Source organism: Photobacterium leiognathi, assembly GCF_030685535.1.
Taxonomy (GTDB): domain Bacteria; phylum Pseudomonadota; class Gammaproteobacteria; order Enterobacterales; family Vibrionaceae; genus Photobacterium; species Photobacterium leiognathi.
In genome coordinates, this window is the sequence record NZ_CP131601.1 from 3,056,586 (window position 1) to 3,171,928 (window position 115,343).

The 115,343-nt window shown below is 44.8% G+C and carries 80 protein-coding genes, 14 tRNA genes, 12 rRNA genes, 2 pseudogenes and 1 riboswitch (2 of these 109 cut by a window edge); of the genes and pseudogenes, 27 read left to right on the top strand and 81 right to left on the bottom strand.

Annotated elements, in window-relative coordinates; all coding sequences use genetic code 11:
- The 16 genes from rpoC to murB form a co-directional block, all read right to left on the bottom strand.
- Window positions 1–3,885: the 5' portion of a DNA-directed RNA polymerase subunit beta' gene (gene rpoC, locus Q7674_RS20840; RefSeq protein WP_008986030.1), read on the bottom strand. Its footprint begins 333 nt before the window's first position; the window shows 3,885 of its 4,218 coding nt (coding positions 1–3,885); it begins with the start codon at window positions 3,883–3,885; its stop codon lies off the left edge, out of view.
- Between the two features lie 100 nt (window positions 3,886–3,985).
- The gene (rpoB, locus tag Q7674_RS20845) at window positions 3,986–8,011 is read right to left on the bottom strand and encodes a DNA-directed RNA polymerase subunit beta (protein ID WP_305423262.1); all 4,026 of its coding nucleotides are present in this window, start codon (window positions 8,009–8,011) and stop codon (window positions 3,986–3,988) included.
- 225 nt (window positions 8,012–8,236) lie between these two features.
- Window positions 8,237–8,602: a 50S ribosomal protein L7/L12 gene (rplL, locus tag Q7674_RS20850; RefSeq protein WP_008986028.1), complete on the bottom strand. Its 366-nt coding sequence runs from the start codon at window positions 8,600–8,602 to the stop codon at window positions 8,237–8,239.
- 59 nt (window positions 8,603–8,661) lie between these two features.
- Window positions 8,662–9,156, bottom strand: a complete 495-nt coding sequence (gene rplJ, locus Q7674_RS20855) for a 50S ribosomal protein L10 (protein WP_008986027.1) — start codon at window positions 9,154–9,156, stop codon at window positions 8,662–8,664.
- Window positions 9,157–9,391: 235 nt separating this feature from the next.
- On the bottom strand, window positions 9,392–10,096 hold the full coding sequence (gene rplA / locus Q7674_RS20860; protein ID WP_008986026.1) for a 50S ribosomal protein L1: 705 nt from the start codon (window positions 10,094–10,096) through the stop codon (window positions 9,392–9,394).
- Between the two features lie 4 nt (window positions 10,097–10,100).
- Window positions 10,101–10,529, bottom strand: coding sequence for a 50S ribosomal protein L11 (gene rplK, locus Q7674_RS20865; protein WP_008986025.1), 429 nt, complete (start codon window positions 10,527–10,529; stop codon window positions 10,101–10,103).
- A 125-nt stretch (window positions 10,530–10,654) separates the two neighbouring features.
- Window positions 10,655–11,200: a transcription termination/antitermination protein NusG gene (gene nusG / locus Q7674_RS20870; protein WP_008986024.1), complete on the bottom strand. Its 546-nt coding sequence runs from the start codon at window positions 11,198–11,200 to the stop codon at window positions 10,655–10,657.
- A gap of 11 nt (window positions 11,201–11,211) precedes the next feature.
- On the bottom strand, window positions 11,212–11,589 hold the full coding sequence (gene secE, locus Q7674_RS20875; protein ID WP_005372715.1) for a preprotein translocase subunit SecE: 378 nt from the start codon (window positions 11,587–11,589) through the stop codon (window positions 11,212–11,214).
- Window positions 11,590–11,830: 241 nt separating this feature from the next.
- Window positions 11,831–13,015 carry an elongation factor Tu gene (tuf, locus tag Q7674_RS20880; RefSeq protein WP_107184525.1) on the bottom strand — a complete coding sequence of 395 codons (1,185 nt, stop codon included), beginning with the start codon at window positions 13,013–13,015 and terminating at the stop codon, window positions 11,831–11,833.
- Window positions 13,016–13,115: 100 nt separating this feature from the next.
- Window positions 13,116–13,191, bottom strand: a tRNA-Thr gene (locus tag Q7674_RS20885).
- Between the two features lie 12 nt (window positions 13,192–13,203).
- Window positions 13,204–13,278: transfer RNA gene (locus Q7674_RS20890), tRNA-Gly, on the bottom strand.
- Between the two features lie 38 nt (window positions 13,279–13,316).
- Window positions 13,317–13,401, bottom strand: a tRNA-Tyr gene (locus Q7674_RS20895).
- A gap of 14 nt (window positions 13,402–13,415) precedes the next feature.
- Window positions 13,416–13,491: transfer RNA gene (locus Q7674_RS20900), tRNA-Thr, on the bottom strand.
- Between the two features lie 96 nt (window positions 13,492–13,587).
- The gene (locus Q7674_RS20905; RefSeq protein ID WP_045066467.1) at window positions 13,588–14,319 is read right to left on the bottom strand and encodes a type III pantothenate kinase; all 732 of its coding nucleotides are present in this window, start codon (window positions 14,317–14,319) and stop codon (window positions 13,588–13,590) included.
- A complete protein-coding gene (birA, locus tag Q7674_RS20910; protein WP_045066466.1) occupies window positions 14,319–15,281 on the bottom strand; it encodes a bifunctional biotin--[acetyl-CoA-carboxylase] ligase/biotin operon repressor BirA in 963 nt (320 codons plus the stop codon). The genes Q7674_RS20905 and birA overlap by 1 nt, the downstream gene beginning before the upstream one ends.
- Window positions 15,278–16,318, bottom strand: a complete 1,041-nt coding sequence (gene murB / locus Q7674_RS20915) for a UDP-N-acetylmuramate dehydrogenase (RefSeq protein ID WP_045066464.1) — start codon at window positions 16,316–16,318, stop codon at window positions 15,278–15,280. The genes birA and murB overlap by 4 nt, the downstream gene beginning before the upstream one ends.
- An 85-nt stretch (window positions 16,319–16,403) precedes the next feature.
- On the opposite strand from murB, the gene Q7674_RS20920 reads away from it, so the two are divergent.
- Both Q7674_RS20920 and pssA read left to right on the top strand, forming a co-directional pair.
- A complete protein-coding gene (locus Q7674_RS20920; protein ID WP_305423265.1) occupies window positions 16,404–16,838 on the top strand; it encodes a GNAT family N-acetyltransferase in 435 nt (144 codons plus the stop codon).
- Between the two features lie 115 nt (window positions 16,839–16,953).
- Window positions 16,954–18,303, top strand: coding sequence for a CDP-diacylglycerol--serine O-phosphatidyltransferase (gene pssA / locus Q7674_RS20925; protein ID WP_023932105.1), 1,350 nt, complete (start codon window positions 16,954–16,956; stop codon window positions 18,301–18,303).
- A 286-nt stretch (window positions 18,304–18,589) separates the two neighbouring features.
- Here the strand turns inward: pssA and rrf (Q7674_RS20930) are convergent.
- The 22 genes from rrf (Q7674_RS20930) to Q7674_RS21035 form a co-directional block, all read right to left on the bottom strand.
- Window positions 18,590–18,705: ribosomal RNA gene (rrf, locus tag Q7674_RS20930) — 5S ribosomal RNA — on the bottom strand.
- Window positions 18,706–18,790: 85 nt separating this feature from the next.
- Window positions 18,791–21,680: ribosomal RNA gene (locus Q7674_RS20935) — 23S ribosomal RNA — on the bottom strand.
- Window positions 21,681–21,939: 259 nt separating this feature from the next.
- Window positions 21,940–22,015: transfer RNA gene (locus tag Q7674_RS20940), tRNA-Ala, on the bottom strand.
- Window positions 22,016–22,060: 45 nt separating this feature from the next.
- Window positions 22,061–22,137: transfer RNA gene (locus tag Q7674_RS20945), tRNA-Ile, on the bottom strand.
- 72 nt (window positions 22,138–22,209) lie between these two features.
- Window positions 22,210–23,760: ribosomal RNA gene (locus Q7674_RS20950) — 16S ribosomal RNA — on the bottom strand.
- A gap of 376 nt (window positions 23,761–24,136) precedes the next feature.
- Window positions 24,137–24,252, bottom strand: a 5S ribosomal RNA gene (gene rrf, locus Q7674_RS20955).
- 85 nt (window positions 24,253–24,337) lie between these two features.
- Window positions 24,338–27,228: ribosomal RNA gene (locus tag Q7674_RS20960) — 23S ribosomal RNA — on the bottom strand.
- A 310-nt stretch (window positions 27,229–27,538) separates the two neighbouring features.
- Window positions 27,539–27,614 (bottom strand) — tRNA-Val (locus tag Q7674_RS20965).
- Window positions 27,615–27,682: 68 nt separating this feature from the next.
- Window positions 27,683–27,758, bottom strand: a tRNA-Lys gene (locus tag Q7674_RS20970).
- Between the two features lie 2 nt (window positions 27,759–27,760).
- Window positions 27,761–27,836: transfer RNA gene (locus Q7674_RS20975), tRNA-Glu, on the bottom strand.
- Between the two features lie 99 nt (window positions 27,837–27,935).
- Window positions 27,936–29,486: ribosomal RNA gene (locus Q7674_RS20980) — 16S ribosomal RNA — on the bottom strand.
- 378 nt (window positions 29,487–29,864) lie between these two features.
- A 5S ribosomal RNA gene (gene rrf, locus Q7674_RS20985) occupies window positions 29,865–29,980 on the bottom strand.
- 85 nt (window positions 29,981–30,065) lie between these two features.
- Window positions 30,066–32,952 (bottom strand): 23S ribosomal RNA (locus Q7674_RS20990).
- A 318-nt stretch (window positions 32,953–33,270) separates the two neighbouring features.
- Window positions 33,271–34,820: ribosomal RNA gene (locus tag Q7674_RS20995) — 16S ribosomal RNA — on the bottom strand.
- Between the two features lie 380 nt (window positions 34,821–35,200).
- Window positions 35,201–35,316, bottom strand: a 5S ribosomal RNA gene (rrf, locus tag Q7674_RS21000).
- Window positions 35,317–35,401: 85 nt separating this feature from the next.
- Window positions 35,402–38,294: ribosomal RNA gene (locus tag Q7674_RS21005) — 23S ribosomal RNA — on the bottom strand.
- 259 nt (window positions 38,295–38,553) lie between these two features.
- A tRNA-Glu gene (locus Q7674_RS21010) sits at window positions 38,554–38,629 on the bottom strand.
- A 2-nt stretch (window positions 38,630–38,631) separates the two neighbouring features.
- Window positions 38,632–38,707, bottom strand: a tRNA-Ala gene (locus Q7674_RS21015).
- Between the two features lie 22 nt (window positions 38,708–38,729).
- Window positions 38,730–38,805 (bottom strand) — tRNA-Val (locus tag Q7674_RS21020).
- A gap of 68 nt (window positions 38,806–38,873) precedes the next feature.
- Window positions 38,874–38,949: transfer RNA gene (locus Q7674_RS21025), tRNA-Lys, on the bottom strand.
- A gap of 2 nt (window positions 38,950–38,951) precedes the next feature.
- Window positions 38,952–39,027, bottom strand: a tRNA-Glu gene (locus Q7674_RS21030).
- Window positions 39,028–39,126: 99 nt separating this feature from the next.
- Window positions 39,127–40,674: ribosomal RNA gene (locus Q7674_RS21035) — 16S ribosomal RNA — on the bottom strand.
- The 16S, 23S and 5S rRNA genes sit together here with 10 tRNA genes alongside, the layout of an rRNA operon.
- A 606-nt stretch (window positions 40,675–41,280) precedes the next feature.
- On the opposite strand from Q7674_RS21035, the gene Q7674_RS21040 reads away from it, so the two are divergent.
- Window positions 41,281–41,739 (top strand): RNA recognition motif domain-containing protein, encoded by a 459-nt coding sequence (locus Q7674_RS21040; RefSeq protein ID WP_045064512.1) that lies wholly within the window; start codon window positions 41,281–41,283, stop codon window positions 41,737–41,739.
- On the opposite strand, the gene murI is transcribed toward Q7674_RS21040, so the two are convergent.
- The 3 genes from murI to btuB are packed head-to-tail and all read right to left on the bottom strand — an operon-like array spanning window position 41,708 to window position 45,151.
- Complete coding sequence (murI, locus tag Q7674_RS21045) at window positions 41,708–42,517, bottom strand: glutamate racemase (RefSeq protein ID WP_045064510.1); 810 nt, start codon at window positions 42,515–42,517, stop codon at window positions 41,708–41,710. The two genes, Q7674_RS21040 and murI, sit on opposite strands and share 32 nt — an antisense overlap.
- 39 nt (window positions 42,518–42,556) lie before the next feature.
- Complete coding sequence (locus tag Q7674_RS21050; RefSeq protein WP_425260666.1) at window positions 42,557–43,243, bottom strand: Dph6-related ATP pyrophosphatase; 687 nt, start codon at window positions 43,241–43,243, stop codon at window positions 42,557–42,559.
- Between the two features lie 48 nt (window positions 43,244–43,291).
- Window positions 43,292–45,151, bottom strand: coding sequence for a TonB-dependent vitamin B12 receptor (btuB, locus tag Q7674_RS21055; protein WP_305423268.1), 1,860 nt, complete (start codon window positions 45,149–45,151; stop codon window positions 43,292–43,294).
- Window positions 45,152–45,183: 32 nt separating this feature from the next.
- Window positions 45,184–45,419, bottom strand: a riboswitch (cobalamin riboswitch).
- Window positions 45,420–45,568: 149 nt separating this feature from the next.
- On the opposite strand from btuB, the gene trmA reads away from it, so the two are divergent.
- The gene (gene trmA, locus Q7674_RS21060) at window positions 45,569–46,675 is read left to right on the top strand and encodes a tRNA (uridine(54)-C5)-methyltransferase TrmA (RefSeq protein ID WP_305423270.1); all 1,107 of its coding nucleotides are present in this window, start codon (window positions 45,569–45,571) and stop codon (window positions 46,673–46,675) included.
- A 74-nt stretch (window positions 46,676–46,749) separates the two neighbouring features.
- Here the strand turns inward: trmA and Q7674_RS21065 are convergent, their stop codons facing one another.
- On the bottom strand, window positions 46,750–47,130 hold the full coding sequence (locus tag Q7674_RS21065) for a YijD family membrane protein (protein ID WP_008985934.1): 381 nt from the start codon (window positions 47,128–47,130) through the stop codon (window positions 46,750–46,752).
- A 27-nt stretch (window positions 47,131–47,157) separates the two neighbouring features.
- On the bottom strand, window positions 47,158–47,790 hold the full coding sequence (gene fabR / locus Q7674_RS21070) for an HTH-type transcriptional repressor FabR (RefSeq protein WP_045064504.1): 633 nt from the start codon (window positions 47,788–47,790) through the stop codon (window positions 47,158–47,160).
- A gap of 298 nt (window positions 47,791–48,088) precedes the next feature.
- On the opposite strand from fabR, the gene sthA reads away from it, so the two are divergent.
- Window positions 48,089–49,504, top strand: coding sequence for a Si-specific NAD(P)(+) transhydrogenase (sthA, locus tag Q7674_RS21075; RefSeq protein ID WP_107229676.1), 1,416 nt, complete (start codon window positions 48,089–48,091; stop codon window positions 49,502–49,504).
- A 61-nt stretch (window positions 49,505–49,565) separates the two neighbouring features.
- On the opposite strand, the gene cysQ is transcribed toward sthA, so the two are convergent.
- From cysQ to gspC, 14 genes and pseudogenes are all read right to left on the bottom strand, one after another.
- Window positions 49,566–50,399, bottom strand: coding sequence for a 3'(2'),5'-bisphosphate nucleotidase CysQ (gene cysQ / locus Q7674_RS21080; protein ID WP_045064502.1), 834 nt, complete (start codon window positions 50,397–50,399; stop codon window positions 49,566–49,568).
- A 3-nt stretch (window positions 50,400–50,402) separates the two neighbouring features.
- Window positions 50,403–50,960 carry an ADP compounds hydrolase NudE gene (gene nudE, locus Q7674_RS21085; protein ID WP_045064501.1) on the bottom strand — a complete coding sequence of 186 codons (558 nt, stop codon included), beginning with the start codon at window positions 50,958–50,960 and terminating at the stop codon, window positions 50,403–50,405.
- Window positions 50,961–51,128: 168 nt separating this feature from the next.
- Window positions 51,129–51,887 carry a type II secretion system protein N gene (locus Q7674_RS21090; protein ID WP_045064499.1) on the bottom strand — a complete coding sequence of 253 codons (759 nt, stop codon included), beginning with the start codon at window positions 51,885–51,887 and terminating at the stop codon, window positions 51,129–51,131.
- A 2-nt stretch (window positions 51,888–51,889) separates the two neighbouring features.
- Complete coding sequence (locus Q7674_RS21095) at window positions 51,890–52,372, bottom strand: type II secretion system protein M (protein WP_023931347.1); 483 nt, start codon at window positions 52,370–52,372, stop codon at window positions 51,890–51,892.
- Window positions 52,372–53,664 carry a type II secretion system protein GspL gene (gene gspL, locus Q7674_RS21100; RefSeq protein ID WP_237156781.1) on the bottom strand — a complete coding sequence of 431 codons (1,293 nt, stop codon included), beginning with the start codon at window positions 53,662–53,664 and terminating at the stop codon, window positions 52,372–52,374. The genes Q7674_RS21095 and gspL overlap by 1 nt, the downstream gene beginning before the upstream one ends.
- Window positions 53,633–54,652 (bottom strand): type II secretion system minor pseudopilin GspK, encoded by a 1,020-nt coding sequence (gene gspK / locus Q7674_RS21105; protein ID WP_305423275.1) that lies wholly within the window; start codon window positions 54,650–54,652, stop codon window positions 53,633–53,635. Before gspK ends, gspL begins: the two co-directional genes overlap by 32 nt.
- On the bottom strand, window positions 54,649–55,293 hold the full coding sequence (gene gspJ / locus Q7674_RS21110) for a type II secretion system minor pseudopilin GspJ (RefSeq protein WP_045064495.1): 645 nt from the start codon (window positions 55,291–55,293) through the stop codon (window positions 54,649–54,651). The genes gspK and gspJ overlap by 4 nt, the downstream gene beginning before the upstream one ends.
- On the bottom strand, window positions 55,280–55,639 hold the full coding sequence (gspI, locus tag Q7674_RS21115) for a type II secretion system minor pseudopilin GspI (RefSeq protein WP_023931342.1): 360 nt from the start codon (window positions 55,637–55,639) through the stop codon (window positions 55,280–55,282). The genes gspJ and gspI overlap by 14 nt, the downstream gene beginning before the upstream one ends.
- Window positions 55,629–56,213, bottom strand: coding sequence for a type II secretion system minor pseudopilin GspH (gene gspH / locus Q7674_RS21120; RefSeq protein WP_045064493.1), 585 nt, complete (start codon window positions 56,211–56,213; stop codon window positions 55,629–55,631). The genes gspI and gspH overlap by 11 nt, the downstream gene beginning before the upstream one ends.
- Window positions 56,214–56,222: 9 nt before the next feature.
- Window positions 56,223–56,663: a type II secretion system major pseudopilin GspG gene (gene gspG / locus Q7674_RS21125; RefSeq protein ID WP_023931339.1), complete on the bottom strand. Its 441-nt coding sequence runs from the start codon at window positions 56,661–56,663 to the stop codon at window positions 56,223–56,225.
- A gap of 19 nt (window positions 56,664–56,682) precedes the next feature.
- Complete coding sequence (gene gspF / locus Q7674_RS21130; protein ID WP_045064492.1) at window positions 56,683–57,909, bottom strand: type II secretion system inner membrane protein GspF; 1,227 nt, start codon at window positions 57,907–57,909, stop codon at window positions 56,683–56,685.
- A pseudogene (gspE, locus tag Q7674_RS21135) lies at window positions 57,909–59,412 on the bottom strand (type II secretion system ATPase GspE). The gene gspF and the pseudogene gspE overlap by 1 nt, the downstream one beginning before the upstream one ends.
- Window positions 59,412–61,442 (bottom strand): type II secretion system secretin GspD, encoded by a 2,031-nt coding sequence (gene gspD, locus Q7674_RS21140; RefSeq protein WP_023931336.1) that lies wholly within the window; start codon window positions 61,440–61,442, stop codon window positions 59,412–59,414. Before gspD ends, gspE begins: the two are co-directional and overlap by 1 nt.
- A 50-nt stretch (window positions 61,443–61,492) precedes the next feature.
- A complete protein-coding gene (gene gspC, locus Q7674_RS21145; RefSeq protein WP_023931335.1) occupies window positions 61,493–62,371 on the bottom strand; it encodes a type II secretion system protein GspC in 879 nt (292 codons plus the stop codon).
- Window positions 62,372–62,646: 275 nt separating this feature from the next.
- Between gspC and hslR the strand changes: the two genes are divergently transcribed.
- From hslR to Q7674_RS21165, 4 genes are all read left to right on the top strand, one after another.
- On the top strand, window positions 62,647–63,057 hold the full coding sequence (gene hslR / locus Q7674_RS21150; RefSeq protein ID WP_008985951.1) for a ribosome-associated heat shock protein Hsp15: 411 nt from the start codon (window positions 62,647–62,649) through the stop codon (window positions 63,055–63,057).
- Between the two features lie 177 nt (window positions 63,058–63,234).
- Entirely contained in the window at window positions 63,235–64,113 is an 879-nt protein-coding gene (gene hslO / locus Q7674_RS21155) for an Hsp33 family molecular chaperone HslO (protein ID WP_045064488.1), read from the top strand.
- Window positions 64,114–64,469: 356 nt separating this feature from the next.
- Window positions 64,470–66,062, top strand: coding sequence for a phosphoenolpyruvate carboxykinase (ATP) (gene pckA / locus Q7674_RS21160; protein ID WP_439788133.1), 1,593 nt, complete (start codon window positions 64,470–64,472; stop codon window positions 66,060–66,062).
- Between the two features lie 172 nt (window positions 66,063–66,234).
- The gene (locus Q7674_RS21165; RefSeq protein WP_045064485.1) at window positions 66,235–68,232 is read left to right on the top strand and encodes an AsmA family protein; all 1,998 of its coding nucleotides are present in this window, start codon (window positions 66,235–66,237) and stop codon (window positions 68,230–68,232) included.
- Here Q7674_RS21165 and Q7674_RS21170 read toward each other — a convergent pair.
- The 3 genes from Q7674_RS21170 to Q7674_RS21180 are packed head-to-tail and all read right to left on the bottom strand — an operon-like array spanning window position 68,184 to window position 70,498.
- On the bottom strand, window positions 68,184–69,107 hold the full coding sequence (locus Q7674_RS21170) for a bifunctional GNAT family N-acetyltransferase/hotdog fold thioesterase (RefSeq protein WP_008985955.1): 924 nt from the start codon (window positions 69,105–69,107) through the stop codon (window positions 68,184–68,186). The two genes, Q7674_RS21165 and Q7674_RS21170, sit on opposite strands and share 49 nt — an antisense overlap.
- Window positions 69,108–69,151: 44 nt before the next feature.
- Window positions 69,152–69,589, bottom strand: a complete 438-nt coding sequence (dtd, locus tag Q7674_RS21175) for a D-aminoacyl-tRNA deacylase (RefSeq protein WP_023931331.1) — start codon at window positions 69,587–69,589, stop codon at window positions 69,152–69,154.
- A complete protein-coding gene (locus Q7674_RS21180) occupies window positions 69,590–70,498 on the bottom strand; it encodes a virulence factor BrkB family protein (protein WP_043128568.1) in 909 nt (302 codons plus the stop codon).
- Window positions 70,499–70,675: 177 nt separating this feature from the next.
- Between Q7674_RS21180 and Q7674_RS21185 the strand changes: the two genes are divergently transcribed.
- Entirely contained in the window at window positions 70,676–71,314 is a 639-nt protein-coding gene (locus Q7674_RS21185) for a DUF2959 domain-containing protein (RefSeq protein WP_008985958.1), read from the top strand.
- A 191-nt stretch (window positions 71,315–71,505) separates the two neighbouring features.
- Here Q7674_RS21185 and typA read toward each other — a convergent pair whose 3' ends face one another.
- Window positions 71,506–73,335, bottom strand: coding sequence for a translational GTPase TypA (gene typA / locus Q7674_RS21190; RefSeq protein ID WP_023931329.1), 1,830 nt, complete (start codon window positions 73,333–73,335; stop codon window positions 71,506–71,508).
- Window positions 73,336–73,915: 580 nt separating this feature from the next.
- Between typA and glnA the strand changes: the two genes are divergently transcribed.
- From glnA to add, 5 genes are all read left to right on the top strand, one after another.
- On the top strand, window positions 73,916–75,325 hold the full coding sequence (glnA, locus tag Q7674_RS21195) for a glutamate--ammonia ligase (RefSeq protein WP_008985960.1): 1,410 nt from the start codon (window positions 73,916–73,918) through the stop codon (window positions 75,323–75,325).
- A 146-nt stretch (window positions 75,326–75,471) separates the two neighbouring features.
- On the top strand, window positions 75,472–76,053 hold the full coding sequence (locus Q7674_RS21200) for a DUF4124 domain-containing protein (protein ID WP_045064483.1): 582 nt from the start codon (window positions 75,472–75,474) through the stop codon (window positions 76,051–76,053).
- 126 nt (window positions 76,054–76,179) lie between these two features.
- Complete coding sequence (glnL, locus tag Q7674_RS21205; RefSeq protein WP_305423287.1) at window positions 76,180–77,229, top strand: nitrogen regulation protein NR(II); 1,050 nt, start codon at window positions 76,180–76,182, stop codon at window positions 77,227–77,229.
- Window positions 77,230–77,248: 19 nt separating this feature from the next.
- Window positions 77,249–78,664, top strand: coding sequence for a nitrogen regulation protein NR(I) (gene glnG / locus Q7674_RS21210; protein WP_305423289.1), 1,416 nt, complete (start codon window positions 77,249–77,251; stop codon window positions 78,662–78,664).
- A gap of 117 nt (window positions 78,665–78,781) precedes the next feature.
- Complete coding sequence (add, locus tag Q7674_RS21215) at window positions 78,782–79,786, top strand: adenosine deaminase (protein WP_023931325.1); 1,005 nt, start codon at window positions 78,782–78,784, stop codon at window positions 79,784–79,786.
- 83 nt (window positions 79,787–79,869) lie between these two features.
- On the opposite strand, the gene hemN is transcribed toward add, so the two are convergent.
- The 5 genes from hemN to Q7674_RS21240 form a co-directional block, all read right to left on the bottom strand.
- Window positions 79,870–81,243, bottom strand: a complete 1,374-nt coding sequence (gene hemN, locus Q7674_RS21220; RefSeq protein ID WP_023931324.1) for an oxygen-independent coproporphyrinogen III oxidase — start codon at window positions 81,241–81,243, stop codon at window positions 79,870–79,872.
- Between the two features lie 138 nt (window positions 81,244–81,381).
- Window positions 81,382–81,864 carry a DUF2489 domain-containing protein gene (locus Q7674_RS21225; protein ID WP_023931322.1) on the bottom strand — a complete coding sequence of 161 codons (483 nt, stop codon included), beginning with the start codon at window positions 81,862–81,864 and terminating at the stop codon, window positions 81,382–81,384.
- 3 nt (window positions 81,865–81,867) lie between these two features.
- The gene (gene yihI, locus Q7674_RS21230; protein WP_023931321.1) at window positions 81,868–82,413 is read right to left on the bottom strand and encodes a Der GTPase-activating protein YihI; all 546 of its coding nucleotides are present in this window, start codon (window positions 82,411–82,413) and stop codon (window positions 81,868–81,870) included.
- Window positions 82,413–83,054: a class I SAM-dependent methyltransferase gene (locus tag Q7674_RS21235; RefSeq protein ID WP_023931320.1), complete on the bottom strand. Its 642-nt coding sequence runs from the start codon at window positions 83,052–83,054 to the stop codon at window positions 82,413–82,415. The genes yihI and Q7674_RS21235 overlap by 1 nt, the downstream gene beginning before the upstream one ends.
- A 949-nt stretch (window positions 83,055–84,003) precedes the next feature.
- Complete coding sequence (locus Q7674_RS21240; RefSeq protein WP_045064480.1) at window positions 84,004–84,627, bottom strand: c-type cytochrome; 624 nt, start codon at window positions 84,625–84,627, stop codon at window positions 84,004–84,006.
- A gap of 157 nt (window positions 84,628–84,784) precedes the next feature.
- On the opposite strand from Q7674_RS21240, the gene yihA reads away from it, so the two are divergent.
- Entirely contained in the window at window positions 84,785–85,450 is a 666-nt protein-coding gene (gene yihA, locus Q7674_RS21245; protein ID WP_008985970.1) for a ribosome biogenesis GTP-binding protein YihA/YsxC, read from the top strand.
- 703 nt (window positions 85,451–86,153) lie between these two features.
- On the opposite strand, the gene spfP is transcribed toward yihA, so the two are convergent.
- The 6 genes from spfP to recQ form a co-directional block, all read right to left on the bottom strand.
- Complete coding sequence (gene spfP, locus Q7674_RS21935; RefSeq protein ID WP_438616993.1) at window positions 86,154–86,201, bottom strand: small protein SpfP; 48 nt, start codon at window positions 86,199–86,201, stop codon at window positions 86,154–86,156.
- A 193-nt stretch (window positions 86,202–86,394) separates the two neighbouring features.
- Complete coding sequence (gene polA / locus Q7674_RS21250; RefSeq protein ID WP_305423295.1) at window positions 86,395–89,166, bottom strand: DNA polymerase I; 2,772 nt, start codon at window positions 89,164–89,166, stop codon at window positions 86,395–86,397.
- Between the two features lie 774 nt (window positions 89,167–89,940).
- Window positions 89,941–90,384, bottom strand: coding sequence for a GNAT family N-acetyltransferase (locus tag Q7674_RS21255; RefSeq protein ID WP_045064478.1), 444 nt, complete (start codon window positions 90,382–90,384; stop codon window positions 89,941–89,943).
- Window positions 90,385–90,462: 78 nt separating this feature from the next.
- On the bottom strand, window positions 90,463–91,167 hold the full coding sequence (locus tag Q7674_RS21260; RefSeq protein ID WP_023931314.1) for a 7-cyano-7-deazaguanine/7-aminomethyl-7-deazaguanine transporter: 705 nt from the start codon (window positions 91,165–91,167) through the stop codon (window positions 90,463–90,465).
- 134 nt (window positions 91,168–91,301) lie between these two features.
- Window positions 91,302–91,607, bottom strand: a complete 306-nt coding sequence (locus Q7674_RS21265) for a DUF3630 family protein (protein ID WP_023931312.1) — start codon at window positions 91,605–91,607, stop codon at window positions 91,302–91,304.
- A 319-nt stretch (window positions 91,608–91,926) separates the two neighbouring features.
- Window positions 91,927–93,777: an ATP-dependent DNA helicase RecQ gene (gene recQ, locus Q7674_RS21270; RefSeq protein WP_045064475.1), complete on the bottom strand. Its 1,851-nt coding sequence runs from the start codon at window positions 93,775–93,777 to the stop codon at window positions 91,927–91,929.
- 206 nt (window positions 93,778–93,983) lie between these two features.
- Here recQ and rarD point away from each other — a divergent pair, with 206 nt between their 5' ends.
- Entirely contained in the window at window positions 93,984–94,907 is a 924-nt protein-coding gene (gene rarD, locus Q7674_RS21275; RefSeq protein WP_305423296.1) for an EamA family transporter RarD, read from the top strand.
- A gap of 117 nt (window positions 94,908–95,024) precedes the next feature.
- Complete coding sequence (ggt, locus tag Q7674_RS21280) at window positions 95,025–96,788, top strand: gamma-glutamyltransferase (RefSeq protein ID WP_305423298.1); 1,764 nt, start codon at window positions 95,025–95,027, stop codon at window positions 96,786–96,788.
- A gap of 100 nt (window positions 96,789–96,888) precedes the next feature.
- Here the strand turns inward: ggt and uvrD are convergent, their stop codons facing one another.
- Window positions 96,889–99,060 (bottom strand): DNA helicase II, encoded by a 2,172-nt coding sequence (uvrD, locus tag Q7674_RS21285; RefSeq protein ID WP_008985978.1) that lies wholly within the window; start codon window positions 99,058–99,060, stop codon window positions 96,889–96,891.
- Between the two features lie 214 nt (window positions 99,061–99,274).
- On the opposite strand from uvrD, the gene Q7674_RS21290 reads away from it, so the two are divergent.
- From Q7674_RS21290 to Q7674_RS21305, 4 genes are read left to right on the top strand one after another with little or no spacing between them, the layout of a single operon-like run.
- Window positions 99,275–99,538, top strand: coding sequence for a BufA1 family periplasmic bufferin-type metallophore (locus Q7674_RS21290; protein ID WP_023931302.1), 264 nt, complete (start codon window positions 99,275–99,277; stop codon window positions 99,536–99,538).
- Window positions 99,539–100,453, top strand: a complete 915-nt coding sequence (gene bufB / locus Q7674_RS21295; protein ID WP_043128564.1) for an MNIO family bufferin maturase — start codon at window positions 99,539–99,541, stop codon at window positions 100,451–100,453.
- Window positions 100,380–101,198: an HvfC/BufC N-terminal domain-containing protein gene (locus tag Q7674_RS21300; RefSeq protein ID WP_043128562.1), complete on the top strand. Its 819-nt coding sequence runs from the start codon at window positions 100,380–100,382 to the stop codon at window positions 101,196–101,198. The genes bufB and Q7674_RS21300 overlap by 74 nt, the downstream gene beginning before the upstream one ends.
- Window positions 101,191–101,646: a DoxX family protein gene (locus tag Q7674_RS21305; RefSeq protein WP_023931298.1), complete on the top strand. Its 456-nt coding sequence runs from the start codon at window positions 101,191–101,193 to the stop codon at window positions 101,644–101,646. The genes Q7674_RS21300 and Q7674_RS21305 overlap by 8 nt, the downstream gene beginning before the upstream one ends.
- Window positions 101,647–101,700: 54 nt before the next feature.
- On the opposite strand, the gene yigB is transcribed toward Q7674_RS21305, so the two are convergent.
- The 6 genes and pseudogenes from yigB to lptM form a co-directional block, all read right to left on the bottom strand.
- A complete protein-coding gene (yigB, locus tag Q7674_RS21310; RefSeq protein WP_045064473.1) occupies window positions 101,701–102,429 on the bottom strand; it encodes a 5-amino-6-(5-phospho-D-ribitylamino)uracil phosphatase YigB in 729 nt (242 codons plus the stop codon).
- 30 nt (window positions 102,430–102,459) lie between these two features.
- Window positions 102,460–103,368, bottom strand: coding sequence for a tyrosine recombinase XerC (xerC, locus tag Q7674_RS21315; RefSeq protein WP_043128559.1), 909 nt, complete (start codon window positions 103,366–103,368; stop codon window positions 102,460–102,462).
- Between the two features lie 2 nt (window positions 103,369–103,370).
- Window positions 103,371–104,075 carry a DUF484 family protein gene (locus tag Q7674_RS21320; RefSeq protein ID WP_023931295.1) on the bottom strand — a complete coding sequence of 235 codons (705 nt, stop codon included), beginning with the start codon at window positions 104,073–104,075 and terminating at the stop codon, window positions 103,371–103,373.
- Window positions 104,072–104,902 carry a diaminopimelate epimerase gene (gene dapF / locus Q7674_RS21325; protein WP_023931294.1) on the bottom strand — a complete coding sequence of 277 codons (831 nt, stop codon included), beginning with the start codon at window positions 104,900–104,902 and terminating at the stop codon, window positions 104,072–104,074. Before dapF ends, Q7674_RS21320 begins: the two co-directional genes overlap by 4 nt.
- Window positions 104,903–104,939: 37 nt before the next feature.
- Window positions 104,940–106,191 (bottom strand): annotated as a pseudogene (gene lysA, locus Q7674_RS21330) (diaminopimelate decarboxylase).
- A gap of 70 nt (window positions 106,192–106,261) precedes the next feature.
- A complete protein-coding gene (gene lptM, locus Q7674_RS21335) occupies window positions 106,262–106,378 on the bottom strand; it encodes an LPS translocon maturation chaperone LptM (protein WP_023931292.1) in 117 nt (38 codons plus the stop codon).
- Between the two features lie 78 nt (window positions 106,379–106,456).
- Here lptM and cyaY point away from each other — a divergent pair, with 78 nt between their 5' ends.
- Entirely contained in the window at window positions 106,457–106,768 is a 312-nt protein-coding gene (gene cyaY, locus Q7674_RS21340; RefSeq protein WP_008985989.1) for an iron donor protein CyaY, read from the top strand.
- Window positions 106,769–106,867: 99 nt separating this feature from the next.
- Here cyaY and Q7674_RS21345 read toward each other — a convergent pair whose 3' ends face one another.
- Complete coding sequence (locus tag Q7674_RS21345) at window positions 106,868–109,423, bottom strand: class I adenylate cyclase (RefSeq protein WP_023931291.1); 2,556 nt, start codon at window positions 109,421–109,423, stop codon at window positions 106,868–106,870.
- Between the two features lie 396 nt (window positions 109,424–109,819).
- Between Q7674_RS21345 and hemC the strand changes: the two genes are divergently transcribed.
- From hemC to Q7674_RS21365, 4 genes are read left to right on the top strand one after another with little or no spacing between them, the layout of a single operon-like run.
- On the top strand, window positions 109,820–110,752 hold the full coding sequence (gene hemC / locus Q7674_RS21350; RefSeq protein ID WP_023931290.1) for a hydroxymethylbilane synthase: 933 nt from the start codon (window positions 109,820–109,822) through the stop codon (window positions 110,750–110,752).
- Entirely contained in the window at window positions 110,752–111,498 is a 747-nt protein-coding gene (locus tag Q7674_RS21355) for a uroporphyrinogen-III synthase (protein ID WP_305423305.1), read from the top strand. Before hemC ends, Q7674_RS21355 begins: the two co-directional genes overlap by 1 nt.
- A 14-nt stretch (window positions 111,499–111,512) precedes the next feature.
- Window positions 111,513–112,868 carry a uroporphyrinogen-III C-methyltransferase gene (gene hemX / locus Q7674_RS21360; protein ID WP_305423307.1) on the top strand — a complete coding sequence of 452 codons (1,356 nt, stop codon included), beginning with the start codon at window positions 111,513–111,515 and terminating at the stop codon, window positions 112,866–112,868.
- Window positions 112,868–114,052: a heme biosynthesis protein HemY gene (locus tag Q7674_RS21365; RefSeq protein WP_305423309.1), complete on the top strand. Its 1,185-nt coding sequence runs from the start codon at window positions 112,868–112,870 to the stop codon at window positions 114,050–114,052. Before hemX ends, Q7674_RS21365 begins: the two co-directional genes overlap by 1 nt.
- Window positions 114,053–114,386: 334 nt before the next feature.
- Here the strand turns inward: Q7674_RS21365 and Q7674_RS21370 are convergent, their stop codons facing one another.
- Window positions 114,387–115,343, bottom strand: the 3' portion of a protein-coding gene (locus Q7674_RS21370; protein ID WP_045066500.1) for an IS4 family transposase. It continues 375 nt past the right edge of the window; 957 of the gene's 1,332 nt are visible here — the last part of the coding sequence; its start codon lies beyond the right edge, outside the window; its stop codon occupies window positions 114,387–114,389.

Below are 115,343 nucleotides of genomic sequence, written 5' to 3' on the forward strand. Positions count from 1 at the left end.
TTCAGCTTCAAGCTGACGGTTAGCAATCGTTACGCGAGAGAATTCAACTTGCTCGCCTTCTAGGAACTCAGAATCACCTGCAGCAGTGATAGTTACCTTACGTAGCATCTGACGAACGATAGTTTCAATGTGCTTATCGTTAATCTTAACGCCTTGTAGACGGTAAACTTCCTGAACCTCGTTCACGATGTATTCTGCTACTGCGTGTACGCCACGTAGACGTAGAATATCGTGTGGAGTTTCTGGACCATCTGCAATCACATCGCCCTTCTCAACTTTTTCGCCTTCGAAAACGTTAAGCTGACGGTGTTTCAGGATCATCTCTTCGTACGGTTGACCTTCAGCTGGAGTGATGATCAAACGACGCTTACCTTTAGTCTCTTTACCGAAAGATACAGTACCTGTAATTTCAGCAAGGATCGCAGGCTCTTTAGGCTTACGAGCTTCGAACAAGTCAGCAACGCGTGGTAGACCACCCGTGATATCCTTGTTACCGCCAGATTTTTGTGGGATACGTGCAAGCGTATCACCGATACCAACCATAGCGCCGTCGTCAAGCTGAACAATCGCCTTACCTGGTAGGAAGTATTGAGCTGGCATTTCAGTACCAGGGATCATTACATCGTTACCATCTTCATCAACAAGTTTGATAGCTGGACGCATATCTTTACCTGCTGCTGGACGAGCTGCTGCATCAGTTACTTCGCTTGAAGATAGACCAGTTAGGTCATCTGTTTGACGAGAAACTGTTACGCCGTCGATCATGTCAACGAACTGGATGCGACCTGCCACTTCAGTGATGATTGGCATGGTGTGCGCTTCCCAGTTTGCTACTGTTTCACCAGCAACAACTTCTGCACCGTCACCCTTGTTCAGGATTGTACCGTAAGACAGTTTGTAGTTCTCTTTCGTACGACCGAACTCATCAATGATGGTTAATTCAGCAGCACGTGATGTTACTACAAGCTTACCTGCGTTGTTGGTTACGAACTTAGCATTGTGCAGCTTCATAGAACCTGTAGTTTTCACTACAACGCTATTGTCTGCTGCCGCTGCTGATGCCGCACCACCGATGTGGAACGTACGCATTGTAAGCTGTGTACCTGGTTCACCGATTGACTGAGCAGCAACAACACCCACTGCTTCACCAGAGTTAACCAAGTGACCGCGAGCAAGGTCACGACCGTAACAGAACTTACAACAACCGAAGTCATTCTCACACGTTACAACAGAACGTACTTTAACTTGGTCTACAGAGTTCGCTTCTAGGATCTCACACCACTTCTCATCAAGAAGCGTGTTACGAGGTGCTAGAACTTCTTCTGTACCAGGTTTTAGAACGTCTTCAGCAACAACACGACCAAGTACGCGGTCACCTAGTTGCTCTTTAACATCACCACCCTCGATTAGAGGCATCATAGTGATACCAGCGTGAGTGCCACAGTCATCAGTTGTAATAACAACGTCTTGAGCAACGTCTACTAGACGACGAGTCAGGTAACCTGAGTTCGCTGTCTTAAGTGCGGTATCCGCAAGACCCTTACGAGCACCGTGAGTAGAGATAAAGTACTGAAGTACGTTTAGACCTTCACGGAAGTTCGCTGTGATCGGTGTTTCGATGATTGAGCCATCCGGCTTAGCCATCAGACCACGCATACCAGCAAGCTGACGAATCTGAGCTGCAGAACCACGAGCACCAGAGTCGGCCATCATGTATACGCTGTTGAACGATTTTTGCTGCTCTTCTTCACCGTCACGGTTAATAACAGTGTCAAAAGACAGGTTATCCATCATCGCTTTAGCAACTTGTTCGTTCGCTGTCGCCCAGATATCGATAACTTTGTTGTAACGTTCACCAGCAGTTACAAGACCTGACTGGAACTGCTCTTGAATTTCAGCAACTTCAGCTTCAGCTTCTGCGATCTTAGTGTACTTAGCTGCAGGTACAACCATATCGTCGATACCAACAGATACACCAGAAAGTGCAGCGTAAGCAAAACCTGTGTACATGATTTGGTCAGCGAAGATAACAGTATCTTTCATGCCCAATTCACGGTAACAAGTGTTAAGAAGCTTAGAAATTTGCTTCTTACCTAGTGCTTCAGTGTTCACAAGGCTGTATGGCAGACCTTTCGGTACGATAGGCCATAGCATTGCACGACCAACAGTAGTATCAACTAGTTCAGTTTTCTCAACTAAGTTACCCTGCTCGTCTTTCACGTATTCTGTAATACGTACTTTAACGCGAGCGTGAAGCTCTGCCATCTTAGTACGGTATGCTTTCTCAGCTTCAGCTGGTCCAGCAAGGTACATGCCTTCACCTTTCGCGTTGATTTTCTCACGCGTCATGTAGTAAAGACCCAATACAACGTCCTGAGAAGGTACGATGATCGGATCACCTGATGCAGGTGAAAGGATGTTGTTTGTTGACATCATAAGCGCACGTGCTTCTAGCTGTGCTTCAAGAGTCAACGGCAAGTGAACCGCCATCTGGTCACCATCGAAGTCGGCGTTGTATGCCGCACACACAAGTGGGTGAAGCTGAATCGCTTTACCTTCGATTAGGATTGGTTCAAACGCCTGAATACCTAGACGGTGCAGTGTTGGTGCACGGTTAAGCATTACTGGGTGTTCGCGAATAACTTCGTCTAGGATATCCCAAACTACTGCTTCTTCACGCTCAACCATCTTCTTAGCAGCTTTGATTGTCGTCGCAAGACCACGAGTCTCTAGCTTACCGTAGATGAATGGCTTAAATAGCTCTAGTGCCATCTTCTTAGGAAGACCACACTGATGCAGACGTAGGTATGGACCTACTGTGATAACAGAACGACCTGAGTAGTCTACACGCTTACCAAGAAGGTTCTGACGGAAACGACCTTGTTTACCCTTGATCATATCAGCAAGAGATTTCAGAGGACGCTTGTTAGAGCCAGTGATAGCGCGGCCACGACGACCGTTATCTAGTAATGCATCAACAGATTCCTGAAGCATACGCTTTTCGTTACGTACGATGATATCAGGAGCAGCCAGGTCTAAAAGACGCTTCAGACGGTTGTTACGGTTGATTACACGACGGTAAAGATCGTTCAGATCTGAAGTCGCGAAACGGCCGCCGTCTAGTGGTACCAACGGACGTAGATCCGGCGGTAGAACTGGCAGTACAGACAGGATCATCCACTCTGGGTTGTTACCTGACTGTAGGAAAGCTTCAACTAGCTTAAGACGCTTAGTTAGCTTCTTACGCTTAGTTTCAGAGTTAGTTTCTTCTAACTCTTCACGCATGTTTTCGATTTCAGCGCTTAGGTCCATGTTACCTAAAAGTGCTTTAACCGCTTCTGCGCCCATCTTAGCGTCGAACTCATCGCCCCACTCTTCAAGTGCATCCAAGTACTGCTCTTCAGAAAGCAGCTGGCTACGCTCAAGGTTGGTCATACCTGGTTCGATTACTACATATGATTCGAAGTAAAGTACACGCTCGATATCACGTAGAGGCATGTCCATTAACAGACCGATACGAGATGGCAGTGACTTTAAGAACCAGATGTGAGCAACAGGTGAAGCAAGCTCAATGTGACCCATACGCTCACGGCGTACTTTAGTCTGAGTAACTTCAACACCACATTTTTCACAGATAACACCACGGTGCTTCAGGCGCTTGTACTTGCCACAAAGACACTCGTAGTCTTTTACCGGGCCAAAGATACGTGCACAGAAAAGACCGTCACGCTCAGGCTTGAAGGTACGATAGTTGATTGTTTCTGGCTTCTTAACTTCACCAAAAGACCATGAACGGATCATGTCAGGTGAAGCTAGACCGATTTTGATTGCATCAAATTCTTCGGTCTTATGTTGTGCTTTCAGAAACTTAAGTAAGTCTTTCACATTCGGCTCCTGTGAGGAGTTGACCCATAAAGGCGCCAGTCTACTGGCGCCTTCATATTTATACCGGAGTAACTAATAAGTATAGGTGACTAACCTAGGCTTACTCGTCTTCCAGCTCGATGTTAATACCCAACGAGCGGATTTCTTTCAACAATACGTTGAATGATTCCGGCATACCTGGTTCCATACGATGATCACCGTCAACGATGTTCTTATACATCTTCGTACGGCCGTTAACGTCATCCGACTTAACGGTTAGCATTTCTTGAAGGGTGTATGCTGCGCCGTATGCTTCAAGCGCCCACACTTCCATCTCACCGAAACGCTGACCACCGAACTGAGCTTTACCACCCAGCGGCTGCTGAGTAACAAGGCTGTAAGAACCGGTAGAACGGGCGTGCATCTTGTCATCAACCAAGTGGTTCAGCTTAAGCATGTACATGTAACCAACAGTTACAGGACGCTCAAATGCATCACCAGTACGGCCATCAAACAACTTCAGCTGACCAGACTCTGGTAGATCACCCAGTTTTAGCAGCTCTTTGATTGATGGTTCAGGTGCGCCATCAAATACTGGAGTTGCAATAGGTAGACCTTTACGAAGGTTTTGTACAAGTGTACGTACTTCGTCATCTGTTAGTGCAGCAACGTCTACTTTCTGACGAGTATCGCCTAGATCGTAAACTTTCTGTAGGAAGTTACGGAACTTGTGTAACTCCTGCTGCTCTTTCAGCATGTCGTTAAGTTTGTCACCGATACCTTTCGCCGCAAGACCTAAGTGAGTCTCAAGGATCTGACCGATGTTCATACGAGAAGGTACACCCAGTGGGTTCAGAACGATATCAACCGTTTGACCTTTCTCATCGTAAGGCATGTCTTCAACAGGGTTAATCTTAGAGATAACACCCTTGTTACCGTGACGACCCGCCATCTTATCACCCGGTTGGATGCGACGCTTAACAGCTAGGTATACTTTAACAATCTTAAGTACGCCAGGTGCTAGGTCATCACCTTGAGTGATCTTACGACGCTTAGATTCAAACTTCTTATCGAACTCAGCTTTCAGTTCATCATACTGCTCTGCAAGCTGTTCCAATTGGTTTTGTAGTGCTTCGTCGTCAAGCGTAACAGCGAATAGTGCATCGCGGTTCATTGAAGCAATCTTGTCTTCACTGTAACCCGCAGATAGCAGAAGCGTACGAACACGAGCAAGAAGACCACCCTCAAGGATCTGGAATTCTTCTGTGATATCTTTCTTCGCTTCTTTCAGCTGCATCTCTTCAATTTCAAGAGCACGCTTGTCTTTCTCAACGCCATCACGAGTGAATACTTGTACGTCAATGATCGTACCAGTCACACTACCAGGAACACGTAGAGATGAATCTTTAACATCAGATGCTTTCTCACCGAAGATCGCACGTAGTAGCTTCTCTTCAGGTGTTAGTTGTGTTTCACCCTTAGGTGTCACTTTACCAACTAGGATGTCGCCACCCTTCACTTCAGCACCGATGTAAACGATACCTGACTCGTCCAACTTAGAAAGTGCTGCTTCACCCACGTTAGGGATGTCGGCAGTAATTTCTTCAGAACCCAGCTTCGTATCACGCGCCACACAAGAAAGCTCTTGGATGTGGATAGTTGTGAAACGATCTTCCTGAACTACACGCTCAGAAACTAAGATGGAGTCCTCGAAGTTGTAACCGTTCCAAGGCATGAACGCGATACGCATGTTTTGACCAAGCGCAAGCTCACCAAGGTCTGTTGAAGGACCATCAGCAAGTACATCACCACGTGATACTGGCTCACCAGGTAGCACGGTTGGACGCTGGTTAATACATGTGTTCTGGTTAGAACGCGTGTACTTAGTTAAGTTGTAGATATCGATACCTGCTTCACCAGGGATCAACTCGTCGTCGTTAACTTTGATAACGATACGAGATGCATCTACAGACTGAACTGTACCACCACGTTTAGCTACAGCTGTAACACCAGAATCAACACCGATTTGACGCTCAATACCAGTACCTACTAGCGGCTTATCAGCACGGATAGTTGGAACTGCCTGACGTTGCATGTTCGCACCCATTAGGGCACGGTTAGCATCATCGTGTTCTAGGAACGGGATCAGAGATGCCGCCACCGATACAACCTGGTTAGTTGCAACGTCCATGTACTGAACATGGTCACGTGGGTGCAGACCTGAATCACCTTTCTGACGAGCAGTGATCAACTCGTCAGCAAATGAACCGTCTTCGTTAAGCGCGGCGTTCGCCTGAGCAATAACGTATAGACCTTCTTCAATTGCAGATAGGTATTCGATTTCTTCTGAAACTTTTCCGTCTACCACTTTACGGTAAGGTGTTTCCAAGAAACCGTAAGGGTTACAACGCGCAAATACAGATAGCGAGTTGATTAGACCGATGTTTGGACCTTCAGGCGTTTCGATAGGACATAGGCGACCGTAGTGAGTCGCGTGTACGTCACGTACTTCGAAGCCAGCACGCTCACGAGTCAGACCACCTGGACCAAGCGCCGAGATACGACGTTTGTGAGTAACTTCTGACAGTGGGTTGTTCTGGTCCATAAACTGAGACAGCTGAGAAGAGCCAAAGAACTCTTTTACTGCCGCAGAAATAGGCTTAGCGTTAATTAAATCTTGAGGCATGATTGCATCAAGATCGCCTAGGCTTAGACGCTCTTTAACAGCACGCTCAACACGTACTAGACCTACGCGGAATTGGTTTTCAGCCATTTCGCCAACAGAACGAATACGACGGTTACCTAGGTGGTCGATATCATCAACTTCACCTTTACCGTTACGGATATCGATCAGTTTACGCATAACATCGATGATGTCAGCGTGGTCTAGTGTACCTGGGCCAGTTGTCTCATCACGAAGAAGAGAGCTGTTGAACTTCATACGACCAACAGCAGACAGATCGTAACGATCTTCAGAGAAGAACAAGCTTTCGAAAAGTTGCTCTGCTGCTTCACGTGTTGGTGGCTCGCCAGGGCGCATCATGCGGTAGATTTCTACCAATGCACTTAAACGGTCAGTTGTATTGTCGATACGTAGTGTATCTGACATATAAGGACCGTGGTCTAGATCGTTCGTAAATAGAACGTCGATAGACTTGTGACCCGCCTGAGATAGAAGTGCTAATGCTTCCAGGCTTAATTCCTGGTTAGCCGCGACAATCAGTTCACCAGTATTTTCATCGATGTAATCACGTGATGCGATCTTGCCAACGATGTATTCAACAGGTACTTCGATGTGATCAACGCCGTCTTTGCCTAATTGGCGAATGTGACGAGCAGTGATGCGACGACCTTTCTCTACGTATACAGTGCCGTTTGCTTCGATATCAAAGCTTGCAGTTTCACCACGTAGACGATCCGGTACCAACTCCATAACAAGAGACTTGCCTTGAACTTCGAAATGAATTTTTTCGAAGAACATGTCAAGGATCTGATCTGTTGTGTAGTTAAGTGCACGAAGGATGATAGACGCAGGTAATTTACGACGACGGTCGATACGTACGAATACACTATCCTTAGGATCGAACTCGAAATCCAACCATGAACCACGGTAAGGGATTACACGAGCGTTATATAACACTTTACCTGAGGAGTGGGTCTTACCCTTATCGCTGTCGAAGAAGACACCCGGGCTACGGTGTAGCTGGGATACGATAACCCTCTCGGTACCGTTAATAACGAATGTACCGTTATCTGTCATGAGCGGAATTTCGCCCATGTAAACTTCTTGTTCTTTAATGTCTTTTACAGTGCCAGCTAGCGCGTCTTTATCGTACATGACAAGACGTAGCTTCACACGTAGTGGAGCAGAATAAGTTACGCCACGAATCTGACATTCTTTAACATCGAAGACCGGCTCACCGAGACGATAGCTAACGTATTGCAGCTCGGAATTGCCGTTATAGCTCTGGATTGGAAAAACAGAGCGAAAGGCAGCTTCTAGACCGTAATGCCCTTCTGGATCCTGCTCGATAAATTTTTGGAAAGAATCAAGCTGGATCGACAGCAAGTATGGAGCTTCCAAAACTTGCGGACGCTTACCAAAATCCTTACGGATACGCTTTTTCTCGGTATAAGAGTAAACCATAGGTTCCTCAGATCGCTGATAAGTGATCCAAACTACCCCAAAACAAACGGGGGTAGAGACTAAACTTTGTTTATGTGTAGGAATGACCCGGTGAAATCAGGGGCATTTTTTGCTAGACAGTGGATACAAAACAAGGTGAAAAATACCACCGCCCTACAGCGCAAAAAGGCAGGTAGCAATTTGCCACCAGCCAATAGCCTAAAAGGCTAGGAAATCAAATAATGATTACTTGATTTCAACAGAAGCACCAGCTTCTTCTAGTTGAGCTTTAAGAGCTTCAGCTTCAGCTTTCTCAACGCCTTCTTTTAGAGGTGCTGGAGCGCCGTCTACTACAGCTTTAGCTTCTTTAAGACCTAGGCCAGTTGCGCCACGTACTGCTTTGATTACAGCAACTTTGTTAGCACCAGCAGCAGTTAGGATTACGTCGAATTCAGTTTGCTCTTCAGCTGCGTCTGCAGCTGCGCCGCCTGCTACAACTGCAGCTGCAGCAGTAACACCGAACTTCTCTTCCATAGCTTCGATTAGTTCAACAACTTGCATTACAGACATTTCTGCAACTGCGTCTAGGATTTGCTCGTTAGTGATAGACATAACAATTCTCTTTAAAAGTCAACAATAAGTTTAAATAGTAATCAGATAAAGCTTTGCAATTAAGCAGCAGCTTCTTCTTTCTGATCACGTACTGCAGCGATAGTACGTACAAGTTTACCAGCAGACGCTTCTTTCATGCACATCATTAGGCGTGCGATAGCTTCGTCGTAAGTTGGTAGAGTTGCTAGTACTTCAACGTTTGCAACAGCGCCTTCAAATGCAGCTGCTTTGATCTCGAAAGATTTGTTCTCTTTAGCGAAGTCTTTGAAAAGACGCGCTGCAGCACCTGGGTGCTCGTTAGAGAAACCGATTAGTGAAGGACCAACGAAAACGTCTTTAAGACATTCGAAATCAGTACCTTCAACTGCACGGCGTGCTAGTGTGTTACGAACAACTTTTACGTATACGCCAGCTTCACGAGCTTGCTTACGTAAAGTAGTCATCGCACCCACAGTAACACCGCGAGAGTCAGCAACAACAGCAGAAAGTGCACCGTTGGCAGCTTCGTTGACTTCAGCAACAATTGCTTTTTTGTCTTGAAGATTTAATGCCATTGGATTTGCTCCTGGATTGTTTTACACCACTCACTGCCAAAATAGCAGGAGAGTCTTACGGCGCAGATCCAAGAAAGACATACATCAATCATGTTCTGGCACCGTCTACGTAGGTGAATTATTAAGTTCCGAAGAACGCCTACGGTCTTTGACGGAGGCTAACTGCAAGCAATTAGCCCCAGCCACGAATTCGGAAGCGACAAATTATACACTAACTTATCGCTTCTGCAAATTATTACGCTACGTTAGTTTTCAGAGAGTTCTGATCTAACGCTACGCCTGCACCCATAGTAGTAGAGATGCTTACTTTCTTAATGAAAGTACCTTTAGCTGAAGAAGGCTTAGCTTTCTTCAGTGCAACTAGAAGAGCTTCTAAGTTCTCTTGTAGTTGAGCGGCTTCAAAGTCCACTTTACCGATAGTAGTGTGGATGATGCCGTTTTTGTCGTTACGGTAACGAACCTGACCCGCTTTAGCATTCTTAACTGCTTCAGCAACGTTAGGAGTTACAGTACCAACTTTAGGGTTTGGCATAAGACCGCGAGGACCTAGGATAGTACCTAGTTGACCAACAACGCGCATTGCATCTGGAGATGCGATAACTACGTCAAAGTTCATTTCGCCTTTCTTAACTTGCTCAGCAAGATCTTCCATACCCACTAGATCAGCACCAGCTTCTTTAGCAGCTTCTGCGTTTGCACCTTGAGTGAACACAGCAACACGGATATCACGACCAGTACCGTTTGGTAGTACAGTTGCACCACGTACGTTTTGGTCAGATTTACGTGCATCAATGCCTAGGTTAACAGCAACGTCAACGCTTTCATTGAATTTAGCAGTAGCTAGTTCTTTTAGAAGAGCAACAGCTTCGTTGATTTCGTACTCACGAGTAGCATCAACTTTTTCACGGATAACGCGCATGCGCTTAGTCAGTTTAGCCATCTTATTAACCCTCTACCACTAGGCCCATTGAGCGAGCAGTACCAGCAATTGAACGCTTCATAGCTTCAATATCAGCACCAGTCATGTCTGCAGCTTTAGTCTCAGCGATCTCTTGGATCTGAGCGTCAGTTACAGTACCTACTTTCTCAGTGTTTGGACGACCTGAACCAGACTTAAGGCCAGCTGCTTTAAGCAGAAGAACTGCTGCAGGTGGAGTCTTAGTTACGAACGTGAAAGAACGGTCGCTGTATACTGTGATAACAACTGGAGTTGGAAGACCTTTCTCTAGAGAGTCAGTCTTAGCGTTGAACGCTTTACAGAATTCCATGATGTTAACACCGTGTTGACCAAGTGCTGGACCAACTGGTGGACTAGGGTTTGCCATACCAGCTGCAACTTGCAGCTTGATGTAAGCTTCTACTTTTTTAGCCATTGCTATTTACCTAAATTTGGGTTCAAACGTCTATTTTTAAACAAACAGACTCCCCGTCTAACGAAAGGGCGCGAAATTATAGCTTAATTCCACGCCCCTGACAATACAACTTGAACAGAATTTGATCAGTTCTTTTCTACTTGACCGAACTCTAGTTCTACTGGTGTTGCACGACCAAAGATCGATACAGAAACCTTAACACGGCTCTTATCGTAATCAACTGATTCAATTGTACCATTGAAGTCAGCAAATGGACCGTCAGTCACACGTACCACTTCACCTGGTTCAAATACTGTCTTATGAACAGGAGACTCACTAGCTTGCTGTAGACGGTTAAGGATCGCGTCCGCTTCTTTATCAGAAATCGGAGCAGGACGATCAGATGTACCGCCAATGAAGCCCATAACACGTGGAATACTGCGTACTAGGTGCCATGTTTCGTCGTTCATTACCATGTTTACTAGCACGTAACCTGGGAAGAACTTACGCTCGCTCTTGCGGCGCTGGCCTGCACGTACTTCTACTACTTCTTCAGTAGGTACAAGAACTTCATCAAAGTGCTCTTCCATACCGTGCATTTTGATATGCTCGCGCAGTGACTGTGCAACTCGGCCTTCAAAACCAGAAAAAGCCTGTACTACATACCATCGTTTTTTTGGAGCTTCGCTCATGAATTCTTACCTCACACGCCGGTAACTAGGCGCACTAAACGGACCATAATGCCGTCGATACCCCAAAGGGCTAACGCCATCACTACAGTGACTGCTAGAACGATAAAGGTTGTCTGCGTAGCTTCCTGACGAGTAGGCCATACCACTTTGCGGACTTCCATGCGCGACTCACTTGCAAAACGAATCGCGGCTTTACCTTTTGCTGTAAATGCAGCAGTGATCCCAGCAACAGCTACAAGAGCAATTACTGCAGATGTACGCAGCACAACAGAAACATCACTGTACAGGTAATTACCAACCACAGCAGCAGCTAGCAAAGCAAAAACTACGACCCATTTCAGGCCATCCATTTTGCTTTCGCTTTCTTGGTTTTCGGCATTCGCATTCATACAACCAACCTGTAACTAGTCTTTATTTAGACGAAAATAACCCCGCTATTGCGAGGTCTTAGATGAAGGAAAAGGAATAACCCTTTAATAACATTAGCAAAAAACTTCATCCCACGAAATTTCATTTCTGACACTTGAACAAAAAACACACGTTTTTATATTAAAGTGTAGAAAAAGGGCATCAAATGATGCCCTTTTTTGTGTACTGTCGTCAAATTAAATTCGACGGCTTTGCAGCAACTTATGCAAGGATAGTTGCAACAACACCAGCACCAACTGTACGGCCACCTTCACGGATAGCAAAACGTAGACCTTCGTCCATCGCGATAGGAGCGATTAGAGTAACAGTCATAGAGATGTTATCACCAGGCATTACCATTTCTACGCCTTCTGGTAGCTCGATAGTACCAGTTACGTCAGTTGTACGGAAGTAGAACTGTGGACGGTAACCTTTGAAGAATGGAGTGTGACGACCACCTTCATCTTTAGACAGAACGTAGATTTCTGAAGTGAAAGTTGTGTGTGGAGTGATTGAACCAGGCTTAGCTAGAACTTGACCACGCTCAACTTCGTCACGCTTAGTACCACGTAGAAGAACACCAACGTTCTCACCAGCACGGCCTTCGTCAAGAAGCTTACGGAACATCTCAACACCAGTACAAGTAGTCTTAGTAGTTTCTTTGATACCTACGATTTCTACTTCGTCACCTACAGTGATGATACCTTGCTCAACACGACCAGTTACAACTGTACCACGGCCTTGGATTGAGAATACGTCTTCGATTGGAAGGATGAACGGACGATCGATCGCACGCTCTGGCTCTGGGATGTAAGAATCTAGAGCTTCAGCTAGTTCAACGATTTTCGCTTCCCACTGCTCTTCGCCGTTTAGAGCGCCAAGTGCAGAACCTTGGATTACTGGACAGTCATCACCTGGGAATTCGTACTCAGATAGAAGTTCACGAACTTCCATTTCTACTAGCTCTAGTAGTTCTTCGTCATCAACCATGTCACACTTGTTCATGAACACGATGATGTAAGGAATACCAACCTGGCGACCAAGTAGGATGTGCTCACGAGTTTGTGGCATTGGACCGTCAGTTGCAGCAACAACTAGGATACCACCGTCCATTTGAGCAGCACCAGTGATCATGTTTTTAACGTAATCGGCGTGTCCAGGACAGTCAACGTGTGCGTAGTGACGAGTTGGAGTATCGTACTCTACGTGAGAAGTAGAGATTGTGATACCGCGCTCACGCTCTTCTGGAGCGTTATCGATAGATGCGAAGTCACGAGCAGCACCACCGTACACTTTAGCAAGTGTAGTACAGATAGCAGCAGTTAGAGTAGTTTTACCGTGGTCAACGTGGCCGATAGTACCAACGTTAACGTGCGGTTTTACGCGTTCGAATTTTTCTTTAGACATGGATAGTCCCTCTGGGCACGGTATTAAGTGGCATTACGACCACACAACCAAACATGGGTTTGTTGAGTATATAACAAATGGATGAATTAGGACTTGAGAGTGGTGCTGATAGGCAGATTTGAACTGCCGACCTCACCCTTACCAAGGGTGCGCTCTACCGACTGAGCTATATCAGCACACAAGAAATGTGGAGCGGGCAGCGGGAATCGAACCCGCATCATCAGCTTGGAAGGCTGAGGTAATAGCCATTATACGATGCCCGCAATCTTGTTTCTCGTAGAGCTATTCAAACATTTGAAAATGGTGGTGGGGGAAGGATTCGAACCTTCGAAGGCAGTGCCGGCAGATTTACAATCTGCTCCCTTTAGCCACTCGGGAACCCCACCGAAATTCTTAAAACTGGTGCCGACTACCGGAGTCGAACTGGTGACCTACTGATTACAAGTCAGTTGCTCTACCTACTGAGCTAAGTCGGCGTTAGTGGTGCGCATTCTAGATAATGATTATTTTTGTTGCAATACCCTAATTCGTTTTTTTTACTGTTTTTTTTCTAATTGTCGTAAAAATGGGCATTATCGTTGCTTCGCATACAAAGCAAGACCTTCAAGCACCAATTCAGAGCGATGATAAAAATCGTTACACCAGGCTTTAGGTAAGTGGCGTACTCCCCCTCCACACAAGATCACTGCTGGCGATTCACCGAGCTCTTGTTCTGCTTGTTTTAGACCAAATTCAATTAAGCCCACTAGTGCAGCACGGCAACCATTTTTCAAACCATCAGCCGTGTTATCGGCAAAGACTAATGACTCACTATGATCACGATCAGAGAAGACTTTAGTAGTATTTTCTAATACTGATTTCATCATTAATTGATAACCAGGTACTATCCAACCACCAAGGTGCTGCCCAGTCTCGCTCATGACATCAAATGTGAGTGCAGTACCAATATCAACAATCACCGTAGGTTGTTTAAAATGTTGATGAATAGCCACAAGCGTTAACCAACGATCGATACCAAGATATTGATACTCTTTATAGGCGTTTGTAACACCAAAATCTTCACGCGCTGTTTTAACTTGAATGACTGGAATATTTGCCAATTGTGCTATGCGCTGAATGGTGTTATCGACCTCTACAGGTCCAACGCTTGCAAACACAATTCGCTCAATATCCCCTTCAATTAGCGGTTGAAGTACAAGCTCCAGCTTTTGGCTTGGGTACTTACCAATTTGTTCGATTTGTTCGTCTTTTGTTAGTAGAGCAACTTTGACATACGTGTTGCCCGCTTCAATTAATAATTGCATTAACAACCTCTAAGGCTGATTTCACCACCGATATAAGGTGTCACACCCTCATCAGTTTCTAATAACAATGCCCCTTGAACATCAATTCCACGAGCAATCCCTTCTATGGTTCGCTCGCCAATTAATAATTTCACAGGACGATTTAAAAAGTTATCGATTTTATTCCAACGCTCAACAAAACCCGTTAAGCCCTGCTGTTCATAATCAATCAATGTTTGTGTTAAATGAGCAATCAATTGTGCTGCTAATTGATTTCGAGAAGGGAGATTATCGCAAGCCTGTGCCAGATTGGTCCAAGCTTGAGTTATTTCAGCCTGCTCTTTAATAGGCATACTGACATTAAGACCCATACCAATCACCAAATGAGCAGCATCACCAGCCTGCCCTGTCATTTCAACTAAAATACCTGCGAGCTTTTGATCTTTATAATAAATATCGTTAGGCCATTTTACTCGAACATCAGGCGCACCGAGTTGTTGAAGTGTTTCAGCGATTGCGACACCAACGACCAAACTCAACCCCATCGCTGCAGCCATACCTGCATCTAATCGCCAGTAAATAGACAAATAAAGATTACTGCCAAACGGAGATAACCACTGTCTACCACGACGACCGCGCCCAGCTTCTTGATACTCCGCTAAGCAGACACTACCGCTAGGTAACTGACCAACTCTATCAAGTAAGTATTGGTTGGTAGAATCAATAACTGGGATCAACTCAAGATGCGCACAATCACTTTTAGTAAGAATGCTTTCTTTATTGAGTAATTCAATGGGAGAGGCAAGACAATACCCTTTGCCTTGTACCCGAAAGATATCTAGTCCCCATCCTTGAATAACTTTGATCTGTTTTGCGATCGCGGCTCTAGATATTCCAAGTGCTTGGCCAAGCTTCTCACCAGAGTGAAATGAACCATCAGCAAGCAATTGGATCAATGCTAAACGTGTCGCGTGCTCTTTCATTGCAGCATCTCTGTCAGGTTCGTTTCAGCATTATGTGCTATAAAGCGTACTTCATGCTCAAGAGAAACACCGAACTTAGCCTTTACAGTATCAACAACATACTGTGCTAAATGAAGTACATCATTGGCAGTTGCGTCGCCTGCATTGGTTAATACTAATGCTTGCTGTGGGTGAACTTTTGCACCACCAATCTGGTGCCCTTTCAAACCGCATTGATCAATCAACCAGCCTGCGGCTAACTTACAATGTTCACCATCAACAGGGTAATTAGGCATTGAAGGGTAATCAGCCAGTAAACGTGTTCTTTCCGCTAAAGAGATAATTGGGTTTTTAAAAAAACTGCCCGCATTACCTGTTACTTTAGGATCTGGTAATTTTTCTCGGCGGACAGCACACACCTCATCAAAAATCTCTTTTGCTGTAACAGTATCAAGAGAAAACTTTGCTAACGGACCGTAACTGATTTGTGGTGACCAAGCTTTCGTTAATCGAAAACCAACAGCGGTAATAATATGATCGTCTTTTAGCTCTCGTTTGAAAATCGAATCACGATAGCCAAAATTGCACTCGTCAGCCATCAAGCGCTTTGATTCACCCGTTTGAACATTTAGTACATCAACATAATGGCAGACATCTTTTATCTCAACGCCATACGCGCCAATGTTTTGAATAGGAGATGAACCTACGCAGCCAGGAATAAGGGCTAAATTTTCAAGGCCATTAAAACCATTATCAACGGCCCAAGAGACTAATCCGTGCCAGTCTTCGCCGCCACCGACATGTAAATCAACGTATTCAGCGTTATCAACCACATCAATACCTTTAATACGGTTCAATACAATAACGCCTTGGTAGTCTTCACAAAAAAGTAAGTTACTTCCTTGACCAACAACTAACTTGGGTACTTCCTGATATGTTTCGTCTCGCCAAATAGCAAGAAAATCTTCAACACTTGATGCTTCAATAATGTACTTTGCTGATACATCAATCCCAAAGGTGTGATAAGGCGCTAACCCACTTTCATGTAAAACTTTCATGTTAATCCACAACCAAATCTTTATACTTCTTACTACGAATTCGACCTATTTTACCTGATCACATCTAACAACGCAGTGTTTTCCCATGAATGAAATCATTTATCGTCAACTCGATCCCATTCGTCTCCCTGTTGTAAATAGGATCTATAAAGACTTTTACCCAGCAGGAAAAGCTAAACGCGATGAGTCTATCTGGGTCGCGGAGTCTAACAATAGTATCGTTGCAAGTGTCAGATTTAAAAGCATTGATGATGTACAACTGCTGACCAGTATGCTCGTTATCCCAGAATATCGATTAAAAGGCATTGCTAATGAACTAATCAAAGCAAGCCACAGTCAAATCATGCAGAAAACTTGTTATTGTTTTGCATTTCAAGAACTAGAGAAGCTATACCAAAAGTCAGGTTTCGTAACCATTGAAGCAGAAGCACTACCTAATAATATTAAGCAGCGCTTTTTTCGCTATGCTAACAGTGGTAAGCATCTTATTCCTATGTTGTTTATTGAAGACTCTCATTGATAAGGTTTGGAAAAACATATCTCAGAGGTAGATAGACTGACTTTACTGTTTTTCTGGTATAATTCATTTCTTAATAAAAATTCATCTACTTATAGATCGTGAAAACGAGGCGATAATGGATTCAGCTATTGCTAACAGGCAGCGCATTGAGCAGTTGCCATGTATTGCGCACAAGCCCGAGAATTTAGAAACTCTTTTTGATGCTAATTCATTTAGAGAGCGTCTATACCAAGAAATAAAATCCGCAAAAAAACGTATTTATTTGGTTGCGCTTTACCTACAAGATGACGAAGCAGGAAGAGGCGTGCTTACCGCTCTATACGAAGCGAAGCAACATAATCCAGAACTTGATATAAAAGTGCTAGTTGATTGGCATCGTGCTCAGCGTGGATTAATCGGTGCTGCACAATCTGATGGTAACGCAGCGCTCTATCGCGAATATGCGGAAAAGTACACACATAAAATCGACGTATTAGGCGTGCCTGTTAGAAATCGTGAAGTTTTTGGTGTACTACACCTTAAAGGCTTCGTTATCGACGATAAAGTCATATATAGCGGTGCAAGCTTAAATGACGTTTACCTCGCACAGCATGATCGATACCGTTACGACCGCTACCATGTTATTCAGAATGAAAAGCTAGCCGATAGTATGGCGCAATTCATTACAGATACACTTGTTTCAAGTGAAGCTGTAAATTGTTTAGCACAAGCAGATCGTCCCGATACAAAATCATTGCGTACAGCCATTCGCGATCTGCGCTCAGAACTTCAACAAGCCACTTATCACTTCGAAACCGATGAAATTGCGAGTGATGAAGTAGGTTTAACGCCGTTAATTGGTCTAGGTAAGCGAAAGAACAAACTAAACCAAGATATCTGTACTCTTATTGCAAGTGCACAATCAGAATTGACGATTTGTACGCCTTACTTCAACTTTCCACGAAGCGTAAGCCGTGAAGTAAAACGCGCTTTAAAACGTGGAGTGAAAGTGACGATCGTTGTTGGTGATAAAACAGCTAATGATTTCTACATTCCACCATCAGAGCCGTTTAAAACGATTGCTGGATTACCTTACCTTTATGAAGTGAACCTTCGCAACTTTGCTAAGCACAATGAAGCAGCTATCGCTCATCGCCAATTAGCTATCTACTTGTGGAAACATGACAATAATAGCTTCCACCTAAAAGGTATTTGGGTTGATCGAAAGTACATGCTGGTAACAGGTAATAACCTAAATCCACGTGCTTGGAAGTTAGATCTAGAAAACGCGATTCTTATTCACGATAAGCACCAACTACTTGCAGAGCAAAAGCAAAAAGAATTGGATTGTATCTTGGAACATACACAGCTTATCGGTAGTTATAAACAAATCGAAAAAGTAGATAGTTATCCAGTACAAGTAAAGAAACTGATCACACGTATTCGTCGCGTAAAAGCCGACCACATACTCAACCAAATCCTTTAGAGCTCTTCATCTATCATCACTGTGGTAAACCCTATTACAGTGATGAATCTCTTATCTATATATTTATATTACGTCTACTGTAGGTCTGTAGGTCTGTAGGTCTGTAGGTCTGTAGGTCTGTAGGTCTGTAGGTCTGTAGGTCTGTAGGTCTGTAGGTCTGTAGGTCTGTAGGTCTGTAGGTCTGTAGGTCTGTAGGTCTGTAGGTCTAGTTTGCCGCAGCAAACGATTTTAGAAAGAGAGAAACGAAAAAAGGCCCGCTCATAAGAGCGGGCCTTTCTAATTTGAAGCCTGGCGATGTCCTACTCTCACATGGGGAGACCCCACACTACCATCGGCGCTATTACGTTTCACTACTGAGTTCGGCATGGGATCAGGTGGGTCCATAACGCTATGGTCGCCAAGCAAATTCATTACAATCTTGAAAAGCTGATTCTCAAACACACGTTCAAGTGTTCTTGGAGTCCGTATAAAACCCCTTGGGTGTTGTATGATTAAGCCTCACGGGCAATTAGTATCGGTTAGCTCAATGCCTCACAGCACTTACACACCCGACCTATCAACGTTGTAGTCTTCAACAACCCTTTAGAGACCTTAAAGGTCTAGGGATGACTCATCTTGAGGCTCGCTTCCCGCTTAGATGCTTTCAGCGGTTATCGATTCCGAACTTAGCTACCGGGCAATGCGTCTGGCGACACAACCCGAACACCAGCGGTTCGTCCACTCCGGTCCTCTCGTACTAGGAGCAGCCCCTCTCAATCATCCAACGCCCACGGCAGATAGGGACCGAACTGTCTCACGACGTTCTAAACCCAGCTCGCGTACCACTTTAAATGGCGAACAGCCATACCCTTGGGACCGACTTCAGCCCCAGGATGTGATGAGCCGACATCGAGGTGCCAAACACCGCCGTCGATATGAACTCTTGGGCGGTATCAGCCTGTTATCCCCGGAGTACCTTTTATCCGTTGAGCGATGGCCCTTCCATTCAGAACCACCGGATCACTATGACCTGCTTTCGCACCTGCTCGAATTGTCATTCTCGCAGTCAAGCGGGCTTATGCCATTGCACTAACCTCACGATGTCCGACCGTGATTAGCCCACCTTCGTGCTCCTCCGTTACTCTTTGGGAGGAGACCGCCCCAGTCAAACTACCCACCAGGCACTGTCCGTAACCCCGATAAGGGGCCCACGTTAGAACATCAAGCATACAAGGGTGGTATTTCAAGGACGACTCCATAACCGCTAGCGCGATTATTTCACAGTCTCCCACCTATCCTACACATGTAGGGTCAATGTTCAGTGCCAAGCTATAGTAAAGGTTCACGGGGTCTTTCCGTCTAGCCGCGGGGACGCAGCATCTTCACTGCGATTTCAATTTCACTGAGTCTCGGGTGGAGACAGCGTACTCATCATTACGCCATTCGTGCAGGTCGGAACTTACCCGACAAGGAATTTCGCTACCTTAGGACCGTTATAGTTACGGCCGCCGTTTACCGGGGCTTCGATCAAGAGCTTCGACCGAAGTCTAACCCCATCAATTAACCTTCCGGCACCGGGCAGGCGTCACACCGTATACGTCATCTTTCGATTTTGCACAGTGCTGTGTTTTTAATAAACAGTTGCAGCCACCTGGTATCTGCGACTCCCGGCAGCTTAGAGAGCAAGTCTCATCACCGCTAGGAGCGTACCTTCTCCCGAAGTTACGGTACCATTTTGCCTAGTTCCTTCACCCGAGTTCTCTCAAGCGCCTTGGTATTCTCTACCTGATCACCTGTGTCGGTTTGGGGTACGATTTCTTATAATCTGAAGCTTAGAAGCTTTTCCCGGAAGCATGGCATCAATGACTTCATCACCGTAGTGACTCGACATCGTATCTCAGCCTTAAGATGGTCCGGATTTGCCTAAACCATCAGCCTACATACTTGGACCTGGACAACCGTCGCCAGGCTCACCTAGCCTTCTCCGTCCCTCCATCGCAATTATAAGAAGTACGGGAATATTAACCCGTTTCCCATCGACTACGCCTTTCGGCCTCGCCTTAGGGGTCGACTTACCCTGCCCCGATTAACGTTGGACAGGAACCCTTGATCTTCCGGCGAGGGAGTTTTTCACTCCCTTTATCGTTACTCATGTCAGCATTCGCACTTCTGATACCTCCAGCAAGCTTTACAACTCACCTTCAACGGCTTACAGAACGCTCCCCTACCCAATATGCAAAAGCACATTGCCGCAGCTTCGGTGTATAGCTTAGCCCCGTTAAATCTTCCGCGCAGGCCGACTCGACCAGTGAGCTATTACGCTTTCTTTAAATGATGGCTGCTTCTAAGCCAACATCCTGGCTGTCTGAGCCTTCCCACATCGTTTCCCACTTAGCTATAACTTTGGGACCTTAGCTGGCGGTCTGGGTTGTTTCCCTCTTCACGACGGACGTTAGCACCCGCCGTGTGTCTCCCGGATAGTACTTACTGGTATTCGGAGTTTGCAAAGGGTTGGTAAGTCGGGATGACCCCCTAGCCTTAACAGTGCTCTACCCCCAGTAGTATTCGTCCGAGGCGCTACCTAAATAGCTTTCGGGGAGAACCAGCTATCTCCGAGTTTGATTGGCCTTTCACCCCTAGCCACAAGTCATCCGCTAATTTTTCAACATTAGTCGGTTCGGTCCTCCAGTAAGTGTTACCTCACCTTCAACCTGCCCATGGCTAGATCACTCGGTTTCGGGTCTAATCCTAGCAACTATGACGCCCAGTTAAGACTCGGTTTCCCTACGGCTCCCCTAAACGGTTAACCTTGCTACTAAAATTAAGTCGCTGACCCATTATACAAAGGTACGCAGTCACCCAACAAGTGGGCTCCTACTGCTTGTACGTACACGGTTTCAGGTTCTATTTCACTCCCCTCACAGGGGTTCTTTTCGCCTTTCCCTCACGGTACTGGTTCACTATCGGTCAGTCAGGAGTATTTAGCCTTGGAGGATGGTCCCCCCATATTCAGACAAGATAACACGTGTCCCGTCCTACTCGTTTTCACTGATAAGATGTTGTCGGTTACGGGGCTATCACCCTGTATCGCGGCACTTTCCAGAACCTTCACCTAACATCAAACTAGCTTAAGGGCTAATCCGGTTTCGCTCGCCGCTACTACCGGAATCTCGGTTGATTTCTCTTCCTCGGGGTACTTAGATGTTTCAGTTCCCCCGGTTCGCCTCGTGCTGCTATGTATTCACAACACGATACGTGCTTATGCACGTGGGTTTCCCCATTCGGAAATCCCAGAGTCACAGGTTTTTACTACCTTCTCTGGGCTTATCGCAAGTTAATACGTCCTTCATCGCCTCTGACTGCCAAGGCATCCACCGTGTACGCTTAGTCACTTAACCATACAACCCCAAGAGGTTTCGTATGTTCAAACAACCAAGGTTTATGTCTCTGATAAGGAGACGTTGGTTTTTCGCCGGACTCGATACAAGACACTTGAATGTGTATTGTTTTGAGAACTCGTTTTCATCTTTCGATGAAAACTATAAATCAATCTATTCGATTGAATTTACTAGTCAGCTTTCCAGATTGTTAAAGAGCATTGTGTTTATCGTTAGATAACCACTTTTTAAAAACACTCAAGAGAATGCGTTTAAAGAGTGGTGGAGCTATGCGGGATCGAACCGCAGACCTCCTGCGTGCAAGGCAGGCGCTCTCCCAGCTGAGCTATAACCCCAACGATATAAAAGACTTAAAACCGCCACTTTCATCTGAGAGAAAGTGGTGGGTCTGAGTGGACTTGAACCACCGACCTCACCCTTATCAGGGGTGCGCTCTAACCACCTGAGCTACAGACCCAAGTCTTTTTGCGTTCTTTACTATTAACCAAGCAATCTGTGTGGACACTGCATTCAACAGTAAGTCTTTAGGTAAGGAGGTGATCCAGCCCCAGGTTCCCCTAGGGCTACCTTGTTACGACTTCACCCCAGTCATGAACCACACCGTGGTAAACGCCCTCCCGAAGGTTAAGCTATCTACTTCTGGTGCAGCCCACTCCCATGGTGTGACGGGCGGTGTGTACAAGGCCCGGGAACGTATTCACCGTGACATTCTGATCCACGATTACTAGCGATTCCGACTTCATGGAGTCGAGTTGCAGACTCCAATCCGGACTACGACGTACTTTCTGGGATTCGCTCACTCTCGCGAGTTGGCAGCCCTCTGTATACGCCATTGTAGCACGTGTGTAGCCCTACTCGTAAGGGCCATGATGACTTGACGTCGTCCCCACCTTCCTCCGGTTTATCACCAGCAGTCTCCCTGGAGTTCCCACCCGAAGTGCTGGCAAACAAGGATAAGGGTTGCGCTCGTTGCGGGACTTAACCCAACATTTCACAACACGAGCTGACGACAGCCATGCAGCACCTGTCTCAGAGTTCCCGAAGGCACCAATCCATCTCTGGAAAGTTCTCTGGATGTCAAGAGTAGGTAAGGTTCTTCGCGTTGCATCGAATTAAACCACATGCTCCACCGCTTGTGCGGGCCCCCGTCAATTCATTTGAGTTTTAATCTTGCGACCGTACTCCCCAGGCGGTCTACTTAACGCGTTAGCTCCGAAAGCCACGGCTCAAGGCCACAACCTCCAAGTAGACATCGTTTACGGCGTGGACTACCAGGGTATCTAATCCTGTTTGCTCCCCACGCTTTCGCATCTGAGCGTCAGTCTTTGTCCAGGGGCCGCCTTCGCCACCGGTATTCCTTCAGATCTCTACGCATTTCACCGCTACACCTGAAATTCTACCCCCCTCTACAAGACTCTAGTCTGCCAGTTCAAAATGCTGTTCCGAGGTTGAGCCCCGGGCTTTCACATCTTGCTTAACAGACCGCCTGCATGCGCTTTACGCCCAGTAATTCCGATTAACGCTCGCACCCTCCGTATTACCGCGGCTGCTGGCACGGAGTTAGCTAGTGCTTCTTCTGTAGGTAACGTCAAACAATGCCGCTATTAACGACACTGCCTTCCTCCCTACTGAAAGTACTTTACAACCCGAAGGCCTTCTTCATACACGCGGCATGGCTGCATCAGGGTTTCCCCCATTGTGCAATATTCCCCACTGCTGCCTCCCGTAGGAGTCTGGACCGTGTCTCAGTTCCAGTGTGGCTGATCATCCTCTCAGACCAGCTAGGGATCGTTGCCTTGGTGAGCCATTACCTCACCAACAAGCTAATCCCACCTGGGCTAATCCTGACGCGAGAGGCCCGAAGGTCCCCCTCTTTGCTCCGAAGAGATTATGCGGTATTAGCTATCGTTTCCAATAGTTATCCCCCACATCAGGGCATATTCCCAGGCATTACTCACCCGTCCGCCGCTCGCCGCCCATGATTTCCACCGAAGCTTCTATCATGTCGCTGCCGCTCGACTTGCATGTGTTAGGCCTGCCGCCAGCGTTCAATCTGAGCCATGATCAAACTCTTCAATTAAAGTTTTGTTGGTCTTTCGACCGACTCAATGAATACTGTTAATTCATCATAAATGATGAATGAATTGACTGTGCTGATACCGAAGTATCAAATTGGTCACTAGTATCATTGATAAATCTTTTGACTAATCATTCAACGAGTGCCCACACAGATTGCATGGTCAAATTGTTAAAGAACGTTGACTTTCAATGCTTTAGCGCTTTGCGCTTCAGCAAGTCAGGTGGCGTATAATACGCTTATCTGATATTCAGTCAAGACAAAATTCTCATCTTTTTAATCAGTTGGTTAAAAGTGAAAACCTTCTTTGACCTCGCTCACATTCCAATCAGTGGGAGCGAATAAAAGCCCGTTCTGATGAACGGGCTTTCTAATTGAAGCCTGGCGATGTCCTACTCTCACATGGGGAGGCCCCACACTACCATCGGCGCTATTACGTTTCACTACTGAGTTCGGCATGGGATCAGGTGGGTCCATAATGCTATGGTCACCAAGCAAATTCATTACAATCTTGAAAAGCTGATTCTCAAACACACGTTCAAGTGTTCTTGGAGTCCGTATAAAACCCCTTGGGTGTTGTATGGTTAAGCCTCACGGGCAATTAGTATCGGTTAGCTCAATGCCTCACAGCACTTACACACCCGACCTATCAACGTTGTAGTCTTCAACAACCCTTTAGAGACCTTAAAGGTCTAGGGATGACTCATCTTGAGGCTCGCTTCCCGCTTAGATGCTTTCAGCGGTTATCGATTCCGAACTTAGCTACCGGGCAATGCGTCTGGCGACACAACCCGAACACCAGCGGTTCGTCCACTCCGGTCCTCTCGTACTAGGAGCAGCCCCTCTCAATCATCCAACGCCCACGGCAGATAGGGACCGAACTGTCTCACGACGTTCTAAACCCAGCTCGCGTACCACTTTAAATGGCGAACAGCCATACCCTTGGGACCGACTTCAGCCCCAGGATGTGATGAGCCGACATCGAGGTGCCAAACACCGCCGTCGATATGAACTCTTGGGCGGTATCAGCCTGTTATCCCCGGAGTACCTTTTATCCGTTGAGCGATGGCCCTTCCATTCAGAACCACCGGATCACTATGACCTGCTTTCGCACCTGCTCGAATTGTCATTCTCGCAGTCAAGCGGGCTTATGCCATTGCACTAACCTCACGATGTCCGACCGTGATTAGCCCACCTTCGTGCTCCTCCGTTACTCTTTGGGAGGAGACCGCCCCAGTCAAACTACCCACCAGGCACTGTCCGTAACCCCGATAAGGGGCCCACGTTAGAACATCAAGCATACAAGGGTGGTATTTCAAGGACGACTCCATAACCGCTAGCGCGATTATTTCACAGTCTCCCACCTATCCTACACATGTAGGGTCAATGTTCAGTGCCAAGCTATAGTAAAGGTTCACGGGGTCTTTCCGTCTAGCCGCGGGGACGCAGCATCTTCACTGCGATTTCAATTTCACTGAGTCTCGGGTGGAGACAGCGTACTCATCATTACGCCATTCGTGCAGGTCGGAACTTACCCGACAAGGAATTTCGCTACCTTAGGACCGTTATAGTTACGGCCGCCGTTTACCGGGGCTTCGATCAAGAGCTTCGACCGAAGTCTAACCCCATCAATTAACCTTCCGGCACCGGGCAGGCGTCACACCGTATACGTCATCTTTCGATTTTGCACAGTGCTGTGTTTTTAATAAACAGTTGCAGCCACCTGGTATCTGCGACTCCCGGCAGCTTAGAGAGCAAGTCTCATCACCGCTAGGAGCGTACCTTCTCCCGAAGTTACGGTACCATTTTGCCTAGTTCCTTCACCCGAGTTCTCTCAAGCGCCTTGGTATTCTCTACCTGATCACCTGTGTCGGTTTGGGGTACGATTTCTTATAATCTGAAGCTTAGAAGCTTTTCCCGGAAGCATGGCATCAATGACTTCATCACCGTAGTGACTCGACATCGTATCTCAGCCTTAAGATGGTCCGGATTTGCCTAAACCATCAGCCTACATACTTGGACCTGGACAACCGTCGCCAGGCTCACCTAGCCTTCTCCGTCCCTCCATCGCAATTATAAGAAGTACGGGAATATTAACCCGTTTCCCATCGACTACGCCTTTCGGCCTCGCCTTAGGGGTCGACTTACCCTGCCCCGATTAACGTTGGACAGGAACCCTTGATCTTCCGGCGAGGGAGTTTTTCACTCCCTTTATCGTTACTCATGTCAGCATTCGCACTTCTGATACCTCCAGCAAGCTTTACAACTCACCTTCAACGGCTTACAGAACGCTCCCCTACCCAATATGCAAAAGCACATTGCCGCAGCTTCGGTGTATAGCTTAGCCCCGTTAAATCTTCCGCGCAGGCCGACTCGACCAGTGAGCTATTACGCTTTCTTTAAATGATGGCTGCTTCTAAGCCAACATCCTGGCTGTCTGAGCCTTCCCACATCGTTTCCCACTTAGCTATAACTTTGGGACCTTAGCTGGCGGTCTGGGTTGTTTCCCTCTTCACGACGGACGTTAGCACCCGCCGTGTGTCTCCCGGATAGTACTTACTGGTATTCGGAGTTTGCAAAGGGTTGGTAAGTCGGGATGACCCCCTAGCCTTAACAGTGCTCTACCCCCAGTAGTATTCGTCCGAGGCGCTACCTAAATAGCTTTCGGGGAGAACCAGCTATCTCCGAGTTTGATTGGCCTTTCACCCCTAGCCACAAGTCATCCGCTAATTTTTCAACATTAGTCGGTTCGGTCCTCCAGTAAGTGTTACCTCACCTTCAACCTGCCCATGGCTAGATCACTCGGTTTCGGGTCTAATCCTAGCAACTCATTCGCCCAGTTAAGACTCGGTTTCCCTACGGCTCCCCTAAACGGTTAACCTTGCTACTAAAATTAAGTCGCTGACCCATTATACAAAAGGTACGCAGTCACCCAACAAGTGGGCTCCTACTGCTTGTACGTACACGGTTTCAGGTTCTATTTCACTCCCCTCACAGGGGTTCTTTTCGCCTTTCCCTCACGGTACTGGTTCACTATCGGTCAGTCAGGAGTATTTAGCCTTGGAGGATGGTCCCCCCATATTTAGACAAGATAACACGTGTCCCGTCCTACTCGTTTTCACTGATAATACGTTGTCGGTTACGGGGCTATCACCCTGTATCGCAGAACTTTCCAGAACTTTCACCTAACGCAAAACTAGCTTAAGGGCTAATCCGGTTTCGCTCGCCGCTACTACCGGAATCTCGGTTGATTTCTCTTCCTCGGGGTACTTAGATGTTTCAGTTCCCCCGGTTCGCCTCGTGCTGCTATGTATTCACAACACGATACGTGCTTATGCACGTGGGTTTCCCCATTCGGAAATCCCAGAGTCACCGGTTTTTACTACCTTCTCTGGGCTTATCGCAAGTTAATACGTCCTTCATCGCCTCTGACTGCCAAGGCATCCACCGTGTACGCTTAGTCACTTAACCATACAACCCCAAGAGGTTTCAGTATGTTCAAACAACCAAGGTTTAAGTCTCTGATAAGGAGACGTTGGTTTTTCGCCGGACTCGATACAAGACACTTGAATGTGTATTGTTTTGAGAACTCGTTTTCATCTTTCGATGAAAACTATAAATCAATCTATTGATTGAATTTACTAGTCAGCTTTCCAGATTGTTAAAGAGCATTGTGTTTCTTTCGAACCACTTTCTAACGATTTTCGGCGACAAGAATGCGGACTTAACAAAGAAATTCTTCATTAAATCTGCGAAATCCGTGCAGAAAACTTTTAGAGAGTGGTGGGCGATACCGGGCTCGAACCAGTGACCCCCTCCTTGTAAGGGAGGTGCTCTCCCAACTGAGCTAATCGCCCACTATAGTTACTATTTGTTTTCACTTTAAAAAGTAAAATCAAACTAGCTTTCCTTCGTGGAAAGGAAATGGTGGGTCGTGCAGGATTCGAACCTGCGACCAATTGATTAAAAGTCAACTGCTCTACCAACTGAGCTAACGACCCATTGGCGTCCCGTAGGGGAGTCGAACCCCTGTTACCGCCGTGAAAGGGCGGTGTCCTAGGCCTCTAGACGAACGGGACAATGTTCATACTTAATGTTGTTGGGCAACATTAAGTGGCTCTCTTACATTTTAACCAAGCAATCTGTGTGGACACTGCATTCAACAGTCAGTCTTTAGGTAAGGAGGTGATCCAGCCCCAGGTTCCCCTAGGGCTACCTTGTTACGACTTCACCCCAGTCATGAACCACACCGTGGTAAACGCCCTCCCGAAGGTTAAGCTATCTACTTCTGGTGCAGCCCACTCCCATGGTGTGACGGGCGGTGTGTACAAGGCCCGGGAACGTATTCACCGTGGCATTCTGATCCACGATTACTAGCGATTCCGACTTCATGGAGTCGAGTTGCAGACTCCAATCCGGACTACGACGTACTTTCTGGGATTCGCTCACTCTCGCGAGTTGGCAGCCCTCTGTATACGCCATTGTAGCACGTGTGTAGCCCTACTCGTAAGGGCCATGATGACTTGACGTCGTCCCCACCTTCCTCCGGTTTATCACCGGCAGTCTCCCTGGAGTTCCCACCCGAAGTGCTGGCAAACAAGGATAAGGGTTGCGCTCGTTGCGGGACTTAACCCAACATTTCACAACACGAGCTGACGACAGCCATGCAGCACCTGTCTCAGAGTTCCCGAAGGCACCAAAGCATCTCTGCTAAGTTCTCTGGATGTCAAGAGTAGGTAAGGTTCTTCGCGTTGCATCGAATTAAACCACATGCTCCACCGCTTGTGCGGGCCCCCGTCAATTCATTTGAGTTTTAATCTTGCGACCGTACTCCCCAGGCGGTCTACTTAACGCGTTAGCTCCGAAAGCCACGGCTCAAGGCCACAACCTCCAAGTAGACATCGTTTACGGCGTGGACTACCAGGGTATCTAATCCTGTTTGCTCCCCACGCTTTCGCATCTGAGCGTCAGTCTTTGTCCAGGGGCCGCCTTCGCCACCGGTATTCCTTCAGATCTCTACGCATTTCACCGCTACACCTGAAATTCTACCCCCCTCTACAAGACTCTAGTCTGCCAGTTCAAAATGCTGTTCCGAGGTTGAGCCCCGGGCTTTCACATCTTGCTTAACAGACCGCCTGCATGCGCTTTACGCCCAGTAATTCCGATTAACGCTCGCACCCTCCGTATTACCGCGGCTGCTGGCACGGAGTTAGCTGATGCTTCTTCTGTAGGTAACGTCAAACAATGCCGCTATTAACGACACTGCCTTCCTCCCTACTGAAAGTACTTTACAACCCGAAGGCCTTCTTCATACACGCGGCATGGCTGCATCAGGGTTTCCCCCATTGTGCAATATTCCCCACTGCTGCCTCCCGTAGGAGTCTGGACCGTGTCTCAGTTCCAGTGTGGCTGATCATCCTCTCAGACCAGCTAGGGATCGTTGCCTTGGTGAGCCATTACCTCACCAACAAGCTAATCCCACCTGGGCTAATCCTGACGCGAGAGGCCCGAAGGTCCCCCTCTTTGCTCCGAAGAGATTATGCGGTATTAGCTATCGTTTCCAATAGTTATCCCCCACATCAGGGCATATTCCCAGGCATTACTCACCCGTCCGCCGCTCGCCGCCCTTAACGTTCCCCGAAGGTTCAGTTAAGTCGCTGCCGCTCGACTTGCATGTGTTAGGCCTGCCGCCAGCGTTCAATCTGAGCCATGATCAAACTCTTCAATTAAAGTTTTGTTGGTCTTTCGACCGACTCAATGAATACTGTTAATTCATCATAAATGATGAATGAATTGACTGTGCTGATACCGAAGTATCAAATTGGTCACTAGTATCATTGATAAATCTTTTGACTAATCATTCAACGAGTGCCCACACAGATTGCATGGTCAAATTGTTAAAGAACGTTGACTTTCAATGCCTTAGCGTTTTTCGCTTCAGCAAGTCAGGTGGCGTATAATACGCTCTTCTGATATTCAGTCAAGACAAAATTCTCATCTTTTTAATCACTTGGTTAAAAAATGAAAACCTTCTTTGACCTCGCTCACATTCCAATCAGTGGGAGCGAATAAAAGCCCGTTCTGATGAACGGGCTTTCTTAATTTGAGCCTGGCGATGTCCTACTCTCACATGGGGAGACCCCACACTACCATCGGCGCTATTACGTTTCACTACTGAGTTCGGCATGGGATCAGGTGGGTCCATAACGCTATGGTCGCCAAGCAAATTCGTTACAATCTTGAAAAGCTGATTCTCAAACACACGTTCAAGTGTTCTTGGAGTCCGTATAAAACCCCTTGGGTGTTGTATGGTTAAGCCTCACGGGCAATTAGTATCGGTTAGCTCAATGCCTCACAGCACTTACACACCCGACCTATCAACGTTGTAGTCTTCAACAACCCTTTAGAGACCTTAAAGGTCTAGGGATGACTCATCTTGAGGCTCGCTTCCCGCTTAGATGCTTTCAGCGGTTATCGATTCCGAACTTAGCTACCGGGCAATGCGTCTGGCGACACAACCCGAACACCAGCGGTTCGTCCACTCCGGTCCTCTCGTACTAGGAGCAGCCCCTCTCAATCATCCAACGCCCACGGCAGATAGGGACCGAACTGTCTCACGACGTTCTAAACCCAGCTCGCGTACCACTTTAAATGGCGAACAGCCATACCCTTGGGACCGACTTCAGCCCCAGGATGTGATGAGCCGACATCGAGGTGCCAAACACCGCCGTCGATATGAACTCTTGGGCGGTATCAGCCTGTTATCCCCGGAGTACCTTTTATCCGTTGAGCGATGGCCCTTCCATTCAGAACCACCGGATCACTATGACCTGCTTTTCGCACCTGCTCGAATTGTCATTCTCGCAGTCAAGCGGGCTTATGCCATTGCACTAACCTCACGATGTCCGACCGTGATTAGCCCACCTTCGTGCTCCTCCGTTACTCTTTGGGAGGAGACCGCCCCAGTCAAACTACCCACCAGGCACTGTCCGTAACCCCGATAAGGGGCCAACGTTAGAACATCAAGCATACAAGGGTGGTATTTCAAGGACGACTCCATAACCGCTGGCGCGATTATTTCACAGTCTCCCACCTATCCTACACATGTAGGGTCAATGTTCAGTGCCAAGCTATAGTAAAGGTTCACGGGGTCTTTCCGTCTAGCCGCGGGGACGCAGCATCTTCACTGCGATTTCAATTTCACTGAGTCTCGGGTGGAGACAGCGTACTCATCATTACGCCATTCGTGCAGGTCGGAACTTACCCGACAAGGAATTTCGCTACCTTAGGACCGTTATAGTTACGGCCGCCGTTTACCGGGGCTTCGATCAAGAGCTTCGACCGAAGTCTAACCCCATCAATTAACCTTCCGGCACCGGGCAGGCGTCACACCGTATACGTCATCTTTCGATTTTGCACAGTGCTGTGTTTTTAATAAACAGTTGCAGCCACCTGGTATCTGCGACTCCCGGCAGCTTAGAGAGCAAGTCTCATCACCGCTAGGAGCGTACCTTCTCCCGAAGTTACGGTACCATTTTGCCTAGTTCCTTCACCCGAGTTCTCTCAAGCGCCTTGGTATTCTCTACCTGATCACCTGTGTCGGTTTGGGGTACGATTTCTTATAATCTGAAGCTTAGAAGCTTTTCCCGGAAGCATGGCATCAATGACTTCGTCACCGTAGTGACTCGACATCGTATCTCAGCCTTAAGATGGTCCGGATTTTCCTAAACCATCAGCCTACATACTTGGACCTGGACAACCGTCGCCAGGCTCACCTAGCCTTCTCCGTCCCTCCATCGCAATTATAAGAAGTACGGGAATATTAACCCGTTTCCCATCGACTACGCCTTTCGGCCTCGCCTTAGGGGTCGACTTACCCTGCCCCGATTAACGTTGGACAGGAACCCTTAATCTTCCGGCGAGGGAGTTTTTCACTCCCTTTATCGTTACTCATGTCAGCATTCGCACTTCTGATACCTCCAGCATGCCTTACAGCACACCTTCAACGGCTTACAGAACGCTCCCCTACCCAATATGCGAAGTACATTGCCGCAGCTTCGGTGTATAGCTTAGCCCCGTTAAATCTTCCGCGCAGGCCGACTCGACCAGTGAGCTATTACGCTTTCTTTAAATGATGGCTGCTTCTAAGCCAACATCCTGGCTGTCTGAGCCTTCCCACATCGTTTCCCACTTAGCTATAACTTTGGGACCTTAGCTGGCGGTCTGGGTTGTTTCCTCTTCACGACGGACGTTAGCACCCGCCGTGTGTCTCCCGGATAGTACTTACTGGTATTCGGAGTTTGCAAAGGGTTGGTAAGTCGGGATGACCCCCTAGCCTTAACAGTGCTCTACCCCCAGTAGTATTCGTCCGAGGCGCTACCTAAATAGCTTTCGGGGAGAACCAGCTATCTCCGAGTTTGATTGGCCTTTCACCCCTAGCCACAAGTCATCCGCTAATTTTTCAACATTAGTCGGTTCGGTCCTCCAGTAAGTGTTACCTCACCTTCAACCTGCCCATGGCTAGATCACTCGGTTTCGGGTCTAATCCTAGCAACTCATTCGCCCAGTTAAGACTCGGTTTCCCTACGGCTCCCCTAAACGGTTAACCTTGCTACTAAAATTAAGTCGCTGACCCATTATACAAAGGTACGCAGTCACATAACAAGTATGCTCCTACTGCTTGTACGTACACGGTTTCAGGTTCTATTTCACTCCCCTCACAGGGGTTCTTTTCGCCTTTCCCTCACGGTACTGGTTCACTATCGGTCAGTCAGGAGTATTTAGCCTTGGAGGATGGTCCCCCATATTCAGACAAGATAACACGTGTCCCGTCCTACTCGTTTTCACTGATAATGCGTTGTCGGTTACGGGGCTATCACCCTGTATCGCAGAACTTTCCAGAACTTTCACCTAACGCAAAACTAGCTTAAGGGCTAATCCGGTTTCGCTCGCCGCTACTACCGGAATCTCGGTTGATTTCTCTTCCTCGGGGTACTTAGATGTTTCAGTTCCCCGGTTCGCCTCGTGCTGCTATGTATTCACAACACGATACGTGCTTATGCACGTGGGTTTCCCCATTCGGAAATCCCAGAGTCACTAGTTTTTACTACCTTCTCTGGGCTTATCGCAAGTTAATACGTCCTTCATCGCCTCTGACTGCCAAGGCATCCACCGTGTACGCTTAGTCACTTAACCATACAACCCCAAGAGGTTTCGTATGTTCAAACAACCAAGGTTTATGTCTCTGATAAGGAGACGTTGGTTTTTCGCCGGACTCGATACAAGACACTTGAATGTGTATTGTTTTGAGAACTCGTTTTCATCATCCGATGAAAACTGTAAATCAATCTATTCGATTGAATTTACTAGTCAGCTTTCCAGATTGTTAAAGAGCATAACGCAAAAGCGTTAATCAAGTAACGGATGTCATTAATTAGCACTTTCGCTATTTTTCTAAAACTATTTCACCAAGCAATCTGTGTGGACACTGCATTCAACAGTTCAGTCTTTAGGTAAGGAGGTGATCCAGCCCCAGGTTCCCCTAGGGCTACCTTGTTACGACTTCACCCCAGTCATGAACCACACCGTGGTAAACGCCCTCCCGAAGGTTAAGCTATCTACTTCTGGTGCAGCCCACTCCCATGGTGTGACGGGCGGTGTGTACAAGGCCCGGGAACGTATTCACCGTGACATTCTGATTCACGATTACTAGCGATTCCGACTTCATGGAGTCGAGTTGCAGACTCCAATCCGGACTACGACGTACTTTCTGGGATTCGCTCACTCTCGCGAGTTGGCAGCCCTCTGTATACGCCATTGTAGCACGTGTGTAGCCCTACTCGTAAGGGCCATGATGACTTGACGTCGTCCCCACCTTCCTCCGGTTTATCACCAGCAGTCTCCCTGGAGTTCCCACCCGAAGTGCTGGCAAACAAGGATAAGGGTTGCGCTCGTTGCGGGACTTAACCCAACATTTCACAACACGAGCTGACGACAGCCATGCAGCACCTGTCTCAGAGTTCCCGAAGGCACCAAAGCATCTCTGCTAAGTTCTCTGGATGTCAAGAGTAGGTAAGGTTCTTCGCGTTGCATCGAATTAAACCACATGCTCCACCGCTTGTGCGGGCCCCCGTCAATTCATTTGAGTTTTAATCTTGCGACCGTACTCCCCAGGCGGTCTACTTAACGCGTTAGCTCCGAAAGCCACGGCTCAAGGCCACAACCTCCAAGTAGACATCGTTTACGGCGTGGACTACCAGGGTATCTAATCCTGTTTGCTCCCCACGCTTTCGCATCTGAGCGTCAGTCTTTGTCCAGGGGCCGCCTTCGCCACCAGTATTCCTTCAGATCTCTACGCATTTCACCGCTACACCTGAAATTCTACCCCCCTCTACAAGACTCTAGTCTGCCAGTTCAAAATGCTGTTCCGAGGTTGAGCCCCGGGCTTTCACATCTTGCTTAACAGACCGCCTGCATGCGCTTTACGCCCAGTAATTCCGATTAACGCTCGCACCCTCCGTATTACCGCGGCTGCTGGCACGGAGTTAGCCTGTGCTTCTTCTGTAGGTAACGTCAAACAATGCCGCTATTAACGACACTGCCTTCCTCCCCACTGAAAGTACTTTACAACCCGAAGGCCTTCTTCATACACGCGGCATGGCTGCATCAGGGTTTCCCCCATTGTGCAATATTCCCCACTGCTGCCTCCCGTAGGAGTCTGGACCGTGTCTCAGTTCCAGTGTGGCTGATCATCCTCTCAGACCAGCTAGGGATCGTTGCCTTGGTGAGCCATTACCTCACCAACAAGCTAATCCCACCTGGGCTAATCCTGACGCGAGAGGCCCGAAGGTCCCCTCTTTGCTCCGAAGAGATTATGCGGTATTAGCTATCGTTTCCAATAGTTATCCCCCACATCAGGGCATATTCCCAGGCATTACTCACCCGTCCGCCGCTCGCCGCCCTTAACGTTCCCCGAAGGTTCAGTTAAGTCGCTGCCGCTCGACTTGCATGTGTTAGGCCTGCCGCCAGCGTTCAATCTGAGCCATGATCAAACTCTTCAATTAAAGTTTTGTTGGTCTTTCGACCGACTCAATGAATACTGTTAATTCATCATAAATGATGAATGAATTGACTGTGCTGATACCGAAGTATCAAATTGGTCACTAGTATCATTGATAAATCTTTTTGACTAATCATTCAACGAGTGCCCACACAGATTGCATGGTCAAATTGTTAAAGAACGTTGACTTTCAATGCCTTAGCGCCTTACGCTTCAGCAAGTCAGGTGGCGTATAATACGCTTATCTGATATTCAGTCAAGACAAAATTCTCATCTTTTTAGTCAGTTGGTTAAAAAGTGAAAACCTTCTTTTGACCTCGCTCACATTCCAATCAGTGGGAGCGAATAAAAGCCCGTTCTGATGAACGGGCTTTCTAATTTGAAGCCTGGCGATGTCCTACTCTCACATGGGGAGACCCCACACTACCATCGGCGCTATTACGTTTCACTACTGAGTTCGGCATGGGATCAGGTGGGTCCATAACGCTATGGTCGCCAAGCAAATTCGTTACAATCTTGAAAAGCTGATTCTCAAACACACGTTCAAGTGTTCTTGGAGTCCGTATAAAACCCCTTGGGTGTTGTATGGTTAAGCCTCACGGGCAATTAGTATCGGTTAGCTCAATGCCTCGCAGCACTTACACACCCGACCTATCAACGTTGTAGTCTTCAACAACCCTTTAGAGACCTTAAAGGTCTAGGGATGACTCATCTTGAGGCTCGCTTCCCGCTTAGATGCTTTCAGCGGTTATCGATTCCGAACTTAGCTACCGGGCAATGCGTCTGGCGACACAACCCGAACACCAGCGGTTCGTCCACTCCGGTCCTCTCGTACTAGGAGCAGCCCCTCTCAATCATCCAACGCCCACGGCAGATAGGGACCGAACTGTCTCACGACGTTCTAAACCCAGCTCGCGTACCACTTTAAATGGCGAACAGCCATACCCTTGGGACCGACTTCAGCCCCAGGATGTGATGAGCCGACATCGAGGTGCCAAACACCGCCGTCGATATGAACTCTTGGGCGGTATCAGCCTGTTATCCCCGGAGTACCTTTTATCCGTTGAGCGATGGCCCTTCCATTCAGAACCACCGGATCACTATGACCTGCTTTCGCACCTGCTCCCCGAATTGTCATTCTCGCAGTCAAGCGGGCTTATGCCATTGCACTAACCTCACGATGTCCGACCGTGATTAGCCCACCTTCGTGCTCCTCCGTTACTCTTTGGGAGGAGACCGCCCCAGTCAAACTACCCACCAGGCACTGTCCGTAACCCCGATAAGGGGCCCACGTTAGAACATCAAGCATACAAGGGTGGTATTTCAAGGACGACTCCATAACCGCTAGCGCGATTATTTCACAGTCTCCCACCTATCCTACACATGTAGGGTCAATGTTCAGTGCCAAGCTATAGTAAAGGTTCACGGGGTCTTTCCGTCTAGCCGCGGGGACGCAGCATCTTCACTGCGATTTCAATTTCACTGAGTCTCGGGTGGAGACAGCGTACTCATCATTACGCCATTCGTGCAGGTCGGAACTTACCCGACAAGGAATTTCGCTACCTTAGGACCGTTATAGTTACGGCCGCCGTTTACCGGGGCTTCGATCAAGAGCTTCGACCGAAGTCTAACCCCATCAATTAACCTTCCGGCACCGGGCAGGCGTCACACCGTATACGTCATCTTTCGATTTTGCACAGTGCTGTGTTTTTAATAAACAGTTGCAGCCACCTGGTATCTGCGACTCCCGGCAGCTTAGAGAGCAAGTCTCATCACCGCTAGGAGCGTACCTTCTCCCGAAGTTACGGTACCATTTTGCCTAGTTCCTTCACCCGAGTTCTCTCAAGCGCCTTGGTATTCTCTACCTGATCACCTGTGTCGGTTTGGGGTACGATTCCTTATAATCTGAAGCTTAGAAGCTTTTCCCGGAAGCATGGCATCAATGACTTCATCACCGTAGTGACTCGACATCGTATCTCAGCCTTAAGATGGTCCGGATTTGCCTAAACCATCAGCCTACATACTTGGACCTGGACAACCGTCGCCAGGCTCACCTAGTCTTCTCCGTCCCTCCATCGCAATTATAAGAAGTACGGGAATATTAACCCGTTTCCCATCGACTACGCCTTTCGGCCTCGCCTTAGGGGTCGACTTACCCTGCCCCGATTAACGTTGGACAGGAACCCTTGATCTTCCGGCGAGGGAGTTTTTCACTCCCTTTATCGTTACTCATGTCAGCATTCGCACTTCTGATACCTCCAGCATGCCTTACAGCACACCTTCAACGGCTTACAGAACGCTCCCCTACCCAATAAGTAAAACTTCATTGCCGCAGCTTCGGTGTATAGCTTAGCCCCGTTAAATCTTCCGCGCAGGCCGACTCGACCAGTGAGCTATTACGCTTTCTTTAAATGATGGCTGCTTCTAAGCCAACATCCTGGCTGTCTGAGCCTTCCCACATCGTTTCCCACTTAGCTATAACTTTGGGACCTTAGCTGGCGGTCTGGGTTGTTTCCCTCTTCACGACGGACGTTAGCACCCGCCGTGTGTCTCCCGGATAGTACTTACTGGTATTCGGAGTTTGCAAAGGGTTGGTAAGTCGGGATGACCCCCTAGCCTTAACAGTGCTCTACCCCCAGTAGTATTCGTCCGAGGCGCTACCTAAATAGCTTTCGGGGAGAACCAGCTATCTCCGAGTTTGATTGGCCTTTCACCCCTAGCCACAAGTCATCCGCTAATTTTTCAACATTAGTCGGTTCGGTCCTCCAGTAAGTGTTACCTCACCTTCAACCTGCCCATGGCTAGATCACTCGGTTTCGGGTCTAATCCTAGCAACTATGACGCCCAGTTAAGACTCGGTTTCCCTACGGCTCCCCTAAACGGTTAACCTTGCTACTAAAATTAAGTCGCTGACCCATTATACAAAGGTACGCAGTCACATAACAAGTATGCTCCTACTGCTTGTACGTACACGGTTTCAGGTTCTATTTCACTCCCCTCACAGGGGTTCTTTTCGCCTTTCCCTCACGGTACTGGTTCACTATCGGTCAGTCAGGAGTATTTAGCCTTGGAGGATGGTCCCCCCATATTCAGACAAGATAACACGTGTCCCGTCCTACTCGTTTTCACTGATAATGCGTTGTCGGTTACGGGGCTATCACCCTGTATCGCAGAACTTTCCAGAACTTTCACCTAACGCAAAACTAGCTTAAGGGCTAATCCGGTTTCGCTCGCCGCTACTACCGGAATCTCGGTTGATTTCTCTTCCTCGGGGTACTTAGATGTTTCAGTTCCCCCGGTTCGCCTCGTGCTGCTATGTATTCACAACACGATACGTGCTTATGCACGTGGGTTTCCCCATTCGGAAATCCCAGAGTCACTGGCTTTTACTACCTTCTCTGGGCTTATCGCAAGTTAATACGTCCTTCATCGCCTCTGACTGCCAAGGCATCCACCGTGTACGCTTAGTCACTTAACCATACAACCCCAAGAGGTTTCGTATGTTCAAACAACCAAGGTTTATGTCTCTGATAAGGAGACGTTGGTTTTTCGCCGGACTCGATACAAGACACTTGAATGTGTATTGTTTTGAGAACTCGTTTTCATCTTTCGATGAAAACTATAAATCAATCTATTCGATTGAATTTACTAGTCAGCTTTCCAGATTGTTAAAGAGCATTGTGTTTATCGTTAAATAACCACTTTTTAAAAACACTCATAAGAATGCGCTTAAAGAGTGGCGTCCCGTAGGGGAGTCGAACCCCTGTTACCGCCGTGAAAGGGCGGTGTCCTAGGCCTCTAGACGAACGGGACATTGGTGGAGCTATGCGGGATCGAACCGCAGACCTCCTGCGTGCAAGGCAGGCGCTCTCCCAGCTGAGCTATAACCCCAATGTTTTACTTCAATAAGAAGTGGTGGGCGATACCGGGCTCGAACCAGTGACCCCCTCCTTGTAAGGGAGGTGCTCTCCCAACTGAGCTAATCGCCCACTATAGTTACTATTTGTTTTCACTTTAAAAAGTAAAATCAAACTAGCTTTCCTTCGTGGAAAGGAAATGGTGGGTCGTGCAGGATTCGAACCTGCGACCAATTGATTAAAAGTCAACTGCTCTACCAACTGAGCTAACGACCCATTGGCGTCCCGTAGGGGAGTCGAACCCCTGTTACCGCCGTGAAAGGGCGGTGTCCTAGGCCTCTAGACGAACGGGACAATGTTCATACTTAATGTTGTTGGGCAACATTAAATGGCTCTCTTACATTTTAACCAAGCAATCTGTGTGGACACTGCATTCAACAGTAAGTCTTTAGGTAAGGAGGTGATCCAGCCCCAGGTTCCCCTAGGGCTACCTTGTTACGACTTCACCCCAGTCATGAACCACACCGTGGTAAACGCCCTCCCGAAGGTTAAGCTATCTACTTCTGGTGCAGCCCACTCCCATGGTGTGACGGGCGGTGTGTACAAGGCCCGGGAACGTATTCACCGTGGCATTCTGATCCACGATTACTAGCGATTCCGACTTCATGGAGTCGAGTTGCAGACTCCAATCCGGACTACGACGTACTTTCTGGGATTCGCTCACTCGCGAGTTGGCAGCCCTCTGTATACGCCATTGTAGCACGTGTGTAGCCCTACTCGTAAGGGCCATGATGACTTGACGTCGTCCCCACCTTCCTCCGGTTTATCACCAGCAGTCTCCCTGGAGTTCCCCCGAAGTGCTGGCAAACAAGGATAAGGGTTGCGCTCGTTGCGGGACTTAACCCAACATTTCACAACACGAGCTGACGACAGCCATGCAGCACCTGTCTCAGAGTTCCCGAAGGCACCAATCCATCTCTGGAAAGTTCTCTGGATGTCAAGAGTAGGTAAGGTTCTTCGCGTTGCATCGAATTAAACCACATGCTCCACCGCTTGTGCGGGCCCCCGTCAATTCATTTGAGTTTTAATCTTGCGACCGTACTCCCCAGGCGGTCTACTTAACGCGTTAGCTCCGAAAGCCACGGCTCAAGGCCACAACCTCCAAGTAGACATCGTTTACGGCGTGGACTACCAGGGTATCTAATCCTGTTTGCTCCCCACGCTTTCGCATCTGAGCGTCAGTCTTTGTCCAGGGGGCCGCCTTCGCCACCGGTATTCCTTCAGATCTCTACGCATTTCACCGCTACACCTGAAATTCTACCCCCCTCTACAAGACTCTAGTCTGCCAGTTCAAAATGCTGTTCCGAGGTTGAGCCCCGGGCTTTCACATCTTGCTTAACAGACCGCCTGCATGCGCTTTACGCCCAGTAATTCCGATTAACGCTCGCACCCTCCGTATTACCGCGGCTGCTGGCACGGAGTTAGCCGGTGCTTCTTCTGTAGGTAACGTCAAACAATGCCGCTATTAACGACACTGCCTTCCTCCCCACTGAAAGTACTTTACAACCCGAAGGCCTTCTTCATACACGCGGCATGGCTGCATCAGGGTTTCCCCCATTGTGCAATATTCCCCACTGCTGCCTCCCGTAGGAGTCTGGACCGTGTCTCAGTTCCAGTGTGGCTGATCATCCTCTCAGACCAGCTAGGGATCGTTGCCTTGGTGAGCCATTACCTCACCAACAAGCTAATCCCACCTGGGCTAATCCTGACGCGAGAGGCCCGAAGGTCCCCCTCTTTGCTCCGAAGAGATTATGCGGTATTAGCTATCGTTTCCAATAGTTATCCCCCACATCAGGGCATATTCCCAGGCATTACTCACCCGTCCGCCGCTCGCCGCCCTTAACGTTCCCCGAAGGTTCAGTTAAGTCGCTGCCGCTCGACTTGCATGTGTTAGGCCTGCCGCCAGCGTTCAATCTGAGCCATGATCAAACTCTTCAATTAAAGTTTTGTTGGTCTTTCGACCTACTCAATGAATACTGTTAATTCATCATAAATAATGAATGAATTGACTGTGCTGATACCGAAGTATCAAATTGGTCACTAGTATCATTGATAAATCTTTTTGACTAATCATTCAACGAGTGCCCACACAGATTGCATGGTCAAATTTTTAAAGAACGTTGACTACTCAACACTTCGTGTTGGTTAGGGCTGCGTATTCTACTCAACCTTTAACTATAGTCAAGAATAATTTTTAACTTTAAAACTTATTCTTGACTACCTTTGGCTATCCCAAAGATTTAATCACGAGGCGAAATTGTCATTTCGAAAACTTTGAACTCGATCATTTGTTTGTTCGCGTCCCGTTTCGATGGAGCGGCATTATAGAGACTTCGATCACTCTGACAAGTGTTTTTTTAAAAAAAGAATGTATTTGATTGTTATTTCATCTAATGTGATTAATATGCTTGTAATTACAACATTTGCTCCACTGGTTGTTCACCCGCTAGTAATTACAACTCAATGAAAGTAATATCATTGTGAGTTCGATGTTAAAAGAAACAATAACGCATTCTCCTTCCATTTGACGATGTAGCTTAATTAAATATGAAATCAAATAACCAAACCATAATAACCGCTGTAGCCATTGCTATTATCGGTGCCTTAATCTTTAGCTTTATTCATATCCCATCCTCTATTAGCTTTGCTTTAGGTGCTGTACTGACTGGATTAGCACTTAACTTTATGCAAACGGATAAAACACCTTCAATGACAGAAACAGAAACCTCTCAAAGCAGCAAAACACTTTATGTCGGCAACCTTCCTTATCGTGCTAATGAGACAGACGTTAAAAACTTATTTGCTGAACACGGTGATGTTTTCGCTGTACGCCTAATGAAAGATAAGCGTACAGGTAAACGTAGAGGGTTTGGCTTTGTGGTAATGAGTAGCACAGATGCTGACGGCGCAATCGAGCAATTAAACAATAAAGAGTATGGACAGCGTACACTGAAAGTACGTGAAGCTAATGAACCTAAGAATACGGATACTGTAGAGACTGAATAGTCCCAAGGTGCATTGCTTTTAAACTCTTATTTAGCGCCGTTACACTTTGTGTAGCGGCGCTGCTGTATGTAGCGTTCTCAATCTGTGTATTTCTGCACTTCCCTTCTTCATCCGTAAGCTCTAGTAATGAAGCTACACGGTTGGCAATAGCCTTGCCTGAATCCACAATATAGACATCATTATTTAAAACAGCTTTTATCTCATCTTTAATAAGTGGGAAATGAGTGCAACCTAAAATGATACTATCTACTTGCTGCTGCCATGGCGCTAATATGCCACTTAACTCGTCCAGTGAAATTGCTTCACCACGTAGTTTTTGCTCAGCCATTTCCACCAAACGCGTAGAGCCGATCATTTTTACTTCACAATCGCTAGCAAATTGGGAGATTAACTGCTGTGTATAGCTGCGCTTAACGGTAGCTGGAGTTGCCAATAAACCAATCACTTTGGTTTGACTTAACTTGGCGGCAGGTTTTATGGCTGGAACTACGCCAACGACAGGGACGGTAAGGTGTTTGCGCAAGGTTGGAAGAACAATGGTACTTGCCGTATTACAAGCTATCACCACTAAATCAGCCTGATACTGCTCTACTAACGTCGAGACAATATAGTTGGTTCGCTCAATTAAAACGTCATCAGGTAATTCGCCATACGGAAACGCCGCATTATCAAATGCGTAAATATATTGTACTTGTGGTAAAAGATCGTAGATTTCTTTATAAACAGATAAACCACCTACACCAGAATCAAAAATAACAATCTTTTTCACACGTACCATACCTAATGAATATTACTCCCTATCATGATACTGCTAACTCTAGTCAGCGCAAACTGTCCTGTCACTTAACTGATAGCGCTGATAATAAAATCGTTCGGTTTTATCTATTCCCTGCCATTCAACCTCAAGTGGCTTGTGAAAATAAGGAGCGTTAATCACTAAGGTATGAAACTCGCCATTCTCACCACACGGATCAATATAAGTAGGCAACTCTTCAAGTAAAGCTTTATTAAACCATTTACCACAATACTGAGCCTCACACTGACTAGTATCAACAGTTACTAACTTGGTTTTAATACCTATTGTGATCATCTCAATAGCTAACTTATGGCTAGGCTCTCCCATTAACGGGAAAATACATTGCCACCCTTCTGGCTCTATATATTGCTTTCGATAATCCGCAATACCGTTACAGAAAATATCACCAAAGGCGACAGCCTGAATATTTAATCCACTGGCTTTTAGTCCATTAATAACCGTTTGTTGATATACCTCATTGGGAGGAAATACTTGTGGTAGCTCAATTAAGATCAAAGGTAAGCCAATAAGCCTAGCTTGCTCTTTTAATACTTCAAGAGGGGTAGCTTGAAAAGGAACTTCATCACCGACGTAAGTTGTATAGAGTCCGACTACGTTATAATGAGGGTCATTAAGTAAGCGCCATAAAGTTAATGCCGCATCTTTGCCTGACGACCAACTGATAATTACGTTTATTTTTTTCATCATAGTAAAAAGGCCACTATTGGAGCGGCCTTTGTCTTAAATATTCACAGATTAAAATTGGTAATTGATGCTCGTATAGTAAGTACGTCCTGGCATTTCATAACCACCAGCCGTCTCATACTGCTCATCCAGTAAGTTCGCAACACGACCTTTCAGTGCTAACTTCGGCTGTAACCAATAAGTCAAAGCAAGATCCCATGTGTCATAAGCAGGTAATTCACCTGTTGGACCATACTGATCAGGACGTTTACCGTGGTATTGGTAAGTAAGCGCACTATCAAGATCGCCAAAGCTTGCAGTTCCAACCCACTTAAATGAGAACTTCTCACGGCGATCTAAACGTTCACCTTTACTGTTACGCGGATCTTTAAAGTCAAAGTTTAGCTGATGAGATAAAAAGCCTGTATCAAAGTCGGCTTCCACCTCAATACCTTTGATCTTGCTCTTTCCTGATTCGTTATAGTACTTCCAAGACGTATTATTAAAGCCAATCAGATTATCAATTTCCATACGGTAACCTGTTACCGCTAAATCAATCAGACTGTAATTCGCTACAACGGCAATTTCAGCATTTTTAGACTTTTCAGGGCTTAATGTTTCTGTACCGTAAGATGGCGAATATAGCTGGTATAAGTTCGGTGCTTTAAAAGCTGTGCCATACGAGGTACGTAATTGTACTTCATCCGTGATATACCAACCACCAGCTACGTTATAAGTAAACTGTGAGCCGTATTGCTGGTTATCATCTAAACGCATGCTTGATTCTAATGAGAAGTCGTTAACGTTCACTAAACCAATACCGTAGACACCTGTATTATTACGGCTAAATGCATCCGTCGATAACTTGTCTTTCCAAGACTCTTTACGCCAATCAACCCCACCCACTAATTGTAGGTTTTCGTTAACCGTATAATGGTTATTCCACTGTAGGTTACGTTGAGTGAATTTCTCATCCTGGCTCGCTACAACAGGTAACGTTGTCGCTGCTTTGTTGTAATCGTAATTCGTTTGATGTTGGTAATCGGCAATAATCTTCGATTGATATCGACCTAAATCGAGATCTAGCCCTGCGCTATAGTCAAATAACTCAGGCTCAGATTGCATGTACTGGTGTACTGGCTCACCAGTGAAGAAGTCAACATATGAGCTGTCGTATTGATATTGGTTTTTATACCAACGCGCTGAGATAAAACCTTTCAGTGTGTCGCTAAAACGCTGATGGTAAGCGATCATCGCATTACGACTAGAAAAGCCATGTTTATCACCATCATTAATACCAGGTTGCGGTTTAACGTTATAGCCTTCATCGTCTTCATAGCCTGCTGCTAATTGTAATAAACCATTCTCACCGACTTTGTATGCCCCCGATGCACTTGCTTCTTGGTAATTATGACTGCCAATACCGACATTTAATTTGGTTTTTGAAGGCGCATCTACGTCAGCCAGCGTAATAATATTGATCACACCACCAATGGCTTCTGAACCATAAAGTGCAGCACGTGCACCACGGGTAAATTCAATACGCTCAACTTGCGTCAGCGGAATTTGGTTAAAATCCACCGCTCCTTTTGCCGCGCGTGCCATACGAATACCATCGACCAGTACCAATACTTGATCAGAGTTAGTACCACGTACCATGATGCTGACCAGTTGTCCTCGACCGCCATTTTGAGTCACTTGCACACCCGGTAATAAGCTGATCACTTCGGTGAGTGTTTTGGCTTGTACTTTATCAATGTCTTGACGGGTAACAACATTAAAAGGGGCAAGAACAGAAGTAACAGGTTGTTCAAAACGATTAGCCGTAACGACCATGACATCGTCAGCTTGGGTTTTATCGTCTGCTGCAATGGAAGAAAAAGATGGGAAATACACCGACGTCACCGCCAGTGCCAAAAGTGTTTTTTTCATTTTAGAATCCTAAGTCGCGTTTATAACAAAGCAAAGGTGCTTTACCGCTGGTTGGTATTCGGACTTAAGAGCATGACCTATAAGGTCGCCTAGGCATCAACTTCCCATCTCAACTACACTTGGATCAACATCCTATATTGATCATGCAGTTAAAACAGTGTTTGGAGGACATCCATGTGCGTTCGTTCTCTATTACCGCTGCGCGTCAGTTACGGATTTTCACCGTATTCCCGTACCATCCTGGTTAACCAGCGCAGCGCAAATGCTAGTGATGTAAGCGTTTTATGTCTAGCTTTCTTTGCTATTAGTTATAAATAAAAATTGCCTGATGAAAACTTTTTATTGGCGTAACACTGGACATCACGGGGCAATACAATAAAATCTGCGCTCTTATTTTGAGCAGTCGAGGCATACACTATGACATCTACCATCCTTAACACCGCTGATTACCAGCAACAGTTGGATGAAAAGGCAGAGCGTATTCAAAACATTTTCGCTGATTTTGATACCCCTGAACTCGAGGTGTTTGCCTCCCCTGCAGAGCATTACCGTATGCGTGCAGAATTCCGTGTTTGGCATGAGGGTGAAGATCTTTTCTACATCATGTTCAACCAAGAAACACGTGAAAAATACCGTGTGGATCAATTCCCTGCAGCAAGTCGTTTGATCAATGACTTAATGCCAATGTTGGTGGATGCAATCAAACCCATCAAAGCGCTACGTCACAAGTTATTCCAAGTCGATTTCCTATCTACTTTAAGCGGTGAGATCTTGGTGTCGATGCTATACCACCGTCAACTAGATGATGAATGGACAGCAGAAGCGAAACAACTAAAGCAACGCTTAAACGATGAAGGCTTTAAGCTGAACATCATTGGTCGTGCACGTAAGATGAAAATCGTACTTGATCAAGACTACGTTATTGAGCAGTTAAAAGTTAACGATCGCACATTAACTTACAAGCAAGTAGAGAACAGCTTTACCCAACCTAACGGTGAAGTGGCTCAGAAGATGCTTGAATGGGCGGTAGACTGTACTCAAGACAGCGAAGGCGATCTGTTAGAGCTTTACTGTGGTAACGGTAACTTCTCTCTCGCTCTTGCGCAAAACTTCGAACGTGTTCTAGCTACTGAACTGGCAAAGCCATCGGTTGATTCCGCGCAATACAACATTGCCGTAAACAACATTGATAACGTACAAATCATTCGTATGTCAGCAGAAGATTTTACTGATGCAATGGAAGGTAAGCGTGAATTCCGCCGTTTGAAAGATCGAAATGTGGATCTTCAGAGCTACAACTGCAACACGATCTTTGTTGATCCACCGCGATCTGGCATGGATGAGGGTACATGCCGTATGGTGCAAGGTTATGATCGCATCATGTACATCTCGTGTAACCCTGAAACTTTAAAAGAAAACTTAGATATTCTTGGTGAAACACACCGAATTACACGTTTTGCCCTGTTTGATCAGTTCCCGTATACCCACCACATGGAAGCGGGTGTATTGCTAGAGCGTAAATAATTCGCTTCTTGCAGAGAATAAAAAAAGGCGCTTAATGCGCCTTTTTTCTTACGTACTTTTTATCGTACTGAAGATTATTTTGCTTCCACTTCTGGCTTAGCTTTTTTATTCATGATGCCCATTTTGTAACTAACCCAAAATAGTAATGCTAGCGCAATCATCAATGGTAGGAAGTTAGAGCCCATCTCCGGCATTGCTGCACGTAAGAAAGCAGAGTAACCAAATGCACCCACAAAGAAACACGCAGTCGCAATCGCTGGCGTGCCTTCCGTCATCGGCTTACGTAAGTATTCTTGGTATAAACAGTAAACGGCTAACACAAAAGCAAGCACTGGGAAGATAGAAAACGCCACGCTGCTTGATGTTAGTACTGACCATGTTGCGTAACCGCACACACCAGCAAGTAATGATAGAACTAAAGTTTTACGCTCTGATTTAACTTGTTGCTTGTCCATATCCTTCACCACAAAATCGAAATAAGGTTATAGTTTTTGCCTGAGCTCACGACGCTCACGCTCTTTTCGGTACCAGTAAGCACCCTTTGCAATCATTCTTAATTGCATGATCAATCTTTCAGCATGCTCAGCACGAGCATGACTATCGAGATCTAACGCTTCTGCCCCTGAGCTAAAGACGAGTGTTACTGACGCCTCTGCTTGGGTATACGCTTCTTCATACGTTACCCCAGTTTTGGCCTCAAGATACTCGGTTAGTTCAGCGACAAAATGTTGTATTTCACGAGCCACTGCGGCGCGAAATGCTGTCGATGTCCCGGAACGTTCACGTAATAGTAGACGAAAGACGTTAGGGCTACTTTCGATAAACTCCATAAACGTCTCAACAGAGGTACGGATCACACTACCTTCTGTTGCAATACGCTGGCGAGCTTGTCGCATTAACTGGCGAAGGATCAAACCACCTTCATCCACCATTGTTAAGCCTAACTCATCCATGTCTTTAAAATGACGATAAAACGACGTAGGGGCAATCCCAGCTTCACGAGCCACTTCTCGTAAACTTAAATTAGAAAAACTTCTATCGGCACTTAGCTGACTAAACGCAGCATCAATCAGTGAACGACGTGTTTTTTCTTTCTGTTGAGCCCTGATCCCCATGGACATCTGATTCTCTATTATTTTCTTACCATCATACGCTGAATAACGATAAACAGCGTTAGAAAAGCCATATAGTACTGACTCACAGCCCATCACGCAAAGCTAGATTAACATCATTTAATCATCGACTTCACAATCTATCACGATAAAACTTGGTACCAACATGGGCATTTATAACGTTCAACAAGCAATAGAGCGTGATCCCTCACTAGCTCTGACTATCTATTGATTCTCCTATTGATTACAAATCGTTACACTTACGATGCAAAAATGTTACCGACCAAATAGGAATAATACGATGACGGATACGCAGTACAGTAATAACGGTCATTTCGATGTGATTATTATTGGTAGTGGCCCTGGTGGTGAAGGGGCAGCAATGGGCTTAACCAAAGCAGGTTTTAACGTCGCTATCATTGAACGCGAAGACAATGTTGGTGGCGGCTGTACTCACTGGGGCACCATCCCATCAAAAGCGCTGCGTCATGCAGTCAGTCGTATTATTGAATTTAACCAAAACCCACTGTACTGCAAAAACAACTCCACGCTGCATAGTACTTTTAGCCAAATTCTGGGGCATGCTGAAGTAGTAGTGAATAAGCAAACTCGTATGCGTCAGGGATTTTATGATCGCAACCAGTGTCAGATCATTCATGGCGAAGCCCGCTTTATTGCTAGCCATGAAGTGGCAGTGACCACGACCGACGGTAGTCTAGAGCATTACAGTGCAGACAAATTCATCATCGCCACAGGATCTCGTCCATACCATCCTGAAGGCGTTGATTTCGATCATTCACGTATCTACGACAGCGATTCCATCTTACGTCTAGAGCACGATCCTCGTCATATTATTATCTATGGTGCAGGGGTGATTGGCTGTGAATATGCATCTATCTTCCGAGGATTGGGAGTAAAAGTTGATTTAATTAACACCCGCCAACGTCTGCTAGAATTTCTTGATAATGAAATCTCCGACTCGTTGTCTTATCACTTGTGGAACAATGGCGCGATGATCCGCAATGATGAGATTTTCGAGCATATTGAAGGTACCGATGACGGTGTGATCTTACATTTTCAATCCGGTAAGAAGATGCGTGCTGATTGCTTGCTCTACGCGAACGGTCGCACAGGTAATACCGATAAACTCGGCTTAGAGCATGTTGGTCTAACACCTGACTCTCGTGGGCAGTTAAACGTCAATCGCAGTTATCAAACAGAGGTCGATCATATTTATGCGGTGGGTGATGTGATTGGTTACCCAAGCCTTGCAAGTGCAGCTTATGATCAAGGTCGATTTGTTGCTCAAGCGATCAGTACAGGACAAGCACAAGGTCAGTTGATTGATCATATCCCAACAGGTATTTATACCATTCCAGAGATCAGCTCTGTGGGTAAAACCGAGCAGCAATTAACCGCAGAGAAAATTCCATATGAAGTAGGGCGCTCTCAGTTTAAGCATCTTGCCCGTGCGCAAATTGCTGGGACCGAAGTGGGAAGCTTAAAGATTTTATTTCACCGAGAAACCAAAGAGATCTTAGGTATTCACTGTTTTGGTGAACGTGCCGCAGAAATCATTCATATCGGACAAGCAATCATGGAGCAAAAAGGCGAAGGTAATACTATTGATTACTTCGTCAATACTACTTTTAACTATCCAACCATGGCGGAAGCCTACCGTGTTGCAGCTCTTAACGGCTTAAACCGTTTATTTTAATCTCGGCGAGTGAATAGCAGATAATAAAAAACGGAGCGATGTCGCTCCGTTTTGGTTTGCTTTAATCGGCATTCATCATGCGATCATCAGGCTCTAAGATCTCAGCCCATGGTAAGCCTTCATCACCTAAGGTAATAAAGTTTGGGTTCTCTAGCGTATTACGCTCGTTGTAAGACAGTGGGGTTAAATGAGTATTAAGAATACGACCACCAGCTTCTTCAACAATACATTGCGTTGCTGCGGTATCCCACTCTCCTGTTGGCCCTAAGCGTAGGTAACAATCCACTGCCCCTTCTGCCACCAAGCAAGATTTCAAAGCAGCAGAGCCTAATGGTACGAGCTCGTAGTTATAGCTAGGATCTAAACGTGAGGTAATTGAGCTAATATCTTGCCGACGACTGATCGCCACCACGATAGATTTGGTATTTTCTTCATGATGGTGTGTTGCCAGTTTTACAGTCTCGCCTTCTGCCGTGATCTTATACGCGCCTTTATCAGCATAAGCGTAATACGACACACCAGAAACAGGTGCATACACCACGCCCATCACCGGACGATTATCTTCCACTAAGGCAATGATTGTCGCAAAGTCACCACTACCAGCAATGAACTCTTGGGTGCCATCTAGCGGATCAACTAACCAGTAACGTTTCCATTGACTACGTTCCGCTAAAGGGACCTCTGCGTCTTCTTCAGATAACACAGGAATATCTGGCGTTAACTCTGTTAAGCGCTTCATTACTAATTTATGCGCTGCAATATCAGCACTGGTTACTGGCGTATTATCGTCTTTGATCTGTTTTTCAAACTGACCACGCTGGTAGATATCTAAAATGATCTGTCCTGATGCACGAGCTATATCAATCACATCAGGCAGTAAATGAGAATACGCCATACCTTACTCCTCTAGAGCTAATTGCTTTAACGCTAAAAACAATGCGGTAATGCTGCGAGCTTCGGCAAAATCAACATGGGTTAATAACTCTTCCGCTTGAGCTAATGGCCAACGAACAATGTCTAACGGCTCAGGCTCATCACCTTCCAGTTTTTCTGGATACAGATCTTGCGCTAAAAATAATGTCATACGGCTAGAGAAATACGATGGTGCCAATACCACTTCTTTTAATGGCTGAAGCTTGTTCGCACCAAAACCGATCTCTTCTTTCAATTCGCGATTTGCAGCTTCAATCGGTGTTTCACCTTGATCAATTAACCCCTTAGGAAAACCAAGCTCATAACGCTCAGTACCTGCCGAGTACTCACGGATCAACAATAAATCACCTTGTGCAGTGACGGGAACAATAAGCACCGCATTACGACCACTTGGCTTCATTCTTTCGTAAGTGCGCTCAACCCCATTTGAAAACCGTAAATCCAACGATTCGATTTTAAAAAGTCGAGATTGCGCTACAACCTCAGCAGATAAGATCTGAGGTTTCTCTTTACTTGTCGCCATCTTAAAGCCCTATTTCAGTTATCGCGAATAAGAATATTGTTTTATCTCTAAGCTTCATTAAAAGCTAAACGTCGCCATAAATAAAGAGGCAGCCTAGATAGACTGCCTCTTACTGTGAACTTTGTGATTAATAACCACTACATAATGTACATCAATGCGATGTTATGATCACAGACGACCAGAGTAATTGATCTTGTATTGCCCTTTTGAGTCAGGCTCACCTAACCACTTTAATTGCTGAGATAATTGCTCAGGAAACGTAGCTCCCGGCTTAAACCAGCCTGATAAAGTATAGCTGTTATTCTTAGCAAGGCGAGCTTGCCAATCACTGCTAACATCTTCAGAAGACTGCGCTGCTTTCGCTGCAATTGCACCTTCCTGGCAGCTTAGATCTGCAAATACAGGTCCAGGATTGATATTGCCCATTGGTGATGATGCGATACCTTCTACCCATGCCAATGTCGCATTTAACGTTTTACAATACGGTGCAGCATAAACATAGTCACGCACGGTTAGGTCTAAGTTCCCCGTCAATGTTAAAGGTACTGGCACTTTGGCATATTGCATGGCATTCGCTGCAGGCACTGACACCAACAACTTTTTCGCAAAAGGACCAGCCATACTGTAGCCCACAGTACCGCTACCTTGTAATTGCATATCACTGCCTTGACCAAAGCTTACATCAAAAGCTGCTTTGCCCGTAAACAGGCTACCTACAGACATACCCCATGACACTTGACCTAAGTTTTTATTCTGCCAAACCAAACGGCTTGCCGAGCCTTGCCACAAAGTACCTTTAATGCCCGTTAGTGATAAGCCAGAAACTTTCGGGGCTTGTTGCCACGCCCAGTTTGCAGGTACATGCGCAATCGCACTGGTAATAAATACCAAGCCAAATGTTGTACCAATAGCGAGTTTAAATTTCACTCTTAACCTCGTCCTAACTGTAAGCGATTCACTTCAACCATACCGTTTTGATCGGCTTTTGAAATATCGATAAATTGGGTTTCAATACCAAAGTTATCTTGCAGGTAAGACAACCAATTCAATAGCGCATTAAACGGCACTGGTTTCACCCACACTTGAATCGCATCATTACGTGGTTGCATGCGGATTAATTCAATCTTAAAGCGTCCAGTGGTTTCATTTACGACCTGGTTCAAACCTTTACTGCTTACTTTAACCGAACCACCAGCACGCTTAAATGCACTGATCTTGTTCGCCTTGTCTTCGACCCATGATAATAACTGGCGTTCATTTTGAATACGATTCTGCGCCGACTCAGTTCGCTGATTTAGGGGTTGCCATAACCCCCAATATAAAGTCGCGATCAGTAGTGCTCCACCTGCTCCCAATACAAGAAATTGCTCTCGCTGGCTAAGTGCTTTCCACCATGACTTGATTTCTGCCATTATGCTTTCCTCCTTAGCACGACAGCGCCACTAACTAAGCCCTCTTCTTTACTTAATTGTCCTTGTTCGACATTAAAGTTTTTCGTTAATACACTGCGTAATTTCTCAAAATCTTGGAAATCGGAAGCAGTTGCCTGCAAGCGTAATTCACCACGTTTTTGATCGTATTTTAAATTCACCACTTTCACACTTGGCACTTGCGAAAATGCAGGTTTCAATTCGCTTAACCATATTAAAATACCGTTATCTGAACCTTTACCACCTAAGCTTTTCAGTGCTGCATTCATTTGGTTTTTCAAGTAACTCTGTGAAGGAATACGCTTAAATTGAGGGAGTACTTGACGAAAAATGCGTTCACTTTCAGCACGATAAGATTGCGCTTGATACTCAAGTTGTTGCAACTGCATTATATGTTCACCCACCAATGCAACTAACACGAGACTCGCAGCAATCGCCACCTTTCGCCATGGCTGTATGTGTTTGCGCCAAGCAGCTTGAAGCTTATAGGGACCGGATAAAAGATTTATTTTGCTCTCTGCAGCACCTTGCGCTAATAATTGCATCACAAGCTCAGGTGTTTGAGCTTGCCAACGTCCGCTTATCCCCTCAGGTTCCGGTGTATAGTTGTACACAACCACTTGGATCGGTGGCGCTGTTAACTCTGAAGATGCAGATTCAATCGCTTGAGACTCTGTCTCTTCAGGGGTTTCATCTTCTTCTGTAGCGGCTAATACGGTTGGTGCTTTTTGCGCACTGATCCACGCATCTAGCCAGCTTGTCTCAGCACAGACCCCCATGACTTCAGACTGACGAATCAACCATTGCCCTTCGATTTCAGCAGCACTATAACCATCATCAAATAACGGTAAACATAAACAATCAGGCAATAGTTTTTTGAGCTCAAAGCCACGCTCTTTAAACGCAGCCAGCCACTGTTCCATCTTTTCATTTTCAATAATGGCAACCGTTGCCACGTCTTCTGTACGACGTAATAGCTGCACATGCAAGTTGTCCACATCCTGCGCCAATTCTTCTTCTAAGAGATAAGGTAAAACAGCGTTTAATTGGCGACTGCTGCCTGCAGGAATAGTGACTTGGGTTAACAGCATTTCACTGGTTGGTACAAGACCATATACTGGACGTGAACCCGCATATTCCATTAACTGATCTAATTGAGTGATATCAGCCAGTTGGCCTGATGCTATCACCTCATTTTGTTGTGGCGACCAAACCAACCACTGCAACGGCATTTCAGGTCGACTACTGAGCCTTATCGTCAGAAATTCGCTCACGGATTCCTCCATAATGGCGACGCACGACTGTCACCTTGTTATCATCATCTCGTTTAAACAACGATACCGAACGTAGTCGAGTACGATCGAGTTGTATCTCAGCATCTAGTGAAAAGTAGTTACTAGTAACTGTTAAATATTGTTCTTTTTTCTTATCGCTATCTGACTCTTTTTGATCCACTTGAGGAAGCTCTCGCATAAAATCCTCAACGCTATCCCAACCTTTACTGCGCGCATCACGATCTTTAATAATTGTTTTTGCCTGCTCCAATGACAGCTCAGGCGAAAATAACGCCGATAACAATACCGCTTGTTTTTCTGTAATGGTGTTCACATTTAGCTTAAACGTTTCTGTTGGCAGGGCACAAACAAGCCCTTTAATTTGATTATAAATATCAGCGGTTACACCGTTTACCGCACGTAATTCACTGCGACTTGCTAACCATCCATTTGGTGGTAGATAAGCGGGTTGAAACGCTTCATAAGTACTATCTTCACCGCCATAGCTAGACTGCACTGTGGTATTTTTATCAATAAATTCCCAGCTTGAATCAGCAATTTCTTCCGATGCATAATCATCAATGCCACTTTCAATGAGTACGTTTTGAAAGTAAGTCACTAAAAACGGTTTTTTACTCCCATCGGCCACAGGCTTTACTGCACCAAGAGCATTGAGGTTAAAACATGCCTGTTTATCTATAACACTGCTTGTAACCACTGCGCCATCAATGGGGTATGTTTGATCTTCAATTGCCCATGGCTGAGTTAAATCAATAATTTTGCTATCTTTAAACGTTAATGCGAGCCCTTCTTCAGCTAATGCCTCAACCCCCAAACTAAACCAATATGCCTGCTGGTGCTTTATTTGGCTCTCGACACGATGGAAGTTATGCTGTAGGCGTCCTGTCATTTGCACCGCAATTAAACTCATCATTGCCACCAGCAACAATACGACAATTAACGCAACACCACGTTGTTTCTTCATCATTGCTCTTGCTCCGACTCTTTTGGTAAAGCCGAGCTTGGAACAATATAAATTCGCTCAATGTCCCCTAAATCCTTTAGCGTCATGATAACTTTTATACCTTCAGGTACAGCATTCGATCTATCCCATTTATCATGCCATTTTTTATCGTAGTAAAACTCGAATGTAAGTTTTGTTACGCCCTTCAATAACACCTTTACTAATGGCTTATCAGCTACAACCGTATCGGGGTAGCGAAACCAGACACGTTCTAAGTTATCATCGACGATGCGATAGCCAACACGGGTAACATCACCACGAGGAAACATCGACTCAGGATTTTGCCAACCGTTGCGAATAAACATGATCCCTTCACTGCTGGAATCAAGTAAGTATTCAGTTGCTTGAAGTAGTTTATTACTTGGCGAATCACCATCTAAACGACTTTTTCGAGCAACGATTTGACGAAAATCGTTATCCATCATAATGGTGGCTCGTTGAATATCTTTCAGTCGCTGGTTGTGATCTTGTGATTGGGCATCGCTGCGCATCACGTTATTCATCACTTGATACGCAGAGAGACTCAACATGGCAAACACCGCAATCGCTACCAGCACTTCAAGTAAGGTAAAGCCATGCTGACGAGAATAATTAGTTTGCGACATAGGTTTTTACCATTATGACTGAATGTTCACGTTGTGGGTCAGTGGCAACAGAAATCTCGATTTGTTTCAATAATGCTTGCTGAGTTTTCACGCTTTTTACAGTCCAATACCACTCACGCCCTGCCATCATCGACTTACCAGTCTTACTTGAACTTGGGTACTGACCACTTAAGTGTAATTGCGCCAATTCGTTATCGGCCACCATTGCAGCAAAGGTTTTCTCTTCTAAATAACCTAAGGTGTTAATGTGCTGACTGACTGCTTTCATGATACTGAGGGCGGCAACCGCAAAAATGGCTAATGCCACTAACACTTCTAATAAGGTAAAACCTTGCTTACTTTTCACGTTGTGTTGCCTGCTCTAATGTTTCACCTGGCTTCAGTAACACCAAGTTACCCACCTCATCAGCACTGACTCGCCAAAACTGATTTTCACCGTCAACCTCAAAACTTAAGGTGAAGGGAGTGTATTCACCACTCGCCATTACCACGATTTGCGGTTTTATTTTTTTCTTTTCTTCATCTGACTTTGTAAATAAGTCCTCATTTTTAAATAAGGAATCTGATTTAAAAAGGCGGTCTTTGTCTTTCCATGCACCACCGATTTCAACGTTAGTGGTAATGGCTTTATCTAATTTCACATCGGTATAGAACTTTGCTCCTTCCAATGGCTGCCAACCATCTTGTGTTAATTGAACAAAGTGATATTGGTGTGGCTCAACACGAATGCCGTAATCCACACCATTTAGCATTGCATCTTCGCCCAGCAATTGAGCGAGATGATGAAAGCGTACTGCTTGCTCTTTCATTTCATCACGTTTGTTATCTGGTAATGTCGAGATCACTGCAACGGCACTGGTTGCGAGCAATACCAACACCAACATGATCTCAATGAGAGTAAAACCTGCACTACGCTTCATCTTTGCTACTTATTTTTGATAATCCAACATGTTCCAGTTACCGATGTCAGTGTTCACACCGTCACCACCTTCCTGTCCATCAGCACCTAAGCTGAAGATATCGATAGCACCGTGTTCACCCGGCATCACGTATTGGTACTCGTAGCCCCATGGATCTTTTGGTAAACGTTTTATGTAGCCACCGTCACGGTAGTTACGTGGTTCAGGCGAAGACGAGGGTTTTGTTACCAAGGCATCTAAACCCTGATCTGTGGTTGGGTAGACGCTATTATCTAACTTGTACATTTCTAAAGATTGTTCCAGCGCACCGATATCTGTCACCACTTTTTGTTGGTCAGCTTTTTCTTTATTACCTAATAGATTAGGAACCACTAAACTTGCTAATACGCCCAAGATAACAATTACCACCATTACTTCTAATAGGGTAAAACCACGTTGCTTTTGTTGCATTAAAACCTCCTAGGTAAAACTACATCCCAACCATGTTGTTCAGTTCAATAATTGGCATAAGGGTTGCGATAACAATAAACATTACCACCCCAGCCATTGCGACAATCAATAATGGCTCAAATACACCAAGCGCCATATTAACGAGCGATTCAAAATCGCGATCTTGGTTATCTGCCGCGCGCGTTAGCATTTGCTCTAACTCACCACTTCGCTCACCACTGGCGATCATGTGTAGCATCATCGGGGGGAACAATTTGGTTTGCTCTAGCGATACACGAAGACTTCCCCCTTCCCGTACATTATCTGCCGCTGCTAAAATCTTCTTATTTACATATGTGTTCGTCATGACATCGGATGCGACTTTCATTCCATCCAATAATGGAATCGCACTTGAGGTACAAATCGAAAGAGTTCGCGCAAAACGAGAGGTATTCAAACCACGCGCCACTTTACCAATCACAGGTAAACGCAAAATGCCGTGATCCCACTTCATACGGTAGTTAGGTTTCTTCAAAGCGGTTTTGATCAACACAATAATGGCAACGATCACCAACACTACAATCAAGCCCCACTCTTGAACAAAATTGCTCGCCACTAACAACACTTCCGTTATCGTTGGCAATTGCTGCCCCATTTGTACAAACTGATCAACAATTTTAGGCACCACGGTTGCCAGCAAAAAAGCCACCACAGAAACTGCTACCAAGGTCAGCATGATTGGGTAAATCATCGCTTGTTGCAGCTTACTGCGCATTTGCTGACGGTTTTCAGTGTAATCGGCTAGACGGTTTAAAATCGTATCTAAGTGACCCGATTTTTCACCTGCCGCCACCATGGCACGAAACAGCTGATCGAAAATATGAGGAAACTCCGCCATGCTATCGGCAAGGGTGTAACCTTCGACAACCCGTGAACGTACAGCCAATAAGATATTCTTCAAGCGAGGCTTTTCATTTTGCTCTGCCACCGCTTTTAAACACTCTTCTAATGGCATCGATGCTTGTACCAATGTCGCCAACTGTCGAGTGATCAACGCCAATTCATTGGTACTAATGCCACGTTTTAAGGTGAACTTCTTACTCGCCGTATTTTTGCTGCGGCCCTGACCTGAGGTTTGATTGACCTCAATCGGTACCATGCCTTTTTCACGTAATTGCTGACGCACTTGACGCGCGGTATCGCCCTCAATGACGCCTTTTTTCTGTCGGCCTTTGGCATCTAACGCTTTATATTCAAATGCCGCCATTAGCCCTCCTTAGTTACACGCATCACTTCTTCAAGTGTGGTGATCCCTTGGCGAACTTTACTCAAACCATCATCACGAATACTTGGCGTATTTTGACGAACATACTTTTCAATGGCTTGCTCGCCTGCCTCACCATGGATCAGCTCTTGAACTTGCTCATCCACCAGCAACAGCTCGTGAATACCAGTACGGCCACGGTAACCTTTGTGGTTACAGTGCTCACAACCACCCGGCTTATACAGCGTTAATTGATCGGCTTCCGTGAGATTAAACAGTTTCTTCTGCTGCACATCTGCCTCATAAGGCTGACGACAGTCAGAACACAATGTGCGAACAAGACGCTGTGCCAATACACCAAGCAGCGACGATGACACCAAGAAGGGTTCAATCCCCATATCACGCAAACGAGTAATAGCACCTACCGCAGTATTGGTGTGAAGGGTTGATAACACCATGTGACCCGTTAATGACGCTTGAACGGCAATTGCTGCTGTTTCTAAATCACGGATCTCACCAATCATCACCACATCTGGATCTTGACGAAGGATGGCACGTAAACCGCGAGCAAACGTCATATCCACTTTGCTGTTCACTTGGGTCTGTCCAATACCATCGATATCAAATTCAATCGGATCTTCAACAGTTAAGATATTGCGCTCTGCACTATTAAGCTCTTGCAAGCCAGCATATAGCGTGGTGGACTTACCAGAACCTGTAGGATCGAGTGACCAAGATGATGCCATGTGGACGTTCAATGATTTTTCTAAACGACGCATGGTTATTAGGTGTCATACCCAGGCTATGCAGATCAAGACGGGTTGCATTTTTATCGAGAAGACGTAATACCACACGCTCGCCGTGAGAAGATGGCATAGTCGATACACGCACATCCACTGCACGACCGCCGATACGCAATGAAATACGACCATCTTGTGGAATACGTTTTTCTGCAATATCAAGCTTTGCCATTACCTTAATACGCGATACTAACAACGGCGCCAGTTTACGGCTCGGTTGTAGTACTTCACGTAACATGCCATCGATACGAAAACGGATCGACAGCACTTTCTCAAAAGTTTCAATGTGAATATCAGAAGCACCTTCTTTAATTGCCTCTGCCAGCATGGCATTGATCAATTTGATGATTGGCGCATCATCTTCCGATTCCAACAAGTCTTCAGTTTCAGGCAACTCTTCAGCAAGAGAGAAGAAGTCATCACTGTCAGAACCTAAATCTTGCATTAGCTGACGCGCTTCCGATGAATCACGTTGATAGGCTTCTGTTAACTTTTGCTCGAACTCACTTTCACTTAATGCAATGGGCGTAAAACAGCAACCAAGCACACGACGGACTTCAGCAAGTACCGCAGCAGAAAGTTGTCCACTGAAATAGAGTTGCCAGCCTTGCTCAGAAGCTTCCACCACCACATGATGACGTTTAGCAAATGAGAAGGGGAGTCGGAACGTTATCGTTGATTCTGCTTCTAATAACCCATCAGCCATTATTTTTGCTCCAATTGAGAAACAAAAGCGCGTACTTCAGCAGGAAGATCCATGTCATCACCGTACTTAGGTAGTACAGGCATTTCAGTATCCATTAAACGCAAACCTTTATCTGCTTGGTATAACTGCTGAGCACGAATGTAGTTATATTTACGCTGGGTTAAGCCATCAGCACTCATGCCGTCACGTAAAATCGTTGGACGAATAAATACCATCAGGTTAGTTTTTTCTATTTGATCGTTGGTTGAGCGGAATAGCGCACCTAATACAGGAATATCACCTAAAATTGGCACCTTCTGCTCAGATTCAAGAGTCTTTTCTTGCATCAAGCCACCTAACGCAATCATATTGCCATCTTTCACTAATACAGATGTGCTTAGTTCGCGTTTATCAAAGCGAATATCTACAGCTCCATTTGCATCGGCAACTTGAGAAACGACTTGCTCTATTTTCATTTGAACAGAATCGCCTTCATTAATTTGTGGTGTCACTTTTAGCTGGATACCGACATCTTTACGCTCAACCGTAGTAAACGGGTTATCGTTGTTCGAGCCCGTTTGTGAGCCTGTAGTAACCGGTACCTCCTGACCAACCGAGAGATTCGCTTCTTGGTTATCAAGTACAGTAATATTTGGAGTCGATAGAACGTTCACATTTCGGTTGGCTTGTATCGCCGTCACCAATGCAGTCCAATCTCCCATTGTAATTGCAGCCGCAGCCCCTTTGACTCCCCCAAGAAAAGCAGCCAGTGGTGCTAAGTCACCACTTTCCGTTGTTATAATTGGCGGTAACGCTTCTCCTGTATCAGGATTAGTACGGTTTTGAGTCGTTACTTTATCTTTTGCTTGCTCTTGCGCTGAAAGTAACCCGCCGATAGGCGCGCTCGTATTACCAAACTGAATAACACCGCCGTGAGAAGATCCAAACTGGACACCTAAATTCACACCGTCACCTTCTTGCACTTCAACAATCATGGCCTCAATGTGAACTTGCGCACGACGAATATCTAGCTGTCCAATAATTGACTCTAGTCGGTTCATCACATCACTTGGCGCAGAAATAATAAGTGCATTCGTCTCTGGATGCGCAGAAATCATTACTTCATCTTTACTTGAACCGCCTTTTGCCGCTTTAGGTTTATTACTCTTATTGGCTGCTTGAATGTTTTCAGACACGCCTTTAAGGACATCGACCATATCTTCAGCTTTGGCATATTTCAGATAGATAACACGGCTATTACCATTTGCCGCCATTTCCTTATCTAGCTTATGAATGAGTGCTTTAAGGCGTTCACGGACTTTAGGATCACCTGAAATTAAGACTGAATTTGTTCGCTCGTCGGCAACCACTTTCGGGATCAAAAAACCTGGTGTTGATTTTGCATCAGCACTTTTATTCAGCGCTTCTACGATACGAACCATTTCAGCAGCAGAGGCATTATTTAGCGACACTACAGTTATGTCTTTATTACCCGCACGATCAACACGCTCAATAATTTCTGCCAAGCGATTCACCACTGCCGCACGACCAGTGATCATGATAATATTGGCGGGATCGTAGTGAACCACGTTACCCGCACCAGCATTATCGTTAAGTTGTCGCAGTAATGGCGATAATTCACGAACAGAGACGTTCTTGACAGCAATAACCCGAGTTACTACCGCATCACCGGGAAGGTTACTATCACTAGAGCCCACAACTGGGATTGCAGAAGTTTTCGCATCTTTGTCTCGAATAACTTTTAATATGCCATCTTCCATTTCAACCACAGCAAAACCGTAAACTTCCAATACATTTAGGAAAAAGCTGTAGTACTGTTTTTCATTCAACAAATCATAACTACGAACGTTTACTTGGCCTCGAACCGCAGGATCGATAATGATAGTTTTATTTAAAGAGCGCCCAACAATATTGATGAACTCTTGAATATCTGTCCCTTTAAAGTTAGCGCTTAACTCGTCCGCCATAGCTGAGCTGCAAAATAAGCTCCCTGCTAGCCATAGGGCGGTTTTCCCCATAAATTTTTTCACAAAAAACTCCTGCGTTTATCGCATATTTATTTCAAGCTTGGCATTGTTAATTATTGCAGCTCAATATGGATATCGTGTACTTGACCGTCACGCTCAACTGTCAATGTAAAATCTGTAGCTGATGAAAGCTCTGCCCATAATTTTGCCATCACACTTGGATCTGTCAGGCTATTTCCGTTAATACCAACAGCTAAATCGTTTGGCTTTAAGCCCACCGCGTCAAATAAAACGCGATCTTTGCCCGGGTTAACTCGGTACCCTTCTACTTCATCGTTTTTTTTCACTTGCGACAAACGAATATAACTAAATAGAGATTGCGGCTGAGCCAAAATCTTTTTCTTTATTTCGGCTAATTTACTGTCATCGCCTTTCGCAGCAATGCGCTCTTCTTTAGCTGGTGTTTTATGCTTCGCTTCATTTGGTTTAGAGAATTTTAACCCATCTAACATGACAGTTTCATCACGCCCATTATTACTAATCAACACACGATCGTTATAAACCGCCTTTAATGTGGCACGTGTACTATCAATAACTTCATTTACACCGTAAGTATTTTGCTTACCATTGTTGGTAATAACAGCAAAAGCAGATTTAGGATCAGAGCTTGCCAATACACCAACAAGTTTTAGATTTAATCGGCTTTCGGGCGCATCTTGCTTTACTATTTTTTCGACAGGCTTAGGTTGAGCGCTATATTTGCCAAACAAATTCATCGACAATAAATTTCCAACATTAATGTCTGACTCAGATGCGCTCACCTGGACTAATTTTGCTTGCCATGGCGCTATTGAAACTGGCGGAGCTAGCAACATCCACATAATACGACCTGATATCCACGCTAAACTCACCACTAGAATAAAAGTCAGTAGTCGAGTAAGTGCACGTTGAGAAATTGAAGGCTTCATGGGTAACCATGTGAGTACTTGCATAGTGGAAATCCATTTAATGAATATCTGGTATTACAAAAACGATGATAAAAAAATTATAGTTTTTGAAATTATATGATCTCTATTAAAAAGCTAGAATACTATTCATTATTTGTAAAAAAGGTAAATGAAATAATAGACTACCGATTATTTGCAATAATTTCCCAATTGATGATTGAAAACCCCGATTAACATCACCATTTATATAGCAATAAGTGATAGCTGACGCTATTAAGACATTGTGATATTTTATCGCCCCTTTAAATAAAGGAACCGTTATGGGTCAAGCGACATCAGAACCTAAACAGGTTCGCCTTGATAAATGGTTATGGGCTGCCCGCTTTTATAAAACTCGCTCCGTTGCTCGTACAATGATCGACGGCGGTAAAGTGCAATATAACGGCCAACGCTCTAAGCCAAGCAAAATGGTTGAAGTGGGCGCGGAAATTAAACTGCGCCAAGGTAACGATGAAAAAACCGTTATCATTGAAAAGATCTCTGATACCCGCCGTGGTGCACCGGAAGCACAATTGCTGTATCAAGAAACAGCACAAAGTATTGAATTACGGGAACGCCATGCTCAGATGCGCAAACTCAATGCTTTTGATAATCCGAGTCCGATCAAGCGACCAGATAAAAAACAACGTCGCGACATCATGAGATTCAAAAACATCAACACATCAGAATAAAAGGTTGCCAGCCTTTATCAATTCTCGTTGGAAGTAGCAAAGTGCTTTATATCAAGTAAGCCAAATGCTGGACACCATGAGTATTTATCCTGTTCATTTAAATACTGGTTATAACGCATTTAGATGCAATACCGAACATGATGCAAGGTTGGCACCACAGCTGGAGACAAAGAGAAAATGACCAAAGATTATTTAAACCGTTACCTATTTGATGGCGTGTCAGTACGTGGTGAATTAGTACAGCTTGGTAATACTTACCAACAAATCATCTCAAGCACAGAATACCCAGCACCTGTAAAAAACCTACTTGGTGAACTACTTGTAGCAACAAGCCTACTAACTGCAACGCTGAAGTTTGAAGGCTCTATCACAGTACAAGTTCAAGGTGACGGCCCTGTAAGCCTTGCTGTTATTAATGGCGATCAAAACCAAAACCTTCGCGGTGTCGCACGTTGGGAAGGCGATGTTAAAGAAGGTAGCTCTATCCACGATTTAATGGGTAAAGGCTACATGGTGATCACAATCATCCCAACCCAAGGTGAACGTTACCAAGGTGTGGTTGGTCTTGAAGGTGACACACTTGCTGAATGTTTAGAAGCGTACTTTAAAAACTCTGAGCAGCTAAGAACACGTATCTGGCTACGTACTGGTGAATTTGAAGGTCAACCAAAAGCAGCTGGTATGTTGCTACAGGTAATGCCTGACGGTCAGGGTAGCGAAAGTGACTTCGAGCACCTAGAAACCATCACTGATACCGTGAAGAACGAAGAGCTATTTGGTCTAGAAGCACAAGATCTGTTGTACCGTCTATACCACCAAGAAGAAGTGAAAGTATTCGAACCACAAGAAGTGAATTTTGAGTGTGGTTGTTCTCGTGAGCGTAGTGGTTCTGCCGTGATCAGCCTACACCCAGATGAGATTGAAAAAATCTTAGCCGAAGAAGGTAAAGTATCACTTCATTGTGATTACTGTGGTACTGATTACGACTTCGATAGCATTGATATCGCTGCACTTCGTGAAAACGCAACAGAAGCTGACGACAACCAAGTGCATTAATTCTAGCTTCATATTAAGCATGAAACATAATTACAAAACCGACATAACAGCCTGTTTTTTTATACCTAAAAACCAATGTTATTCCCATCCTCTGAAAGTTAATCACTAAAAACCGCTGCTTTTTTCACCAGAAATAATAATTCTACCCTCTAGCTTTATCGTTTAACCGCCCTGTAAACTAACTAAAAAACACCAAAATCACATTTTTAATAACCTCATTTAAAATATGGTTATTTTATGATGAATATCCCTGATTTAGCCCTTTGTGGTTGCTAGCATGGTTAATAGTTAAACAACATCTTACCCAAGGAGCGCCAATGAGCACGATGTGTGTCGATAATAAGGTTGCAACAAACATGGATTTATCCCAGTACGGTATACTCAATGTTACAGATGTTATTCGTAATCCTTCTTACGAAATGTTATTCGAAGAAGAGACGAAAGCAGAACTAAAGGGGTTTGAGAAAGGCATTGTCACTGAGTTAGGTGCCGTTGCTGTTGATACAGGGATATTCACCTATCGTTCGCCACAAGATAAATTTATTGTGAAAGATGACACCACGAAAGATACCCTATGGTGGTCAGATCAAGGCAAGAACGATAACAAAGCCTTAAGCCAAGATACTTGGAACGATCTGAAATCACTCGTAACAACACAACTGTCTAACAAGCGTCTTTTTGTGGTAGATGGATATTGTGGCGCTAACCCTGATACACGATTATGTATTCGTGTGATCACTGAAGTGGCTTGGCAAGCGCATTTCGTCAAAAATATGTTTATTCGCCCTACCGAAGCAGAACTCGACAACTTCGAGCCCGACTTCGTGATCATGAACGGTTCGAAATGCACTAACCCTAAGTGGCAAGAGCACGGTATGAACTCCGAAAACTTCACAGTTTTTAACCTATCAGAAAAAATGCAATTAATTGGCGGTACTTGGTACGGCGGTGAAATGAAAAAAGGTATGTTCGCTATGATGAACTACTTCTTACCGCTAAAAGACATTGCCTCTATGCACTGCTCCGCCAACATGGGTGAATCAGGTGATGTTGCAATATTCTTTGGTCTATCAGGCACAGGGAAAACGACCCTATCAACGGATCCTAAACGCGCCTTGATCGGTGATGATGAGCATGGCTGGGACGATAACGGTGTATTCAACTTCGAAGGTGGTTGTTATGCCAAAACCATCAACCTCTCAAAAGAAGCTGAGCCTGATATCTACAATGCTATTCGTCGTGATGCGTTATTAGAAAACGTGACGGTGCGCTGTGATGGCTCTATCGATTTTAATGATAACTCGAAGACAGAAAACACCCGAGTGTCTTACCCGATCTATCATATCGATAATATCGTTAAGCCTATTTCAAAAGGCGGTCACGCTAATAAAGTCATTTTCTTATCAGCAGATGCATTTGGCGTGCTACCGCCAGTATCGAAACTGACACCAGAGCAAACCAAATACCACTTCTTATCCGGCTTTACAGCAAAACTTGCGGGCACAGAGCGTGGTATTACCGAGCCAACACCAACCTTCTCTGCCTGTTTTGGTAATGCATTCCTGACTTTACATCCAACTCAGTACGCAGAAGTTTTGGTAAAACGCATGGAAGCCGCAGGCGCTGAAGCCTACTTGGTTAATACCTACTGGAATGGCACAGGTAAACGTATTTCGATTCAAGATACCCGTGGCATTATCGATGCGATTTTAGATGGCTCGATTGACACTGCGCCAACCAAACAAATTCCAATTTTCAATCTCTCCGTACCAACAGCACTACCAGGGGTCGATCCTGAAATTTTAGATCCTCGCGATACCTATACCGATCCATTGCAATGGGAAAGTAAGGCAACAGATCTTGCTGGTCGCTTTATCGCTAACTTTGATAAGTACACCGATACCACAGAAGGCAAATCCCTTGTTAAAGCAGGACCACAGTTAGACTAACGAACAACACCAAGCCCCTAACCTTAGGGGCTTTTTCTATTTCTTTAACACCACACTATGAGGTTGTACTAAAACCAAACGAACATCGCTTGCCAACCTAAAGTATTTGCGCCAACCTCATAATAGATAATAATTATTTTAATACCGTTTATGAGTTTTCAAGGATCGAACTATGCGTTGGATAGCCAAAGTCATTGTCACGTTATTACTCCTGTGTGGCCTATCTTTAGCTGTCCTCATTACGCTATTACAAACCCGTCATGCCACGCCTATCATCAACCATGCATTGGCCTTGATCTCAGATTACCAATTAACGGATACCGACATTCAATTCAACATTCAGCGTCCATTGGAAGTCACATTGAACAATCCAACACTGACAGAAAATCAAACTCCGTTACTGTCAGCTAAACGCATCACATTGTCGCTATCACCTCGCTCTTTTGCTTTAAAACAAACCATCTTTGCGAATGTGGTGATCAATGGCATTGAAATGGATGCACAACAGCTCAGTGCTTTTAAACATTTATCCGATATATCCATTGATCGCCTGGCGATAAATGATCTCAACCTCAACACAGCCAACATGACAATCACGCATGCTCAGCTGCAGCTTGATAACTGGCAATATCGCAGCACCAATTTACCTTGGTGGAAACAATTTGATGGTGCCTTTCAATTAAGTGCGCCAGAAATGACATGGCATCACCTCAACCTTAAAAACGTACTTTTAAATGGTCAAAAGGCTCAGCAGCAGTGGCAGTTATCGGGGTATTCTGGTCAGTGGCACACCGCAAGCATTAACGGACAGGCAAGCTATGACGAGCGCTCTCAGCAACTAACACTTGATCAAATCACTATTACCCAATTACACCTGCAACAATCACAACCACTGCCAGCGTGGGAGCAATGGATCATTGATGCTACCCCTATTGAGCACATCGTAATCAAACGTGCCGATATGCTTGATACCAGCATTGAACAAAGTACATGGGCTGCTGATAACATTAACTTATCATTAGAAAATTGGTCATGGCCGCAGAGCTATTGGGAACAAGATGATGCCTACCTATCGGTAAGTGCAACCAATGCTAAATGGCAAGATATTGTCTTCGAGCAACCAATCATCGATTTACACTTCACACCTGAGCTAATATCTAGCCAAGGTATCTCAGCCCAATTGCTTAGTGGTTACATGCGTATCGACGGTGCATTGTCACCTGATGCCATCAAGCTAAAAGCGCTTACCTTGTCAGGTTTAAAGGGGCTACTTCCACCGCATTGGCGAGAGAAAGCACTCGCATTGGTATCGAAACTTTCTACGTTCACCATTGATGATGTCGATATTAATAATCTACAACTCACTTCCACCGATACCACACTGCCTTTCCAGCTAGCGGGAATTAATATCGAAGGGAAAAATACGGTGTTAAAGCAAAATCAGAAATGGGGATTATGGCAAGGAGACATTCACGCTAGCCTAGGGTTTGCTAGTATCAATCAGATCATTTTTACCGATCCGATTGCTGAGATGAGTAGTCATAATGGCGATTGGAAAATCAATAAGCTCGTTGTACCTTTCACTGATGGCATGCTAACCGCTGATGGTGAAATTCGATTAGCAGCCAAAGGTAAGCCTTGGCAATTATCAGTAACCAATGACAGCGTACCAGCCAATGTGATTTACCGTTGGCTACGACTACCGTTGCCATTAAATGGTGCGATAGATGGCACTATGAAAGCACACGGCCTTGCTGACAACCAGCGCAGTTTTAACTACAGCCTTTCAGGACAAGCAGATCTAAAATTTAGAGAGATCCAACTAGATAATATTGCGCCAACTCAGCTGCTCTCAGAGTGGAGCAAAAAAAGCGATTTGTTAGGAACAATTTTGCCAAAATACAGCAGTGACATTGCCAATAACAACCAAGCATTGACTGTGTTGCCGCTACATATCACAGCAGAGCGAGGTAAGATCACCGTGCCAACTTGGCTTGCCAGTAATGACAACTTTAGTTTATCGCTTTCAAGTCACTGGGATTTAGCAACGCCAAAACAACAGCAACTCGAATGGATATTAAAAGAAGGTTGCCAACAACTGACACGTCGCAGGCAAGCAGATCAAAGAGAAGTGAATTCGTTTTCAACATGCAGTGGCAATATTAAGTAAGTGCCAGTAAAAGATGAAGCAATGTTAGTACCACTATAAACATTCACATCAATACTGATCCGCCCTTTACGTCCTTTGGCTAAACGATCGATATCACCGCGTAAATTCTCAACCGTACTGACGGCTTTGGGTCGCTCTGTAACGGGAGAAGAATAACGAATATGGCTATCAACTAAGACGATATTCCCTTCCAAACCACGCTCTTTGAGTAATAGCCAAATAAAGCCCCAACCCGCCAGCGTAGCCATAGTGAAGATACTACCAGCAAACATAAACTCATTGGGATTTAGATTAGCATTAAACAGTGCGCTAACTTCGAAACGATAACCCGTATATTGGTTGATTTTAATCCCCATCTTATCGCTGATCGGAATTTGCTGTTGCCATAAAGTCTGCAATTCATGACACCAATCAGGATGGCGAACCACTTCATTCAGTGGCTCTAAATGTTTAAGCATTTGCTGATGACGAACAGGACCGCGTTCGTCACTTAGCTCACCTTCACTGGCAAAACCATTTTTTAAATAAAACGGAATCGCATCTTCGCGCGCATTACACACCATACGCTTCGCGCCATCTTGACGAGCAAGCGATTCCAGCGCCATTAAAATCAAACCGCCAAGACCATGATGGCGTACTTCAGGATCAACCGCCATAAAACGCACTTGTCCTTCATTATCAGGCGTTAAATACAAACGCCCAATTGCCACCACCTGATCACGGTTATTGATGATCATACGATGCTCACTCAAATCATCATATGCATCACGCTCAGAGCCTTTTGGCATCTGCCAAGGCTCGCGTAGCATTCGCCAACGAAAATGGTAATAGTTCGCCAGTTGCTCATCTGTTTGAGGCGTCACGAGTCGAAACATGAATTCCCTCTCTTTCCATTCTCGGTTTGGAGTGTTTGCTTATTTTAAACTTGTAGCCAGAACGTCACAGGGCCATCGTTATTCAATGCCACTTGCATGTCAGCGGCAAAAATCCCTGTTTCAGTTTGAATTTCTTTTGCCTTACATTGTTCGACAAAGTATTCGTAAAGACGTTCAGCCTCAGTGGGTGCAGCACCACTTGAAAAACCAGGACGCATGCCTTTTTTGGTATCAGCCGCTAAGGTAAATTGTGATACCACCAACACGCTACCACCCGCTTGCTGCACGTTTAAATTCATCTTGCCATCTTCATCACTAAAGACGCGGTAACCTAAAACTTTATCACGCAACTTTTGCGCTTTTGCTTCATCGTCACCTTTTTCGACCCCAAGCAGTACCAATAAGCCCTTACCTATCGCGCCAGTAATGTGACCATCAACAGTCACGCTCGCTTCACTTACACGTTGGATCAGTGCAATCATTTACGCTTCCTCTTTCTTGCTCGGCTCAACGCTCTGCGGTTTATCTTCGTGGTGCAATGGTAACTGACTCGATTGCTCCCAGAAACCACGTTCACCTAAACTTGCCGTAATTTCTGCTCCCAGTAACACAATGCACCAACATAAATAGATCCAAACAAATAAGATAGGAATGGCTGCCAGTGCGCCATAAATCATTTGATAAGAATGGAAATGCGCCAAATAAATCGCAAAACCTTTTTTACTCAATTCAAATAAAATACTGGCACTTAACCCGCCGATCAGAGCATGACGAAACGTCACTTTGCAATTAGGGACTAACAAATACAGCAATAAAAATGCCAAGCTCGACATCAGAGATGGAAACCAACGCAGAGATTGCTGTAATAAGCCGTGTAACGCTTGGTGTTCAAGTAATGCGAGAGAGCCAAGATATGAGCTAACCGCAATACTAGAACCTAACAGAATCGGTCCTAGAGTCAAAATCATCCAATAGATAGAAAATGAAATGATCCAGCGACGTTTCTTTTTTATTCGCCAGATATAATTAAGGGAAGTATCTATCGATGATATCAACATCATGGCAACCACAAACAAAGCTGCAATACCCACGGCTGTCATCTTACCCGCATTGGAAACAAACTCGTTAAGGTAGGTTTTCACTACCGCACCCGCCGCTGGCACAAAATTCTCAATCACAAAATTTTGCAGTTGCTCACCCAGCCCAGCAAAAACAGGCACCGCAGATAACGCAGATATCACAACAGTGATCAATGGTACTAACGACAATAACGTCACATAAGCCATTGAGCCTGCAGTCACAGTTAAGCGATCATGATTCACTCGCTGGATTAAATACGTAAAATAATCCACCATCAGACGGATTCTTGGACCAAATTGCAACTTCGCCATTTGTTTGTTGTCTGCCTTATAACTTTGTTCTATTAATCTTATACATTCAAAGAAAAGATATTAAAAATTGTCTATTCTCAATTAGTTATTTGCGTCTTATCAATCCAGCCTTTCGTACAAAAACCATTGTTTAGATTGATGTTTGAAAAACGCAGCATGTCTTACTAGGAGCATAACATGCCTTATTTACTCGCTATTTTACTTAGTGTCAGCCTGCTTTCGGGTTGTCAGTCTGCTTACTACTCCGCCATGGAGCAAGTAGGTGTTCATAAACGTGACATCATGGTTGATCGCGTTGAAGACGCAAATGCCGCACAACAAAATGCGCAAAAGCAATTTACCAGCGCATTAGAAGGGCTAAAAGCATTAAATAACTTCCACGGTGGTGAGTTAGAAGCCGCTTATAACGACGTTAACGATCAATACAAAGACAGCGAAGCTGCTGTCAATAAAGTAAAAGATCGCATTGCTGCGATTGAAGATGTGGCAGATGCACTGTTTGAGGAATGGAACGATGAACTTGCGCTTTATAAGAGTGCAACACTGAAGCGTGATAGTGCAAACAAGCTACGTGCGACTAAAGCACAATATCAAAAGATGCTAGCAGCAATGAAACGTGCAGAGCAAAAGATGGAGCCTGTATTAGATACGCTTCGTGACAACACGCTATATCTAAAGCATAACCTAAATGCAGCAGCGATTGGCTCGCTACAGGGTGAATTCAACTCACTACAACGTGAAATTCAACAAGCGATCCGTGATATGAACAGTGCGATTGCAGAATCTAACCGCTTCATTGGTCACCTTAAAAAGTAACACAAACAATAGTGAGTCAACTTAGGTTGGCTCACTGCCTACTCCTTTCTTTTCTCAAGCGACACACTCTTTCTTACTCCTACTTTCTGCTTTCACTTTACTACCTGTCTTTTTCAAATCCCAGATACAACAATCCCCCGATTGTTACCAACCGAGGGATTGTTTATGAATTAATGATCAGCGATCAGTAATTACTTAGTGCGGCTTGCGCGCTTACGATCGTTTTCAGTAAGAAGTTTCTTACGAATACGGATGCTCTCTGGCGTTACTTCTACTAGTTCGTCATCATCGATGAACTCTAGTGCTTGCTCAAGTGTGTACTTGATAGCAGGAGAAAGTACCTGAGCTTCATCAGTACCAGAAGCACGAACGTTAGTTAGCTGCTTACCCTTCAGACAGTTAACTGTTAGGTCGTTAGAACGGTTGTGAATACCGATGATCTGACCTTCGTAAACTTCGTCTGCGTGCTCAGCGAATAGACGACCACGCTCTTGTAGGTTAAATAGAGCGTAAGTTAGCGCTTTACCTGTTGCGTTAGAGATCAGTACACCGTTGTTACGCTGACCGATTGTACCGCCTTTGTGTGGGCCGTAGTGATCAAACGTATGGTAAAGAAGACCAGAACCTGAAGTTAATGTCATGAACTCAGTTTGGAAACCGATCAGACCACGAGAAGGCATCATGAAGTCCATGCGAACACGGCCTTTGCCATCTGGTGCCATATCAGTTAGTTCACCTTTACGAAGACCGATGTTCTCCATGATACCGCCTTGATGCTCTTCCATCACGTCGATAGTCACAGTTTCAAACGGTTCTTGTAGATCACCATTCTCATCACGCTTAATGATAACTTCTGGACGTGACACTGCTAGCTCGTAGCCTTCACGACGCATGTTTTCGATCAGGATAGATAGGTGAAGCTCACCACGACCTGATACGCGGAATTTATCTGGGTCAGTTGTTTCTTCAACGCGAAGTGCCACGTTGTGAACAAGCTCTTTCTGTAGACGCTCAAGGATGTTACGTGAAGTTACGAACTTACCTTCTTTACCTGCAAACGGAGAGTTGTTTACTTGGAAAGTCATGGTTACTGTTGGTTCGTCAACAGATAGCGCTGGAAGTGCTTCTGGTGTATTCACATCACAAATAGTGTCAGAAATCTTAAGCTCACCGAGGCCAGTAATCGCGATGATGTCACCTGCTGTTGCTTTTTCAACATCGTGACGCTCAAGACCTAAGTAACCTAGTACTGTACCTACTTTACCGTTACGCTTAGTACCGTCAGCACCTACCACACATACTTGTTGGTTAGGAACAACAGAACCACGAGTTACACGGCCAACACCGATAACACCAACGTAAGAGCTGTAGTCTAGCTGAGAAATCTGCATCTGCAGCGCGCCTTCAACGTCAACGTTAGGCGCTGCTACGTTGTCAACGATCGCTTGGAACAATGGTTCCATGTTCTCGCCAGTTTCGCCTTCTTCCATTGTCGCCCAACCGTTTAGTGCTGAAGCGTAAACCACTTGGAAGTCTAACTGTTCGTCAGTTGCACCTAGGTTATCGAATAGGTCAAATACTTGATCCATAACCCACTCAGGACGTGCTCCTGGGCGGTCAATTTTGTTGATTACAACGATTGGCTTAAGACCGTGTGCGAACGCTTTTTGCGTTACGAAACGAGTCTGAGGCATTGGACCGTCAACAGCGTCAACGATAAGAAGTACAGAGTCAACCATCGACATGATACGCTCAACTTCACCACCGAAATCGGCGTGTCCTGGAGTATCTACGATGTTGATGCGGTAATCATTCCAGTTAATCGCTGTGTTCTTAGCTAGGATCGTGATACCACGCTCTTTTTCGATGTCGTTAGAATCCATTACGCGCTCTTCGGCTTCGCCGCGAGACTCTAACGTGCCAGACTGCTGAAGCAGTTTGTCAACCAACGTTGTTTTACCGTGGTCAACGTGCGCAATAATTGCGATATTTCTTAATTTATCGATCTGTGGATTAGACATGGGTTCACATTCACTCAGAACATGCAGCATCTCGACTAGAAGCTACTTGATTAAAAAAACGGCTCATAATCTAACAGATTTTACGCCAAAACCCACGAAATATGTGATTTATATCACCAGCTTTTTTTCGACCATGCGCTAGAGCCGCATTTTTACTCACTTTTTTGCTAAATTTTATTTTTCCAAACCTTGTATTCAGCCCCTAAACACCCTTCAAAACTGACTTTTCTTATTAATGCCGCCTAGAGTCTGTCAAGATAGTACATAAGTCTCATTTAACAATAAAAAAACACTTTTTTAGGAGCATTATGAATTGACAATAATTTTTAACATCGCGATAGTAAGCATGTTCTATTATTGTTAACAGCACCAATATCGCACCAAAAAAGTGCATTAATGTTCAATGATAGTGCAGTAATGGATTTATTAAGTCTTAGAAATGCGCAAGAAACCGTATTTTTAAGGCTTTTAAAAATTGGCATGGTTTTCGCTTTAGAGTTTTCAGCTCTGCTCATTCTCATAAATGAGCAATAAATAGATTTGCGGCCATGCCCTTATATAACACCGGAGGTTACTCAAGATGTCAGTAGAAAACGTACTAGCGCTGATCCAGGAAAACGAAGTTAAATTTGTAGACCTACGTTTTACCGATACGAAAGGTAAAGAACAGCATATCTCGATCCCAGCTCATCAAATTGATGCTGATTTCTTCGAAGAAGGTAAAATGTTCGATGGCTCTTCAGTTGCAGGTTGGAAGGGTATCAACGAATCAGACATGGTAATGATGCCTGATGCATCAAGCGCTGTGCTAGACCCATTTACTGAAGACGCTACACTGAATATCCGTTGTGATATTCTAGAGCCAGCTACAATGCAAGGTTACGACCGTGACCCTCGCTCAATCGCTAAGCGCGCTGAAGAGTTCATGCGTTCTACAGGTATCGCAGATACTGTACTTATCGGTCCAGAGCCAGAGTTCTTCCTATTTGACGATGTTAAGTTCAACACTGACATGTCAGGCTCTTTCTTCAAGATTGATGACGTAGAAGCTGCATGGAACACAGGTTCTGATTTCGAAGGCGGTAACAAAGGTCACCGTCCAGGCGTTAAAGGTGGTTACTTCCCAGTAGCACCAGTTGATTCATCACAAGATATCCGTTCTGCTATGTGTCTTATCATGGAAGAAATGGGTCTAGTTGTTGAAGCACACCACCACGAAGTAGCAACTGCTGGTCAGAACGAAATCGCAACACGTTTCAACACGCTAACAACGAAAGCGGATGAAATTCAGATCTATAAGTATGTTGTTCACAACGTTGCACACGCATTCGGTAAAACAGCAACTTTCATGCCTAAGCCACTAGTTGGTGATAACGGTTCTGGTATGCACGTTCACCAATCTCTAGCAAAAGACGGTGTTAACCTATTTGCTGGTGACAAGTACGGCGGCCTTTCTGAAACTGCACTTTACTACATCGGCGGTATCATCAAGCACGCACGCGCAATCAACGCATTCGCAAACCCAGCAACTAACTCTTACAAGCGTCTAGTTCCTGGCTTCGAAGCACCAGTTATGCTTGCTTACTCAGCACGTAACCGTTCTGCGTCTATCCGTATTCCAGTAGTACCAAGCCCGAAAGCACGTCGTATCGAAGTTCGCTTCGGTGATCCAGCAGCTAACCCATACCTAGCATTCGCAGCAATGCTAATGGCAGGCCTTGATGGTATCCAAAACAAGATCCACCCAGGCGAAGCAATGGATAAAGACTTGTACGACCTACCAGCAGAAGAAGCAGCTGAAATCCCAACAGTTGCAGAGTCGCTACAAGGCGCACTACAAGCACTAAGCGACGACCGTGAGTTCCTAACGTCTGGCGGCGTATTCTCTGATGACTTCATCGATTCTTACATCGCACTGAAATCTCAAGACGTTGAGAAAGTAAACATGACAACTCACCCACTAGAGTTTGAACTTTACTACTCTGTTTAAGTAATCACTTAATTACTAAACATTAAATACTTAGGCCTGCTTCACAAGCAGGCCTTTTTGATCTTGTTGTCACTCACAAAGCAACGACAATGAAGTATCTTATTCACGACCACTGTGGATCGTGCAAACAAACTTGGAGTTAACGGATGAAACTCTCTCGTTTTTTTAAGCCGCTCGGCCCTGTGCTTATAACCCTAATATGGACAGCCGCAAGTTCAGCCCAAGCCTCTACCATCTACTCATGGACAGATGAAAATGGCGTGGTGCACTTTACCGATCAACCTCAAACGCCCGATGCCACCGCTTACCCTTTAAGCGTGACCGAAGTCAGTGGCAATATTGAACAAACCGCAGATACCATTGCCGCTCAAACCACTGATGTTACCGTGGTAGAAGAGCCAGCAAAAACCATTACGACCGTCAGTTTAGTCTCGCCAATGCATGAGCAAACCATTCGTAATAACGAAGGTATCATCAATATTCATGCCGTCACTAACAGTAAACTTAATAACCAAACCCAAGCGCAATTAGTGTTAGATGGCATAGTGAAAGGCGATCCTCAAACTGAACTCACTTGGACATTAGATAACGTTGATCGTGGTAGCCACCAGCTACAAATTCAACTAGTTAAAGGCGGCAAGGTTATTGCATCGTCAGACAGTATTACTGTTTATCTGCATCGAGCCACCGTGAAGGCAAACAAGCCAAAGCCAGTACAGCCTCGCTAACCCACAGTTTCACCAATTAACAGTGCCCGATCAGCAATAAACAGGTTACACTCAAATGCACCAAACTGGTGCATTTGACCGAAGCAACCATCATCATGGTTGTAGTAATCAACAAGGATGCTGATTGTGACTGCTGCATTTACCCCTGTAATTATTGATAACCTTGTTACTGCTGTGCTTCTGCTGGATGAAGCTCTCACGATAAGATTCGTAAACCCTGCAGCAGAGCAACTCTTATCTTCAAGTAAGCGTCGCCTACTAGGCACGGTTTTGCCTGATTTATTACAACACTCATCACTTGATCTCGATTTACTGTCCGGCACACTGCAAAGTGGTCAAGGTCTCGCTGATAGTGATGTCACTTTTGTCATTGATGGACAACGTTACTTGCTCGGCTTAAATGCCAGCCCGATTTCATGGCAAAAAGATCTGTTCGTGATGCTGGAGTTAAAGCCAATCGATCAGCAACGCCGTATCAGTCAAGAACTCACTCAATTAGCTCAACAACAAGCAGCTAAAGAATTAGTACGTGGCCTTGCCCATGAAATTAAAAATCCACTAGGCGGACTACGTGGCGCGGCACAATTGCTGGAAAAAGTCTTACCCGATCCAAGCTATACCGAATACACCCAGATGATCATTGAGCAAGCTGATCGTCTGCGTAATCTGGTTGATAGGTTATTAGGCCCTCAACGACCTGGAGTAAGAAAAGTCGATAATATCCATCTTGTGCTGGAAAAAGTCCGACAGTTAGTCTGCCTTGAAAACGATAGCAATATCATCATTGAACGAGACTACGATCCGAGCTTGCCCGATATTGAGATGGATGCTGAGCAACTAGAACAAGCCCTACTTAATATTGTCAGTAACGCTGCCCATGCGCTGAAAAAACAAGGCGGTGGCGCTATTAAGCTCAAAACACGCACCGCGCACCAAGCCTTAATCCAAGGCAAATACACCCGTACCGCAGCCAAAATAGAAATTATCGATAATGGCCCCGGTATCCCAGCAGAAATCCAAGATACCTTGTTCTATCCCATGGTAACGGGCAATGCCGATGGCACTGGGCTTGGGCTTTCAATTTCACAAAATTTAATCGATCAACATAATGGCAAAATCGAAGTGATCAGCTGGTCAGGACACACCAACTTCACTATCCATTTACCAATACAATAATAACTACAGGAGGATAAGGATGAGCAAAGGACTAATTTGGGTTGTTGACGACGACAGCTCTATTCGCTGGGTAATGGAAAAAACCCTTACGGCGGCTGGCATGAAATGTGAAACGTTCGCCAATGCTGATAGTGTACTTGAAGCGCTAGAGCGTAGCGTGCCTGATGTACTGGTATCAGACATCAAAATGCCGGGCACGGATGGATTAACCTTGTTGAAATTACTGCAGCAAGATTACCCACTGTTACCTGTGATCATCATGACAGCACATTCCGATCTAGATGCTGCTGTAAATGCTTATCAACGCGGCGCATTTGAGTATTTGCCTAAACCGTTTGATATTGATGAAGCGGTAAGTCTCGTGGAGCGCGCTGTCAGTCATAGCCAAGAGCAAAAACGCCAGCAACAACCGGAATCAGAAACCAAAGCAGTGCCTGAAATCATTGGTGAAGCCCCTGCGATGCAGGAAGTCTTTCGCGCGATTGGTCGCCTGTCTCGCTCATCCATTTCCGTACTCATCAACGGTGAATCAGGCACAGGTAAAGAGTTGGTAGCCCATGCTCTACATCGCCATAGCCCTCGAAGTAGCAATGCTTTTATTGCCTTAAATATGGCGGCCATCCCCAAAGACTTAATTGAATCAGAGCTTTTTGGTCATGAAAAAGGGGCATTTACTGGTGCAAATAGTGTTCGCCAAGGACGCTTTGAACAAGCCAATGGCGGTACCCTATTTTTAGATGAAATCGGTGATATGCCATTAGATATTCAAACCCGTTTACTACGCGTGTTAGCAGATGGGCAGTTCTATCGTGTCGGTGGACATTCTCCGGTCAATGTCGATGTACGCATCATTGCAGCAACCCACCAAAACTTAGAGCGATTAGTAGCGGACGGTGATTTTCGTGAAGATCTGTTCCATCGCCTGAATGTCATTCGTGTTCACTTACCCTCACTCAAAGATCGTCGCCAAGATATTCCACAACTGGCGCGTCATTTTCTCCAACGCGCTTCTAATGAACTAGGGGTTGAAGCCAAAACCTTACACCCAGACACCACCAAACAACTGGCTGCGCTTGACTGGCCGGGTAACGTTCGTCAGTTGGAAAATATCTGTCGCTGGTTAACCGTCATGGCAAGCAGTAATGAAGTGCTACCTAATGATTTGCCGCCTGAATTACTCGAAACACCGTTAAGCCATATTTCATCGGAACAAGACACACAGCATTGGCACCATGGTTTAGAGGTTTGGGCTAAACAAGCCCTACAACAAGGCAATGAAAACTTGCTCGGTGAAGCACTGCCACAGTTTGAAAAAATCTTACTAGAAACCGCACTGCATCATAGTCATGATTATAAACAAGAAGCGGCACGATTATTGGGTTGGGGAAGAAATACCCTCACTCGAAAACTAAAAGAGCTTGGTATTAACGATTAGTCGTTATAGTTTAGATGATAGTTGCAGGTGAAGACGATCACATTTAGCTGCAACTATCATGTTCAGGCTATACACTTTGCTTATACTTAACGCTCAGTTTTCACCGGAATCACCATAATGATAAACAAGCATCTTCCTTTGACGGACATTCACCGTCACCTTGATGGCAATATTCGCCCTCAAACCATCCTCGAATTAGGCCAACAATTTAATATGACGCTACCAGGTCATGATCTGGAAAGCTTACGTCCACACGTTCAAATTGTCGAAGCAGAGCCAAGTTTAGTCGCTTTCCTATCAAAACTTGATTGGGGTGTTGCGGTACTGGGTGATCTAGATGCTTGTCGCCGTGTGGCTTACGAAAACGTTGAAGACGCACTACGTGCACAAATTGATTACGCTGAACTACGCTTCTCACCTTACTACATGGCGATGAAACATAACTTGCCAGTGGCAGGTGTCGTTGAGGCAGTGATTGATGGCGTTAATGCAGGTTGTCGTGACTTTGGTATCAAAGCTAACCTGATCGGTATTATGAGCCGTACCTTTGGTGTTGAGGCATGTCAGCAAGAGCTAGATGCCCTATTAACACACAAAGATAAACTGGTTGCGATTGATCTTGCAGGTGACGAATTAGGTCAACCAGGCACGCAGTTCAATACTCACTTTAAACAAGTACGTGATGCAGGTCTACGTGTAACAGTTCACGCAGGAGAAGCGGCAGGCCCTGAAAGCATGTGGCAGGCAATCAACGAGTTGGGTGCGGTACGTATTGGTCATGGCGTAAAAGCTATTCAAGATCCAAAGTTAATGGATTACTTGGCTGAACATAAAATTGGTATTGAATCGTGCATCACCTCAAACATTCAAACCAGTACCGTCAGCAACATTAAAAATCACCCAATCAAGCCTTTCCTTGAGCACGGTATCTTAGCAAGCTTAAATACTGACGATCCTGCGGTTGAAGGTATTGAGTTACCTTATGAGTATGAAGTAGCGGCCCCTGCTGTTGGTTTAAGCCAAGCACAAATTGAGCAAGCACAGCGCAACGGTTTAGAGATTGCTTTCTTAACAGAGAGTGAGAAACAAGCCCTTCGCGAGATGGCAGCAAAACGCAGTTAATCACTCACGCGATAAAAATCAGATAACAAAAAGCCCCATTCGAGCAGTGCTGGAATGGGGCTTTTTCAGCAAATTTAATAAGATTAAATCACGCGTGAGAACTGTTGCTGACGAGCACGATCGCGTAAGTATTTATCGAAACACATACAGATATTACGGATCAATAAACGACCTTTCAGTTCAACAAAGATATGTTGTTCATCGACTGAAACTAACTCATCGTTGATAAAGGTTTTTAATAACGTTAAATCTTCAGCAAAATACTGATCGAAATCGATATTAAATTCCGCTTCAATCGCTTTTTTATCTAGTTGGAAGTTACAAATAAGGGCTTTGATCACTTCACGGCGTAGTAAGTCGTCTGCATCTAACGAGACTCCTTTCCACAGTGCGTTTTGTTTTTCTTCAATGTCTCGGTAGTAATGCTTTAGCTCTTTTTGGTTTTGCGCGTAGCAATCACCAATCATAGAAATGGCTGATACGCCCATCCCTAATAAATCACACTCACCTTGAGTGGTGTAACCTTGGAAATTACGGTGCAAAATACCTTCGCGCTGGGCAATCGCCAACTCATCATCAGGTTTTGCAAAGTGATCCATACCAATGAACTGATAACCCGCCCCTGTTAGGGTCGCAATAGTGTCTTGCAGAATACCAAGTTTTTCTTTGGCACTAGGTAATAGCTCTTCACTGATCTTACGTTGTGCTGCAAACAGTTTTGGCATGTGGGCATAGTTAAATACCGACAAACGACCAGGATTCATCTTCAGCACTTGCTCTAGGGTTTGAGCAAATACCTCGCGATTTTGCAATGGTAAGCCGTAAATCAAATCAAGGTTAGTTGAACGGAAACCAAGTTCACTCGCACGTTCAACCATCGCAAAGATAAACTGCTCGTCTTGCTCACGGTTTACTAGCTTTTGCACGTCTTTATTAAAATCTTGCACCCCGATACTTAGGCGGTTAAAGCCTTCACTGCGTAAGTGATCAAGAATATCGAGTTCGATTTCGCGAGGGTCAACTTCAATACTGATCTCAGCATCATCATCAAAATTAAACGATGCACGTAGACTGTTCATTAAACGGCTAATTTGCTCAGCCGTTAAGAAAGTCGGTGTGCCGCCGCCCCAGTGCAATTGGCTTACTTGGCGATCACCTAATAGCGTTGCACGTTGTTTGATCTCTTGCTCTAGCGCGTCAAGGTATTGATCGGCTTTGTGTTGGTGGCGAGTAATGATTTTATTACAGCCACAGTAGTAACAAAGCTTATGACAAAACGGGATATGAATATAAAGCGATAGCTTACGATCTGGGTATTGCTTACATGCCATCTCAAATTCAGCAGAGGTAAATGCTTCATTAAACTCTAACGCAGTTGGGTAAGAGGTATAACGTGGGCCTGAGTAATTATATTTTTCAATCAGGGCCTGATCCCAAATAATCTGCTCATTTGACATGACATATTTCCAATATTGTAGGGAGAATTAAGAGTTAACCGTGCCTATCGTATTACGACTTTCAGCACTTATAGTTTATAAGACAATACAACCATCGCCTAATCAGATTCAGCGATGGTTGTAATCGTTCAGATCAAATCATGAAGACTTTGTTGACAGGATAGCGTCGAGCTCTACCGCAATGGTTTCTTGTAGTCGAGTCTCTGCTTTCATTCGCTCGAGATCAAAACGCATACGTGCGCGTTTCTCTGTTTGTTGACGGGCTTCGCCACGTGGCATGTCTTTCACTACCTCGTATAGCTCATAAATTGCAGGGTAAGTCGCAGCAAAATCTACGCTCTTATCAGCCTGCAAAGCTTCCATCAACTTATACAAACGAATCGCCGCTTCAGACAAATCACACTGTCCCTGTTTGGTGGCAGCGGCAATAACAAATACGCTCTCTAAAATCGTATTATTACGCGTTTCAATAGCCTCTTTTTGTTGCTGTTCAGCACGGGCTAAAAAAACTTTATGGCGTTGATTTTGTTGGTATAGTTTGACTAATAAAAAGCTAGCATAAATACCAAGCGCGGTCACAATTGTGCCACCAATAACAAGCAGAAGCGTCAAATCCTGCAACGGTTACTCCTTACCGAACTTATCTAAATCCATCTTTTCAAATTGATCGAGTAAATCATCATCAGACTTCGCCGCTGGGCGGTAGTCATCTTCCTCGAACAATTCAACTTCATCTTCTTCCATTAAGCCAAGCTGCTTCATTAGCTGCTCGATGCGATCAAGTTTCTGATCGACTTGTTTTTGCAAGCCTGCGCCTAACTTCTCGCCTGCATCTAGGCGATCAAGTAGTACCATTAGCTGTGCATCGTTTTCTAGCATCGCTAATTCTTGCTCAGCTGTTAAACGACGTTGCTGTTTGGTCATCGGCTTTTTAGGCTCAACAATCAAAGGTACTGGTTTCTTACTGCCTAAACGTGGGTCTTTCTTCTGTGCTGCATTACGCTGTTTTGTTTCTTCAACGGCAGAATGGCGGCTACCAGTTTTTAAGCCTTTACGCTTTCTCGCTTTTTGGCGTTGGCGAGATTCAACTTCAAGTTGGCTTGGCGTTTTCTCACGGTATACCGCTGGGCCTTCAGAGCCAACCTTACGGCCTCTTTTCTTACGGGTCATTACTGGGTTTTCCTCAGCAAAATCACATCATTACCAACAAACTCAACTTCTAAGTCATCACGTTTAGCTAAAAAGCGAAACGTATCACGGCTAAAAAAGCTTACGTGGGTTGGATCGTTCTTATAATGCCAACGTTTAAAACCGTCAGCATCGGTTGCTAGCTTTGTCATCAAACCAAGCCAACCGCCCGGTTTGATCATACTCAGCAGCAGCCCCCATTCCTTCGCAGGCTGATAAAAATGTTCAATTGCCTCTGTACAAGTGACAAAGTCATATTGACGCGTTAATACACTCGGATCTGGTGCAAAATACGGGTCATAGATCGCCATATTATATCCCATTTCTTCCAACATAATCGAAAGCGTGGGACCAGGGCCACTACCAAAATCTAACCCCTCAGAGGCACTAGCAGGTAAGCGTTCCACAAGTGGTGTTGCAACACGACTTAAAAATTGGCGATAGCCCATATCTTCAGGGTTATTTTGGTGCTGATCGTAAACCGCTTTTTCTTGCTCTGGCGCGAGTTGTGCGTTCGGATCGGCAAAAATCAACGCACATTGCTGACAGCGAAAGTAGCTACGGTTTTTATCTTCTGCAAATAACACATGCTGTTCACTATGACACAGTGGACAAAGTTGCATGATCACTCTCCGGTATTGCCGATTATTAGCAAAATCGGAACTGGTATAAAATCGAACGGGCTATTCTATACCCAATTACGATGAAGATGTAGTTTTGCTGACTAATTGTGCAATTTAATCTGTAAATACGAGAAAGGTAGATGAAAGATCAGCAAGTTAATTGCTGTTAGTGGAAGTTTTCAGAGGTCAGAAAAGAAAAAAGCGACAGGTTTTCACCTATCGCTCTATGTGAACCACTGGTTCCATATTCTTTCTAGTCGATCCTAACTAGCGTGTAACATCCCGGTTAAGCAAAGTTCCATTTGTTATTGATGCTTTCCTTGCGAACTTTGTTGTTCGTCATCATCCTGATGAATTTTACTCTTCCATGTCCTATCCGTAGCGTTTCAACTCATCCTGAGTTGGCGATCCCTTTCGCTCATTATCTTCCTGATAATAATGCCACCATCCATGTGTGTACGTTATCCATTTCGTACATTGTATTGCTCAGACATCTTGTCTTTGCAAATCTTATCCTTAAGTGTCGTCCTGACAATCCAATTCGCGTCTTGCGTCAACCCTAGTCATCCTAACTAGACTTCCTGTGAATCCTTCGAGCATCCTGCTCATGCCATCCTAGCGCTTCCATCCAATGTCGCTCTCCCTGTCGACATGAGATAATTTACCTTAATCTATTATTGAAACAATGTGCCGATATCACACTTTAAATAGTGGAAAACACCAATCTAACGCAAGCCATTGTTATTAATAACGATTACATTTTTGAGCACAAAAAATAGAGCAAAATAAACCTGCACGAATGGCAGATCTCTCACAAGCTGCTGAGCAAATAAGACAGAGACAAAAAATGGCTCTGAATAAGCGTTGAGAAAAACGGTTAAAACAACAACATAGCGACAATAAAAAAGCAGCCAGATGGCTGCTTTCTTTAATCTTTTATTACTGGTGATTAGTGCAATCCACCAACATATTGTGACAACGCATTAATTTCTTCATCACTGAGCTTCGCAGCAAGAGAACGCATCATCGCATTCATATCGTTGGCGCGATTGCCTGAGCGGAATTTCTCAAGCTGAAGTTTCACATATTCTGCATTCTGACCCGAAATCTTAGGGAAGCCAGATAAGCTAGTACCATTACCACGAGGACCATGACAAGCTATACAGGCAGCAACACCACGTTCAGCATCACCAAAACGATATAGCTGTTGTGCTACTTCAATCGACTCTTCAGAGGAAGTGTTATCTGAAATGGGTAAAGAAGAGTAGTAAGCAGCAAGATCTGCCATATCTTGGTCAGAAAGAGCCATGGTCATACCTCCCATGACAGGGTTATTACGTCCTTGTTTTCCTTCGGTAATCATTGCCAGTTTGTATTCTTTTAATTGCTTTTCTATGTATGCGGGGTGTTGTCCTGCCAGTTTAGGGTATTGCGGCATTGCGGCGGCATTACCATCTGTGCCGTGACAAGCTGCACACGTTACTGCTTTCGCCTTACCCGCTTCGATATTGCCTTCTTCTGCCATTGCCGAATAACTAGCAAGAAGGCTTAATATTAATATTAATTTCTTCATGACATTCCATTTATAATTATAGGGCTTCCACTATCACAAGTAATGCTTAAATACATAGTATACAATACGATCACAAACCAAGCTCGGTTTAACATATTTTATACAATTTCACATAAAAGTAATCAGTCGACTACATGAAGACTTGACGGAGTTAACAGTGAATCAACCTCTCAACTACAGAAATACAAGTTTTATCACAAGTGCACCGGATATTCGTCACTTGCCACAAGATGCAGGCGTTGAGATCGCATTTGCTGGTCGCTCCAATGCGGGTAAATCAAGTGCGCTAAACCGTATTACGGATCAAAAAAGCCTTGCACGTACTTCTAAAACCCCTGGCCGTACTCAGCTGATCAACATGTTTGAAGTTGTTTCTGGCTGTAACTTAATCGATTTACCGGGCTATGGCTTCGCACAAGTACCACTTGAAATGAAGTTAAAATGGCAAAAATCACTAGGTGAATACCTGCAACGTCGTGAATGTTTGCAAGGCCTAGTGGTACTAATGGATATCCGCCACCCAATGAAAGATCTCGACCAACAGATGATCAGTTGGGCAATTGAAAGCCGTTTACCAGTATTAGTTCTACTTACTAAAGCTGACAAACTGAAAAGCGGTGCGCGTAAAGCACAAGTGCTTAAAATTCGCCAAATGACTGCTGAGTTTGGCGGTGATGTGCAAGTTGAAGCTTTCTCTTCACTAAAAGGTATCGGTGTGGATCAAGTTCGTCGCAAGCTAGATGAATGGTATGCGCCAGAACTAGAGCGTCAACGCGTACTTGCCGCTGGTGATGATGAATTCCCAGAACAAGATGCTGAATAAGATTTAAATGCCTAGCTCTAAGGAAGGAGCTAGAAAAATTCCCCACCATCATGGTGGGGCAATGGGAGAGAAATAGGAGGTCGTTTTAGTTTTGTTCAACGAACATGAATTATTTCTCCTTACGACGCAATCCCTTCCCTTCAACTGGCTCCAGTTACACTAATTTTTGAGACTCTCCACTCGTTATATTGCTCTATCACAATATAAATGTTTCCTATCTTTACTTTCATTAGTACATTATTTTCTTAACAAAATAACAACGTAAAATGTTAATACGTTGATTTTTATTCTGGAAGTTTATTACAAACTCGTTTTCTTAAAAAATAGGCAAAAAAAAACCACTCCCAAAAGTTTAGGAATGGTTATTTCATGGATTTGTTGCTGAGTTGATAATCACACCAGCTCTTAACAGCAAATATGAACAAGAAGCTGTATTTAGTATAACGCCTGTTTTTATTTTTTAAAGTATTTACTCTAAAAAATCACTGAAATAATCATCACCACCGATGAAAAATGGATAATTAACAGGCTAAATGGCACGACAAAACCCTATTTAGTCTATTTATTGGTGATAAATAGTACAAAAGCGGGGGGATGTAATAAATAAGGAAAACAATAAAAGAGAGAGATGAAGCGAGGTGGAAAAGTTGACTAGCGCCCAATAAAAAACGCCCCGGTCCAAAGTGAGACCAGGGCGGCTGAATCAGCCAAATCCAATAACGTGAAACAAAAGGTCTGAAAGATAGAACATCTTACCTCTGTACCCTACGTCTGTAACTGTATATCAAATGTGCAGTTTTTGGAACCCCTTGATGTAGTTTTTTTTCACTTTGATGTAAGTAAATTTTACATTTCGGGTTTTATTTGGCGCTTATTTTTAACAAAAAAAATAGCCAGCTAATGGCTGACTATTTAATGATAAGTTTGATGATTACAACTCAGTCTTAGTGCGCTTGATCCCAGTTATCACCGAAACCAGCATCCGCAATCAATGGTACATCTAATGTCGCTGCCTGCTCCATCAATGCTTTTACTTCAGCAGTCACGGATTCAAGTGCTGATTCTTTCACTTCAAACACCAATTCATCGTGTACTTGCATTAATAAACGCACTTCATCTTGAGGTTGTTGCTGCACCCAATGATCAACCGCAATCATTGCGAGTTTAATAATATCTGCAGCCGTACCTTGCATTGGGGCGTTGATCGCTGCACGCTCAGCGGCTTTACGACGTAAGCCATTACGCGACTTAATATCAGGCAGGTACAAACGACGACCAAATAAGGTTTCAACATAACCTTTTTCTGACGCAGTATTACGGGTGCTTTCCATATATTCCAACACGCCTGGATAGCGTTCAAAGTACACGTTCATGTAATCTTGCGCTTCATTACGTCCCATATCTAGCTGCTTCGCCAAACCAAACGCACTCATGCCGTAGATCAAACCAAAGTTGATCGCTTTAGCACGACGACGTTGCTCACTGCTTACCTGCTCAATATCTAAGCCAAGGATTTCAGCAGCCGTTGCGGCGTGGATATCTTTACCATGACGGAAAGCATCCAGTAGCGCTTTATCACCCGATAAGTGCGCCATAATACGTAATTCAATTTGCGAGTAATCGACCGCTAAGATCTTGTAGCCACTTTGTGCGACAAACGCTTGGCGAATACGACGACCTTCTTCATTACGTACTGGAATATTCTGCAGGTTTGGATCGCTTGAAGATAGACGACCTGTTGCTGTAACCGCTTGATGGTAAGAAGTGTGAACTCGACCCGTTGCTGGGTTCACCATCTTAGGTAGTTTATCGGTGTAAGTAGATTTCAGTTTTGCAAGTCCGCGATATTCTAAAATCAACTTAGGCAATGGGTAATCAAGCGCTAACTCTTGTAACACTTCTTCATTGGTTGAAGGTGTACCTGATGGAGTTTTCTTTAGAACCGGTAACCCCATCTTTTCAAACAGGATCGCTTGCAGCTGTTTCGGCGAGCTTAAATTAAATTCTTGATCGGCAATTTCAAACGCTTTCTTCTCAAGCTCATCAAGACGTGCTGCAATTTCTGTCGATTGTGCGCCAAGCAACATACTATCGACATACACGCAGGTGCGCTCCATACGTGAAAGCACTGGCACTAATGGCATTTCGATAGTGTCAAAAACGTGCTTAAGCTTTTCGTCAGCTTCCACTTTTGGATATAACGCATTGTGTAAACGCAGAGTAATATCAGCATCTTCTGCCGCATAAGGGCCAGCTTGCGCTAAATCGATTTGATTAAACGTTAGCTGTTTTTTACCTTTACCTGCGATCTCTTCAAAGCTGATGTTCTTATGCTCAAGATAACGCAGAGCTAGGCTATCCATATCATGGCGGCCAACAACACTGTTAAATACATAAGATTCCAGCATGGTATCAAATACAATACCCTGCATTTCTATGCCGTAACGCGCCACAATACTGGCATCAAACTTTAAGTTCTGACCAATTTTGGCTTGATTTGGATCTTCAAGCAGCGGTTTTAATTGAGCTAATACCCAATCACGATCAAGCTGTGCTGGCGCATCAAGGTAATCATGAGCCACGGGTACATAGGCCGCTTTTCCTTCTTCAATGGCAAAAGAGACACCGACCACATTGGCAGTCATGTAATCCAAACCATCAGTTTCAGTATCAAAGGCAAAGGCTTTCGCTGCCTTTAGTTGTTCAAGCCATACGTTGAAAGCTGCTTCATCCAGAATGATTTCATAACCACTGCGATCAATAGTTGGAGCTACTGCTTTTTTCTCAGCTGGCGCATTGCCAGATTTTTCATCCGCAACTATACGACCATCGCTACCTTCTAACATTTCTGTTAGCCAACGACGGAACTGTAACTTACCAAATAACTCAGTTAGTGCATCAGTATCAGGCACACCTTTACGAAGTTCATCAGGTTTAACATCAAGCTCAACATCTAATTTGATCGTCGCAAGCTTGTATGACATGTAAGCGGCTTCTTTATTATCAAGCAACTTTTTAGCCATGGTTTTAGAGCCACGGAAACCCAATGGTGCAATGTCATCAAGGTTGTCATACAGCGCATCTAAACCACCGATACCGGTTAATAATGCTTTTGCGGTTTTCTCACCCACACCCGGTACACCTGGAATGTTATCCACTTTATCGCCCATCAGAGCAAGGTAGTCGATGATCAACTCAGGACCGATCCCAAACTTATCCACAACCCCAGCTGGATCCATCACTACATCTGTCATGGTGTTGATCAAGGTAATATTTTGATCCACCAGCTGCGCCATATCTTTATCACCCGTACTGATAAGTACCGGCATACCTTGCTGTGAGGCTTGGGTAGCTAGCGTACCAATCACGTCATCGGCTTCAACCCCTGAAATCGAGATCAATGGTAAGCCCATGGCTTTGATCACAGCATGTAGCGGCTCGATCTGACCACGAAGATCATCCGGCATTGGAGGACGATTAGCTTTATATTCAGGGAACATATCATCACGGAAAGTTTTACCTTTCGCATCAAAGATCACCGCAATATGCTCTGTAGAGAACTGGCGTAACATGCTACGCAGCATATTCACAACGCCATAAACAGCACCTGTTGGCTCACCGTCAGAATTGGTGAAATTGGGTGCTGCGTGGTAAGCACGATAAAGGTATGAGGATCCATCAATCAGGATCAATGGATTTTCTGGAATAGTTGCCATAGGGTTATTCTTATATCCAAGCGATAAGTCGTTCAAGTTAGCTCTATTATCGACCATATTAGGCGCTGAGCGACAGAAAAAATGCAATAACTCATAGAATGCCATGCCCTGAGGCAAGTGTTAACCAATGATTTCTACAACCCTTCCGTTTTCTGTGGATAACTTTGTTAGTATTTAATTTATGCCAGTTGATCGTTTTTTGCTTAATTTTAAAAAGTTAGAATGATTTTATTTGTTATCATGCACTTATGCGTTAACAGCAAATTAGATCCTCGATCCCAATTTGATCAATCATTGTGGAAAACCTTCTTTGGATAAACTTTTATCCCCTAATAATCCAATAAAAATCAGACGATTTGCTTAGTAACAATGCCAAAACGAAAGGAATTGCGGTAATTTTAAGCGAGTGAAGGCTTTTACAACGTGAGTTATCTGAAAATCTACCGTGGTATGGCGTTGATAAATGTTATGACGATCCTATCAATGCCAGTCATGCATCAAAGACGAAAAAACGATCAAACGAATAGAAAAGACTAAAAAAAGAAAAAGCGACGCTACGTAATGTGGCGTCGCTCAGCAGAAGTGGTGTTCGGTTATCAGCCCTACACTAATAACACGCTACCTTAGCTGTAGTACACTGGAAGCAATGTGAGCAATGTCGTGCCATCAAAGCGATATGATTATGTTCCATCCCTATCGCCTGAGTGCCTGTTAATAATAACCATTCTCAATTAACTTGCAAGTACTTTATTGAGAATAATTGTCATTTAGGCGTTATTTTTTAACCAGTGCTTTGCGAAAGTGTAAGCGATAATCGAGTACCCCTTCTTTTTTCTCTATATCTTCAATAAGATAGCCATTTCGCATTAATAATCTCACCATTGCAGGAAAGCGGTTTCTCGATTTAACCGTGAGTTGTTGATAGCCCTGATCAATAACCCAGGCTTCTTGTGTTTCTAACAATGCTTGTGCCACACCGTGCCCACGCCCTGCAGGCAATACACCACCGAGCCAGCTATAAAATACTTGCTTATCGAGCGCATAACCTATTTTCACTCCAACTAACTGTTGCTGGTTTTCAGCAACTAAGATCAAAGCAGACTTATTTGCTAAACGTGCCGTTAACTCTGCCAAAGAAATAGGAGCGGCAAATTCCACAATACGATGGAGCACTTCAATAGCTTCTTCGATGCTCGCTTCTCTTATCTGTAAATCCATGTTGTTCTTCTCCATCATTAAAGTGAAAAAAGCCGATCATGCGATCGGCTTTATTATCTTTATATTTCATCCCAACCATTATTGATTGGTTTTCACTGCCCCGAAAGGCTGTGGCGATACTGCGGTTAGTTTACCAATTAAATAATTGAGCAAGACACCGTACATCGGCACAAACAAACCTAAGCTGATGATCAATTTAAAGCTGTAATCCACCAGCGCGATTTCCGTCCAGTTTGCTGCCATAAATGGATCTGGGCTTTGGTAAAATGCAATGCCAAAGAAAGCAATGGTATCAATGGCATTACCAAAGATAGTTGAAGCCGTTGGTGCTACCCACCATTGCTTTAACTGACGTAGACGGTTAAACACTGACACATCTAAAATTTGCCCTAACAAGTAAGCCATAAAACTTGCGATCGCAATACGGGCAACAAACAGATTAAACTCACCTAAGTGGCCTAACCCTTGATATTCACCTTGGAAAAATACGACCGAAAGGACATACGACACCACTAAAGCGGGCGTCATGACGCGAAAAATGATCTTACGTGCCATGCCTGCTCCGAAAATGCGGACAGTTAAATCAGTAGCAAGAAAGATAAAAGGAAAAGTAAATGCGCCCCATGTGGTGTGATAACCAAATACGGTGAACGGGAGTTGTACTAAGTAGTTACTTGATGCGATCACCAAAAGGTGAAATAGCACTAAGTAGCCTAAAGCTTTACGTTGTTGTTGCGGAGTAAAAGAAGGTGTTGCGTTAGATTGAGATAAAGCAGTCGTCATGTGAGACCTTTTTGTCAATGGGGGGAGGGAACCCAAACATACTTTGTTGCCAGCGTTTTATCGCCAACAACGACCAGGTCGGCGATTATACAGAAACCAGCTTGCTTGCCTAGCTTTTGATCTTACCAGCGAGATTAATTTAATAAGCTCGCAATAAAAGTGAGTGTTTCTTCATCGTCATCACTCATGGCTTCAAGCCATAACGCCCCACTGTAATGCTCACCTTTTAACAGCAAACGACAACCTTCAAAATCAATCAGCCAAATATGTAGATCGGCATTGCTCTCTTTCTCCACCACAGTAGCATCAATGGCGAGTAACAAAGATTCTGCGATTGCATCAAAACTATCGAAATCAAATTCAGGACTTTCAATCGATAAAAAACGCGCGTCGCGATCAAACTGACGAATACCGAATACGTGACTTGTTACTGCTGTCATCATGACTCCTATTTATTGCTTTAAATAGCGGGTTTCAATCCTTGTTATCCCTTGATGTAACCAAGTGTTAATTAGCATTACAAAGGTTAAGGTTGCTCTAGTATTCCACTTCTTATCATGGTCTTATTAGGCTGCTGCTAGAGCACGTTATCGCGAGTCCCGTCGCATGACCTAGCAGTCCGGTGAAATGAATATTCCACCAAATACGCAAGCTGTTTTGTCGTGACCAAACACCCTATTAAGGCTGTTTCTTTAACGCATTCTAGCCGGGCTTACCATGAGCCCGGTTTTTTTATGCCTGTTTTTTGCTATTTCGCGCTTAATGCGGCTCATCAATAGCGAGTAAATGATCGCGGATCAAACCGAGAAAAACCTCACCATATTTCTCAAGCTTTCGCTGCCCAACCCCGTTTACTGCCAGAAAATCGCCGTTTGATGTCGGTAATCGCTCTGCCATTTCCATTAAGCTGGCATCATTAAATACCACGTATGGTGGCAGATCTTCTTCATCAGCAATGGCTTTACGCAACTTACGTAACTTGGCAAAAAGCTTTTTATCGTACTGACGATTCACCAACTTGTTCACTTTCATCGTACGAGCAATGTTATCAAGTCTAGGTACTGCGAGCTCTAAGCTGACTTCTGCACGCAATAAAGGACGGGCTTTTTCCGTTAGCTGCAACACCGAGTTACGACTAATATTTTGGGTTAAGTACCCTAAATGAATTAACTGGCGTAATACACTGACCCAATATTCATGGCTGTAATCACGACCGATGCCATAGGTGCTGAGTTTGTCATGCCCATGCTCTCGAATGCGTTGGTTTTGCATCCCACGCAGCACTTCCACAATATAGGTAATACCAAAGCTTTGCTGCACACGGTACACACAAGATAACGCTTTTTGCGCCACTTCCACCGCATTGAAACGCTTAGGCGGATCTAAACATACATCGCAGTTACCACACGGCTCATCACGGTGCTCACCAAAGTAATGCAATAACACCTGACGACGACAAGTTTGCGCTTCGGCAAAAGCGCCCATCGCATTGAGCTTATGTCGCTCAACATCTTTTTGTTGCCCTTCTGGCTTTTCATCTAAGCAGCGACGTAACCATGCTAAATCAGCAGGATCGTAAAACATTACCGCTTCAGCAGGTAAGCCATCACGTCCTGCGCGCCCTGTTTCTTGGTAATAGGATTCGATATTACGAGGAATATCAAAATGCACCACAAAACGGACATTGGGTTTGTTGATCCCCATACCAAAAGCAACGGTAGCCACCACAACATGAATATCATCACGTTGGAAAGCATCTTGCACATGCACACGCTCAGCATGCTCAAGCCCTGCATGATAGGCTTCAGCACGAATACCGTTGTCTCGCAACTTCTCGCTGATCTGCTCTACCTTTTTACGGCTATTACAATAAATGATGCCGCATTGGCCTCGCATACCTTCTATATAGCGAATGATTTGCGTCAGCGGCTTGTGCTTTTCCCATAAGGTGTAACGGATATTGGGACGATCGAAACTGCCCAAATACTCATGAGGCTGCGATAAGCCTAGGCGCTGAATAATGTCATGACGGGTGGTTTCATCAGCGGTCGCGGTAAGTGCCATCACGGGCAGATTATCAAACGACTGCTTAAGCAAACCTAACGCCGCATATTCAGGTCTAAAATCATGTCCCCATTGGGAAATACAGTGAGCTTCATCGACGGCAACCATTGCTAGCGGCACATCACGCAAGCGATCAATAAAATCGTGGGTTAACACGCGTTCCGGTGACACATACACCAGTTTCACGCTGCCAGCTTGCATCGCTTCAAACACAGCTAAAATGTCATCACGGCTCATGGTGGAGTTAATGTAAGCGGCAACAACACCATTGGCTTTGAGTTGGTCGACCTGATCTTTCATCAAGGAGATCAAAGGGGAAATAACCAAGGTTACTCCCTCTTTTAATAAAGCAGGGATTTGATAGCACAAGGATTTACCACCGCCTGTTGGCATGATCACCAAACAGTCTTCATCACGGTTAACGGCATCAATCACATCCTGTTGACCCACGCGAAATTGCTGGTAACCAAAAACATCTTGGAGAACAGATTCACAACAAGGAGCAGATAACGTAGAACAAGGTTCACTGTGACAAACGGATGACATGGTAAGGCTCTTGGCTAAACAGGGCGTTCATTCTATACCTAAAGCCCCCATTGATGCGAGGCACTAACTGGGCTATCAATGAAAAACGCAGCCCTGTTTTTCCCTAACCTTTTCTCCCATAATAAAAATAAATGCTGGAATAATCACCACCTCACTATATATACTGCTAAAGAATAAAATTTAACCAACTTTAGATTTGGAGTTTCATGGAAGATAACAACAATCTAGCAAAACGTGGCATCATTCTCGCTATTGCTGCCTACACCATGTGGGGCATCGCACCGATTTATTTTAAATCACTATCACAAGTCACTGCCTTGGAGATCCTGAGCCATCGTGTGATTTGGTCATTCTTTTTTCTCGCCCTGATCATCATCATCGGTCGTCAACGCCATCGTGTTAGCGCGATCTTAAAGCAGCCCAAAACCCTCTTTTTACTCCTCATCTCAGCTCTATTAGTTGGCTGTAATTGGCTTATTTTTATCTGGGCGGTGAATAATGATTATATTTTGGATGCAAGCTTAGGGTATTACATCAACCCACTGCTAAACGTGTTGCTTGGGATGCTTGTGTTAGGGGAAAGGTTACGCCCGCTGCAATGGGGAGCGGTACTGATTGCTGCCATCGGCGTGATTGCCGAGCTGATCCAATTTGGCTCACTACCATGGATAGCTTTTGCCCTTGCGATCAGTTTTGGCTTTTATGGTTTGCTTCGTAAGAAAATCAATATTGATGCCCAAACGGGTCTTTTTATTGAAACTTGCGTTCTGCTACCGCTAGCAGCCATTTACCTTATCTTTATTACTGATAGCCCTACAGCCAACCTTGACCAAAACCCACTGGATTTAAACCTATTACTTTTTGCCGCAGGTATTGTGACCACCTTACCACTGCTGTGTTTTACTGGCGCTGCCACCAAGTTGAAATTCTCGACCTTAGGTTTCTTCCAATATATTGGCCCGAGTTTGATGTTTATTCTCGCCATTTTTCTTTATCAAGAACCGTTTAAATTAGAGCATGGGATCACCTTTGGCTGTATTTGGTTCGCCCTGCTGTTGTTCAGTGTTGATGGTATTCGTACTCACCGTTTGCAGTCTTCTCAAGTGAAACGACACCGTAAAGTACCGTGATGTGAAAGATCATGTGATATGTATGATATATCTCTCATTTTTATTACCTAAACCTATAAATTTAAAGTATAAAATAGTGTTCAGTTACGTCATTTAGCCCACTCAGAAGGATCATCTATGCCAAGGTTTGCCCCACCTTTTGCCCTGTTATTGAGTGCTTGTTGTTTTTCATTACCTGTTTTTGCCAATGAAGCATCACAAGCCTCTGATAATATTGAGCCAGAACCAACCATTAGTCAGCAATCTCAGCAACTGGTGAAGGGTAAAGAATGGATGATCGCCACTGCTAATAAATATGCCAGCGAAGCAGGAGCTGATGTTTTAAGTAAAGGCGGCAGTGCAGTGGATGCGATGATCACTGCACAATTGATTTTAGGCTTAGTAGAGCCTCAATCGTCAGGTATTGGTGGCGGTGGGTTCTTGGTTTATTGGGATAGCGACAACAACCAAATGACAACCTTTGATGGTCGAGAAACCGCACCTTTTGCTGCCACTCCCCGTTTGTTTCAAGACAATCAAGGTAAACCGCTAAAATTCTATGATGCAGTTGTTGGTGGGCGCTCAGTCGGCACGCCGGGCACCATTAAACTCTTGTGGCGAAGCCATCAGCAATACGGCAAATTAGCGTGGAAGAGCCTATTTTTACCTGCGATTAAATTGGCAAAAGATGGCTTTATTGTCAGCCCTCGATTAGCGGCAATGATTGAGCAAGATGCACAGCATTTAAGTCGTTATCCAGCAACCAAAGCCTACTTTTTTGATAATGATGGCACCCCTATAAAAGCAGGCACTAAGCTAACCAACCCTGCTTATGCTAACACCTTACGCCAAATTGCTGATTACGGCCCCAAAGCGTTTTATCAGGGTGATATTGCCCGTGATATTGTCGAAGCCGTACAGCAAGAAGAAGGCAATCCAGGGGTATTAAATACCATGGATCTTGCCAGCTATAGCGTCAAACAACGAGAGCCTATTTGTGCTCCTTATCGTCAATATCAAGTGTGTGGCATGGGGCCACCAAGCTCTGGCGCACTGACATTAGGACAAATATTGGCAATGCTAAATCATTATCCGCTGGCGAAATTAGGCGCTGATAATGTCGAAAGCTGGCGCTTAATTGGTGATGCTTCACGCCTTGCGTTTGCCGATCGTGGTCGCTATATGGCTGACAATGATTATGTACCCATGCCAACCCGAGGCTTATTAGATCCAACTTACATAGCGCAACGTGCGGCATTACTACAGGGCAAGCAAGCATTAACCAAAGTAGAGCCAGGCTCGCCACCATGGGATCATGCGCAGAAACAAACGAGCAATGAAGCGATTGAGCTGCCATCGACCACTCATCTATCCATTGTTGATAAAGAAGGCAATGTGGTATCGCTCACCTCTACCATTGAAAACAGCTTTGGCTCACGTTTGATGGTCCGTGGCTTTTTACTTAATAACGAGCTCACGGATTTCTCATTCCGTAGCCAAATTGATGGTGTCCCTGTTGCCAATCGCATTGAGCCGGGCAAGCGTCCACGCTCGTCAATGACACCGACGATAGTGATGAAAGATAATCAACCGGTACTGACCATTGGCTCTCCGGGTGGCAGTCAGATCATCGGTTATGTCGCCAAAACGCTGGTCGCTTACCTGGATTGGGGAATGGATTTACAGCAAGCGATCAATCTACCGAACATGAATAACCGTTTTGGCACCTTTGAATTAGAGCAAAACACCGCAGCAACTGCGTGGGCACCGAAACTCGAAAAACTGGGTTATAAAACCCAAATCAAAGATCTGAATTCGGGTATTCAAGCCATTAGCATTGCTCCAGAGCAGCTCACCAGTGCCGCCGATCCACGCCGAGAAGGCAAAGTGATCAGCCGATAATCCCACGTATCCATCATCAAAAAATAACAAAAAAGCCCAGCCACGAAATGTGCTGGGCTTTGTTTTATTTAAGCGGTTAATACTCGCTTAACGCTATTTATTACATTGGTGTTAGCTTCGCATACTGGGTCACCAACCATTTAATGCCTTCACCATTAAACGCAACTTGCACACGACTTTGTGCGCCACTGCCTTCAAAATTAATGATGGTGCCTTCACCAAATTTTGGATGCTCAACACGCTGACCTAGATTAAAGCCCGTCTCATTGAAGTTGTTATTTACTTGCGCTTGGCTAAAACGACCACTGCTTGCAGGACGTGACACTTGCGCTTTCATACGCACTTCTTCTACGAACTGCTCGGGAATTTCACGAATAAAACGTGATGGTTTATGGAAATTATCTTTGCCATATAAACGACGCATTTCTGCATAGGTGATATACAGCTTTTGCATCGCACGGGTCATACCCACGTAACACAAACGACGCTCTTCTTCTAAACGTCCCACTTCTTCGGTGGTACGTGAACTTGGGAACATGCCCTCTTCCACACCAACCATAAACACAACAGGGAACTCTAGACCTTTGGCGCTGTGCATAGTCATCAGCTGTACCGCATCTTCAAAATCATCCGCCTGACCGTCACCCGCTTCTAACGCAGCATGGGCTAAGAACGCCGCTAACGGGCTCATGTCTTCGGCTTCTTCTGGGATCTCAAACTGACGGGTCGCGGTCACCAATTCTTCTAAGTTCTCTATACGAGCTTGAGCTTTTTCGCCTTTTTCTTGCTCATACATCGCACGTAAACCGGAGTTACGGATCACTTCGTCAGTTTGTTGGTACATTGGCAATTCAGCGGTGTCGTCTTCAAGCGCATTAATAAGCTCGATAAAACGACGCAGGGCATTACCTGCACGACCAGCCAATACTTGCTCTTCCAGCAGCGCAATACTTGCTTGCCACATGGTTAAGCCACGATCTCGCGCGGCTAAACGAATGGTTTCTAAGGTGCGATCCCCCAAACCACGGGTTGGGGTATTCACCACACGCTCAAAGGACGCATCATCGTTACGGTTTGAGATCAAACGCATGTAAGACAACGCATCTTTAATTTCTTGGCGTTCGAAGAAGCGCATACCACCGTAAATACGATACGGCAAACCTGCTTGAATCAATGCTTCTTCCAATACGCGAGATTGGGCGTTACTACGGTACAAGAAAGCCGTTTCGTTCAAGCTACCACCCTGATCACGCCACTCTTTGATTTTGCCCACCGCAAAGCGTGCTTCATCAAGCTCGTTAAACGCAGAGTAAAGTGAAATCGGCTCACCTTCACCGCCTTCCGTCCACAGCTTCTTACCCATACGCTCGTTGTTATTGGCGATAAGTTCGTTGGCAGCGTTCAAAATATTGCCTGTTGAACGGTAGTTTTGCTCAAGGAAGATCGACGACGCTTCGTTAAATTCATTTAAGAAACGTTGAATATTTTCTACCTTCGCACCACGCCAACCATAGATCGACTGATCATCATCACCAACAATCATCACATGGCAATCAGGCCCTGCCATTAAGCGTAGCCACGCAAACTGAATGCTGTTGGTATCTTGGAACTCGTCCACCAAAATATGCTTAAAGCGCGCTTGATAATGTTCACGAATATGCTTGTTATCACGCAATAACTCGTAAGATCGCAGCAATAACTCGGCAAAATCCACCATACCCGCACGATCACAGGCTTCTTGGTAAGCGCTATAAATACGCAGCCAAGTTTTCTCCACCGGATCGTTATAAGTCTCTACGTGCTTAGGACGTAAACCTTCATCTTTTTTGGCATTGATGTACCACGCAGCTTGGCGGGCAGGCCAATGTTTTTCATCTAAATTCTGTGCTTTGATCAAACGGCGCAATAGACGCATCTGATCGTCAGAATCAAGAATATTGAAATCTTCAGGCAGACGAGCATCAAGGTAATGGGCACGCAACATACGGTGACATAAGCCGTGGAAAGTACCATTCCACATCCCCGCGCTGGAGCCTTGCATTAACTCATTAATACGACCACGCATTTCTGCTGCCGCTTTATTGGTAAAGGTCACCGACATGATCGAATACGGTGACGCTTGCTCTACCGATAACAACCAAGCAATGCGATGAACCAGCACACGTGTTTTACCACTGCCTGCACCCGCTAGTACGAGGTGGTTACCCAACGGTGCTGCCACCGCTTCTCTTTGTTTATCATTGAGCCCATCTAATAGGAGTGAAACGTCCATCGCTATCTACTGGTTATTTATACAATGGTGACGATTATAACAGCACGAAAAAAGATTGCCTCGATATCTTCATTTTTCCTGCCTTACTCAATTATTCGCAATATTTATTATTTTTTCGCAATAAAGTCACCACTTCTCCTTTCCTATAAGACAGAGCGTTTAAACGCCACTACAGAAAGTCTAGTCATCCCTGCGAATAGAAAGAGGAAATATTATGAACAAAGTAAATAAGTTAGCACTGGCATCAGCAATGACAGGTTTAATCGCATTAGCAGGTAGTGTTGCCTCTACCTCCGCAGTTGCTGGAGAAGCGAAAGAAAAATGCTATGGCGTAGCAAAAGCTGGGAAAAATGACTGTGCGACCAAAACCTCATCTTGTTCCGGTACCTCAAAAGTAGATGGTCAAAAAGATGCCTTTATTACGGTACCAAAAGGTATGTGTGACCGCCTTCAAGGTGGCTCTACAGAGTCAGCATAAATGAACACGCATGTGTTAACAGATTTGATTGGGGTGGGCTTACGCTCACCGCATCATCAAGATTTCATCGAGCAGTTTCCAAGCGTGGGCTGGTTAGAAATTCATAGTGAAAACTTTTTTAACCGCCATACACCACAGTACCAGCAACTCATGACTCTCATAGAGCACTATCCCATCAGCTGTCACGGTATTGGGTTATCACTGGGCTCTGCCGATCCCATTAACCTTGAGCATGTCAAACAACTCAAACAACTGATCGATGTAGTTAATCCAATCATGGTTTCCGATCACCTCAGTTGGAGTTCGATCGACGGCCAATATTTTAATGATTTACTACCGTTACCTTATACCAAACAAGCGTTAGATCTTTTTTGTCAGAAAGTTGTGCAAGTTCAAGATCTGCTTAATCGACAAATACTTATTGAGAACCCATCCAGTTATCTAAGCTTTGCACATTCTGTAATACCTGAATGGGAATTTTTAACCACCGTACAACAACGCACAGGATGTGGCTTGTTATTGGATTTAAATAACATTTACGTCAATAGCTTTAATCATCAGTTTGATTGCCAAACCTACTTAAATGCCATTAACCCAGAAACAGTAAAAGAGATCCACTTAGCAGGCTTTACCGTCAAACATTTTCCGCAAGGAGAGATCTGGATTGACACCCATAACCAGCCTGTTAGTGAGCCCGTGTGGCAACTTTACCGTCAATGGGTAGAGCAGCACGGTAAACATTTTCCCACCTTGATTGAATGGGATGCGGATTTACCACCATTAGAAAGATTACTCGCTGAAGCGGCTAAAGCAGACGTTATTCTGAAACGAGAACATCATCATGAAATATGCTGTAAAGAACGATCTTCACCACATCCAACAATCCTTTGCCAAAGCACTACAATATCGAGATAGCTCGGTATCTCAATCGATCAATGCCAACCACTTTAGTGCTGAGCAACGACTACAAATTTACCGTAATAATTTTATTCTTAGTCTCACTGAGATCTTAGCGGCCGTGTATCCCACCGTAAAAGCCATGATTGGACATGATTGCTTTGTCCAATTAGCAAGGCTGCATATTCTTCATTCACCACTGAGTGAAGGTGATGTCAGCATGTATGGTGAAGGATTTCATGTCACGATCGCAAAAAGCCCAACGGTCAATAAAGCCTTACCTTATCTCATCGATCTTGCGCAATTGGAGTGGTATCGAGATATCGCAAGCCGTATGCCTATCCAGCAACATCAATTCCCATTAGAAAAACTCCAGCAACTGCAAAACAGCAATGATCTTGATGCTTTTGGGCGCCATTATTTTCATATTCCAGACGCGACCTATGTGCTGAATAGCCCTTATAACGTTGGTGCATTGTGGCAACTAGTGCAAAACGAGATGTTGGAAACAACACAAACAACACCATCAGCTAACAACGATCCCTTTGCTGAGCTAGATATTAATCAGCCGCAAACTATCCTTATTCAGCAGCGCAACCGATATATTTTTACCCAAGGTATTTCAGCCCAATTAGGTGCACTACTCATCCATTGCCAACAACAAAAACCACTGAATCAAGCCTCAGATGAAATGCTAGCGCAGCTACCTTATTTACTTCAGTACCAATTGGTTAACGATATCTTGGAGGCTAACGATGGATAGTTTTATTCGCCGTATCGATCCCGTTTTTTCATTCTTAACCACTCCACTTATCCCAGTGCTTTTGCTCTTTACACGGCTATGGGTTGCGTGGGTCTTTTTCCAATCGGGCATGATCAAGTTTTCTAGCTGGGATAGCACCTTGTACCTATTTGAAAACGAGTATCAAGTCCCCTTTATGTCTTGGCTGTGGGCTGCCTATATTGGTACTGCCGTTGAAATGATTGTGCCTATTTTCCTTACGTTAGGGTTATTTACTCGACCAATGGCACTGTTACTTTTCGTTTTTAATGCTATAGCAGTAGTCTCTTACCCTGTATTGTGGGAGCAAGGTTTTTACGATCACCAGCTATGGGGAATGATGTTATTGGTCAATGTCATTTGGGGTGCTGGCAGCCTTTCATTAGATCACATCCTCAATCGCCAAACACCACAACATTCATCTTGTTAACTGAGTCCTAAACATGAAAAAAGCGACCGAAGGTCGCTTTTTTATTTCACTTTATTATTGCTCGAGTCCAACTATCGTAAGTAACTGTGATAGCTGCGAGATCTCGACATCAGGTAACGTCAGTGCTTTCGATTGCTGTAAAATGGGCTTGTTTTGATCGTTAAACCAACAGGCTTGAAAGCCATGTAATTTCGCGCCATAGACATCAGTTTTTAGATGATCGCCTACATGTAAAATCGAAGATGCAGGCAACTGTAATGTCTGTGTCGCCAAGTTAAATAAATCTGCTTCAGGTTTAGCTAAGCCATCTTTCCCAGCTTGAAACACTTCGACAAAATACGGCGCTAAGCCAATTTTTTTTGCATCCACATTGCCATTGGTTAACCCAATCAAAGGAAAATGCGCACTTAACGCTTTTAATACTCGGTGCGTTTCATCAGGAACATCGACTTGATTACGCACTTCAAGCGCAACCTCAAGCCCTTGTTGTGCCAACGCTTCAGCTTGTTTTAAACGAACACCTAACTGCATAAAGCCAATTTTCAACGTCTCGACACGCCACGCACTGACATCATGCCTTAGCATAGGATCAGCAGTTGCAAGTTGTTGTTTTAACCTCTGCCATGAATTTACATCCACTGCGATATGCGGCGGCAAGCGCTGCGTTAACCATGTAAACATCGCTTGCTCTACCCGTTGGATCACCGGACGGTTGTCATATAAGGTGTCGTCAAGATCGAAGGAAAGTGCACGAAATGGCGTTAATTGACGGTAAAAATGCATGATATCTCTTTAATTATCCGAAAATGACAATTACTTATTACGTTTCTTCGCTCGAGGATGGGCTTCATCGTACACTTTTGCCAAATGTTGGAAATCCAAATGAGTATAGATCTGTGTCGTCGATAAATTCGCATGTCCAAGCAATTCTTGTACAGCACGGAGATCACCACTGGATTCGAGCATATGGGTGGCAAAGCTGTGGCGTAATTTATGAGGATTAATATGGCTTGATACCGCTTGTTTTTGTCCCCATTCCGCCATCCTTTTTTGCACATTACGGGTTGATATACGATGTCCGAGTTTAGATACAAATAGCGCTTGTTCGTCAGCTTGAGCGATTGAATCTCGGAGTTTAAGCCACTTTGCTACCCACTCACGAGCAAGCCCTGAAAACGGTACAATACGCTCTTTATCACCCTTACCGATCACCCGTAAATCCCCTTTACTCAGGCTAATATTACGCAGATCGATACCGACTAATTCAGATAAACGTAAACCCGCACCGTACATCAGCTCCATCATAGCCCGATCACGGATAGCTAATGGATCATCTTCGTTCACATCCAGCAGTTGATTCATTTCATCAACATCAAGATTTTTCGGCAATGGACGCGATTTACGAGGAGCCGCCACGCCTTTCGCAGGATTAGCTTTTAATACGTTTTGATGAACCAGAAAATCAAAGAAACTCCGCAATGCAGAAAGACGCATGGCTAAGCTGCTGGCCTTTAAGCCATCACGCATCCCTTTACTGGCAATTTGACGTACCCAGCCTGCATCAACTTGCTGCCAGCTCTCTACTTTTAACTCCATTAATTGCTCTGCAATACGGGTTAATTGGCGCTTGTAGTTTTGTTGGGTATGTAAACTGAGTTCACGCTCACTACGTAAATACTCGTAGAAACGCTCAAGGGGTTGTTCCAAATTGCGGGGTAACATAGCTAGTCAATAACCTCACGGGTATATTGCCAATGCTCTATCAGATGACTGATGGTTGTCGCTAATTGCTCAACAAACAAGGTATCCATCTCTGGTTGAAAATGCCCACCATCGGCACTGGCAAAACTCAACACCCCATTGGCTGCTGAGCGACCTAAGGGCAATACAATGAATGAACCTAACTGTGGCGGATGAGCAAACAATAATTCAGCCTCAGGACGACGTAAACGACCTAAATAAGGGCGATCCTGCACTAAGCGAGAGCGATAAAAATCATTAAATCGGTGACGCGCTAGATACAGCAGTTCATCATCCGTGTCGAACAAACGCAGACAAACCGACAACTGTAATTGCTCGGCTAACGCTTCAACAATGGTGAGTACCTGATAGATATTATGGCATTGTAATAATTGTATTTGAGCATTCGAGAACATAACCGATAATTCGCCACTTTTCGTAGCGTTAACTAGCAATGTTGCTTGTTGTTGCTCTAATTCAGCAATCCGTAGTCGCAGCCGCTCAAGTTGAATATCGACTAAAGAGACTGTACCACGAGCTTGATGGGGGATCCGCACCTCACTTAACCACTCCGCTTGGTGTGAGAAAAAAGTGGGATTATTTCGCAAATAAGTGAGTACTGTTTGCTCATTCAGCACCTCGTTCAATTCATCCCCTGATGAACAAGTTTGCTGAGAAAGTGTTGTCATAGATTAAACTGTCCGTCAAAAACGTGTGCCGCAGGTCCGGTCATAAATAATGGTTTACCTTCACCAGCCCAACGAATGTGTAAATCACCACCCGGCAGTGATACTTTCACATTTTCATCCAATAAGCCTTGGATTCGACCAATTGCTACTGCCGCACAAGCACCACTACCACACGCTTGCGTCTCTCCTGCACCACGCTCATATACCCGCAAGCGTACATTGTTGCGATCAAGCACCTGCATAAAGCCAGCGTTTACTCGCTCAGGAAAACGTTCATGAGATTCCAGTAATGGGCCCAATGTATCAACATCTGCGGTATCGACATCATCCACAACGGTGACACAGTGAGGGTTACCCATGCTCGCTGCGCCACAAAATAGCGTTTGATCACCAGCACGTAAGATATAGGTTTTTTCAGCCTGTTTGGCTTTCATCGGAATCTTATTTGGCTCAAAAATCGGCACGCCCATGTTCACTGTCACTTGATTATCGTTTTCAAGTTTCAGGATCATTTTGCCCGCTTTAGTACTGACCGAAATATGATACTTATTCGTTAAGCCTTTCATCGAGACAAAACGCGCAAAACAACGAGCACCATTACCACACTGCTCCACTTCACTACCGTCAGCATTGAAGATACGGTAATGAAAATCGGTTTCTGGATCGTAAGGCGGCTCAACCACCAATAGCTGATCAAAGCCAATACCACGATGGCGATCCGCTAAGCGGCGGATCGCATCAGGTGAAAAAAATACATTTTGTGTCACGCAATCGACAACGACAAAGTCATTGCCTAACCCATGCATTTTGGAAAAATTAATCTGCATGATGTTCCTTAATTTTTATTCTTCGTTGCAGCCATGATCACTCAACAATATGTTCGAGTTGCCACAACTGCGCTAGCGTTTCACGTTCACGTACGAGGTGCACTTGCTCACCATCAACCATCACTTCTGCAGCACGGGCACGGGTATTGTAATTTGATGCCATCACAAAACCGTATGCTCCCGCAGAACGCACCGCCAGTAAATCACCTTGCGCTAAACACAAGCTGCGATCTTTACCAATAAAGTCGCCGGTTTCACAAATAGGCCCAACTAAGTCATACACCTGCGCTTCACCTTGACGAGGAATAACCAGGCACAATGCCTTGCCACGCAGAATACAATGTCGGGCGGATCAAATCGTTCATTGCCGCATCAACAATGGCAAAGTTCTTATGTTCAGTATGCTTTAGGAATTCGACTTTAGTCAGAAGAACACCTGCATTCGCTGCAATTGCACGACCCGGCTCAAAAATAAGCTCTAACTCTGGGTAATTTTCTAAACGCCCCAATAGCGCTTTGGCATAATCTGCCGGAAGCGGCGGTTGCTCGTCGCTGTACGTCACCCCTAAACCGCCACCAAGATCGAGATGCTCAATGGCAATCCCTTCGGCTTTTAGCTCATCAACCAGAGCTAATAGGCGATCCGTTGCATCAATAAACGGGGTGATTTCAGTAAGCTGAGAGCCAATATGACAGTCCATCCCCACCACTTTCAGGTGTGGCAAGCTGTGCGCTAAACGATACACTTCAACCGCTCGCTCAAAGGCAATACCAAACTTGTTATCACGCAGACAGGTTGAAATATAAGGGTGAGTTTTAGCATCAACATCTGGGTTAATACGCAGTGAGATAGGTGCAATCACACCTAGTTGCTCAGCCACCAGATTAAGACGCTCTAGTTCAGGTTCTGATTCAACATTGAAACACTTAATACCTAACTCAAGTGCACGTTTCATCTCAGCAGAGGTTTTACCCACACCTGAGAACACCACTTTCGCCGGATCGCCACCAGCGGCAATCACACGCTCAAGCTCACCTTGCGACACAATATCAAAGCCCGAACCTAAACGAGCTAAGACATTTAGCACGCCAAGGTTAGAGTTTGCTTTTACCGCATAACAAATAAGGTGAGGCTGCGTTGCAACGGCCTCATCGAAGGCTTTCCAGTGACGCTCTAGCGTTGCACGAGAATACACATAAAGTGGCGTGCCATATTGCTCGGCTAATTGCGCCAATGGCACGTCTTCAGCCCATAGCTGATCGTTTTGTTGGTAATTAAAGTGATCCAATGTTTTATCTTCCCTGTTGAGTAGCTGCTTTCAATTGCCACACTGTTCAATGTCAGTGTTTATTTATCTTTTACTTTGTTTGTTCTTGCTGTGGTGCATCTTTCGGCATGTAGAGTGCTCCACTCTGTCCGCAACCCACTAATGTTACGGTAGCCAACACAAAAATTGCTAATAAACCTTTACGCATAATTCAAAGCCAGTGATTATCAAACCAATGCCCTCTATAATCGCACCAAGAACAGGAAAAGCAATAGGACACAATAGGATGAATGACACTGAATTTCACCAATTAGCCGATTTAGCACTAATGCAAATCGAAGAAGGTATCGATGAATCCGGTGCTGACATTGAGCCAGAGACGACAGGCAATGTACTAACGCTAGAATTTGCTAACCGCAGCCAAATCGTTATTAACCGCCAAGAGCCGTTACATGAGCTATGGCTAGCATCAAAAACAGGCGGTTACCACTTTAAATATAATGGTAGCGAATGGCGTTGTACCCGCAGTGATGAAGAGCTATTTTCACTACTAAAACGTGAATGTTCTGTTCACGCAGGTGAAACAGTTGATTGGTAATGCCATCAGCCTATGCCACGGCAATAAATACCTATAAAAAAAGCCTTCATGTCGTGAAGGCTTTTTCATTTCAATCGCAGAAACGATCGAATATATGACTTAACTGTTCAGCATACCTGTAGAGTTCGCACCAAGATCCGGCTTTTTACGTGGCACTTGCCCACTCTTAAATGGCAATACTTGTAGCTTGCCATCATCGCTATGTACGATGTCGTAGAACTGAGGCAAGTTAAAGTTAATAAAGTTAGTCGCACTAAAGCGATCTTGCGCCGAAGTATAAAAACGGTTCACGCCATGCACCATCTCATCTTTATTACCACTACACTGACGGTACACTTCCATCTGGTTGGTTTCATCTAAGATGTAGATGTTGTAGCCCTGCTCACAATCTTCAAAGAAGAATTGAATCAAACCTTCACTGGCGTACGCATCAACAATCTGTGGTGGATGCGGCTCATCCATTTTACCCATTACCACATGAGGTACTTCACTGACTTTATTCGATGAAATACAACTGTAAAAATCCACTGGGTTTTCCAAACGTTGCACCGATACACCACGACGTTCGAAGAATAAGCCAAAGGTTTCTTCTGCGATACGGATAGCTTTAAATCGACGACGTTTCTCTTCTTCTACTGGCTTTAAACGCATTTCAATGCATTCTGCTACCAATTGGTACACCAAGTTACGGATCAAACCACGCATGTGTTTGCTGTAACAGAACACATCAACCGCTTCAGGTGGGATCGCATCATGGTGCATTTTTCCCAGCATGGTTTTCAGTGCATCTAACATCGCGTTATCGCCGCTAAAATTCAGCGTACGTACTTCATTCCAAGAGTTGCGGTAGATTAAATCTACACTACCGACTAAGCATTTCTGCTCAGGACCGTAACTGAAAATATCTGTCGATTTAAAATCAAACCTTACCGAGCGATTTTTTAACTCATTCGTTGGGTCATTTTCTAAATTAATAAACAACCCTAACTGGCGAATTTCACACGGGCTCGATAACGCCTGCAAGCTTGGATTTGGACGACGAATTGGGAAAGTATTACGAATATCACTGACCAATTGATACAACTTATCTAAATCAAAATCAGCGTCACGTACCACTGTGTGAAGGTGAGTGGATTCTGTCAGCAGGCCGTTGAAATAACTCCACGCCACTAATTTTGATAAATAGCGGTTATGCTCCAGCGAAGGTTGTCCCATGATCAAAAATGGGTCAATCGGCTGTTTATATAGATACCAACCCGCAGCATTACTACGACCTTCAGGCACCTGAATAAAGGTAATGTCTTCTTCGTGTAAATCCGGTGAAATTTGCGGATTAAGCAGCGTCACTTTACCTGGCAGCACCTCAAATGCCGCATACAGTTTACGCGCCAATATACTGATATCTTCAGGACTGATCGCAGAAGTAATATTGTTACGACGAGCAAAACGGATCAGGTTACGATAACTGAGCATTAACGCATCAAGCAGCTCATTATGAGCTTCTTTAACCTGCGCGACTTTCCAATCACGGCGGTGATCAAGCTCTTTGATCACGCTATCAGACCACTGCCATTGCTCGGTTAAATGTTTTAGCACTCGGCGACGCCAAGGCACAGAGCCTGCACTTGGTTCACGAGACAACTTTTCATGAGTCTTTAAATAGAAACAGCGACGCACCAGATCAAGACGACGGTGATCGTCAATACGCTCAAGGTAACGCGTGACTTTTTCTAGCATTAAATAGTAAGCATCCATGCAGTATTCACTGCGATCTTCGGCGAAGAAGCGACGCTTACCATCCAAGCTTAGTAACTGGGTATGTGGGTATTCCCAAGAATACGCTTCCAGCAAAATGGCCTTTAATACCGACTTATAAGGTGAGTCGATACTTTTATAAAGTTGCCATAAGCTAGAGCCAAAGTACTCTTCTGCAGGAATACGGGTTAAGCCACCAAAATCAATCCACTCATCAAGATTGATGTATTCTTGCTCAACAATATAAGCCACATATTGCTCATAGCACTCTTCCATTTCTGGCGGCACCATAAACCATAATAGTGGCAGCCCCGCTAAACACACAGCAGAGCGATAGAATTCGTCTAATAAAAGTAAATGCTGGCTCGAACCACAGTTCTCACCTGTCATGGCTTCTGAGAAGTTATGACGGAATCGATTTTCATCAATTAAGAAGAAGTTAGCTTCAACACCTTGCTCCATCGCCCACTCAGAAACGAGACGGCACTTGCTATCAAGCGTGGTACGCTCAGCTGGGGTAAGTGAAGTTCGGATACAAACCCAGATATCAAGATCGCTAGTTAAGCTTTGCCCCATAGACGAGGTACTACCCATGGCATATAAACCAGTGATAGGGCATTCGTTATCGTTAAGCAATAGAGGTTCGACCGAGAGATCGGCAGAATGGGCGCAATCATTCACGAACTGTTGTTGGACATCGCTAACAACAAATTTCGCGATCCCTTGAGGTACCTGTTGGTCAAGAAAACCAGGTAATGCAGGGTGATTGTAATGAAGTAAGACAGGCAACAAGTCGAACACTTGCACTGATTGAGCACTCATCGCTAACTTTGCTCGTTCGATACGAACATCTGTTAATGAATCAAGCCTGCCTTTCAGCGTCTTAATATAATTTTGCAAATTACTCTTCCAAGAGCTACCAGCGTTGAAGCACCCCAAATTTTGCCATTAGGAAAATAAGGGCTGTGTTAAATATGAGCAAAAACGTGATCAATGTAACACTTTTAATACCCATGGTAAAGATAATGCCAACCGGGGTAATGCAACAATTCTGTATGGTTCATCCATAAACTGTTACCTCAAATTAGTACAATGCTGAGTTAACGCCAGTCGATGGCAGATCATCACTTTATCATTTAAGGTAGATGTGATTAATATCACATTTTTTTAAACTATTAGCAACACAATAATATGCATATACTCCAATGGAACAAGCAAATTATCATCGAGACGTTGCTAATGGTACGATGTGCCTAATAAAAGAATTATAACCTTGTATATGGATCCCCAATACTTATGACCAGTCAACCAATCCGCATTGCAACACGTAAAAGCCCACTGGCTATGTGGCAAGCAGAATTCGTAAAAGCAGAGTTAGAGCAAGCACATCCAGGCATTGTTGTTGAGCTTGTCCCAATGGTGACAAAAGGCGACATCATCCTAGACACTCCACTGGCAAAAGTGGGTGGTAAAGGTCTATTTGTAAAAGAATTAGAAGTAGCAATGCTTGAAGGCCGCGCTGATATCGCGGTGCATTCAATGAAAGACGTACCTGTCGAGTTTCCTGAAGGCCTTGGCCTAGTGACCATCTGTGAGCGTGAAGATCCACGTGATGCATTTGTGTCAAATAAATACAACAGCATTGACGAACTACCACAAGGTGCCATCGTCGGTACATCAAGCTTACGTCGTCAATGTCAGCTACGTGCACAACGCCCTGATCTTATCGTTAATGATCTTCGTGGTAATGTGAATACACGCCTACGTAAATTGGATGATGGCGAGTACGATGCCATTATTCTTGCTTGTGCCGGACTTAAGCGTTTGAAGATGGAAGATCGCATCCGTAGTGAGATCGCACCAGAAACAAGCCTACCAGCAGTTGGTCAAGGCGCTGTTGGTATCGAATGTCGTTTAGATGATACCCGAGTTCGTCAGTTGCTTGATGCGCTTAACCACCAACCAACGGCGACACGTGTTTTGTGTGAGCGTGCGATGAATAACCGTCTACAAGGTGGTTGTCAGGTACCAATCGGTAGTTATGCTCTACTAGAAGGTGATGAAATTTGGCTACGTGCCCTTGTCGGTGAGCCTGACGGTAGCAAGATTGTTCGCGCAGAAATTCGCGGCCCTATTGCACAAGCTGAGCAGCTAGGTACAACCCTTGCCGATCAACTTCTTGCAGATGGCGCAAAAGAGATCTTAGATCGCCTATACGGTAACGCATAATGACAGTGCTGATCACCCGCCCCGCTCCCGATTGTTATCAATTGGCTGAGCAACTGAATGCTACGGCGATCAGCGCGCTTGCCCAACCCCTGTTAACCTTAAAAGCAGGTGATGGACTTCCATCATTATTGCGACAACTCAATGAATTAACTGCTGGTGACTATATTATTGCAGTCAGCCATCATGCGGTGGCATTTGCGCACGATTACTTGATATCACAAGGTGCAGCATGGCTAAAAAACGTGCATTATATAGCGGTTGACCACAAAACTGCCGCAACTTTGACAAAGTTAAGTGGTCAACAAGTATCATCACCAGCACATCGCTGTGATAGCGAAGGCTTACTCGCCTTACCCGAACTGGCTGATATGGCTGGTCGTAATGTCCTTATATTACGCGGTAATGGTGGTAGAGAGTTGATCCATCAGGCATTAACAGCACGTCAGGCCGTAGTTAACTATTGCGAAACTTATCAGCGATGTTGGCTGGATCTCGATGGCGAGAAGCTAATACAACAGTGGCAACATCAACATGTGGATACTCTGGTGATCACCAGTGCCGAGCAACTGGTTTTTTTAACTCAGAAGATCCCAACCCAACATTTGACTTGGTTTTTCCATTGCCACCTTCTCGTCCCAAGTCAAAGAGTGGCAGAGCAAGCAGCAACGCTTGGCTTTGTGAATATTTCCACCGTGGGCAGTGCTTCCAATAACGCACTTTTCACGTTCCTAAGCAACTTTAGCTAAACGGAATAATTAGGATGACAGACAAATCTAACAACAATAAAGCAGCGGAACAGTCAAAGCAGGACAAACCAACCACCGCACAAACTGCAGCGCTAGCTAAAGACACATCAACAACAACCAATCCAACGAAAGCACCAGCAAAAACTGATAAAACAGAAAAGAAATCAGGTAGCAAAACCGGTTGGGTTGCGATTGCATTAGTTCTCGCGCTAGGTGGTGGTCTGTACTACCACGGTCATCAGCAAGGATTGCAGCAGCAACAGCATATTGATGCGCTACAACAGCAAATTGCGGGTATGAAAGCCGCAATGCAAAACGAACAAAAAGAAACTATCGGTATGATTAACGGTGGTTTCCGTAGCACTGAAGCAAGCTTTAACCAGCAGCAAAAATCCATTGATGCACTACAAACTACAGTCGCTGAGCTAAAAGGGAATAATCCTAACGATTGGCTACTAGCAGAAGCTGACTACCTAGTGAAAATGGCAGGCCGTAAACTGTGGCTTGAGCATGACGTGACCAGTGCAACCCTGCTACTTGAAGCTGCCGATCATCGTATTGCAGAGCTAAACGATCCAAGCTTGAAAAACCTTCGTCAAGCAATGAGTAACGACATTACAACGTTGAAGTCATTAACAACGGTTGATCGTGATGGCCTAGTACTACGCTTAACAAGCTTAGAAAACACGGTTGATTCGCTACCACTTGCTAATGCTATCTTGCCGAAAGCGGAAGCAGAAGAGCAAGCGAAGACAGTAAGTCAATCGGTTGATGATTGGAAAACAAACCTAATGACATCGCTGAAAAACTTTGGCGATCACTTCATTACTTACCGCAAGCGTGATGGCAACGTAGTACCACTACTATCACCTAAGCAAGATTTCTACTTACAGCAAAACATCAAAAATAAGCTAGAGACAGCGATCAATGCGGTTTACCGTGAGCAAGGTGAGGTTTACAAGATTTCGCTAGAAACGGCGAAGAAGTGGGCTGAGCAATACTACGATATGTCATCGCCACTGACACAAAACTTCATCAAGAGCCTTGATCAACTCGCGCAGCAGCAAATCACAGTGAAATACCCTGAGCAGCTGCAATCTCAGCCGATGATCACCAAATTAGTTAACCAAGTACTACGCAATAAGATGGCAACCATTGGTGATACAGCACAACCCGTTAAACAAACGAAACCTGCGGTAAAGCCAGCACCAAAAGCTGAAGCCCCTGCAACAGAGCAAAAGCCTGCGGCAGAAAAACCAGCTCAAGCCAAGCTTGAGACCACAGTAACCCAACCGGCTGAAACGAAAAACCCAGGTGAGAACAAAGCTAAGGTAACCTACAGCACGGAAACCACAGTGGAGGCCAAATAATGATCAAATTATTGTTATTGGTTATCGCACTGATCGCCAGCATTGTGGTGGGTCCTGAGATTGCAGGTAACCAAGGTTATGTTCTCATTTCAGCGGCAAACCAAACCATTGAAATGAGTTTAACGACGCTGATCATTTTGATTGTGGCGTTATTTGCTGTTTTCTTACTACTTGAGTTCATTCTAAAACGTCTGTTCTCACTAGGTAGCTCAACGCGTGGCTGGTTCAGTGGCCGTAAAGTACGCAAAGCTCGTATCCAAACCTCAGAAGGCTTGTTGAAAGTCACTGAAGGTAACTGGAAACCAGCAGAAAAGTTACTGGCAAAATCAGCCAAATACAGCGATGCACCATTGCTGAACTACTTAGCGGCAGCAGAAGCGGCACAAGGTTTAGGTAAAACAGAGCAACGTGATGAGTACCTAAAACAAGCCGCTGAATTAGATAGCCAAAATCTAGCAGTAGCACTAACCCGTGCCAAACTTCAAATTCGCCAACAGCAATTTGAGCAAGCACTGGCAACATTGCAAGAAGTCCAACAAGAGCACGCCCGTAACCCTATCGTGCTAGGCCTACTACAAGAGTGCTACCTAAAGCTTGAAGATTGGAAATCGCTACTGACCTTGATCCCTCAGCTTACTAAAGCTGGCGTGATCACCGCAGAAGAAGCGACAGCTCTTGATGAGCGAGCACAATGCGGTCAAATGCAACACCTAGGTCAACAAAATGGTACTGATGGCTTAGTGGGTTACTGGAACAACATGGGTCGTAAAGACAAGCAGAATCCAGCACTCGTGGCATGCTTTATCAAACAAATGATGGCACGTCATGCTGATAACGATGCTTACCCTGTTCTTCGTGATGCGCTGAAGAAGAGCCAAGATGAGCGTTTAATCAGCCTTGTACCTCAGCTAAATCTGCCTGATCGCCACCCTGCAATTGTGAAGCTACAAGAGTTACTACGCCAAGATGGTAACAATGCAGCGACACACAGTGCACTCGGTCAGATGTTAATGGCTGAAGGTAACTGGCAAGAAGCCAAAGATCATTTTGAAAAAGCTGTCGCTGTACGCCCTGATATGACTGACTACGCTCACTTAGTGGCAACACTAGAGCAGTTAGATGACAAACAAGGTGCTGCTGCCGCTTCTCGCCAAGCATTAGAATTAGCTCAACCAAGCAAATAAGCTTCATTGGCTAACAGCAAAAAAGCGTCCGAAAATGGACGCTTTTTTTTCGCTAAATCAAAGATAATTAACATTTTTAACAATAAAATGTTTCAAGGTGTAAACAGCCATTTCAAGGTATATCTACCCCATTGTGATAATTGCTTAAAACAGCTTCAATAGCGTCTCCATTTCCTTAACATTTGGATAACTAAGCTATGGATATGCTTCCTTGGTTAATTGTTTCAGGTATCGTGATTTCAGTAATTGTATGCGTGATGACCGCTGTACTAATTAAAAACGCTGACTAATATACGAAGCCATAAAAAAAGCCTCCCAGAACGGATAACACCTATCACTTAAGGTGTTTGGAACGAACTGGATAACGAGTTTTATTGATACGAACGGCTCTCTGCTTGGGCCGTTTTTTTCTTTCAGGTAATATGTAACGCTTTACTTGTTTTCTCATTGCTCTCAGTTTTTGAGGAATTGAACCTGGCGAAGCGATGGCACACCACATTAATTCATCTTGAATATCTCTTAACGCCATCATAAAACTTATCCGTAATGGTGAAACATTCGCTTCTGCCGCTATTCTACTTATTTCTAAGCGAACAAGATTATAAGCTATCAATATTCCCCATATTTCTTGCTCAATACCTTCTACTGATTGACTACGCAATAATATTTCATCTTCAAGCATGTCATGTTTTATTTCACCATAACTGTTTTCTATCTCCCAACGTTCGAAATAAACATCAAGCAAAGCTTGATAGCTATAATGCTCACCAACTAAGGAAGTAAGAAGCCCTTGGATATGATATTTTTGAGTTTTTTCTGGATAAAGCACTAATCGAGCTTGCCATTTTTCAGGAAGGCTTGGGTCTTTAGCTCTTGCATATTTGGATACATCCATTTCTACAATCAAATCTCGTCCTGCTTCATCAAGCTGCTTAATGACGGTATATCGCGTATTTGATTTAATTGGAGTCATCCAATGACTCGAATCATGCTGACGTTGCCAATTAATCATCAACTCGGCGCCAAGATAACATCGGTCAAAAATAGTTAAAGAATCTGGCGTTATTGAGGATATAAGCTGTTTAGCATAGTTCTCTTCACCAATATTGCTGGGACCAAATGCTACGTTGTGTATTAATCGACTACGAAGGGAGCATAAAGCACATAACCTGACGATAGGGTATTCTGTATGCTGTATCTTACCGTGTTTGACATACTGAAAGTGACTCGCTAATTCTGGAGTATCATGACTTCTAAATTGAGTTCCATCGACAGAGAAAAGGCGTAAGCC

Excerpts from the sequence above, each read along its gene's own strand:
- rpoB (WP_305423262.1), bottom strand. The coding sequence starts at position 8,011 with ATGGTTTACTCTTATACCGAGAAAAAGCGTATCCGTAAGGATTTTGGT.
- rplL (WP_008986028.1), bottom strand. The coding sequence starts at position 8,602 with ATGTCTATCACTAACGAGCAAATCCTAGACGCAGTTGCAGAAATGTCT.
- rplJ (WP_008986027.1), bottom strand. The coding sequence starts at position 9,156 with ATGGCATTAAATCTTCAAGACAAAAAAGCAATTGTTGCTGAAGTCAAC.
- rplA (WP_008986026.1), bottom strand. The coding sequence starts at position 10,096 with ATGGCTAAACTGACTAAGCGCATGCGCGTTATCCGTGAAAAAGTTGAT.
- rplK (WP_008986025.1), bottom strand. The coding sequence starts at position 10,529 with ATGGCTAAAAAAGTAGAAGCTTACATCAAGCTGCAAGTTGCAGCTGGT.
- nusG (WP_008986024.1), bottom strand. The coding sequence starts at position 11,200 with ATGAGCGAAGCTCCAAAAAAACGATGGTATGTAGTACAGGCTTTTTCT.
- secE (WP_005372715.1), bottom strand. The coding sequence starts at position 11,589 with ATGAATGCGAATGCCGAAAACCAAGAAAGCGAAAGCAAAATGGATGGC.
- tuf (WP_107184525.1), bottom strand. The coding sequence starts at position 13,015 with ATGTCTAAAGAAAAATTCGAACGCGTAAAACCGCACGTTAACGTTGGT.
- Q7674_RS20905 (WP_045066467.1), bottom strand. The coding sequence starts at position 14,319 with ATGCAATTATTAATTGAAGCGGGCAACACGTATGTCAAAGTTGCTCTA.
- birA (WP_045066466.1), bottom strand. The coding sequence starts at position 15,281 with ATGAAAGAGCACGCGACACGTTTAGCATTGATCCAATTGCTTGCTGAT.
- murB (WP_045066464.1), bottom strand. The coding sequence starts at position 16,318 with ATGAAAGTTTTACATGAAAGTGGGTTAGCGCCTTATCACACCTTTGGG.
- Q7674_RS20920 (WP_305423265.1), top strand. The coding sequence starts at position 16,404 with ATGAATGAAATCATTTATCGTCAACTCGATCCCATTCGTCTCCCTGTT.
- pssA (WP_023932105.1), top strand. The coding sequence starts at position 16,954 with ATGGATTCAGCTATTGCTAACAGGCAGCGCATTGAGCAGTTGCCATGT.
- Q7674_RS21040 (WP_045064512.1), top strand. The coding sequence starts at position 41,281 with ATGAAATCAAATAACCAAACCATAATAACCGCTGTAGCCATTGCTATT.
- murI (WP_045064510.1), bottom strand. The coding sequence starts at position 42,517 with ATGGTACGTGTGAAAAAGATTGTTATTTTTGATTCTGGTGTAGGTGGT.
- Q7674_RS21050 (WP_425260666.1), bottom strand. The coding sequence starts at position 43,243 with ATGATGAAAAAAATAAACGTAATTATCAGTTGGTCGTCAGGCAAAGAT.
- btuB (WP_305423268.1), bottom strand. The coding sequence starts at position 45,151 with ATGAAAAAAACACTTTTGGCACTGGCGGTGACGTCGGTGTATTTCCCA.
- trmA (WP_305423270.1), top strand. The coding sequence starts at position 45,569 with ATGACATCTACCATCCTTAACACCGCTGATTACCAGCAACAGTTGGAT.
- Q7674_RS21065 (WP_008985934.1), bottom strand. The coding sequence starts at position 47,130 with ATGGACAAGCAACAAGTTAAATCAGAGCGTAAAACTTTAGTTCTATCA.
- fabR (WP_045064504.1), bottom strand. The coding sequence starts at position 47,790 with ATGGGGATCAGGGCTCAACAGAAAGAAAAAACACGTCGTTCACTGATT.
- sthA (WP_107229676.1), top strand. The coding sequence starts at position 48,089 with ATGACGGATACGCAGTACAGTAATAACGGTCATTTCGATGTGATTATT.
- cysQ (WP_045064502.1), bottom strand. The coding sequence starts at position 50,399 with ATGGCGTATTCTCATTTACTGCCTGATGTGATTGATATAGCTCGTGCA.
- nudE (WP_045064501.1), bottom strand. The coding sequence starts at position 50,960 with ATGGCGACAAGTAAAGAGAAACCTCAGATCTTATCTGCTGAGGTTGTA.
- Q7674_RS21095 (WP_023931347.1), bottom strand. The coding sequence starts at position 52,372 with ATGGCAGAAATCAAGTCATGGTGGAAAGCACTTAGCCAGCGAGAGCAA.
- gspK (WP_305423275.1), bottom strand. The coding sequence starts at position 54,652 with ATGATGAAGAAACAACGTGGTGTTGCGTTAATTGTCGTATTGTTGCTG.
- gspJ (WP_045064495.1), bottom strand. The coding sequence starts at position 55,293 with ATGTCGCAAACTAATTATTCTCGTCAGCATGGCTTTACCTTACTTGAA.
- gspH (WP_045064493.1), bottom strand. The coding sequence starts at position 56,213 with ATGAAGCGTAGTGCAGGTTTTACTCTCATTGAGATCATGTTGGTGTTG.
- gspG (WP_023931339.1), bottom strand. The coding sequence starts at position 56,663 with ATGCAACAAAAGCAACGTGGTTTTACCCTATTAGAAGTAATGGTGGTA.
- gspF (WP_045064492.1), bottom strand. The coding sequence starts at position 57,909 with ATGGCGGCATTTGAATATAAAGCGTTAGATGCCAAAGGCCGACAGAAA.
- gspC (WP_023931335.1), bottom strand. The coding sequence starts at position 62,371 with ATGCAAGTACTCACATGGTTACCCATGAAGCCTTCAATTTCTCAACGT.
- hslR (WP_008985951.1), top strand. The coding sequence starts at position 62,647 with ATGGGTCAAGCGACATCAGAACCTAAACAGGTTCGCCTTGATAAATGG.
- hslO (WP_045064488.1), top strand. The coding sequence starts at position 63,235 with ATGACCAAAGATTATTTAAACCGTTACCTATTTGATGGCGTGTCAGTA.
- pckA (WP_439788133.1), top strand. The coding sequence starts at position 64,470 with ATGGATTTATCCCAGTACGGTATACTCAATGTTACAGATGTTATTCGT.
- Q7674_RS21165 (WP_045064485.1), top strand. The coding sequence starts at position 66,235 with ATGCGTTGGATAGCCAAAGTCATTGTCACGTTATTACTCCTGTGTGGC.
- Q7674_RS21170 (WP_008985955.1), bottom strand. The coding sequence starts at position 69,107 with ATGTTTCGACTCGTGACGCCTCAAACAGATGAGCAACTGGCGAACTAT.
- dtd (WP_023931331.1), bottom strand. The coding sequence starts at position 69,589 with ATGATTGCACTGATCCAACGTGTAAGTGAAGCGAGCGTGACTGTTGAT.
- Q7674_RS21180 (WP_043128568.1), bottom strand. The coding sequence starts at position 70,498 with ATGGCGAAGTTGCAATTTGGTCCAAGAATCCGTCTGATGGTGGATTAT.
- Q7674_RS21185 (WP_008985958.1), top strand. The coding sequence starts at position 70,676 with ATGCCTTATTTACTCGCTATTTTACTTAGTGTCAGCCTGCTTTCGGGT.
- typA (WP_023931329.1), bottom strand. The coding sequence starts at position 73,335 with ATGTCTAATCCACAGATCGATAAATTAAGAAATATCGCAATTATTGCG.
- glnA (WP_008985960.1), top strand. The coding sequence starts at position 73,916 with ATGTCAGTAGAAAACGTACTAGCGCTGATCCAGGAAAACGAAGTTAAA.
- Q7674_RS21200 (WP_045064483.1), top strand. The coding sequence starts at position 75,472 with ATGAAACTCTCTCGTTTTTTTAAGCCGCTCGGCCCTGTGCTTATAACC.
- glnG (WP_305423289.1), top strand. The coding sequence starts at position 77,249 with ATGAGCAAAGGACTAATTTGGGTTGTTGACGACGACAGCTCTATTCGC.
- add (WP_023931325.1), top strand. The coding sequence starts at position 78,782 with ATGATAAACAAGCATCTTCCTTTGACGGACATTCACCGTCACCTTGAT.
- hemN (WP_023931324.1), bottom strand. The coding sequence starts at position 81,243 with ATGTCAAATGAGCAGATTATTTGGGATCAGGCCCTGATTGAAAAATAT.
- yihI (WP_023931321.1), bottom strand. The coding sequence starts at position 82,413 with ATGACCCGTAAGAAAAGAGGCCGTAAGGTTGGCTCTGAAGGCCCAGCG.
- Q7674_RS21235 (WP_023931320.1), bottom strand. The coding sequence starts at position 83,054 with ATGCAACTTTGTCCACTGTGTCATAGTGAACAGCATGTGTTATTTGCA.
- Q7674_RS21240 (WP_045064480.1), bottom strand. The coding sequence starts at position 84,627 with ATGAAGAAATTAATATTAATATTAAGCCTTCTTGCTAGTTATTCGGCA.
- polA (WP_305423295.1), bottom strand. The coding sequence starts at position 89,166 with ATGGCAACTATTCCAGAAAATCCATTGATCCTGATTGATGGATCCTCA.
- Q7674_RS21255 (WP_045064478.1), bottom strand. The coding sequence starts at position 90,384 with ATGGATTTACAGATAAGAGAAGCGAGCATCGAAGAAGCTATTGAAGTG.
- Q7674_RS21260 (WP_023931314.1), bottom strand. The coding sequence starts at position 91,167 with ATGACGACTGCTTTATCTCAATCTAACGCAACACCTTCTTTTACTCCG.
- Q7674_RS21265 (WP_023931312.1), bottom strand. The coding sequence starts at position 91,607 with ATGACAGCAGTAACAAGTCACGTATTCGGTATTCGTCAGTTTGATCGC.
- recQ (WP_045064475.1), bottom strand. The coding sequence starts at position 93,777 with ATGTCATCCGTTTGTCACAGTGAACCTTGTTCTACGTTATCTGCTCCT.
- rarD (WP_305423296.1), top strand. The coding sequence starts at position 93,984 with ATGGAAGATAACAACAATCTAGCAAAACGTGGCATCATTCTCGCTATT.
- ggt (WP_305423298.1), top strand. The coding sequence starts at position 95,025 with ATGCCAAGGTTTGCCCCACCTTTTGCCCTGTTATTGAGTGCTTGTTGT.
- uvrD (WP_008985978.1), bottom strand. The coding sequence starts at position 99,060 with ATGGACGTTTCACTCCTATTAGATGGGCTCAATGATAAACAAAGAGAA.
- Q7674_RS21290 (WP_023931302.1), top strand. The coding sequence starts at position 99,275 with ATGAACAAAGTAAATAAGTTAGCACTGGCATCAGCAATGACAGGTTTA.
- bufB (WP_043128564.1), top strand. The coding sequence starts at position 99,539 with ATGAACACGCATGTGTTAACAGATTTGATTGGGGTGGGCTTACGCTCA.
- Q7674_RS21300 (WP_043128562.1), top strand. The coding sequence starts at position 100,380 with ATGAAATATGCTGTAAAGAACGATCTTCACCACATCCAACAATCCTTT.
- Q7674_RS21305 (WP_023931298.1), top strand. The coding sequence starts at position 101,191 with ATGGATAGTTTTATTCGCCGTATCGATCCCGTTTTTTCATTCTTAACC.
- yigB (WP_045064473.1), bottom strand. The coding sequence starts at position 102,429 with ATGCATTTTTACCGTCAATTAACGCCATTTCGTGCACTTTCCTTCGAT.
- xerC (WP_043128559.1), bottom strand. The coding sequence starts at position 103,368 with ATGTTACCCCGCAATTTGGAACAACCCCTTGAGCGTTTCTACGAGTAT.
- Q7674_RS21320 (WP_023931295.1), bottom strand. The coding sequence starts at position 104,075 with ATGACAACACTTTCTCAGCAAACTTGTTCATCAGGGGATGAATTGAAC.
- dapF (WP_023931294.1), bottom strand. The coding sequence starts at position 104,902 with ATGCAGATTAATTTTTCCAAAATGCATGGGTTAGGCAATGACTTTGTC.
- lptM (WP_023931292.1), bottom strand. The coding sequence starts at position 106,378 with ATGCGTAAAGGTTTATTAGCAATTTTTGTGTTGGCTACCGTAACATTA.
- cyaY (WP_008985989.1), top strand. The coding sequence starts at position 106,457 with ATGAATGACACTGAATTTCACCAATTAGCCGATTTAGCACTAATGCAA.
- hemC (WP_023931290.1), top strand. The coding sequence starts at position 109,820 with ATGACCAGTCAACCAATCCGCATTGCAACACGTAAAAGCCCACTGGCT.
- Q7674_RS21355 (WP_305423305.1), top strand. The coding sequence starts at position 110,752 with ATGACAGTGCTGATCACCCGCCCCGCTCCCGATTGTTATCAATTGGCT.
- hemX (WP_305423307.1), top strand. The coding sequence starts at position 111,513 with ATGACAGACAAATCTAACAACAATAAAGCAGCGGAACAGTCAAAGCAG.
- Q7674_RS21365 (WP_305423309.1), top strand. The coding sequence starts at position 112,868 with ATGATCAAATTATTGTTATTGGTTATCGCACTGATCGCCAGCATTGTG.